At 69.2% G+C, this 111,571-nt stretch carries 102 protein-coding genes; 47 read left to right on the top strand and 55 right to left on the bottom strand.

All coding sequences use genetic code 11. The features are described 5' to 3' along the window. Positions 1-160 precede the first annotated feature (160 nt). The 4 genes from G369_RS0117855 to G369_RS0117870 form a co-directional block, all read right to left on the bottom strand. Positions 161-883 (bottom strand): response regulator, encoded by a 723-nt coding sequence (locus G369_RS0117855; protein WP_019655385.1) that lies wholly within the window; start codon positions 881-883, stop codon positions 161-163. A 117-nt stretch (positions 884-1,000) separates the two neighbouring features. After that, positions 1,001-1,864 (bottom strand): beta-ketoacyl synthase chain length factor, encoded by an 864-nt coding sequence (locus G369_RS0117860; RefSeq protein WP_019655386.1) that lies wholly within the window; start codon positions 1,862-1,864, stop codon positions 1,001-1,003. Between the two features lie 112 nt (positions 1,865-1,976). Beyond that, positions 1,977-3,182, bottom strand: a complete 1,206-nt coding sequence (locus G369_RS0117865) for a beta-ketoacyl-[acyl-carrier-protein] synthase family protein (RefSeq protein WP_019655387.1) — start codon at positions 3,180-3,182, stop codon at positions 1,977-1,979. 154 nt (positions 3,183-3,336) lie between these two features. Continuing rightward, positions 3,337-4,731, bottom strand: a complete 1,395-nt coding sequence (locus tag G369_RS0117870) for an AmpG family muropeptide MFS transporter (RefSeq protein ID WP_019655388.1) — start codon at positions 4,729-4,731, stop codon at positions 3,337-3,339. Between the two features lie 59 nt (positions 4,732-4,790). Between G369_RS0117870 and G369_RS0117875 the strand changes: the two genes are divergently transcribed. The 14 genes from G369_RS0117875 to G369_RS0117940 all read left to right on the top strand — a co-directional run bounded on the left by G369_RS0117875 (position 4,791) and on the right by G369_RS0117940 (position 19,229). Then, positions 4,791-5,654 (top strand): M48 family metallopeptidase, encoded by an 864-nt coding sequence (locus G369_RS0117875; protein ID WP_026346467.1) that lies wholly within the window; start codon positions 4,791-4,793, stop codon positions 5,652-5,654. Positions 5,655-5,870: 216 nt separating this feature from the next. Further along, positions 5,871-7,601, top strand: coding sequence for an allophanate hydrolase (gene atzF / locus G369_RS0117880; protein ID WP_026346468.1), 1,731 nt, complete (start codon positions 5,871-5,873; stop codon positions 7,599-7,601). A gap of 14 nt (positions 7,602-7,615) precedes the next feature. Beyond that, the gene (locus G369_RS0117885; RefSeq protein ID WP_019655392.1) at positions 7,616-8,623 is read left to right on the top strand and encodes an ABC transporter substrate-binding protein; all 1,008 of its coding nucleotides are present in this window, start codon (positions 7,616-7,618) and stop codon (positions 8,621-8,623) included. 5 nt (positions 8,624-8,628) lie between these two features. Continuing rightward, the gene (locus G369_RS0117890) at positions 8,629-9,456 is read left to right on the top strand and encodes an ABC transporter permease (protein ID WP_019655393.1); all 828 of its coding nucleotides are present in this window, start codon (positions 8,629-8,631) and stop codon (positions 9,454-9,456) included. Positions 9,457-9,579: 123 nt separating this feature from the next. After that, on the top strand, positions 9,580-10,413 hold the full coding sequence (locus G369_RS0117895) for an ABC transporter ATP-binding protein (RefSeq protein ID WP_019655394.1): 834 nt from the start codon (positions 9,580-9,582) through the stop codon (positions 10,411-10,413). Positions 10,414-10,530: 117 nt separating this feature from the next. Then, the gene (gene hpxZ, locus G369_RS0117900) at positions 10,531-10,911 is read left to right on the top strand and encodes an oxalurate catabolism protein HpxZ (RefSeq protein WP_019655395.1); all 381 of its coding nucleotides are present in this window, start codon (positions 10,531-10,533) and stop codon (positions 10,909-10,911) included. 50 nt (positions 10,912-10,961) lie between these two features. Beyond that, positions 10,962-12,089: a BMP family ABC transporter substrate-binding protein gene (locus G369_RS0117905; RefSeq protein ID WP_019655396.1), complete on the top strand. Its 1,128-nt coding sequence runs from the start codon at positions 10,962-10,964 to the stop codon at positions 12,087-12,089. A gap of 118 nt (positions 12,090-12,207) precedes the next feature. After that, positions 12,208-13,269: an ABC transporter permease gene (locus G369_RS0117910; RefSeq protein ID WP_019655397.1), complete on the top strand. Its 1,062-nt coding sequence runs from the start codon at positions 12,208-12,210 to the stop codon at positions 13,267-13,269. After that, positions 13,266-14,189 carry an ABC transporter permease gene (locus tag G369_RS0117915; RefSeq protein ID WP_019655398.1) on the top strand — a complete coding sequence of 308 codons (924 nt, stop codon included), beginning with the start codon at positions 13,266-13,268 and terminating at the stop codon, positions 14,187-14,189. Before G369_RS0117910 ends, G369_RS0117915 begins: the two co-directional genes overlap by 4 nt. Positions 14,190-14,194: 5 nt before the next feature. Beyond that, positions 14,195-15,187 (top strand): formamidase, encoded by a 993-nt coding sequence (locus tag G369_RS0117920; RefSeq protein WP_019655399.1) that lies wholly within the window; start codon positions 14,195-14,197, stop codon positions 15,185-15,187. Between the two features lie 4 nt (positions 15,188-15,191). Then, positions 15,192-15,905, top strand: coding sequence for a biuret amidohydrolase (biuH, locus tag G369_RS0117925; protein WP_019655400.1), 714 nt, complete (start codon positions 15,192-15,194; stop codon positions 15,903-15,905). Positions 15,906-15,910: 5 nt separating this feature from the next. Beyond that, positions 15,911-17,491, top strand: a complete 1,581-nt coding sequence (locus G369_RS0117930) for an ABC transporter ATP-binding protein (RefSeq protein WP_019655401.1) — start codon at positions 15,911-15,913, stop codon at positions 17,489-17,491. 274 nt (positions 17,492-17,765) lie between these two features. Next, entirely contained in the window at positions 17,766-18,443 is a 678-nt protein-coding gene (locus G369_RS0117935; RefSeq protein ID WP_019655402.1) for a cysteine hydrolase family protein, read from the top strand. A 42-nt stretch (positions 18,444-18,485) separates the two neighbouring features. Then, a complete protein-coding gene (locus tag G369_RS0117940) occupies positions 18,486-19,229 on the top strand; it encodes a GntR family transcriptional regulator (protein ID WP_019655403.1) in 744 nt (247 codons plus the stop codon). A gap of 137 nt (positions 19,230-19,366) precedes the next feature. Here the strand turns inward: G369_RS0117940 and G369_RS0117945 are convergent, their stop codons facing one another. Continuing rightward, positions 19,367-20,344 carry a Bug family tripartite tricarboxylate transporter substrate binding protein gene (locus G369_RS0117945; protein ID WP_019655404.1) on the bottom strand — a complete coding sequence of 326 codons (978 nt, stop codon included), beginning with the start codon at positions 20,342-20,344 and terminating at the stop codon, positions 19,367-19,369. A gap of 34 nt (positions 20,345-20,378) precedes the next feature. Then, the gene (locus G369_RS0117950; RefSeq protein WP_019655405.1) at positions 20,379-21,617 is read right to left on the bottom strand and encodes a flavin-dependent oxidoreductase; all 1,239 of its coding nucleotides are present in this window, start codon (positions 21,615-21,617) and stop codon (positions 20,379-20,381) included. A 108-nt stretch (positions 21,618-21,725) separates the two neighbouring features. On the opposite strand from G369_RS0117950, the gene G369_RS0117955 reads away from it, so the two are divergent. Further along, positions 21,726-22,637: a LysR family transcriptional regulator gene (locus G369_RS0117955; RefSeq protein ID WP_019655406.1), complete on the top strand. Its 912-nt coding sequence runs from the start codon at positions 21,726-21,728 to the stop codon at positions 22,635-22,637. Positions 22,638-22,652: 15 nt separating this feature from the next. Here the strand turns inward: G369_RS0117955 and G369_RS0117960 are convergent, their stop codons facing one another. Then, positions 22,653-23,456, bottom strand: coding sequence for an exodeoxyribonuclease III (locus tag G369_RS0117960; protein ID WP_019655407.1), 804 nt, complete (start codon positions 23,454-23,456; stop codon positions 22,653-22,655). A gap of 11 nt (positions 23,457-23,467) precedes the next feature. Between G369_RS0117960 and pyrE the strand changes: the two genes are divergently transcribed. After that, on the top strand, positions 23,468-24,157 hold the full coding sequence (gene pyrE, locus G369_RS0117965) for an orotate phosphoribosyltransferase (protein ID WP_019655408.1): 690 nt from the start codon (positions 23,468-23,470) through the stop codon (positions 24,155-24,157). A gap of 125 nt (positions 24,158-24,282) precedes the next feature. Further along, positions 24,283-24,867, top strand: coding sequence for a DUF4124 domain-containing protein (locus G369_RS0117970; protein WP_244164346.1), 585 nt, complete (start codon positions 24,283-24,285; stop codon positions 24,865-24,867). A gap of 113 nt (positions 24,868-24,980) precedes the next feature. Here G369_RS0117970 and gatB read toward each other — a convergent pair whose 3' ends face one another. Genes gatB through gatC form a run of 3 tightly spaced genes read right to left on the bottom strand, consistent with a single transcriptional unit; the run spans position 24,981 to position 28,292 of the window. Beyond that, entirely contained in the window at positions 24,981-26,477 is a 1,497-nt protein-coding gene (gene gatB, locus G369_RS0117975; protein WP_019655410.1) for an Asp-tRNA(Asn)/Glu-tRNA(Gln) amidotransferase subunit GatB, read from the bottom strand. A 1-nt stretch (position 26,478) separates the two neighbouring features. After that, positions 26,479-27,993, bottom strand: coding sequence for an Asp-tRNA(Asn)/Glu-tRNA(Gln) amidotransferase subunit GatA (gene gatA, locus G369_RS0117980; protein WP_019655411.1), 1,515 nt, complete (start codon positions 27,991-27,993; stop codon positions 26,479-26,481). Further along, positions 27,993-28,292: an Asp-tRNA(Asn)/Glu-tRNA(Gln) amidotransferase subunit GatC gene (gene gatC, locus G369_RS0117985; protein WP_019655412.1), complete on the bottom strand. Its 300-nt coding sequence runs from the start codon at positions 28,290-28,292 to the stop codon at positions 27,993-27,995. The genes gatA and gatC overlap by 1 nt, the downstream gene beginning before the upstream one ends. A 215-nt stretch (positions 28,293-28,507) precedes the next feature. Here gatC and G369_RS0117990 point away from each other — a divergent pair, with 215 nt between their 5' ends. From G369_RS0117990 to mrdA, 4 genes are all read left to right on the top strand, one after another. Beyond that, positions 28,508-29,551, top strand: coding sequence for a rod shape-determining protein (locus tag G369_RS0117990; RefSeq protein ID WP_007833435.1), 1,044 nt, complete (start codon positions 28,508-28,510; stop codon positions 29,549-29,551). A 170-nt stretch (positions 29,552-29,721) separates the two neighbouring features. After that, positions 29,722-30,681, top strand: coding sequence for a rod shape-determining protein MreC (gene mreC / locus G369_RS0117995; protein WP_019655413.1), 960 nt, complete (start codon positions 29,722-29,724; stop codon positions 30,679-30,681). Continuing rightward, positions 30,678-31,199, top strand: a complete 522-nt coding sequence (gene mreD, locus G369_RS0118000) for a rod shape-determining protein MreD (protein ID WP_019655414.1) — start codon at positions 30,678-30,680, stop codon at positions 31,197-31,199. The genes mreC and mreD overlap by 4 nt, the downstream gene beginning before the upstream one ends. Before the next feature lie 176 nt (positions 31,200-31,375). After that, positions 31,376-33,346 carry a penicillin-binding protein 2 gene (gene mrdA / locus G369_RS0118005; RefSeq protein WP_019655415.1) on the top strand — a complete coding sequence of 657 codons (1,971 nt, stop codon included), beginning with the start codon at positions 31,376-31,378 and terminating at the stop codon, positions 33,344-33,346. A gap of 42 nt (positions 33,347-33,388) precedes the next feature. Here mrdA and fahA read toward each other — a convergent pair whose 3' ends face one another. The 6 genes from fahA to G369_RS0118035 all read right to left on the bottom strand — a co-directional run bounded on the left by fahA (position 33,389) and on the right by G369_RS0118035 (position 40,270). Next, positions 33,389-34,654 carry a fumarylacetoacetase gene (gene fahA, locus G369_RS0118010; protein WP_019655416.1) on the bottom strand — a complete coding sequence of 422 codons (1,266 nt, stop codon included), beginning with the start codon at positions 34,652-34,654 and terminating at the stop codon, positions 33,389-33,391. A gap of 138 nt (positions 34,655-34,792) precedes the next feature. Beyond that, a complete protein-coding gene (locus G369_RS0118015; protein ID WP_019655417.1) occupies positions 34,793-35,758 on the bottom strand; it encodes a Bug family tripartite tricarboxylate transporter substrate binding protein in 966 nt (321 codons plus the stop codon). 98 nt (positions 35,759-35,856) lie between these two features. Next, positions 35,857-37,170, bottom strand: a complete 1,314-nt coding sequence (hmgA, locus tag G369_RS0118020) for a homogentisate 1,2-dioxygenase (RefSeq protein ID WP_019655418.1) — start codon at positions 37,168-37,170, stop codon at positions 35,857-35,859. A gap of 148 nt (positions 37,171-37,318) precedes the next feature. Then, a complete protein-coding gene (locus tag G369_RS0118025; RefSeq protein WP_019655419.1) occupies positions 37,319-37,516 on the bottom strand; it encodes a DUF2783 domain-containing protein in 198 nt (65 codons plus the stop codon). Positions 37,517-37,535: 19 nt separating this feature from the next. Continuing rightward, positions 37,536-39,173: an FAD-dependent oxidoreductase gene (locus G369_RS0118030; protein ID WP_019655420.1), complete on the bottom strand. Its 1,638-nt coding sequence runs from the start codon at positions 39,171-39,173 to the stop codon at positions 37,536-37,538. Positions 39,174-39,310: 137 nt separating this feature from the next. Continuing rightward, positions 39,311-40,270 (bottom strand): MBL fold metallo-hydrolase, encoded by a 960-nt coding sequence (locus G369_RS0118035; protein ID WP_019655421.1) that lies wholly within the window; start codon positions 40,268-40,270, stop codon positions 39,311-39,313. A gap of 145 nt (positions 40,271-40,415) precedes the next feature. On the opposite strand from G369_RS0118035, the gene G369_RS0118040 reads away from it, so the two are divergent. Both G369_RS0118040 and G369_RS0118045 read left to right on the top strand, forming a co-directional pair. After that, complete coding sequence (locus G369_RS0118040; RefSeq protein WP_019655422.1) at positions 40,416-41,288, top strand: IclR family transcriptional regulator; 873 nt, start codon at positions 40,416-40,418, stop codon at positions 41,286-41,288. Next, complete coding sequence (locus G369_RS0118045; protein WP_019655423.1) at positions 41,285-42,046, top strand: SIR2 family NAD-dependent protein deacylase; 762 nt, start codon at positions 41,285-41,287, stop codon at positions 42,044-42,046. The genes G369_RS0118040 and G369_RS0118045 overlap by 4 nt, the downstream gene beginning before the upstream one ends. 7 nt (positions 42,047-42,053) lie before the next feature. Here the strand turns inward: G369_RS0118045 and G369_RS0118050 are convergent, their stop codons facing one another. The 6 genes from G369_RS0118050 to G369_RS0118075 all read right to left on the bottom strand — a co-directional run bounded on the left by G369_RS0118050 (position 42,054) and on the right by G369_RS0118075 (position 47,202). Then, a complete protein-coding gene (locus G369_RS0118050; protein WP_019655424.1) occupies positions 42,054-42,275 on the bottom strand; it encodes a hypothetical protein in 222 nt (73 codons plus the stop codon). Positions 42,276-42,311: 36 nt separating this feature from the next. Further along, the gene (locus G369_RS0118055; protein ID WP_019655425.1) at positions 42,312-42,977 is read right to left on the bottom strand and encodes an ABC-type transport auxiliary lipoprotein family protein; all 666 of its coding nucleotides are present in this window, start codon (positions 42,975-42,977) and stop codon (positions 42,312-42,314) included. A gap of 27 nt (positions 42,978-43,004) precedes the next feature. Then, positions 43,005-43,964, bottom strand: coding sequence for an MlaD family protein (locus G369_RS0118060; protein ID WP_019655426.1), 960 nt, complete (start codon positions 43,962-43,964; stop codon positions 43,005-43,007). Positions 43,965-43,973: 9 nt separating this feature from the next. Next, a complete protein-coding gene (locus G369_RS0118065; RefSeq protein WP_019655427.1) occupies positions 43,974-44,798 on the bottom strand; it encodes an ABC transporter ATP-binding protein in 825 nt (274 codons plus the stop codon). A gap of 163 nt (positions 44,799-44,961) precedes the next feature. Next, positions 44,962-46,128, bottom strand: a complete 1,167-nt coding sequence (locus G369_RS0118070) for an MlaE family ABC transporter permease (RefSeq protein WP_019655428.1) — start codon at positions 46,126-46,128, stop codon at positions 44,962-44,964. 144 nt (positions 46,129-46,272) lie between these two features. After that, positions 46,273-47,202, bottom strand: a complete 930-nt coding sequence (locus tag G369_RS0118075; RefSeq protein WP_026346472.1) for a LysR family transcriptional regulator — start codon at positions 47,200-47,202, stop codon at positions 46,273-46,275. A gap of 120 nt (positions 47,203-47,322) precedes the next feature. Between G369_RS0118075 and G369_RS0118080 the strand changes: the two genes are divergently transcribed. Then, positions 47,323-48,831, top strand: coding sequence for a CoA-acylating methylmalonate-semialdehyde dehydrogenase (locus tag G369_RS0118080; protein ID WP_019655430.1), 1,509 nt, complete (start codon positions 47,323-47,325; stop codon positions 48,829-48,831). 168 nt (positions 48,832-48,999) lie between these two features. Further along, on the top strand, positions 49,000-50,628 hold the full coding sequence (locus tag G369_RS0118085) for a GMC family oxidoreductase (protein WP_019655431.1): 1,629 nt from the start codon (positions 49,000-49,002) through the stop codon (positions 50,626-50,628). Positions 50,629-50,634: 6 nt separating this feature from the next. Here G369_RS0118085 and tetR read toward each other — a convergent pair whose 3' ends face one another. Then, complete coding sequence (gene tetR / locus G369_RS0118090) at positions 50,635-51,309, bottom strand: tetracycline resistance transcriptional repressor TetR (protein ID WP_019655432.1); 675 nt, start codon at positions 51,307-51,309, stop codon at positions 50,635-50,637. 87 nt (positions 51,310-51,396) lie between these two features. Here tetR and tet point away from each other — a divergent pair, with 87 nt between their 5' ends. Next, positions 51,397-52,614, top strand: a complete 1,218-nt coding sequence (tet, locus tag G369_RS0118095) for a Tet(A)/Tet(B)/Tet(C) family tetracycline efflux MFS transporter (protein ID WP_051127606.1) — start codon at positions 51,397-51,399, stop codon at positions 52,612-52,614. Positions 52,615-52,738: 124 nt separating this feature from the next. On the opposite strand, the gene G369_RS0118100 is transcribed toward tet, so the two are convergent. The 7 genes from G369_RS0118100 to G369_RS0118130 form a co-directional block, all read right to left on the bottom strand. Further along, positions 52,739-53,788, bottom strand: coding sequence for an ABC transporter substrate-binding protein (locus tag G369_RS0118100; RefSeq protein ID WP_126184101.1), 1,050 nt, complete (start codon positions 53,786-53,788; stop codon positions 52,739-52,741). Between the two features lie 21 nt (positions 53,789-53,809). Continuing rightward, positions 53,810-54,958 (bottom strand): NAD(P)/FAD-dependent oxidoreductase, encoded by a 1,149-nt coding sequence (locus G369_RS0118105; RefSeq protein WP_019655435.1) that lies wholly within the window; start codon positions 54,956-54,958, stop codon positions 53,810-53,812. Beyond that, positions 54,955-56,388 carry an FAD/NAD(P)-dependent oxidoreductase gene (locus G369_RS0118110; protein ID WP_019655436.1) on the bottom strand — a complete coding sequence of 478 codons (1,434 nt, stop codon included), beginning with the start codon at positions 56,386-56,388 and terminating at the stop codon, positions 54,955-54,957. The genes G369_RS0118105 and G369_RS0118110 overlap by 4 nt, the downstream gene beginning before the upstream one ends. Then, positions 56,385-56,684: a (2Fe-2S)-binding protein gene (locus G369_RS0118115; protein ID WP_020723150.1), complete on the bottom strand. Its 300-nt coding sequence runs from the start codon at positions 56,682-56,684 to the stop codon at positions 56,385-56,387. The genes G369_RS0118110 and G369_RS0118115 overlap by 4 nt, the downstream gene beginning before the upstream one ends. A 12-nt stretch (positions 56,685-56,696) precedes the next feature. Next, positions 56,697-57,491: an ABC transporter permease gene (locus G369_RS0118120; protein ID WP_019655438.1), complete on the bottom strand. Its 795-nt coding sequence runs from the start codon at positions 57,489-57,491 to the stop codon at positions 56,697-56,699. Between the two features lie 88 nt (positions 57,492-57,579). Next, positions 57,580-58,440 (bottom strand): ABC transporter permease, encoded by an 861-nt coding sequence (locus G369_RS0118125; protein WP_019655439.1) that lies wholly within the window; start codon positions 58,438-58,440, stop codon positions 57,580-57,582. Further along, positions 58,437-59,510 (bottom strand): ABC transporter ATP-binding protein, encoded by a 1,074-nt coding sequence (locus tag G369_RS0118130; protein ID WP_019655440.1) that lies wholly within the window; start codon positions 59,508-59,510, stop codon positions 58,437-58,439. The genes G369_RS0118125 and G369_RS0118130 overlap by 4 nt, the downstream gene beginning before the upstream one ends. A 217-nt stretch (positions 59,511-59,727) precedes the next feature. Here G369_RS0118130 and G369_RS0118135 point away from each other — a divergent pair, with 217 nt between their 5' ends. The 6 genes from G369_RS0118135 to G369_RS0118160 all read left to right on the top strand — a co-directional run bounded on the left by G369_RS0118135 (position 59,728) and on the right by G369_RS0118160 (position 66,878). After that, positions 59,728-60,618, top strand: coding sequence for an IclR family transcriptional regulator (locus G369_RS0118135; protein ID WP_019655441.1), 891 nt, complete (start codon positions 59,728-59,730; stop codon positions 60,616-60,618). A 14-nt stretch (positions 60,619-60,632) separates the two neighbouring features. Next, entirely contained in the window at positions 60,633-61,052 is a 420-nt protein-coding gene (locus tag G369_RS0118140) for an MAPEG family protein (RefSeq protein WP_019655442.1), read from the top strand. A 148-nt stretch (positions 61,053-61,200) separates the two neighbouring features. Then, positions 61,201-62,739 carry an L-piperidine-6-carboxylate dehydrogenase gene (amaB, locus tag G369_RS0118145; RefSeq protein ID WP_019655443.1) on the top strand — a complete coding sequence of 513 codons (1,539 nt, stop codon included), beginning with the start codon at positions 61,201-61,203 and terminating at the stop codon, positions 62,737-62,739. A 167-nt stretch (positions 62,740-62,906) separates the two neighbouring features. After that, positions 62,907-63,821, top strand: a complete 915-nt coding sequence (locus tag G369_RS0118150) for a transporter substrate-binding domain-containing protein (RefSeq protein ID WP_019655444.1) — start codon at positions 62,907-62,909, stop codon at positions 63,819-63,821. Further along, the gene (locus G369_RS0118155) at positions 63,818-65,047 is read left to right on the top strand and encodes a pyridoxal phosphate-dependent aminotransferase (RefSeq protein WP_019655445.1); all 1,230 of its coding nucleotides are present in this window, start codon (positions 63,818-63,820) and stop codon (positions 65,045-65,047) included. Before G369_RS0118150 ends, G369_RS0118155 begins: the two co-directional genes overlap by 4 nt. Before the next feature lie 157 nt (positions 65,048-65,204). Then, complete coding sequence (locus G369_RS0118160; RefSeq protein ID WP_019655446.1) at positions 65,205-66,878, top strand: thiamine pyrophosphate-binding protein; 1,674 nt, start codon at positions 65,205-65,207, stop codon at positions 66,876-66,878. Positions 66,879-67,187: 309 nt separating this feature from the next. Here G369_RS0118160 and G369_RS0118165 read toward each other — a convergent pair whose 3' ends face one another. Together G369_RS0118165 and G369_RS0118170 are read right to left on the bottom strand one after the other, a co-directional pair. Then, on the bottom strand, positions 67,188-67,493 hold the full coding sequence (locus tag G369_RS0118165; RefSeq protein WP_019655447.1) for a hypothetical protein: 306 nt from the start codon (positions 67,491-67,493) through the stop codon (positions 67,188-67,190). 23 nt (positions 67,494-67,516) lie between these two features. Further along, positions 67,517-68,755 (bottom strand): ammonium transporter, encoded by a 1,239-nt coding sequence (locus G369_RS0118170; protein ID WP_038115230.1) that lies wholly within the window; start codon positions 68,753-68,755, stop codon positions 67,517-67,519. Between the two features lie 373 nt (positions 68,756-69,128). Between G369_RS0118170 and G369_RS0118175 the strand changes: the two genes are divergently transcribed. Together G369_RS0118175 and chrA are read left to right on the top strand one after the other, a co-directional pair. Beyond that, positions 69,129-69,887, top strand: coding sequence for a sulfite exporter TauE/SafE family protein (locus G369_RS0118175; RefSeq protein WP_019655449.1), 759 nt, complete (start codon positions 69,129-69,131; stop codon positions 69,885-69,887). Between the two features lie 20 nt (positions 69,888-69,907). Next, positions 69,908-71,278: a chromate efflux transporter gene (gene chrA, locus G369_RS0118180; RefSeq protein ID WP_019655450.1), complete on the top strand. Its 1,371-nt coding sequence runs from the start codon at positions 69,908-69,910 to the stop codon at positions 71,276-71,278. A gap of 197 nt (positions 71,279-71,475) precedes the next feature. On the opposite strand, the gene G369_RS0118185 is transcribed toward chrA, so the two are convergent. From G369_RS0118185 to G369_RS0118205, 5 genes are all read right to left on the bottom strand, one after another. Then, entirely contained in the window at positions 71,476-72,987 is a 1,512-nt protein-coding gene (locus tag G369_RS0118185) for a tripartite tricarboxylate transporter permease (protein ID WP_020723151.1), read from the bottom strand. 17 nt (positions 72,988-73,004) lie between these two features. Continuing rightward, positions 73,005-73,493, bottom strand: coding sequence for a tripartite tricarboxylate transporter TctB family protein (locus G369_RS0118190; RefSeq protein ID WP_019655452.1), 489 nt, complete (start codon positions 73,491-73,493; stop codon positions 73,005-73,007). Positions 73,494-73,697: 204 nt separating this feature from the next. Further along, positions 73,698-74,147 (bottom strand): RNA-binding regulator, encoded by a 450-nt coding sequence (gene rbp / locus G369_RS0118195; RefSeq protein ID WP_019655453.1) that lies wholly within the window; start codon positions 74,145-74,147, stop codon positions 73,698-73,700. A 191-nt stretch (positions 74,148-74,338) separates the two neighbouring features. Further along, positions 74,339-74,575 (bottom strand): DUF3820 family protein, encoded by a 237-nt coding sequence (locus tag G369_RS37675; RefSeq protein ID WP_019655454.1) that lies wholly within the window; start codon positions 74,573-74,575, stop codon positions 74,339-74,341. 7 nt (positions 74,576-74,582) lie between these two features. Further along, a complete protein-coding gene (locus G369_RS0118205) occupies positions 74,583-74,978 on the bottom strand; it encodes a translation initiation factor Sui1 (protein WP_019655455.1) in 396 nt (131 codons plus the stop codon). Between the two features lie 75 nt (positions 74,979-75,053). On the opposite strand from G369_RS0118205, the gene G369_RS0118210 reads away from it, so the two are divergent. Next, positions 75,054-76,340, top strand: coding sequence for a DEAD/DEAH box helicase (locus G369_RS0118210; protein ID WP_019655456.1), 1,287 nt, complete (start codon positions 75,054-75,056; stop codon positions 76,338-76,340). Here the strand turns inward: G369_RS0118210 and G369_RS0118215 are convergent. From G369_RS0118215 to G369_RS0118225, 3 genes are all read right to left on the bottom strand, one after another. Continuing rightward, positions 76,326-77,753 (bottom strand): dipeptidase, encoded by a 1,428-nt coding sequence (locus tag G369_RS0118215; protein WP_244164347.1) that lies wholly within the window; start codon positions 77,751-77,753, stop codon positions 76,326-76,328. The two genes, G369_RS0118210 and G369_RS0118215, sit on opposite strands and share 15 nt — an antisense overlap. Positions 77,754-77,773: 20 nt before the next feature. Next, complete coding sequence (locus tag G369_RS0118220) at positions 77,774-79,465, bottom strand: carboxylesterase/lipase family protein (protein ID WP_019655458.1); 1,692 nt, start codon at positions 79,463-79,465, stop codon at positions 77,774-77,776. Positions 79,466-79,533: 68 nt separating this feature from the next. Beyond that, a complete protein-coding gene (locus G369_RS0118225) occupies positions 79,534-80,532 on the bottom strand; it encodes a tripartite tricarboxylate transporter substrate binding protein (RefSeq protein WP_020723153.1) in 999 nt (332 codons plus the stop codon). Positions 80,533-80,663: 131 nt separating this feature from the next. Here G369_RS0118225 and G369_RS0118230 point away from each other — a divergent pair, with 131 nt between their 5' ends. Then, on the top strand, positions 80,664-81,593 hold the full coding sequence (locus tag G369_RS0118230; protein ID WP_019655460.1) for a LysR family transcriptional regulator: 930 nt from the start codon (positions 80,664-80,666) through the stop codon (positions 81,591-81,593). 57 nt (positions 81,594-81,650) lie between these two features. On the opposite strand, the gene G369_RS0118235 is transcribed toward G369_RS0118230, so the two are convergent. The 9 genes from G369_RS0118235 to argE form a co-directional block, all read right to left on the bottom strand. Then, positions 81,651-82,817 (bottom strand): acyl-CoA dehydrogenase family protein, encoded by a 1,167-nt coding sequence (locus G369_RS0118235; RefSeq protein WP_019655461.1) that lies wholly within the window; start codon positions 82,815-82,817, stop codon positions 81,651-81,653. A 99-nt stretch (positions 82,818-82,916) separates the two neighbouring features. Then, on the bottom strand, positions 82,917-84,074 hold the full coding sequence (locus tag G369_RS0118240) for an acyl-CoA dehydrogenase family protein (RefSeq protein WP_019655462.1): 1,158 nt from the start codon (positions 84,072-84,074) through the stop codon (positions 82,917-82,919). A 33-nt stretch (positions 84,075-84,107) separates the two neighbouring features. Continuing rightward, a complete protein-coding gene (locus tag G369_RS0118245) occupies positions 84,108-85,010 on the bottom strand; it encodes an SDR family oxidoreductase (RefSeq protein ID WP_019655463.1) in 903 nt (300 codons plus the stop codon). A gap of 37 nt (positions 85,011-85,047) precedes the next feature. Then, on the bottom strand, positions 85,048-87,018 hold the full coding sequence (locus tag G369_RS0118250) for an acetyl/propionyl/methylcrotonyl-CoA carboxylase subunit alpha (protein ID WP_019655464.1): 1,971 nt from the start codon (positions 87,016-87,018) through the stop codon (positions 85,048-85,050). Then, positions 87,015-88,625, bottom strand: coding sequence for an acyl-CoA carboxylase subunit beta (locus G369_RS0118255; RefSeq protein ID WP_019655465.1), 1,611 nt, complete (start codon positions 88,623-88,625; stop codon positions 87,015-87,017). The genes G369_RS0118250 and G369_RS0118255 overlap by 4 nt, the downstream gene beginning before the upstream one ends. 101 nt (positions 88,626-88,726) lie before the next feature. Further along, on the bottom strand, positions 88,727-89,500 hold the full coding sequence (locus tag G369_RS0118260; protein ID WP_019655466.1) for an MHYT domain-containing protein: 774 nt from the start codon (positions 89,498-89,500) through the stop codon (positions 88,727-88,729). Between the two features lie 139 nt (positions 89,501-89,639). Continuing rightward, a complete protein-coding gene (locus G369_RS0118265; protein WP_019655467.1) occupies positions 89,640-91,310 on the bottom strand; it encodes a hypothetical protein in 1,671 nt (556 codons plus the stop codon). Between the two features lie 135 nt (positions 91,311-91,445). Continuing rightward, complete coding sequence (locus G369_RS0118270) at positions 91,446-92,708, bottom strand: DUF445 domain-containing protein (RefSeq protein WP_019655468.1); 1,263 nt, start codon at positions 92,706-92,708, stop codon at positions 91,446-91,448. Further along, positions 92,701-93,867, bottom strand: coding sequence for an acetylornithine deacetylase (argE, locus tag G369_RS0118275; protein ID WP_019655469.1), 1,167 nt, complete (start codon positions 93,865-93,867; stop codon positions 92,701-92,703). Before argE ends, G369_RS0118270 begins: the two co-directional genes overlap by 8 nt. 105 nt (positions 93,868-93,972) lie before the next feature. On the opposite strand from argE, the gene G369_RS0118280 reads away from it, so the two are divergent. From G369_RS0118280 to G369_RS0118295, 4 genes are all read left to right on the top strand, one after another. Further along, the gene (locus G369_RS0118280) at positions 93,973-95,172 is read left to right on the top strand and encodes a glycerophosphodiester phosphodiesterase (RefSeq protein ID WP_019655470.1); all 1,200 of its coding nucleotides are present in this window, start codon (positions 93,973-93,975) and stop codon (positions 95,170-95,172) included. Positions 95,173-95,194: 22 nt separating this feature from the next. Continuing rightward, a complete protein-coding gene (locus tag G369_RS0118285) occupies positions 95,195-95,695 on the top strand; it encodes a nucleoside deaminase (RefSeq protein WP_019655471.1) in 501 nt (166 codons plus the stop codon). Between the two features lie 102 nt (positions 95,696-95,797). Continuing rightward, the gene (locus G369_RS0118290) at positions 95,798-97,000 is read left to right on the top strand and encodes a M20 aminoacylase family protein (RefSeq protein WP_019655472.1); all 1,203 of its coding nucleotides are present in this window, start codon (positions 95,798-95,800) and stop codon (positions 96,998-97,000) included. A gap of 59 nt (positions 97,001-97,059) precedes the next feature. Beyond that, entirely contained in the window at positions 97,060-98,154 is a 1,095-nt protein-coding gene (locus G369_RS0118295) for a M14 family metallopeptidase (protein ID WP_019655473.1), read from the top strand. A gap of 110 nt (positions 98,155-98,264) precedes the next feature. Here G369_RS0118295 and G369_RS0118300 read toward each other — a convergent pair whose 3' ends face one another. After that, complete coding sequence (locus tag G369_RS0118300) at positions 98,265-99,389, bottom strand: ABC transporter substrate-binding protein (RefSeq protein WP_019655474.1); 1,125 nt, start codon at positions 99,387-99,389, stop codon at positions 98,265-98,267. A 51-nt stretch (positions 99,390-99,440) separates the two neighbouring features. Here G369_RS0118300 and G369_RS0118305 point away from each other — a divergent pair, with 51 nt between their 5' ends. From G369_RS0118305 to G369_RS0118315, 3 genes are read left to right on the top strand one after another with little or no spacing between them, the layout of a single operon-like run. Continuing rightward, the gene (locus G369_RS0118305) at positions 99,441-101,504 is read left to right on the top strand and encodes a molybdopterin-containing oxidoreductase family protein (protein WP_019655475.1); all 2,064 of its coding nucleotides are present in this window, start codon (positions 99,441-99,443) and stop codon (positions 101,502-101,504) included. A gap of 50 nt (positions 101,505-101,554) precedes the next feature. Further along, entirely contained in the window at positions 101,555-102,649 is a 1,095-nt protein-coding gene (locus tag G369_RS0118310; protein WP_051127607.1) for an aminopeptidase, read from the top strand. Further along, on the top strand, positions 102,642-102,959 hold the full coding sequence (locus G369_RS0118315; protein ID WP_019655477.1) for a polyhydroxyalkanoic acid system family protein: 318 nt from the start codon (positions 102,642-102,644) through the stop codon (positions 102,957-102,959). Before G369_RS0118310 ends, G369_RS0118315 begins: the two co-directional genes overlap by 8 nt. 12 nt (positions 102,960-102,971) lie before the next feature. Here G369_RS0118315 and G369_RS0118320 read toward each other — a convergent pair whose 3' ends face one another. After that, positions 102,972-103,709, bottom strand: a complete 738-nt coding sequence (locus tag G369_RS0118320) for an SDR family oxidoreductase (RefSeq protein WP_019655478.1) — start codon at positions 103,707-103,709, stop codon at positions 102,972-102,974. Next, positions 103,706-105,232, bottom strand: a complete 1,527-nt coding sequence (locus G369_RS0118325) for an FGGY-family carbohydrate kinase (protein ID WP_019655479.1) — start codon at positions 105,230-105,232, stop codon at positions 103,706-103,708. Before G369_RS0118325 ends, G369_RS0118320 begins: the two co-directional genes overlap by 4 nt. Before the next feature lie 116 nt (positions 105,233-105,348). On the opposite strand from G369_RS0118325, the gene G369_RS0118330 reads away from it, so the two are divergent. The 4 genes from G369_RS0118330 to G369_RS36030 all read left to right on the top strand — a co-directional run bounded on the left by G369_RS0118330 (position 105,349) and on the right by G369_RS36030 (position 109,533). Then, a complete protein-coding gene (locus G369_RS0118330; protein WP_019655480.1) occupies positions 105,349-106,593 on the top strand; it encodes a CaiB/BaiF CoA transferase family protein in 1,245 nt (414 codons plus the stop codon). 74 nt (positions 106,594-106,667) lie between these two features. Then, entirely contained in the window at positions 106,668-108,299 is a 1,632-nt protein-coding gene (locus G369_RS0118335; protein WP_019655481.1) for a S8 family peptidase, read from the top strand. Continuing rightward, positions 108,296-108,547 (top strand): hypothetical protein, encoded by a 252-nt coding sequence (locus tag G369_RS0118340; protein ID WP_019655482.1) that lies wholly within the window; start codon positions 108,296-108,298, stop codon positions 108,545-108,547. The genes G369_RS0118335 and G369_RS0118340 overlap by 4 nt, the downstream gene beginning before the upstream one ends. A 71-nt stretch (positions 108,548-108,618) precedes the next feature. Next, complete coding sequence (locus G369_RS36030; RefSeq protein WP_019655483.1) at positions 108,619-109,533, top strand: DNA/RNA non-specific endonuclease; 915 nt, start codon at positions 108,619-108,621, stop codon at positions 109,531-109,533. Positions 109,534-109,558: 25 nt separating this feature from the next. On the opposite strand, the gene G369_RS0118350 is transcribed toward G369_RS36030, so the two are convergent. From G369_RS0118350 to G369_RS0118360, 3 genes are all read right to left on the bottom strand, one after another. Beyond that, positions 109,559-109,816, bottom strand: a complete 258-nt coding sequence (locus tag G369_RS0118350; protein ID WP_019655484.1) for an acyl-CoA-binding protein — start codon at positions 109,814-109,816, stop codon at positions 109,559-109,561. A 92-nt stretch (positions 109,817-109,908) separates the two neighbouring features. Next, positions 109,909-110,757 carry a tetratricopeptide repeat protein gene (locus tag G369_RS0118355; RefSeq protein ID WP_019655485.1) on the bottom strand — a complete coding sequence of 283 codons (849 nt, stop codon included), beginning with the start codon at positions 110,755-110,757 and terminating at the stop codon, positions 109,909-109,911. A gap of 4 nt (positions 110,758-110,761) precedes the next feature. After that, positions 110,762-111,457, bottom strand: coding sequence for a TetR/AcrR family transcriptional regulator (locus G369_RS0118360; protein ID WP_019655486.1), 696 nt, complete (start codon positions 111,455-111,457; stop codon positions 110,762-110,764). Between the last annotated feature and the right edge of the window lie 114 nt (positions 111,458-111,571).

The following is a 111,571-nucleotide window of genomic DNA, read 5'->3' on the forward strand; positions in this document are numbered from 1 at the left end:
GAGCCGCTCGCGCTCGGCCTCGGCGGCCTCGCGCACGATCCAGTTGGCCATCAGCGTGAGGATGACCACGCCGCCCACCACCGCGAGCCAGATGCGCACGTAGAGGTGGCGCGAATAGAGGTTGCGCAGCATCTGCCGGAACCCTTCCTGCGTTCCCGCTTCAGTCCTGCTGCTTGGCGAAGACGTAGCCCACACCGCGCACGGTCAGGATGCGCTTGGGGTTCTTCGCATCGACCTCGATGGCGGCGCGGATGCGGCCCATGTGCACGTCGATGGAGCGGTCGAAGGCTTCGAGTTCGCGCCCGCGCACGGCTTCCATGATCTGGTCGCGCGTGAGCACGCGGCCCGCGCGCTCGGCCATCGCGGTCAGCAGGTCGAACTGGTAGGAGGTGAGGTCGGCCACCGCGCCGCCCACCGACACGGTGCGCGCGTTGCGGTCGATCTCCAGCGTGCCGAAGCGCATCACCGACGAGGCCTCGGCCTCGGTGGCGCTCTCGGAGCGGCGGCGCAGCACGGCGCGGATGCGCGCGAGCAGCTCGCGCGGCTCGAAGGGCTTGGGCAGGTAGTCGTCGGCACCGATCTCCAGGCCGATGATGCGGTCCATCGGGTCGCCCTTGGCCGTGAGCATCAGCACCGACACCTTCGACAGCGGACCGGGCAGCGCGCGGATGCGGCGGCAGACCTCGAGGCCGTCCGTGTCCGGCAGCATCAGGTCGAGGATCACCAGGTCGGGCGCATGCTGCTGCAGCTGCTCGAGCCCGGTGGCGCCGTCGCCGGCATGGTTGAAAGCGAAGCCCGACTGCGTCAGGTACTCGCCCACCATCTGCGCCAGGCGGGCGTCGTCTTCGATCATCAGGAGTTGGGGGGTGCTCATGCGCTTCATGGTCGTCCACCGGGAGCAAGCGGGCTTGAACGCTCCGTAAAGTTGGGTAAACCTCGGCAACCCCTGTCAACCGGCCGTGCTGCGAAAAGCATAGCGCCGGTTGTAGCGGCCGTGGGCTCAGCCCCGCGCAAACGGCCGCAACTGCAGCCGCAGCGACAGGGACGCGGAAACCGGCAGGTCGACCGGCGTGCCCGCGCCGTCGCCGCTGCCGTCATCGAGATGGGCCAGCGATTCGAAGAGGCCCAGCGACAGGGCCATGGGATTGATCTCGGCCAGCGACTTCGCCGCTTCCGAGCGCGGCGGCGTGGCCGCCGGCGCCTTGCCGTCATCGCTGGCGAGCGACCAGTCGAGCACCGCCACGGTGCGCTCGCTGGGCTCGCTGGCGATCACCAGCGCCACCGCGAGCAGGCCTCGGCTGTCGGTGACCGAGGTCACGGCGCCCACCGACGGCGCGTCGTAGCCCACCAGCAGCACCGGTTCCTGGTCGCAGGCGGACTGCACCGCCGCCTCCAGCAGGCCGGAGGCGAAGCTGTGCTCGAAGGCCGAGACCGCGTTGCTCGCCGCCGTGCAGCCGGTGCCGATGGTCCAGTAGCCGACGGCCGCGTTGTGCACCGAGTTGTGGAACTTCGTGGGCGACAGCATCTTCGGGTCGTTCGCGAGCGTGCTGCACATGTAGTCGTTGATCGCCAGGTCGCCATGCGCCGAGGTGAACACGCAGGGCACGTCCGCCGCGTTGCGGCCCGAGGCGGCGAGGGACGCCGCGGCCACCTCGAGCGCCAGCGCCACCGTGTCGGGCGCGCGGCGGCGCTCGGCCGGGGCCAGCACCTGCGGCGAGGGCCGCTTCACTGGCGGATCGGCCAGCGCGCCTTCGCCGCGGAAGGCCGCACGCGCGGCGTCCCAGCCGGGCAGCGTGGGAGTCCAGAAGGCGGGGCCTTCGATGTAGAGGGTGGGGCGGGTGGGCGCGCTTGTCGTGGTTGTCATTGGATTGCCTTCTCGCGGAACACCGTGGAACCGGCTTTGCCGGGCCACTGGTGTTGCCCCCGGAAGGGGGGTGGAGGAGCGACACGGAGTGCGCGGAGCCTGGGGGCGAGCTTCATGCTTGCGCCTTGCCGAAAACCAGCGAGCAGTTGTTGCCGCCGAAGCCGAAGGAATTGCTGAGCGCGTAGCGCACCTCGCCGCGCGCCGGCTCCAGCCGGATCTGCGGGCCGAAGCCCTCGTCCAGCGTCTTCGTGTTGACGGTGCCGGGCATCAGGCCGCGCTCGATGGCCAGCAGGCTGATGACGGCCTCGACGATGCCCGCGGCGCCCAGCGTGTGGCCCATGAAGCCCTTGGTCGAGCTGGCGTGCGTGCGCGCCGGGAAGCGGCGCGCCACCAGCGCGCCCTCGACCTCGTCGTTCTTCTGGCTCGCGGTGCCGTGCATGTTGATGTAGTCGATCGCCTCGGGCGCGAGGCCGGCGCGCGCCAGCGCATCGTCGAGCGCACGCTCGGCGCCCAGTCCCTCGGGGTGCGGCGTCGACATGTGGTGCGCGTCGCTCGCCTCGCCGTAGCCCAGCAGGAGCAGCGGCGACGCGTCGGCGCCGGCCTGCACGCGCTCCACCAGCGCGAAGCCCGCGGCCTCACCCAGGCTGATGCCCTTGCGGTCGGCATCGAAGGGCCGGCACGGCTCGGTGGACACGAGCTCGAGCGAGTTGAAGCCGAACAGCACGCTGCCGCACAGCGTGTCGGCCCCGCCGACCACGGCCGCGTCGGCCAGGCCCAGGCGGATCAGCCGCTCGGCCGACGCGAACACCTTGGCGCTGGAGGAGCAGGCGGTGGAGATCGTCTCGCTGGGCCCGCTGATGCCCAGCAGCTGCTGCGTGAACATGGCCAGCGAGTGCGGCGTGTGCACTGCCGCGCGGCGCTGGTAGGGCGGGAACATGCCCTGCTCGTCGAGCTGGGTGTAGGCCAGCTCGGTCTCGCCGATGCTGGCGGTGGAGGTGCCCAGCACGAGCGCGATGCGCGAGGCGCCGTACTTCTCGCGCGCCGCGGCCACGGCCTCGATGAAGCCGTCGGCCTGCAGGCCCACCCAGGCCAGCCGGTTGTTGCGGCAGTCCCATTGCGCGAGCGGCTCGGGCAGCCGGGCCTCCTCGAGCCCGTCGACGCGGCCGATCCAGGTGGGCAGCGGCGCATCGCCGAAGTCGTTGGCGCGCAGCCCGCTGCGCGACTGCGCGAGCGCGTCGGCCAGCGCTTCCTTGCCGACACCGACGGCGCTGGTGGCCGTGTAGGCGCTTATCTGAAGAGGAGAGATTCTGGACGGCACGATCTTGTAGGGGTGTTGGGCTGTCGGTCGGCGCGCGGCGTACGGCAGGGGCGCGACGGGAAGGAAAGGATATTGAAAGAAACGAATGTATACCGGTACAGCCTAACAGCAGCGCGGCCGGCGCGGCGTCGGCCGTTTCCTATACGGCCGGGCGCTATCGGCGCTCCTGGGGGCTTGCCGTCGCCGTCAGCCGCGAGGCCAGCGCCACCAGAACCAGCACCGGCGCGCCCAGCAGGGCGGTGCCGACGAAGAAGCTGCTGTAGCCGTAGGCGTCCACGAACGCGCCCGAGTAGCCGGCCAGGAACTTCGGCAGCAGCAGCATCAGCGAGCTGAACAGGGCGTACTGCGTGGCGGAGTAGCTGATGTTGGTGAGGCTCGACAGGTAGGCGATGAAGGCCGCCGAGGCGATGCCGCCGGCCAGGTTGTCGGCCGAAACCACCGCGATCAGCGCCGTCAGGTCGTGCCCGCGCGTGGCCAGCCAGGCGAAGAGCAGGTTGCTGGCCGCGCTGAGCACGGCGCCCATCATCAGCACGCGCATCACGCCCAGGCGCATCGACAGCACGCCGCCGACGAAGGCGCCCACCAGCGTCATGATCACGCCGTAGATCTTGCTGACGGAGGCCACCTCGTCCTTGGTGAAGCCCATGTCCACGTAGAACGGGTTGGCCATGATGCCCATCACCACGTCGCTGATGCGGTAGATGGCGATCAGCGAGAGGATCAGCACGGCCTGCCACTTGTAGCGGCGGATGAAATCGGCAAAGGGCTCGACCAGCACGTTGCGCAGCCACTCGGCTGCGCTGCGGGCCTTGGGCGGCGCGCCGGGCACCGGCTCGGGCGACAGCAGTACCGTGACCACGCCGACGGCCATCGAGGCGGCCATGACCAGGTAGGCCGTCTTCCAGGCGCCGTTCTGGTAGGCCGCGGCACCCGTGGCTGCCGCCGCTGCTGCAGCGGGCGCCACCTCGGCCCAGGCCGCGACCCACAGCACGCCGGCGCCGGCCCAGATCATCGCGAGCCGGTAGCCCGTCTGGTAGGCGGCGGCCAGCGCGGCCTGCTTGCGCGGCTCGGCCGATTCGATGCGGAAGGCGTCGAGCGCGATGTCCTGCGTGGCAGAGCCGAAGGCCACCAGCAGCGCGCACCAGACCAGCGGCGTGAGCCCGTGGCGCGGGTCGTTGACCGCCATGCCCGCCAGTCCCGCGACGACCATGCACTGCGCCAGCAGCAGCCAGCCGCGGCGGCGCCCCAGCAAGGTGGTCAGCGGCGGCAGCGGCATCCGGTCGACCAGCGGCGCCCAGACCCACTTGAAGCCGTAGGCCAGCCCGACCCAGCTCAGGTAGCCGATGGTGGTTCGGTCGATGCCCGCCTCGCGCAGGCGGAAGCTCAGCGTGCCCAGCACCAGCAGCAGCGGCAGCCCGGCCGAGAAGCCCAGCGCCAGCATGCGCAGGGTGGCGGGTTCCAGGTAGACCTTCAGCGCGTCGCGCCAGGGCGGTGAGGGGGGCGTGGGGGTTTCTGCGGGCGAGGCGGACATGTGCCCCGGATTGTCCATGAGCGACGGCCCGGGTTCCCGGGCTTCTTGTCTTCATTTGTTCCTATCATCCCGCTCCTATGTGCACACGATGCGATCGCCCCTTTTCCGCCGTTCCAGTTCCTTCCGTGGCTTCCGCGTGGAATCCGCGGCGCGCCTTCCTGCTGGCGGCGGCCGGAGCGGTGCTCGCGAAGCCCGCCCTGGCGCAGGTCGACGTGGGCAAGGCCTCGGTGGCGCGCAACATCGTGCCGGTCGAGCAGGTCGAGACGGCCGGCGTGCAGCAGTACGGCCAGCTGCTCGCGCAGGCCCGCGCCAAGGGGGCGCTCGCGGGCGACGGCAATCCGCAGCTGCAGCGCCTGCGGGCCATCGCCGCGCGGCTCATCCCGTTCGCGACGCCGTGGAACGCACGCGCGCGCGACTGGAAGTGGGAGGTCAACCTGATCGGCAGCAAGCAGATCAACGCCTTCTGCATGCCCGGCGGCAAGATCGCCTTCTTCACCGGCATCCTCGATCAGCTCAAGCTCACCGACGACGAGGTCGCGATGGTGATGGGCCACGAGATGGCCCACGCCCTGCGCGAGCACGCACGCGCCCGCCTGGCCAAGAGCGCGGGCACGGGCGCGGCGCTCTCGATCGGTGCGCAGCTGCTCGGATGGGGGCAGGTGGGCGACCTGGCAGCGCGCGCCGGCACGCAGCTGCTCACGCTCAAGTTCAGCCGCAGCGACGAGACCGAGGCCGACCTCGTGGGACTCGAACTCGCGGCGCGCGCGGGCTACGACCCGAAGGCGTCGGTGTCGCTGTGGCAGAAGATGGCCACGGCGTCGAAGAACCAGGGCGGCCTGAGCTTCCTGTCGACGCACCCCAGCGGGCCGGATCGCATCGCGAAGCTCGAAGCGAACCTGCCCAAGGTCGAGAAGCTCTACCGCGACGCAAGGAAGAGCTGAGCTTCCTGCTCCCTCTCCCCTGGGGGGAGGGCCGGGGTGAGGGTGACGGCCTCCAGATAGAAGCCGCGCTTCATTCTGCGCACCTGCCCTCGCCCCAACCCTTTCCCCAAGGGGAGAGGGAGTAAATCCCCGACATCGTTCCGATCCGCGCCAAAGTGCACTTGCGCTGGCATGCCGCTTGCATCTCAACTTGTACACATGTTTGGATGCCTGAAGATGGTGCACGAAGAAAACCCGAAAAGCGGAACGCCAGACGCTGCCTGGATCGCCAGGTTCGCCTCGCCCCTGGCGCACACGCACGCCGCGGTGGCGCTGGATTTCGCCCTGCCGCTCGCGGGGCTGCGCTTCGCGGTCAAGGACAACATCGACGTGGCCGGCGTGCCCACCACCGCCGCCTGCCCGGCCTTCGAGCGCCTGCCCGAAGTGCATGCGGGCGCGGTGCAGCGCCTGCTCGAAGCCGGTGCATCGCTGGCCGGCAAGACCAATCTCGACCAGTTCGCCTGCGGACTGAACGGCACGCGCTCTCCCTATGGCGAGGTGCCCAACGCCTTCGACGCGCGCTACGTGTCGGGCGGCTCCAGTTCGGGATCGGCCTACGTCGTGGCCACGGGCGAGGTCGACTTCGCCCTGGGCACCGACACCGCCGGCTCCGGCCGCGTGCCGGCCGGGCTCAACAACATCGTCGGCCTCAAGCCCTCGCGCGGGCTGCTGAGCGCCTTCGGCGTCGTGCCCGCCGCACAGAGCGCCGACTGCGTCTCCATCTTCGCGCGCACCGTCGCCACCGCGGTCGACGTGCTGCTCGCAGCCGCGGGTCACGACGCGCGCGATCCATATTCGAGAGACATCGACCTGCGCCGCGAGCCGCTGCCCGCGCGCTTCCGCTTCGGCGTGCCCGACCGGCTGAGCTTCTTCGGCGACGCCGCTGCCGAGCAGGCCTTCGGCGATGCGGTCGCGCGGCTGCTCGCGATGGGCGGCACGCCCGTCACCATCGCCTATGCGCCGCTCGCGGAAGCCGCCGGGATGCTCTACGAGAGCGCCCTGGTCGCCGAGCGCTACGCCGCGGTGCGCGAGTTCTTCGACGCGCACGCCGACGACGTCGTCGAGCCCGTGCGCGGCATCCTCGCGAGCGGCCGCCAGTACGACGCCGCCGACGTGTTCGAGGCCCAGGCGCGGCTGCACGCCATCGCGCAGAAGGTCGAGCCGATGTGGCGCGACATCGACCTGCTGCTCGTGCCCACCGCGCCCACGCACTACACGCGCGAGCAGATGCGCGCCGATCCGGTCGCGCTCAACCGCAACCTCGGCGCCTACACCAACTTCGTCAACCTGCTCGACTACGCAGCGCTCTCGGTGCCCAGCAGCCTGCGCGCGGACGGCCTGCCCTTCGGCATCACGCTGATCGGCCCCTGCGGCAGCGACCTCGCGCTGGCCGAGCTGGGCCAGCGCTTTCACCATGCCACCGGCCTTGCGCAAGGCGCGACAGGCCAGCCTCTGCCGTCGCCGCGCGCCATTCCGGGGCTCGCGGCGCCGGACGCCGGCATCTTGCCGATCGCCGTCGTCGGCGCGCATCTCTCGGGCATGCCGCTCAACAGCCAGCTGACCGAGCGCGGCGCCACGTTGATGCGCGCCACCACCACCACGCCGGCCTACAGGCTCCACGCGCTGCCGGGCACCGTGCCGCCCAAGCCTGGACTGCGGCGCGTGGCCGAAGGCGATGAAGGCGCCGCCATCGCGCTGGAGGTGTGGGCCGTGCCGCTCGCGCAGGTCGGCAGCTTCCTCGCGCTCATCCCGCCACCGCTGGGCCTCGGCAGCGTCGAGCTGGCCGACGGCAGCTGGGTGAAGGGATTCATCTGCGAAGGCCATGCGCTGGCCGGCGCGCAGGACGTGACCCATCACGGCGGCTGGCGCGCTTACGTCGCGAGCCGCGCCACCCCGAGTTCCAACTGATCAGAGGAGTTCCGATGAGCATCCAACAAAACTCTCCCGCCGCACGCCAGCGACGCCAGCTGCTGCAGGCCGGTGCTGCGGGCCTGGCCGTGCTGGCGGCACCCGCCATCGTGCGCGCGCAGGGCGCGGCTGCGAAGCTGCGCATCGGCTTCTGGCCCGTGGCCGCCGGCCTGCCGTTCTTCGCGGCGGTCGACAAGGGCTACTTCAAGGAAGCAGGCCTCGACGTGGAGCCGCTGAAGTTCGCCGGTGCGCAGCAGGTGATGGAAGGCATGCTCGCCGGCCGCTGCGACGGCAGCGCCAACGGCACCGGCTCGGCCAACCTCGCCATCGGCGAGATCGCACAGCCGGGCCTGTTCAAGATCTTCTGCACCAATCCGAGCAACGCGAAGTACGTGCTCGACGAGTTCATCGTCGCCAAGGACAGCCCCGTCAAGAGCGTGGCCGAGCTGGCCGGCAAGAAGGTCGCGTCGGGCCCCGGCATCCAGAACGTCACCCTGTGCAAGACCATGTTGGAGCGCGCGGGCGCCAAGGGTGCGACCGTGAGCGAGCTGCCCATCGGCCAGCACGTGGCCGCGCTGGTCGCGGGCCAGGTCGACGCCTGCTACACGCTGGAGCCCACCGGCACTGTGGGCCGCATGAACGGCACCACGCGTGTCGTCGAGGCCGGCGTGGTCGCCAAATACATCCTCGGCGACCCGATGGCACCGTGGCACGGCGGCGCGGCCAGCCTCACCAGCGATTTCATCAAGAAGAACCCCGAGGTCGCGAAGAAGTACATCGCCGCCTATGCACGCGGCGTGGAGCTGGTGCGCAGCAAGCCCGACGAGGCGCGCCAGTTCATGAAGGGCTACACCGCCATCGAGGGCAAGCTCACTGCCGAGGTGCCGCTCGCGTCGTACATGCTCTACAACGAGTTCAAGCCGAGCGACGTCGCGTACTTCCAGAAGTTCTACGACCTGTTCACCGAGAAAGGCATCTTCGAGAAGAAGGTGGCGGTGGACGGCCTGCTCTACAAGGCCTGACGACCATGGCCGACGCAAGCTCGACCACGGCCGCGCCGTGGACCCCGCCGGCCGGCACGGCCACCGCTGCGCCGAAGCCGCCGCTGCGCGACCGCATGCTGCCCTTCATCGGTCCGGTGGTGCTGTTCATCGTGTGGGACCTGGTGGTGCGGCTCGGCTTCATCAAGCCGATCCTGCTGCCCACGCCCGCCGACACCGTCTCCGCGCTCGTCACCGGCCTGGCCGGCGGCCCGCTGCTCACCGACTTCGCCATGACCGTGTGGCGCACCGTGCAGGCCTTCGTCATCGCGGCGGTCGTCGGCGTGCCGCTGGGCGTGCTGCTGGGCAGCAACGAGAAGGCCTATCGCAGCGTGGAGTTCCTGATCGACTTCTTCCGCTCCACGCCGTCGTCGGCGCTCATTCCGCTGTTCCTGCTGATCTTCGGTGTGAGCGACGTCAACAAGGTGGCCATCGCGGCCTTCGGCGCGCTGCTCATCGTGGTGTTCAACAGCGCCTACGGCGTCATCAACGCACGCAAGCAGCGGGTGATGGCGGCGCGCGTCATGGGCGCCTCGCGCTGGCAGATCTTCAAGGACGTGCTGGTGTGGGAAAGCCTGCAGCCCAGCTTCGTGGGCCTGCGCTCTGCGGTGTCGATGGCGCTGGTGATCGTCATCGTGGCCGAGATGTTCATCGGCTCCGACACCGGGCTGGGCCACCGGATCATCGACGCGCAGCAGGTGCTCAACGTGAAGAGCATGTACGCGGCGATCCTTTCGGCGGGTGCGCTGGGCTACGCGCTCAACATCCTCTTTCTGGTCGCAGAACGCCGCATCGTGCACTGGAGCGGAAGGTAATGGACCACCCCCAGGCCTGCTCGCTTCGCGTAGCCGCCAACCCCGTGCAAGGGGGCGCCGCCTGCGGCCCGGCAAAGCCGGTTCCGCGTCGGCCGATGTACTGATCAGCACAGGAGCGTATCCATGCGAGCTTCATCCGAAATCGTTCTCAACGGCCCGGTGTACGCCGACGTGCCGAAACCGGCCTTCAAACCCGGCCCCGCAGGCACGCACATCACCATCCGCGGGCTCACCAAGTACTTCGCGGGCTGGCCGCTGTACGAGAACTTCGACCTCGACATCCCCAAGCACGCGATCGTCTCGGTGTTCGGCCCCAACGGCTGCGGCAAGTCCACGCTCATCAACATGATCGCGGGGCTCATTCCCATCGACTCGGGCGAGATCCTGTTCGACGGCAAGCAGCGCAAGGACACCAAGATCGGCTACGTGTTCCAGAACTACCGCGAGGCGATGTTCCCATGGATGCGCACCATCGACAACATCGCCTATCCGCTGAAGCTCGAAGGGCGCAGCAAGGCCGAGGTCGACCGGCGCATGGAGGAGCTGGTGGCTTCCTTCGACGTGAAGTTCGACCTCGCGCGCTACCCGTACGAACTCTCGGGCGGCCAGCAGCAGACCGCGTCGATCATGCGTGCGCTCGCGCCCAACCCCGAGGTGCTGTTTCTCGACGAGCCCTTCTCGGCGCTCGACTTCGAGATGACGCTCTTCATCCGCGAGAAGCTCCAGGAGGTCTTCATGCAGACCGGCACCACGATGCTGCTGGTGTCGCACGATCTCGAGGAGGCGGTGTACCTCGCCGACGAGGTGCTGCTGCTGACCAAGCGGCCCACGAGAGTGGCCGAGATCCTGCGCTACGGCGACGCGCGCCCGCGCACCGTCGACACGCTCAGCACCGAGAGCTTCGTCGCGATGAAGAAGCTCAGCCTCGACATCTTCCAGCGCGAGGTCCGCAGGTAGCATGAAACCCACCTCCAGTCTTCGTGCACTTCGTGTCGCTCGCGCCTTCCCCCTCGCAGGGGCAGTACCCGCGGCCCGGCAAAGCCGGTTCCGCGGTATTTCTGGAAAGGATGGGTCATGACGCCCCAAATCAACATTCCAGAGGTGCTCGCCGAAGTGCAGGCCGTGTTCGCGCGCTACGAGGCGGCGCTCGTCGGCAACGACCGCGCGACGCTCGACGAGCTCTTCTGGGACAGCCCGCACACCCTGCGCTACGGCTTCTCGGAGAACCACTACGGCCACGCCGACATCGCGGCCTTCCGCGCCTCGCTACCCGTGCAGAGCCCGCCGCGCGAGCTGCTGCGCACCGTCATCACCACCTACGGCCGCGACTTCGCGACCGCGAACGTCGAATTCCGCCGCGAGGGCAGCTTCCAGACCGGCCGCCAGAGCCAGACCTGGATGCGCACGCACGAAGGCTGGCGCGTGGTCGCCGCCCACGTGAGCCTGCTCGGCTGAGCCCTCGCAAGGGCACGTTTTTTGCACCCCAACCTGTAACGGAGAACGCCATGACCCGCCATCTCAATCGCCGCGATTCGCTCAAGACACTTGCCGCGCTGGGCACCGCCGGCAGCCTCGGAAGCTGGAGTGCGCTCGCCGCCGCCCAGGCCAAGCCCAAGCCGCTCACCGTCGGCGTGATCTACGTCGGCGCCCGCGACGACTACGGCTACAACCAGGCGCACGCCATGGCCGCCGCCGAGATCAAGAAGCTGCCCGGCGTGAAGGTGGTCGAGGAAGAGAACGTGCCCGAGACCGCCGCGGTGCAGAAGACCATGACCGGCATGATCTCGCAGGACGGCGCGGGCCTGCTCTTTCCCACCTCGTTCGGCTACTTCGATCCGCACATCCTCGCGGTGGCGCCCAAGAACCCCGACGTGCGCTTCTCGCACTGCGGCGGCCTCTGGACCGAGGGCAAGCATCCGAAGAACGTCGGCAGCTTCTTCGGCTACATCGACGAGTGCCAGTACCTCAACGGCGTGATCGCCGCGCACATGACGAAGAGCAACAAGATCGCCTTCGTCGCCGCCAAGCCCATTCCGCAGGTGCTGCGCAACATCAACGCCTTCACGCTCGGCGCGCGCTCGGTCAAGCCGAACATCACCTGCAGCGTGATCTTCACGGGCGACTGGTCGATGGCGGTGAAGGAGGCCGAGGCCACCAACAGCCTGGCCGACCAGGGCTGCGACGTGTTCACCATGCACGTGGACGGCCCCAAGGTGGTGGTCGAGACGGCCGCCAAACGCGGCAAGATGGTCTGCGGCTATCACGCGAGCCAGGCCAAGCTGGCGCCCAATGCGTACCTCACGGGCGCCGAGTGGAACTGGCTCACTGCCTACAAGACCGTCATCGAGGCCGCGCAGACCGGCAAGCCGCACCCCAACTTCCTGCGCGGAGGCCTGAAGGAGGGCTACGTGAAGATGTCGGCCTACGGACCCATGGTGCCCGACGCCGCGAAGAAGCAGGCCGACGAGATCAAGGCGAAGATGATCGCGGGCAGCTTCGACATCTTCAAGGACGGCATCAAGGACAACAAGGGCGCGGTCGTCGTGCCCGCGGGCAAGGTCCTGAAGCAGACCGACCTGGAGCTCGAGAAGATGAACTACCTGGTCGAAGGCGTGCTGGGAAGCATCGGATGACATCGCCCCGGCTTCGCGCACTGCGCGGCGCTTCGCCCATCCCCTTTGCAAGAGGGCGCTGTCAGCGGCCCGGCGAAGCCGGTTCCGCGACGGCCCTGGCCTGAAAGCAAACCTCATCATGCGCAGTGTCCTCAAGGAGTTCTCCCTGCCGGTGTTCGCCATCGCGGCGGCGCTGCTGCTGTTCGGGCTGGTGGTGGCCTTCGCCGGCATCGACGCGGCGGAGGTGTGGGCCACGCTGTTCAAGGGCGCGTTCGGCGACTGGTTCTCGTGGCAGAACACCCTGCAGCGCGCGGCACCGCTGATGCTGACCGCGCTGTGCGTGGCGCTGCCTGCGCGCGCGGGCCTCATCGTGATCGGCGGCGAGGGCGCGCTGGTGCTGGGCGGGCTGGCCTGCGCGGCGCTGGCGCATGCGCTGCCGCTGCCCGGCAACGCCGTCGGCACGGCGATCGTCTGCATCGCGGGCGCCGTCATCGGCGCGCTGTGGATCGTGCTCGCGGGCTGGCTGCGCCAGTACCGCGGCATCAACGAGACCATCAGCAGCCTGCTCTTGGCCTACATCGCCATCGGCGTCTTCAAGCACCTGGTCGAAGGGCCGCTGCGCGATCCGGCCAGCCTCAACAAGCCGTCGACCTACGCGCTGAACGACGGGCTGCTGATCGGCGGAATCGGCGGCTCCGACGTGCATTGGGGCCTGGTGGTCGGCGTGGTGGCCTGCCTGGGCCTCGGCTGGTGGCTGCGCGCCACGGCCTCGGGCTTCTCGGTGCGGGTGGTGGGCGGCAATCCGCGCACCGCGCAGCTCGTGGGACTGCCGGCCACGCGGCTGATTCTTTCGGCCTGCGGGCTCGGCGGCGCATGCGCGGGGCTCGCGGGCGCCGTCGAGGTGGCGGCAGTGCACACCAATGCGAACGCCTCGTTGATCGCGGGCTATGGCTACGCGGGCATCCTCGTTTCTTTTATCGCGCGGCACAACCCTGTGGCCATCGTGCCGGTGGCCATCCTGTTCGGCGGCTTCGGCGCGGCGGGCAGCCTGCTGCAGCGGCGGCTCGGCCTGCCCGATGCGTCGGTGCTGGTGCTGCAGGGCATCGCCTTCGTGCTGATCCTCGCGAGCGAGGGCCTGCGCACGGTCAACTGGAAGAAGTTCGGCGACCGCATGCTGCCCGAGGCAAGGAGCTACACATGACCGCCGACCAGTGGATCGCGCTGATCGCAGGCATCGTCGGCGGTGCGCTGCGCGTGGGCGCGCCCTTCCTCTTCGTGAGCCTGGGCGAGTGCCTGACCGAGAAGTCGGGCCGCATCAACCTCGGCCTCGAAGGCGTGCTGGTGCTGTCGGCCATGGCGGCCTTCGGCGGCGCGTACCTCACCGACTCCGCGTGGCTCGGCGTGCTGATCGGCGCGGTGGCCGGCGCCGCGCTCGCGCTGCTGCACGGGCTGCTGTGTTCGCTCGACCGTGTGAACGACGTGGCGACCGGCATCGCGCTGATGCTGCTCGGCACGGGGCTCGCGTTCTACCTCGGCAAGCCGCTGATCCAGCCGCAGGCGCCGCAGATCCCGGCGATCCCGCTGGGCTTCTGGAGCGACAACCCCGTCGTGCGCTCGGCCCTGCAGCTCAATGCGCTGGTGCCGGTGGGCGTGGCGCTCGCGGTGCTGCTGTGGTGGGGCTTCGCCCGTACGCGCGCCGGTCTGCTGGTTCGCATGGCGGGCGACTCGGCGCAGGCGACTCGTGCGCTCGGCTACTCGGTCTCGGGCCTGCGCATCGCGGCCACCACGGCGGGCGGCTTCATCGCGGGGCTGGGCGGTGCATCGCTCACGCTCTTCTATCCGGGCAGCTGGAACGAAGGCATCTCCAGCGGCCAGGGTTTGATCGCGGTGGCGCTGGTGATCTTCGCGCGCTGGAGCCCGCTGCGCTGCGTGGGCGCCGCGCTGCTCTTTGGCGGCGCCGGAGCCATCGGGCCGGCGCTGCAGTCCATCGGCATCGGCTGGGGCTACCACCTCTTCAACACCGTGCCCTATGTGCTCACGCTGGTGATCCTCGTGCTCACCTGCAGGCCGGGCAGCGCCGCCGCCGGCAGCCCCGGCGAACTTTCATCGACAAGGAGCTGAACCTCATGAGCGGTCTCGGAGGCCTCAACAAATCGCCGCACGGCGTCGTCGTCGGGCTCGTGCAGCTGCAGTTGCCGAACGTGAAGACACCGGCCGATCTCCGCGCACAAGCGCAGCGCATCTGCGAGATGGTGGGCAAGGCGCGCCGCAACCAGTCGACCATGGACCTGGTGGTGTTCCCGGAGTACGCGCTGCACGGGCTCTCGATGGACACCAACCCGGAGATCATGTGCACGCTCGACGGCCCGGAAGTGTCGGCCTTCAGGAGTGCCTGCATCGAACACCGCATCTGGGGCTGCTTCTCCATCATGGAGGCCAACCCCGGCGGCAACCCGTACAACAGCGGCCTGATCATCGACGACCATGGCGAGATCAGGCTCTACTACCGCAAGCTGCACCCGTGGGTGCCGGTCGAGCCATGGGAGCCCGGCAACCTCGGCATTCCGGTATGCGATGGACCCAACGGCAGCAAGCTCTCGCTCATCATCTGCCATGACGGCATGTTCCCCGAGATGGCGCGCGAGGCCGCGTACAAGGGTGCGGACATCATCCTGCGCACCGCCGGCTACACCGCGCCCATCCGCCACGCCTGGAAGATCACCAACCAGGCCAACGCCTTCTGCAATCTCGCCTACACCGCGAGCGTGTGCCTGTGCGGCAGCGACGGCAGCTTCGACTCGATGGGCGAGGGCATGTTCTGCAACTTCGACGGCACGGTGCTGGTCGAGGGCGGCGGCCGCGTCGACGAGATCATCACCGCCGAACTGCGCCCCGACCTCGTGCGCGAGGCCCGCACGGGCTGGGGTGTGGAGAACAACATCTACCAGCTCTACCACCGCGGATACGTCGCGGTGAAGGGCGGCGCGCAGGATTGCCCCTACACCTACATGCACGACATGGCCGCCGGCACCTACAGGCTGCCGTGGAGCGCCGAGGTGAAGGTGACCGACGGTACGAGTTGCGGCTTCGCGCCGCCGCAGCGCAACTACGCAGGATGAACCCATGACCACTTCCATCGCCAATACCACCGAACGCCACGTCGCCGCCGAGCCCTACGCCTGGCCCTACAACGGCGCGCTGCGCCCCGACAACACCGCGCTCGTCGTCATCGACATGCAGACCGACTTCTGCGGCAAGGGCGGGTATGTCGACGTGATGGGCTACGACCTGTCGCTGGTGCAGGCGCCGATCCAGCCGATCGCGCGCACGCTGGCGGCGCTGCGGCCGCTGGGCTATCACATCATCCATACGCGCGAGGGCCACCGGCCCGACCTCGGCGACCTGCCGGCCAACAAGCGATGGCGCTCGCGGCAGATCGGCGCGAACGGCGTGGGCATCGGCGACGACGGGCCCTGCGGGCGCATCCTGGTGCGCGGCGAGCCGGGCTGGGAGATCATTCCGGAGCTGGCACCGCTGCCGGGCGAGGTGATCATCGACAAGCCCGGCAAGGGCTCGTTCTACGCGACCGACCTCGAGCTGATCCTGCGCACGCGCGGCATCGAGAACATCATCCTCGCGGGCATCACCACCGACGTGTGCGTGCACACCACCATGCGCGATGCCAACGACCGCGGCTTCGAGTGCCTGCTGCTGTCCGACTGCACGGCCGCCACGGACTACGGCAACCACCTCGCCGCGCTGAAGATGATCACGATGCAGGGCGGCGTGTTCGGCGCGCACGCCACATCGCAGGCGCTGCTGGCCGCGCTCGGCTGACCGCGATGGGCGCCGCGTCTTCCTCCCCCCGCGCCATCGGCGGCCTGCCGGCGGGCAGCGGTGCGCTCGCGCTCGACACCTACGAGCTCACCAAGCGCTTCGGCGACTTCACGGCGATGGACCGCGTGACGATGCACGTCGATCCCGGCACGGTGCATGCGCTGCTCGGCGAGAACGGGGCGGGCAAGAGCACGCTGGTGAAGTGCGTGGCCGGCTTCCAGCGCGCGGAGGAGGGCAGCATCCTGATCGACGGGCGCGAACAGGACATCGCCAACCCGATCGTGGCGCGCGCGCTGGGCATCGGCATGGTCTACCAGCACTTCACGCTGGCACCTGGGATGACGGTGGCCGAGAACCTGCTGCTTGCCGGCGGCAAGACGCCCGCGGTCATCGACTGGAAGAGCAAGCGCGCGGAGCTGGAGGCCTTCCTGGCGACCACGCCGTTCAGCCTCGATCTCGACGTGCGGCCTTCGGAGCTCGCGGCCGGCGAGAAGCAGAAGCTGGAGCTGCTCAAGCAGCTGTACCTGAAGCCGCGTCTCCTGATCCTCGACGAGCCGACCTCGGTGCTCACGCCGCAGGAGGCCGACGAGGTGCTCGGCCACGTGCGCGAGTTCGCGCGCAGCGGGCTGTGCACGGTGCTGATCATCACGCACAAGTTCCGCGAGGTGATGTCGTACGCCGACAGCGTGACGGTGCTCAGGCGCGGAAAGGCGGTTCACCATTGCCGCGTGGCCGACACCAGTCCGGCGCAGCTGGCGCAGGCCATGATGGGCGGCGAGCAGGCTGCAGCTTCGCCGGCGGAGGCTGCGGTCGCGAGAAGGGCCGTGTCGACGGGTGCGCCGGTGGCTCTGCAGGTCGAAGGACTGCAGGCGCAGGGCGATCGCGGAACGCTGGCGCTGCACGGGCTGAGCCTGTCGGTCCGTGCCGGGGAGATCCTCGGCGTGGCGGGCGTCTCCGGCAACGGGCAGCGCGAGCTGGTCGAAGCGCTCGTCGGGCAGCGCCCTCGCCTGGCCGGCAAGGTCAGCGTGATGGGGCAGCCCTACGCCGCGCGCCGCGCCGAGAACCGGGAACTCAAGGTGCGCAGCCTGCCGGAGGAGCCGCTGCGCAACGCATGCGTCGGCGATCTGAGCGTCGCGGAGAACATGGCGCTGCGCGACTTCGACCGGCCGCCGCTGTCGCGCGCGGGCGTGCTGAACTTTCCCTACTGGCGCAGCAGGGCGCGCGAGTGGATCGCCGAGTACGGCGTGAAGACGCGGGGCGAGGGCGCGCCGATCCGCAGCCTTTCTGGCGGCAACGTGCAGCGCGCGGTGCTGGCGCGCGAGCTGACGGGCGACATCAATGTGCTGATCGCGGCGAACCCGGTGTTCGGGCTGGACTTCGCGGCGGTCGCGGAGATCCATTCGCGCATCGTGCAGGTGCGGGAGAAGGGCGGGGCTGTCCTTCTCATCAGCGAGGACCTCGACGAGCTGCTCGAACTGGCGGATCGCATCGTCGTGATGAGCGAGGGGCGGATCGTGTTCGAGACATCGGCTTCTGGCGCCGAGCGTCATGTGATCGGGGCGCACATGGGCGGTGGGCATCACTAGGTGGCTGCATGAATGCTCTTCCTGCTTTTTCGGCTCCGCCCGGCGAGCGGCACGGCCCGGCCGCCCCCACGATGCCGGCCGCTTCGCGGCTGCCCTGCGGTGCTCGCGTTTCGCGGGGTCTCGCAGAACTCGCTTCGCTCAAACAGCCGCGAGCCCTTGTCCGCGAAACGCTGCGCTCCTCGGCGGCACAGAGGGGGCGACCGCGCCGCACCGCCCGCCGGGCGCTGTCGTGGTGCGAGGGCCGTCGTTGGCCGGCACATTCTTGAGAACCAGCATGCGCATAGAACAAGCCAACCCATTCCCCTACGAATTCGATATCGCCAGCACTGCGCTCGTGCTGATCGACATGCAGCGCGACTTCATCGAGCCCGGCGGCTTCGGCGAGACGCTGGGCAACGACGTATCGCTGCTCGAAGCCATCGTGCCTGCGACCAGGACCGTGCTGGAGGCATGGCGGGAGGCGGGCGGCCTCGTGGTGCACACGCGCGAGGCGCACAAGGCCGATCTTTCCGATTGCCCACCCGCCAAGCGCAACCGCGGCAACCCCACGCTGCGCATCGGCGACGAAGGGCCGATGGGCCGCATCCTCGTGGCGGGCGAGCCGGGCAACCAGATCATCGAGGCGCTCGCGCCGGTCGAGGGCGAGATCGTGATCGACAAGCCTGGCAAGGGCGCGTTCTACGCCACCGGCCTGCACGAGCTGCTGCAGGCGCGCGGCATCACGCATCTGCTGTTCGGCGGCGTCACGACCGAGGTCTGCGTGCAGACCAGCATGCGCGAAGCCAACGACCGCGGCTACGACTGCCTGCTGCTCGAGGACTGCACCGAGAGCTACTTTCCCGCCTTCAAGGCGGCGACGCTGGACATGGTGCGCGCGCAGGGCGCCATCGTCGGCTGGACGGCGCCGGGCCCCGCGCTCGGCGCGGCGCTGAAGAACAGGCAGCAGCAATGACCATGACCATGGCCGAACGCGCCAGCGACTAACATCCAATCCGTGTCCACCGTTCGCCCCCGCCCAGAAGCCTCCGCTCCAGCCGCCACCGACGCGTCCGCCTTCCGCACGCGTGCCGACGAGGTCTACGCGCAGCTCAAGCGCGACGTGGCCGACTTCATCCTCGTGCCCGGCGACCGCTTCACCGAAGGCGAGATCAGCGACCGCCTCGGCGTGTCGCGCACGCCGGTGCGGCAGGCGCTCTTCAGGCTGCAGCAGGAGGGCTTCGTCGAGGTGCTCTTCCGCAGCGGCTGGCGCGTGCTGCCCTTCGACTTCGACCAGTTCGAGCAGCTCTACGACCTGCGCATGGTGCTGGAGACCACCGCGGTGCACCGCCTGTGCGAGACCGACCGCCACATCGACCGCGGCATGCTCGACACGCTGGCCGACATCTGGCTCGTGCCCGCGGCGCAGCGCAGCACCGACATGGCCCAGGTGGCGCAGTGGGACGAGGCCTTCCACTGCTCGCTGGTGGCGGCCGCCGGCAATGCCGAGATGGCGCGCGTGCACGGCGACGTGACCGACCGCATCCGCATCATCCGCCGGCTCGACTTCACCAAGCAGCCGCGCATCGACGCCACCTACGACGAGCACGCGAAGATATTGAAGGCCGTGCGCGCGAACCGCGGCGACCAGGCCGCGATGCTGCTGCGCGCCCACATCGAGACCAGCCAGGCCGAGGTGCGCAAGATCACGCTGCACCAGGTGCATCTGGCGCGGCACGCGGGGAAGGCGGCGCCGCGCTGAAAGAGTTGCTCCTTCCCCCGCTGGGGGAAGGCTGGGATGGGGGCACGCGGCCTTCGCCAAGGCCGCGGACCTCGCAAGAGCCGTTTGCCCCCACCCCGGCCCTCCCCCAGCGGGGGAGGGAGAAAGAAGGGCCTAGCTCAATCCGCCGTGATATTGCCGCGCTTGACCACGCCGGCCCAGCGGTCCGCATCCTTCTTCACCAACGCGCCGAACTCCGCCGGCGTCGAACTCGCCGGCACCATGCCCTGCGACTCGAAGGACTTCGCCACCTCGGGCTGCTTCAGCACCGCCGCGATCTCCTTGTTGAGCCGCGCCACCACGTCCGGCGGCGTGCCCTTGGGGGCGAGCACGCCGTACCACATGTCGACGTTGTCGGCGGTCACGCCGGCCTCGGCGAGCGTGGGCACGTCGGGCAGCTGCGGCAGGCGCTTGCCGCTGCCGGTTGCGATGGCCTTGAGCTTGCCGGCCTGGATGTGCTGCAGCGCCACGTGCACCGGCAGGAACATGTAGTCGATGCGTCCGCCGAGCAGGTCGGTCACCGCGCCGGCCGTGCCCTTGTAGGGCACGTGCAGCAGCTCGGTGCCCGTGCCCTGCATGAGCAGCGCCATCGACAGGTGGTGCGGCGTGCCCACGCCGGGCGTGGCGTAGGTCAGCTTGCCGGGCTCGGCCTTGGCCGCGCTCACCATCTGCTGCACCGACGAGGCCTTCTGCACGTTCGGGTTGGTCACCAGCAGCAGCGTGCCCCACGAGGTGAGGGACACCGGCGCGAAGTCGGCCACCGGGTCGTAGCTCAGCGAGCGGTAGAGGCTGCGGTTCATCACCAGCGTGTTGACCTGGACCAGCAGCGTGTAGCCGTCGGGCTTGGCCCGCGCCACGCGCTCGCTGCCGATGTTGCCGCTGGCGCCGGCCACGTTCTCCACGATCACCGGCTGGCCCAGCCTGGCGGGCAGCCTCGCCGAGAGCTGGCGGGCGATCAGGTCGATGCCGGTGCCGGGGGTGTAGGGCACGACCAGCGTGACGGCCTGGTCGGGCCAGGCGAAGGCGCTGGTGGCGACAGTCGCGGTGCTGGCCGCGACGAGCAGGGTGGCGAGGGTCTTCTTGATCAGCGATCGCATGGTCTCTTGTCTCCGTGTTCTTCTGGGGGGCTGTTCAAAGGTAGGAAGCGCGCGCCTTCAGGGCCGCCGGGTCGTAGCCGGCCACGCGCTTGTAGTTGTCCGAGATGGCCTGCAGCTCGGCGACGGGCACGACCTCCTCGATGCTGTCGAAGCGCTTGCCGCCCGATCGCTCGAACACTTCGCGCAGGATGGTGTCGGGCGGATTGCTGCGGTTGGTCAGCACCACGTCGGTGGTGGCCTTGACGCGCACGCGGTCGTAGTCATCGAGCGCGGCCGTGCCGACGCCCATCTTCTTCAGCGCACCCGCGAGGTAGCGCGCGTCGATGATGGCCTGCCCCGCGCCGTTGGAGCCGCGCGGCACCATCGGGTGCGCGGCGTCGCCCAGCAGCGTGAGGCGGCCGTGCGTCCAGCGTGGCAGCGGGTCCTGGTCGACCATCGGATATTCGAGGATGGTGTCGGAGGCGAGGATCAGCGCCGGCACGTCGAGCCAGTCGAAATGCCAGTCGGCGAAGGCCGGCAGGAAGTCTTCGACGCGGCCCGTTCGGCTCCAGTCGCGCATCGCGGGCTGCGGTGCATGGATCTCGGCCACCCAGTTCACGAGCTGGTTGCCCTCGGCGTCGATGTTGTCGCGGATCGGGTAGATCACCATCTTGCCGACCGAGAGCCAGCCCGCGCGCACCATGCTGCCGCCGGACAGAAAAGGCTTCCAGCGCGCGGTGCCGCGCCACATGTTGATGCCCGAGTAGCGCGGCGCACCCTCGTCCGGATAGAGCTGCTTGCGCAGCGCGGAGTGGATGCCGTCGCAGCCCACGGCAACGGCGCCGCGCACCGGCGGCGCATCGGCGAAATGCACGGTGACGCCGTCCGCATCCTGCTCCACGTGCGTGCAGCGGCGGCCGCACACCACGCTGTCGGGGCCGAGGCGCTTCAGCGTCTCTTCGTACAGCACCGTCTGCAGGTCGCCGCGATGGATGGAGAACTGCGGCCAGTCGTAGCCCGCATGCTGGCCCGCGGCCTCGCGGAAGACCAGCTGTCCGTGCTCGGTGAAGAACACCGCTTCCTTCGTGCGCACGCCCACCTTGTCGAGGGCCTCCAGCAGACCGAGTTCGGTGAGCTCGCGCACCGCATGCGGCAGCAGGTTGATGCCCACGCCCAGCGGCCTGAGCTCGGGAACGGCTTCGTACACGCGGCAGGGAATGCCGGCCTGGTGCAGGCTCAGCGCGAGGGTGAGGCCGCCGATGCCGGCGCCCAGGATGATGACTTCGTTGCTCATGATGATCGGTCTTTGCGATGCGTTGCTTGCTTTGTCTCGGCCAGCATTAGGAACGCAGAAGGATCATTTGGGAAATTTAGATGTGATATGGATTTATCATCAATCCATATGAATCTGTCGACCCGCCAGCTGCGCGCCTTCCTGCAGGTGGCACGCGTGGGCAACTTCACGCGCGCGGCCGAGCAGGCGCACATCACGCAGGCCGGACTCAGCATCCTGATCCGCGAGATGGAAAGGCAGCTGGGCTGCCGCCTCTTCGACCGCACCACGCGCGTGGTGAGCCTCACGCCCGCGGGCCGGCGCCTGCTGCCGGTGGTCGAGCGCATGGTGACCGACCTCGACGACGTGGCCGCCGAGCTGGGCGCCGAGGGCGACGCTGCGCGCCAGACGCTGCGCATCGCGGCCACACCGCTGGTGTCGTCGAACCTGCTGCCGCAGGTGTTCGCCAGCTTCCGCGAAGCGCATCCGCAGGTGAGCCTGCGTCTGTTCGACGCCGACCTGCGCGACGTGGAGGCGATGGTGGCGGCTGGCGAGGCCGACGTGGGGCTGGGCTTCTTCTTCAAGGCGGCGCCGGGACTGGCGCGCGAGCCGGTGGGACGCTTTCACCTGATGCGGGTGGCGCCGATGGACGAGGCCGGGGACGGGGAGCCGGGGGGCGTGGGCTCTGCGCCTTGGTCGGCGTTGCGCGGCGCCGAGCTCGTCGGGCTGCCGCCGGGCAATCCGATCCAGAAGGTGATCGACCAGCATCTCGCCGCCATCGGCCGCGCCGACGCGCAGCGCACCGCCTTCAACTTCTTCGGCACGCTGATCGCGATGGTGGAGGCCGGCTTCGGCACCGCCGTGATGCCGACCTTCGCGCTCGCCGCCTGCCGCCGCCATCGCGTGCGCACCGACGTTCTCACCAAGCCGAAGGTCGGGCTCGACTTCTACCGCATCACCAAGCGCGGGGCGTACGAGACGGAGGCGATGCAGGCCTTCGTGACTACGCTGGAAAAGGCGCTGCCGGAGCTGTCGCGCTGAGCGGCGCGCACATGCCTACAGCTCGAAGTCGTAGTCCACCGTGATCGGCGCGTGGTCGCTGAACTTCACGGTCTTGTAGATCTGCTCGGTGCGCGCCAGCGCCGCGATCTTCGGCGTGGCCAGGTGGTAGTCCAGCCGCCACCCCACGTTGTTCGCGTAGGCCTGCCCGCGGTTGCTCCACCAGGTGTAGGCCTCGCCCGTGGTGTCGGGCTTGAGCATGCGGTAGACGTCCACCAGGCCCGCGCCGTCGGCGCCGACGTCGAGCAGCTTCGTCATCCAGGCGCGCTCCTCGGGGAGGAAGCCGCTGTTCTTCTGGTTGCCGCGCCAGTTCTTCAGGTCGATCTCCTTGTGGGCGATGTTGATGTCGCCGCACAGCACGAACTCGCGCTCCTTCTTGAGTGCCACGAGGTGCGGGAAGAAGCCCTTGAGGAAGCGGAACTTGGCTTCCTGCCGCTCCTCGCCCGAGCTGCCGCTCGGGAAGTAGCAGCTGATGACGGAGAACTTGCGCTTGGGAGTGTCGAAGCGCAGTTCGAGGTACCGGCCCTCGGCGTCGAACTCGGCGTCGCCCCAGCCCACCACCACCTGGCTCGGAGCGTGCTTGGTGTAGATGGCGGTGCCAGCGTAGCCCTTCTTCTCGGCGAAGTGGAAATGGCCCTTGAGGCCGGCCATTTCCTCGAACCGGCCCTCGATGTCGCTGGCCTGGACGCGGATCTCCTGCATGCAAATACAATCCGGCGCAAGTTCGGCCACCCAGTCGGCCACGCCTTTGGTTGCGGCCGAACGCAGGCCATTGAGATTGAGACTGGTCAGTTTGAACACAAGGAATTCCGATGGCTGTAGATGGTGAGAAAAGCAAAAGCAGCGCGATCGCCCAGGATTTCGTCCAGTTCGCCCTGGATGCCGGCGTACTGCGTTTCGGGGAGTTCAAGACCAAGGCCGGTCGGATGAGTCCCTACTTCTTCAATTCGGGCCTCTTCGACGACGGCGCCAAGATCGCCCGGCTCGCGGGATTCTATGCAGACCGCCTGATCGAGAGCGGCCTCGAATTCGACATGATCTTCGGCCCTGCCTACAAGGGCATCCCGCTGGGCGCCACGGTGGCCGCCGAGCTGGCCCGCCGGGGCCGCAACTACCCCTTCGCCTACAACCGCAAGGAAGCCAAGGCGCACGGCGAGGGCGGCAACCTGGTCGGTGCGCCGCTCAAGGGCCGCGTGCTGATCGTCGACGACGTGATGTCCGCCGGCACTGCGGTGCGCGAGTCGATCGCCGCCATCGAGGCCGCAGGCGCCACGCCGCATGCCGTGGCCATCGCGCTCGACCGGCAGGAGAAGGCCACCGAGAACGGCGTCGACGTGGACCACAGCGCCGTGCAGTACGTGCGCAACCAGCTCGGCCTGTCGGTGATCGCCATCGCCACGCTCGACGACCTGCTGAGCTACCTCTCGGGCGATGCCGCGGCCGACCTCGGCGCGCACCGCGAACGCGTGCTGGCCTACCGCGCGCGCTACGGCGCCAGCTGAACCGGGGCCGCCGAATGCACCGCGCACGCGACGATCACGACCGAACGTTCCGCCTGCTGGCGGCGGCATCCCTTTTCATCACGGCTTCCTCTTTCTGCGGCGCTCTGCAAGCGCAACCGCAGAAAGTGGAAGGCGCCTCCGCCGGCATCTACACCTGCGTCGACGCCCGCGGCCGCACGCTGACGGCCGACCGCCCGATCGCAGAGTGCAACGACCGCGAGCAGCGCGAGCTGAACCCGAGCGGCTCGACCCGCCGCAAGCTGGAGCCGACCTACACCGCGCGCGAACTCCAGGAGCGCGAGGACCGTGCCCGCGAAGCCGCGATCGTGGCCGCCCGGCAGACCGACGAGCGGCGCCGCGAGCGTGCCCTGCTGGTGCGCTACCCCAACAGCGCCACGCACGATCGCGAACGCGCCGAGGCACTCGCGCAGATCGATGCGGTGTCGGAAGCGGCGAGGAAACGCATCTCCGAGCTGGGCGAAGACCGCAAGAAGATCGACGAGGAGATGGAGTTCTACAAGCAGGACCCCACCAAGGCGCCGGCCGCGCTGCGCCGCAGGATCGACGACAACGCGAAGAGCGTGGCGGTGCAGAACCGCTTCATCGCGGAGCAGGAAGACGAGAAGAAGCGGGTGAATGCGCGCTTCGACGAGGAGCGCATTCGCTTGAAGGCGCTCTGGACCCCGCAGAACGGCGGAAGTCCCAGGTAACCCCCCAGGCTGCGCGCACTTCGTGCGCTTCGCCAACCCCCCTGTCGGGGGCAACACCTGCGGCCCGGCAAAGCCGGTTCCGCGGTGTTTCCCGAAGGACAGGGGAGGGGCGATCAGGCCAGCTTGGCCTTGAGCAACTCGGTGACTTGCGCCGGGTTCGCCTTGCCGCCGCTGGCCTTCATGACCTGGCCGACGAGGGCGTTGAGTGCCTTCTCCTTGCCGCCGCGGTATTCCTCGACGTTCTTCGCGTTCTTCGCGATCACCTCGTCGAGGATCTTGTCGAGCGCGCCGGCGTCGTTCATCGGCTTCAGGTCCTTGGCCTCGATGATCGCGTCGACGTCGCTGCCTTCGCCGGTCCAGAGGGCCTCGAACACCTGGCGGGCGGCGTTGTTGGGCAGGGTGCCGTCGGCGATGCGCTTCACCAGCTGAGCCAGCTGCTGCGCCTTCACGGGAGCGGCCTCGATGCCGATCTCGGCGGCGTTCAGGCGGCGCGCCATCTCGCCGGTGATCCAGTTGCTCGCGAGCTTGGGCGTGGCGCCTGCCTTCACGGCTTCGTCGAAGTAGCCGGCAAGCGCGGCGCTTTGCGTGAGCTGCGCGGCGTCGTATTCCGACAGCCCGTGGTCGCGCACATAGCGCTCGGCCATCGCGCGCGGCAGTTCGGGCATCTCGGCCTTCACGCGCTCGATCCAGTCGGCGGCGATCACCAGCGGCGGCAGGTCGGGGTCGGGGAAGTAGCGGTAGTCGGCCGAGTCTTCCTTGGCGCGCATGGCGCGCGTCTCGCCGGTGTCGGGGTCGAACAGCACCGTGGCCTGCTCGATCTTGTGGCCGTCCTCGATCTCGTCGATCTGCCAGCGGATCTCGTAGTCGATCGCCTGCTGCATGAACTTGAAGCTGTTCAGGTTCTTGATCTCACGGCGCGTGCCGAGCTTCTCGCCGGGGCGGCGCACCGACACGTTGGCGTCGCAGCGGAAGCTGCCTTCCTGCATGTTGCCGTCGCAGATGCCGATCCAGGTGACGATCTTGTGCAACTCCTTCGCATAGGCCACGGCCTCGGCGGTGGAGCGCATGTCGGGCTCGGTCACGATCTCCAGCAGCGGCGTGCCCGCGCGGTTCAGGTCGATGCCGCTCTGGCCGACGAAGTCCTCGTGCTCGTGCAGCGACTTGCCCGCATCCTCCTCGAGGTGGGCGCGCACCAGGCGCACCGTCTTCTGCTCCTCGCCCACGAAGAACGACACCGCGCCGCCCTGCACCACGGGGATCTCGAACTGGCTGATCTGGTAGCCCTTGGGCAGGTCGGGATAGAAGTAGTTCTTGCGTGCGAACACGCTGCGCGGCGCGATGTGCGAGCCCAGCGCCAGGCCGAGCTTGATGGCGCGTTCGACCGCGCCCTTGTTCATCACGGGCAGCGTGCCGGGCAGCGCCAGGTCGACCGCGCAGGCCTGCGTGTTGGGCTCGGCGCCGAAGGCGGTGGAGGCGCGGCTGAAGATCTTGCTCGCGGTGGAGAGCTGCGCGTGCGTCTCGAAGCCGATGATGACTTCATAGCCGCGCACCAGCGGGCCGGTCGGGCGGCCTTGTTGTTGTGCTTCGAATGTGTTCACGGTCTCGCTCATCTCAAAAGCCCTCCGGCGTGCGCGAATGCCAGTCGGTGGCTTGCTGGAAGCGGTGCGCCGCGTTCAGCAGCTTCGCTTCGCCGAAGTAGTTGCCGATCAGCTGCAGGCCCACGGGCATGCCGCCGTCGAAGCCCGCGGGCACGCTCATGCCGGGCAGGCCGGCCAGCGATGCCGGCAGCGTGAAGATGTCGGCAAGGTAGTCGGCCACCGGGTCGTCGCCGTGCTCGCCGATCTTCCAGGCGGTGGTCGGCGCCGCGGGGCCGGCGATCACGTCGCACTGCTTGAACGCCTGCTGGAAGTCGTCGGCGATCATGCGGCGCACCTTCTGCGCCTGCAGGTAGTAGGCGTCGTAGTAGCCGTGCGAGAGCACGTAGGTGCCGATCATGATGCGGCGCTTCACTTCGTCGCCGAAGCCTTCGGCGCGCGTACGCTCGTACATCTGCGTGAGCGCGCTCTTCTTGCTCGCGGGGTCGATGAAGTCCTTGGCGCGGTGGCCGAACTTCACGCCGTCGAAGCGGCTCAGGTTGCTCGAGGCCTCGGCCGCGGCAAGGATGTAGTAGACGGGAATCGACAGCTCGGTGCGCGGCAGCGTGACCTCGACGCGCTTCGCGCCGAGCTTCTCGTACTGCGCGAGCGCCGCGTCGATGGCCGCACGCACGCCGGGCGCCACGCCTTCGCCGAAGAACTCCTTCGGCACGCCGATGCGCAGGCCTTCGAGCGAGTCGTTCAGCGAGCGGCCGAAGTTCTCGGCCGGCTTGTCGAGCGAGGTGGAGTCGCGGTCGAGGTCGGGCCCGCAGAAGGCCGACAGCAGCAGCGCGCAGTCTTCGGCCGAGCGGGCCATCGGGCCGGCCTGGTCGAGGCTCGAGGCGAAGGCAACCATGCCGTAGCGCGAGGCGCGGCCGTAGGTGGGCTTGATGCCGGTGATGCCGCAGAACGATGCGGGCTGGCGGATCGAGCCGCCGGTGTCGGTGCCGGTGGCGGCGGGAGCCAGCCGTGCAGCGACCGCAGCCGCGCTGGCGCCGGAGGAGCCGCCCGGAATGCGTTCGAGGTTCCAGGGGTTGCGAACGGGAGCGGCCTTGTCGTGGCCCACGGCGGGCACCGCGACGTTCTCGTTGGCCGAGCCCATGGCGAACTCGTCGCAGCTCAGCTTGCCCAGCGTGACCGCGCCGGCATCGGCCAGGCGGCGCACCACGGTGGCGTCGAAGGGCGAGCGGTAGCCCGCGAGCATCTTGGAGCCGGCGGTGGTGGCGAAGTCGGTGGTGACGAAGATGTCCTTGTGCGCGATCGGCACGCCGGCCAGCGCCGGGGCGTCGCCCTTGGCGAGGAGGGCGTCGGCGGCGCGCGCCTGGGCCAGAGTGGCTTCCTCGTTCACGTCGAGGAAGGTGCCCAGCGCCTCGTGCGCCTTCATGCGGCCCAGGAAGGCCTGCGAGGCCTCGACGGCCGATACCTTGCGCTCGGCCAGCGCCTTCGCCAGCTCGACAACGCTCAATTGGTGCAATTCACCGCTGCTGCTCATCATTCGATTACCTTGGGCACGAGAAACAGGCCGGCTTCGACGGCCGGGGCGCTCTTCTGGTTGGCTTCGCGGTTGTTCGGTTCGCTCACCACGTCGTCGCGCAGGCGCAGCGTGACGTCTTCGATGGCGGCGACGGGGTGGGCCAGCGGCTCGACGCCGGTGGTGTCCACCGAACGCATGCGCTCGACGAGGTCGAAAAAGCCGTTGATCTGGCTGAGCATGCGCTCGCTTTCATCAGGAGCCAGCTGCAGCCTCGCCAGCGAGGCGATGCGCTCAATATCGGAAGCGGAGAGTGACATAGGTCGGAACGGCCCGGAAAAGCTTAGGTATTCGCACGCCGGAGCCGGTGCTAATACGGGAATCAGAGGGGATTCGGGTATTATCCCGCCTTTGCCGCAACCCCCGCGAACGCGCCGGCTTTTGCGCCAAAAACGATCAATTCACCCCATCAAACGACCCAAAAAATAGAGCGACGACCTGCCGACGCGCAGGCCGTGCTCAGAGGATTCCGCACATGTTTGGAGCTTTCCGTCGGTATTTCTCCACCGACCTTGCGATCGACCTCGGCACCGCCAACACCCTGATATTCGCCCGCAACAAGGGCATCGTGCTCGACGAGCCTTCGGTCGTCGCCATCCGCCACGAAGGCGGTCCGCATGGCAAGAAGGTGATCCAGGCCGTCGGCCGCGAGGCCAAGGCGATGCTGGGCAAGGTGCCCGGCAACATCGAGGCGATCCGCCCGATGAAGGACGGCGTGATCGCCGACTTCGTGATCACCGAGCAGATGATCAAGCAGTTCATCAAGATGGTGCACCCGCGCACGCTGCTCACGCCGAGCCCGCGCATCATCATCTGCGTGCCCTGCGGCTCCACCCAGGTCGAGCGTCGCGCCATCAAGGACGCGGCCGAGGCGGCAGGCGCCACCTCCGTCTACCTCATCGAGGAACCCATGGCCGCGGCCATCGGCGCCGGCCTTCCCGTCAGCGAGGCCTCGGGCTCGATGGTGGTGGACATCGGCGGCGGCACCACCGAGGTGGGCGTGATCTCGCTGGGCGGCATGGTCTACAAGGGCTCCGTGCGCGTGGGCGGCGACCGCTTCGACGAAGCCATCATCAACTACATCCGCCGCAACTACGGCATGCTGATCGGCGAGCCGACGGCCGAAGTCATCAAGAAGAACATCGGCTCGGCCTTCCCGGGCTCCGAAGTCAAGGAAATGGAAGTCAAGGGCCGCAACCTCTCCGAAGGCGTGCCGCGAAGCTTCACCATCAGCAGCAACGAAGTGCTGGAAGCCCTGACCGATCCGCTCAACAACATCGTCTCGGCCGTGAAGAACGCGCTGGAGCAGACGCCGCCCGAGTTGGGCGCCGACATCGCCGAGCGCGGCATGATGCTGACCGGCGGCGGCGCGCTGCTGCGCGACCTCGACCGCCTGCTGGCCGAGGAAACCGGCCTGCCGGTGCTGGTGGCCGAGGACCCGCTGACCTGCGTGGTGCGCGGCTGCGGCATCGCCCTGGAGCGCATGGACCGCCTGGGCAGCATCTTCACGAGCGAATAACCGAGGTACACCCCCAGGCTTCGCGCACTTCGTGTCGCTGCGCCAACCCCCTTGCAGGGGGCAATACCAGCGGCCCGGCGAAGCCGGTTCCGCGGTATTCCTGGCATCGTCATGTGTTAATTTCTTGTGCCGTAACTCGCGCAAGGCGCGGTGAAAACTAGGCCGAATTCATGCCCCTGGGCACGCTCGATCGCACAGCGCCACCCCTGTTCAACCAGGGCCAGTCGGCACTCAGCAAGCTGATCTTCTTCGGCGCGCTCTCCCTGTTCCTCATGGTGGCCGACGCGCGCTTCCACATCGTGCAGCCGATCCGCGCGGCCATCGGGGCCGTGCTCTATCCGGTGCAGTGGGTGGCGCTGAAGCCGGTGCAGGCGGTGCTCGGCGGCGGGCGCTACTTCGAGGACCTGCAGACTGCCCAGCGCAACGAGGACGACGCCCGCAAGGCGCTGATCGCGCAGGCGGAGCGCGCCGCGCAGGCCGACACCCTGGCGCAGGACAACGCGCGCCTGCGCGAGCTGCTCGAGCTGCGCCAGACCACCACCACGCCCGGGCGCGCGGCCGAGGTGCTCTACGACGCGGCCGACCCCTACACCCGCAAGATCGTCGTCGACCAGGGCATGGCCCAGGGCGTGCAGCCCGGTTCGCCGGTGATCGACGCGCGCGGCGTGCTCGGGCAGGTCACGCAGGTGCTGCCCTTCACGAGCGAGGTCACGCTGGTGATCGACCGCGACCTTTCCATTCCCGTGCAGAACACCCGCACCGGCGTGCGCAGCGTGGCCTTCGGCGACGCCTCGGCGCACGGCGGCGGGCTGGAGCTTCGCTTCATGGCCGCCAACGCCGACCTGCAGGAGGGCGACCTGCTCTCCACCAGCGGCGTCGACGGCATCTACCCCGCCGGCCTGCCGGTGGCGAAGATCGAGCGCATCGAGCGGCGCGCCGATTCCGCCTTCGCCCGCATCTACTGTGTGCCGCTGGCCCATGTGACGGCCGCGCGCTACGTGCTGGTGCTCGAACCCACGGGCACGCCTGCCGCGCCGCCGCCCGCGCAGCCCGCCGTCACCCAGCGCAAGCGCCCCGAGGGCAAGCCGGGCGCGGGCAAGAACGAGAAGAAGCCGGGAGCACGCCCATGATCAAGCGTCCAGGCCAGCAGCAGTTGCTGCTGCCCGTCAGCCCCGTCTTCATGTGGAGCAGCCTCGTGGTGGCGCTGCTCATCAACATGATCCCGATCGGCCGCGCCGTCTGGATGCCCGACCTGCTGGCGCTGGTGATCGTGTTCTGGGGCGTGCACCAGCCCGCGCGCGTGGGCATCGGCGCGGCCTTCGTGTTCGGCCTGTGCATGGACGTGCACCAGTCGTCGATGCTGGGCCAGCATGCGCTGTCCTACACCACGCTGGGCTTCTTCGCGATCACCATCCACCGGCGGCTGCTGTGGTATCCGGTGGCCTCGCAGGCGCTGCAGGTGCTTCCGCTCTTCGCGCTCTCGCAGCTGATCGAAGTGGTCACGCGGATGATCGGCGGCGGCGTGTTCCCGGGCTGGACGGTGCTGGCATCGCCGGCCATCGAGGCGGCGCTGTGGCCCCTGGCGACCGCGCTGTTGCTGGCCCCTCAACGCCGCACCCCGGAACCGGACGAGAACCGTCCGCTATGAGTTCTCCCACAGGCTCCTCGCACTTCGTGTCGCTTCGCCAACCCCCTCGCCGGGGGCAACGCCGGCGGCCGGGCAAAGCCCTTTCCGCGGTGTCCCCCAGTCAATCCGTCCTGCTTTCGTGCGGCATTCGGCTCCCATTTGCCTTCGCACCTGCACGCGCCTAAGCTCCCATCGCCATGACCGAAATCCGCAACGTCGCCGCCGATCTCGCGCGCTTCAAGCGCCGCGTCATCGTCATCGGCCTGGCGGTGCTCTTCGCATTCGGGCTGCTGTGCGCGCGGCTGGTCTATCTGCAGGTCACGCGCCACGAGGACCTGGCCGAGCAGGCCGAGAGCAACCGCACGGCGGTGGTGCCGGTGGTGCCGAACCGGGGGCTCATCCTCGATCGCAACGGCATCGTGCTGGCCTCCAACTACTCGGCCTACACGCTGGAGATCACGCCCTCGAAGGTGGGCGACGTCGAGGAGACCATCGACAGCCTCACGCAGGTGCTGGAGATCTCGCCGCGCGACCGCCGCCGCTTCAAGCGCCTGCGCGAGGACTCGCGCAGCTTCGACTCCATCCCGATCCGCACCCGCCTGAGCGACGAGGAAGTCGCCCGCTTCGCTGCCCAGCGCTACCGCTTCCCGGGCGTGGAGATCAAGGCGCGCCTGTTCCGCAACTACCCGCAGGGCGAGCTCGCCTCGCACGTGCTGGGCTACATCGGCCGCATCAACCAGCGCGAGAAGACCGCGATGGAGGACTGGGACGAGGAGGACCAGGCCAACTACAAGGGCACCGACTACATCGGCAAGCTCGGCATCGAACAGAGCTACGAGAAGACGCTGCACGGCCAGACCGGCGTGGAGCAGATGGAGACTTCCGCCGGCGGCCGCGCCGTGCGCCGCCTCGCCAGCCATCCGGCCACGCCGGGCAACACGGTCATGCTGTCGCTCGACATCAAGCTGCAGAAGCTGGTGGAGGACATGTACGGAGACCGCCGCGGCGCGCTGGTGGCCATCGACCCCAAGACCGGCGAGATCCTCGCCTTCGTGAGCAAGCCCACCTTCGACCCGAACCTCTTCGTCGAAGGCATCGACAACGAGAGCTGGGCGGCGCTCACCGAGTCCATCGACAAGCCGCTGCTGAACCGCGCCCTGCGCGGCACCTACCCGCCGGGCTCCACCTACAAGCCCTTCATGGCGCTGGCGGCGCTGCAGACCGGCAAGCGCGGCCCCAGCGTGGTGGTGAACGACCCGGGCTACTTCAACTTCGGCGGCCACCGCTTCGGCAGTCCCGAAGGCAACCTGGGCGGCGTCGACATGCGCCGCTCGATCCAGCTGTCGAGCAACATCTACTACTACTCGCTGGCCAACGAGATGGGCGTGGACATGATCCACGACTTCATGAAGCCGCTGGGCTTCGGCCAGATCACCGGCATCGACCTCGGCGGCGAGGTGCGCGGCGTGCTGCCCAGCACCGAGTGGAAGCGCAACACCTACAAGCGCCCCGAGCAGAAGAAGTGGTACGCGGGCGAGACCATCTCGCTGGGCATCGGCCAGGGCTACAACAACTTCACCATGCTGCAGCTGGCACAGGCCACCGCCACCATCGCCAATGGCGGCCTCAAGCACAAGCCCCACCTCGCGCTGGCCACGCGCGACACCGTCAGCGGCAACGTGGTGCCCCTGCCGCAGCCCGCCGCGGAGAACCTGGGCTTCACGGCCGCCAACATCGCGGTGATCCGCGAGGGCCTGACGAGCGTGGTCACCAGCGGCACTGCGCGCGGCGTGTTCGCAGGCGCGAGCTACCAGGCGGCCGGCAAGACGGGTACGGCGCAGGCCGTGTCGATGGGCCAGAACACCAAGTACAACGCGCGCGCGCTCGAGGAGCACCAGCGGGACCACGCCCTGTTCATGGCCTACGCGCCGGTGAACGACCCGAAGATCGCCCTGGCGGTGATCGTGGAGAACGCAGGCTGGGGCGCCGGCGCGGCCGCGCCCATCGCGCGCCGGGTGTTCGACTACTGGCTCGCCGACCAATACCCGAGCGAGGCCGACATGGCCGCCATCAAGATCGGCAAGGCGACCGCGCCGATCGGCAAGCCGCGCGTGGCGAGCGAGGTGGCCTGGCCGGCTGCGTCGGCCACGCCCGCCACCGCGCCCTGATGTCTTGCTCCCTCTCCCCTTGGGGAGAGGAAAAAAAGCCCCTCAGACGACGGTGCCGGAAACCTCGCCCAGCCCGATCCGCACCGCGCCCAGGCGCTCGCAATACCCGCGGATCACCAGCGTGTCGCCGTCTTCCAGGAAGGTGCGCTTCTCGCCGTTCGGCAGCGTGATCGGCTGCTTGCCGCCCTGCGTCAGCTCGATCAGCGAGCCCGCCTCGTCGGGCTTCGGGCCCGAGAGCGTGCCCGAGCCCAGCATGTCGCCCGGCTGCAGGTTGCAGCCGTTCACCGTGTGGTGCGCGACGAGCTGCGCGGCGGTCCAGTAGGCGGCTTCGGCGACGCTGCCGCGCGTGAGGCGCACGGGCGCCACGCCCTCGGCGCGCATCTTCGCGGTCTGCAGCAGCACCTCGACCGTGATGTCGAGCGCGCCGCTCTCGCGGTTGGCGGCCGAGTCGAGATACGGCAGCGGCTGCGGGTCGCCCGCGGGGCGTTCGAACTTCGAGCGGAAGGGCGCCAGCGCCTCCATCGTCACGAGCCACGGCGACAGCGTGCTTGCGAAGTTCTTCGACAGGAAGGGGCCGAGCGGCTGGTATTCCCAGGCCTGCAGGTCGCGTGCCGACCAGTCGTTGAGCAGCGTCACGCCGAACAGGTGCTCCTCGGCGTCGGCGATGGCGATGGGTTCGCCCTGCACGTTGCCGCGGCCGATGAAGAAGCCCAGTTCCAGCTCGTAGTCCAGCCGCTTCGACGGGCCGAATGTCGGCTCGGCCGCGTCGGGCGCCTTGGTCTGGCCGTTCGGGCGCTTGAAGACCTGGCCGCTCACGCCGATGGACGAGGCACGGCCGTGGTAGCCGATGGGCACCCACTTGTAGTTGGGCATCAGCGGTTGGTCGGGGCGGAACAGCTTGCCGATGGTGGTCGCGTGGTGGATGCCTGTGTAGAAGTCGGTGTAGTCGCCGATGCGGCAGGGCACGGTCATCTCGGCCCTGGCCTGCGGCAGCAGCGCCTTCGACCAGGCGGCCTGCCTGTCGCTGCCTTCGGCGAGGCCGGCGGAGATGGCGGCGCGCAGCGCCTGGCGTTCCTTCGTGCCGGCGTTCATCAGCACGTTCATGTCGTCGGTGTCGATCAGGCCCGTGGCGCGCAGGTCCAGCACCTGGTCGCCGATGGCGACGCCGATGCGGAAGTCTTCGCTGCTGCCGGCGGTGCGGAAGCGGCCGAAGGGCAGGTTCTGGATCGGGAAGTCGGTGCCGGCCTCGTTGGCCGATGCGACCCAGCTGCGCAGCTTCGGGTCATGGGTGGCGTTCAGTGCGGTCATGGGTGTCTTTCAAGTAGATGTTCAGAAGAGTCCGGACTTTTTCAGGGAACACCGCGGAACCGGCTTCGCCGCGCCGCAGGTGTCGCCCCCGGAAGGGGGTTGGCGGCCACACGAAGTGGGCGAGCCTGGGGGCGAGCTTCACTCCGCGGTCATGCCCGCTTTCTTGGCGACTTCGCCGAGGCGCTTGTATTCGGTCTCGGTCAGCGTCGCGAGCTCCTGCGCGGTCGAGCCGCGCGGGGAGAAGCCGGCCTGCGCCAGCTTGGCCTTCACGTCGGGCATCGCGAGCGCTTCCACGAAAGCCTCGTTCAGTGCCTTCACGACCGGCGCCGGCAGCTTCGCCGGCCCGTACACGCCGAACCACGGCTCCAGCGCGTAGCCCTTCAGGCCCGCCTCGGCCATGGTCGGCACGTCGGGCAGCGAGGGAGAGCGCGTCGGGCCCGCCACCGCCAGCGCGCGCAGCTTGCCGGCCTGGATGTGCGGCAGCGAGGCCGGCAGGTTGTCGAACATCACGCCGATGTTGTTGCCCAGCATGTCGGTGATGGCCGGGCCGCTGCCCTTGTAGGCGACGTGCACGAGCTCGGTGCCGGTCATCTGCGCGAACATCACGCCCGCCAGGTTCATCGAGGTGCCGGCGCCCGCGGTGGCGTAGGGCAGGCCTGGGTTCTTCTTCGCCGCGGCGATCAGGTCGGGCACCGACTTGATGGCCGAAGCCGCCGGCACTTCGAGCACGATGGTCGACGTGCCCAGCAGGCTGATGGCGGTGAAGTCCTTGCGCGGATCGAAGGCCATCGACTTGTAGATGTGCGGGTTCAGCGCATTGGTCGAGATCGCGCCGAAGCCGATGGTGTAGCCGTCGGGCGCGGCCTTGGCCACCGCATCCATGCCGATGTTGCCGCCCGCGCCGCCGCGGTTGTCGATCAGCACCGGCTGGCCCAGCTTCTCCGACACCTTCTGGCCCACGGTGCGCGCCACCAGGTCGGTGGTGCCGCCGGGGGTGTAGGGCACGATGAAGCGGATGGGCTTTGAGGGGAAGTCCGCAGCAAACGCTGTGACCGGCGAAACGAGCGTGACGCTCGCGGCAACGGCGAGCGAAGCGAAGACCATTCGGGAGACACCGCGGAACCGGCTTTGCCGGGCCGCTGGTGTCGCCCCCTCGAGGGGGGATTCGGCTACACGAAGTGAGCAAGAAACGGGGGTGGGCTTCATTTCTTGAATTGATCCTTGAGGCCGGCCCAGCAGTCGGCGTAGTCGGTGTCCAGCGCCGGGCTCTTCAGCGCGAAGTTCGTCGGGATGAAGCGGTAGCGGCTCTCGAACATGAAGGCCAGCGTGTTGTCCAGCTTGTGCGGCTTCAGGTCGGCGTGGGTGGCCTTGTCGAAGGCTTCCTCGTCGGGGCCGTGGGGCACCATGCAGTTGTGCAGGCTCGCGCCGCCGGGCTTGAAGCCGCCCGGCTTGGCGTCGTACTCGCCCAGCACCAGGCCCATGAACTCGCTCATGAGGTTGCGGTGGAACCACGGCGGACGGAAGGTGTTCTCCATCACCATCCAGCGCGGCGGGAAGATCACGAAGTCGCAGTTGGCCGTGCCGGGCGTGTCGCTGGGCGAGGTCAGCACGGTGAAGATCGACGGATCGGGATGGTCGAAGCTGATGGAGCCGATCACCATGAAGTGAGCCGTGTCGTACTTCACCGGCGAGAGGTTGCCGTGCCAGGCCACCACGTTGAAGGGCGACTGCTTCATCGGCGCCTGCCAGAAGCGGCCGCCGAACTTCTTGACGATCTCGTAGCCGCCTTCTTCCGTCTCGAAGGCCGCCACCGGCGCCTGGAAGTCGCGTGCATTGGCCAGGCCGTTCGAGCCGATGGGGCCCAGCTCCGGCAGGCGGAAGTGCGCGCCGTAGTTCTCGCAGACGTAGCCGCGCGAGAGGCCGTCGGGCAGCGCCACCTTGAAGGCCATGCCGCGGGGCAGCACGGCGATCTCGCCGGGCTTCACGTCGAGCACGCCCAGCTCGGTGGTGATGACGAGGCGGCCCTGCTGCGGCACCACCAGCATCTCGCCGTCGGCGTTGACGAAGGCGCGGCGCTCCATCGAGCGGCCCGCCAGGTACATCAGCGAGCCCACGCCCGTCTGCGCCTCGGCGTCGCCGTTGGCCGCGATGGTGCGCATGCCGTCGATGAAGTCGGCCTTGGCGGCCGCTTCGTCCAGCGGCTGCGGGTGCCAGCGCAGGGGCTCGGGCGGCAGCGCGATCTCGCGGTCGGCGCCGGTGGTCCACAGCGGCTGCGCATACGGCTGGTAGCGGCCCGAGACCACCGAGGGCTGGCGGCGATACAGCCATGTGCGGCGGTTCTCGTGGCGCGGCGCGGTGAAGGCGGTGCCGGAGATCAGCTCGGTGTACAGGTCGAAAGGCCCGCGCTGCGGGTTGTTGCGGCCCTGCGGCAGTGCGCCGGGCACGGCCTCGGAGGCGTATTCGTTGCCGAAGCCGCTCTGGTAGCGGCGCTCGGTGGAGGAGGTTGCGGCGGTCATTGGGTCCTCATGGATTGACTTGAATTGGGGAGGAAGGCGGGCTCGGGACGCAGAGGGCGCGAAGGTTTCGCAAAGGACGCAGAAGGAATTGCAAAGACTTCCTTTGCCTTTTCACGCTCCCGGCGTCCGGCTGTCGGCATTCGTCTGCCTACCTGGCAGCCGCGAGCGCTTCGCGCAGCACGGCCAGCGAGCCTATGTGGTTGGCCAGCACCAGCACGAGGCGCGCGTTGTAGGCGTTGCTCTCTTCAGTGCTCAGGCCCTGGTGCGCGTCGATCAGCGCCTCGTAGAAATCGTCGGGCGCCTCGAGGTGCGCTTCGGTGATCAGCTTGGGGTTGGATGCGGTCATGGGGTCGTTCCCATCAGTGTCAGTGTTTGCCGAGCGCGCGATCGACGGCGCTGCGCACCTGCGCCGCCGAAGGGGCGCGCCAGCGCGCGCACACGTGCTGGTCGGGGCGCAGCAGGTACACGGTGCCGGGCCGGGCGTCGTAGCGCTGCGCGGCGAGCTCGCTGCCTCGGGCGCCGTCTTCCATGCGCACCACGTGCAGCGGCCGGTCGCTGGCGCTCAGCTCGGCCAGGCTGCGCTCTGCCGCCTCGCCCTGGCCGAACACCAGCGCGGTGAACTGCTCGACATGGCATTCGCGCAGCAGCCAGCCGGTGCTGCCGTCCGCGTGCACCACGGGCGCGTCGGCCGCGGCTGCGCCGGGCACCATCGCGCCCGAGAAGGCGTCGGCGTCGGGCGTGTTCAGCGGCGAGTCGCGCAGCACCGAGGGCACCGAGAGTCGGCCGCTGTTGACCAGCGTGCGTGCGAAGGCGTGGCGCTTCGTCAGCTCGAGCACCGCGTCGCGGAAGAGGCGGCTCACCTCGCTCTTGGGCGTGATGAAGTCGGTGGCGCGGGTGGAGTTGCGGATGTTCTCGTCGGCGGCGTATTCGCGCTCGCTGGCGTAGCTGTCGAGCAGCGCATCGGGCGCCTGGCCCTGCACCACGGCGGCGAGCTTCCAGGCGAGGTTGTCGGCGTCCTGCACGCCCGAATTGGCGCCGCGCGCGCCGAAGGGCGACACGCCGTGGGCCGAGTCGCCCGCGAACAGCACGTGGCCATGGCGGAAGCGCTCCATGCGCTGGCAGGCGAAGGTGTAGACGCTGGCCCAGCCGATCCGGAACTGCACGCCTTCGAAGCCGATGCTGTCGAGCAGGGCGCGCACGCGCGGCGTGATGTTCTCGGGCTTGCGCTCCTCCACCGGGTCGGCGTCCCAGCCGAGCTGGAAGTCCACGCGCCACATGCCGTCGGCCTGCTTGTGCAGCAGCACGCTCTGGCCGGGGTGGAACGACGGGTCGAACCAGAAGCGCCGCTCGGTGGGCAGGTCGGCGTCCATCGTGATGTCGGCGATCAGGAAGCGGTCGCGGAACACGCGGCCCTTGGCCTCCAGGCCCAGCATCTGGCGCATGTTGGAGCGCGAGCCGTCGCAGGCGGCCACGTAGTCCGCCTGCAGCCTGTAGCTGCCCTCGGGCGTCTCCACCGTCAGCACTGCGCCGTCGTCGCCCTGCTCGATGCCGGTGACCTTGTTGTTCCAGCGCAGGTCGACCAGCGGCAGCGCCGCCGCGCGCTCGACGAGGTAGCCCTCGACGTAGTACTGCTGCAGGTTGATGAAGGCCGGGCGCTCGTGGCCGGGCTCGGGCAGCAGGTCGAAGCGGTAGACCTGCTCGTCGTGGAAGAACACCTTGCCCACGTTCCACGACACGCCCTTGTCGACCATGCGGTCGCCGCAGCCCAGGCGGTCGAACACCTCCAGCGTGCGCTTGGCGAAGCAGATCGCGCGCGAGCCGCTCGAGAGGGTGTTGTCGTTGTCCAGCAGCACCACGGGCACCTGCCGCAATGCAAGGTCGATGGCCAGCGTGAGGCCCACCGGGCCGGCGCCGACGATCACGACGGGGTGGTGCGCCGGTGCCGCCGCGTCCTGGTCGGCGTGGCGCCTGTAGTCGAAGCGCAGGCTCTGATAGTCGATCACGTACTTGTCTCCGTGTCTTGGGTCTTCGCTCCTTCCCTCGCTGGGGGAAGGCCGGGATGGGGGCAGGCTGCCGTCACTTCGGGCGCTCTGCCTGCCCCCACCCCAACCCTCCCCCAGAGGGGGAGGGCGCAGTTCGATCAGCCTTCGAGGGCCTTCCACATCTCGACGTCGCGCTCGGCCGTCCAGATGCGCGGATCGGCGTGGCCCGAGGCCTCGTCGTAGGCGCGGCTCACGTCGAAGGGCATGCAGTGGTCGAAGATCACCCACTTGCTGTACTTGGGCTGCAGCTTCGCGTAGGTCTCCTTGTAGACCGCGTTCAGGTCGCGCCCGGCCTTCACGCCTTCCTGCACGCTGGCGTAGACGTCGGAGATGAAGTCGCGCGTACCCGTCAGGCCCTCGGCCACTTCGGCCGGCGTGGTCAGCGCGGCGCCGCGGCCCGGCACCAGCGCCACGGGCTTGAGCGCGGCGATGTTGTCCAGCGTCTGCGGCCAGTCCTTGAAGTAGGCGTCGCCCGCGTACGGCGTGGCGCCGAACTCGACCAGGTCGCCCGACAGCAGCGTGCGTTCCTGCGGCAGCCAGACGACGGTGTCGCCCTTGGTGTGGCCGCGGCCGAGCTGGATCAGCTGCACTTCGAGCTTGCCCAGCCACAGGGTCATCTTGCCGGTGAAGGTCATGGTGGGCCAGGTCAGGCCCGGCGGCACGGTCTCGACGTTCTGGAACAGGCGCGGGAAGCGGCCGATCTCGCTGGCCTTGTCCTGCTCGCCGCGCTCGACGATCAGGTCGCGCGTGTCCTGGCTGGCCAGGATGTGCTCGGCCCCGTAGCCCGCCGCGCCCAGCACGCGCACCGCGTGGTAGTGGGTCAGCACCACGTACTTGATGGGCTTGTCGGTCACCTCGCGGATGCGGCGCACCACGTCGGCCGCCATGGCGGGGGTGGCCTGGGTGTCGGCCACCAGCACGCAGTCGTCGCCGATCACGATGCCGGTGTTGGGGTCGCCCTCGGCGGTGTAGGCCCAGGCATGTTCCGAGATCTGGCTGAAGGTGACCTTCTTCTCTTCCATGTCGGCCTGGCTGGCGAATTTCTTGGCTTGGCTCATCGGGTGTCTCCGTCGGTGGGTGGAATCTTGAAATTCGTCTAAGTCGAACGAATTCGCAGTTAACGAATGGCCGCAGTGTAAGCCGCAGATCAGTTAATGTCTAATCCCTTCTTCATGAACGAACGACCAGAAGGCGAGGCCGGCCATGGCAGCCAGTGACAGCGACCGCGCCCAGCGCGGCATCCAGAGCATCGAAGTCGGCGGCCAGCTGCTGCGCGCACTGGTGCATCACGGCCGGCCCATGGCGCTGAAGGACCTGGCGCGCGAGGCCGACATGACGGCGGCCAAGGCGCATCCGTACATGGTCAGCTTCGGGCGGCTGGGCCTCATCGAGCAGGACCGCGCCAGCGGCCACTATCTGCTCGGCCCGCTCGCCTTGCAACTGGGCCTCATCAGCCTGCAGCAGGCCGACCCGGTGCACATCGCCACGCCGCTGATCGGCCAGCTCGCGCAGCAGATCGGCCATACCGTGGCACTGGCCGTCTGGGGCGCGCGCGGCGCGACCATCGTGCGCACGGCCGAGTCGCCCTCGCCGGTGCACGTGAACATGCGGCACGGCACGGTGTTCTCGCTGACCAACACCGCCTCGGGCCGCGTCTTTGCCACCTACCTCGATGCCGATGTGGTGCGCAGCCTGCTCGAGGAAGAGCGCCAGCGCCAGAAGCAGCGCAAGGGCGGCGAGCCGCAGCCGCCCGCGGGCATGCCGCCGGTGCAGCCGCTGCCTTCATGGAGCGACTTCGAGCGCCAGCTGCAGGAAGTGCGCGACCACGGCATCAGCCGTTCCGACGGCGAGGTCATCGAGGGCGTCAGCGCCATGGCCGCGCCCGTCTTCGACCACACTGGCGCCATCGTGCTGGCCGTCACCGCCATCGGCCCGGCCGGCATCTTCGACACCGCGTGGGACGGCCAGATCGCCCGCGCGCTCAAGGCGTGCGCCGACACGGTGTCGCAGCGGCTCGGCGCCTCGCCGGCGCAGGCGGCCGCGGCCGGAGCCAGTTCCCCAAGACCAGAGCGATGACGCCAGTCACAACAGACATCCCTTCTTCCGCTTCTCCCATCCACGCGGCCATCGAGCTGCTTTGCAATGCCCGGCGCATCGTCGTGTTCTCGGGCGCGGGCCTGTCGCGCGCCTCGGGCATTCCCACCTACCGCGATGCCGACGGACTGTGGAAGAGCCAGAACGCGCTGCAGTTCTCCCACGCCGAGGACCTGCAGCGCGACCCGTCGGGCTTCACGAAGTTCTGGGCGCAGCGCCTGTCGACGATCGAGTCGGCGCAGCCGAACGCGGGCCACGCCGCGCTCGCGCTGCTGCAGCGGCTGCGCCCTGCGACCCGGCTGGTCACGCAGAACGTCGACGGCCTGCTGACGCTGGCCGGCGGCCAGGACGTGCTGGAGTTGCACGGCTCGCTGCGCCGCTGGCGCTGCGACCGCTGCGGCAACCGAAGCGGCCCCTGGCCCTTCCACCGCTGCCTGCGCTGCGGCGCGCACGCGCGGCCCGACGTGGTGATGTTCGGCGAGATGCTGAATGCCGGCGTGCTGCTCGATGCGCAGGTGGCGGCACAGGAGTGCGATCTGTTCATGGTGGTGGGCAGCACCACCATCGTCTACCCGGCGGCCGAGCTGCCGCAGACCGCGCTCGCGCACGGCGCGCGGCTCATCACGCTGAACCTGGAGCCGCTGCCGCACCTGGACGACGCGGCGGCCGTGGTGCTGCGCGGTGCTTCCGAAGACCTGCTGCCGCAGTTGCTGGCCGGGCTGTCGGGCCAGCGGGCCTGAAGGGGGCTCAGCCCTTCCGGCCCCCCAGCAGCACCAGCGCCCCGCCCACCACGATCACCGCCACGCCGGCCCACACCGGCAGGTTGACCGTTTCCTTCTCCTTCACCGAGAACTCCAGCGGCCCCAGCTTGGCCTGGTGGGTTTCCTTGGTGAAGCTGAAGCTGCCCAGGGCCAATGCGGCGATGCCGGCCACGATCAGCAGGATGCCGACGATGCGGGTTGCGTTCATGGGACGATGCTCCTTCCTTCCGTGCGGTGCCGCAGATTACTGCCGCGGCTGTTGCTGCTGCAACTGGTCGACCCACTGCACCACCTCGGCCACGGCCGCGTCGCTGGCGGAGATGAGCGCCTTCACGCCGCCGGGTGCGTCGGCGCTGGGCGCGGGGCGGCGCACGGTGAACAGGCGCTGGCCCAGCACGCGGTCGCCTGCGGCGGTGCTGCGCACGAGCGTGGCGCGCAGCCGCACCAGGCCCACGCTGGCGCTCGCGGACTCGAAGTAGTGGCTGAACTCGTCCAGCGAGATGCGCAGCGTGTCCGGCGCCTGGCCCCGGCCGCGCGAGATGGTGGCCGCCTCTTCGGGGCCGAGCACCATGCGGCGCTCCGAGAGCGTGTCGCGCAGCCGCTGGCGCAGCAGCTGCGAGGGCGGCAGGCTCCAGCGCGACTGGCCGTAGGGCCGCAACTCGTTGGCGTCGGCGTAGCCCAGGCGATAGAGGATCTGCGTGCCGTCGAGGCGGGAATTGCTCTCGAACTCGGCCAGCGACAGCGTCGGGAGCGTGGCCGCCGCGGGTGCCGCGGCAGGCATCGCCGGGCCGGGGCCGAAGTCGTAGAGCGTGGCGCGCGCGGGCTTGTCGGGCAGCGCGCCGCAGCCGGCGGCCAGCAGCAGGGCGCAGCCGAGCGCGAGGGCGGCAGGGGTCTTGCGAATGGCGTTCATGGTCGGTGATCCTCCCTTCGTCGGGAATCAGGGCCGCGTCGCGGCCGGCGCCTGGAAGCCCGGTTCGCCGGGGCCCGCAGCCGCGCCGCCGTTGCCGAACAGCAGCGATTGCGGGTTGTCGTTGATGCTGTCCGCCGCGCGGCCCAGCCGGCGCACCGCGTGCGAGGTGTCGTCGGCTACGCGATTCACGCGCGGCAGCGTGGCGGCGTTGAACGAATCGACCGCCTGCGCCAGCGCCTTGGTGCCGTCGCTCAGCCGTTCGACCGGGCCGTCGGGTGCGTTGAGCCTGCCCACGGTGGTGTTGAAGTTGTTGGCCACGCGCGAGACGTCGCCGGCCGCCTTCTTCACCGAGGCCAGTGCGTCGGGCATCTTCGAGAGCGCCGGGTTCAGGCCGGTCTTCACCGTGTTGTCGAGCGTCTTGAGCAGCGTGTTGGCGCTGGCCGAGGCCGCCGCGATGTTCTCCAGCGCATCGGCGGCGCGCTTCTGGTTGGGATCGCTCAGCAGCTGGTTGGCGCGCTTGGTCACTTCCTCGACCTGGTTGATGATGGCCTCGCCGCGGTCCTGCAGCTGTGCCAGCATCGAGGGCTTGAGCGGGATGCGCGGCGGGTCGTCGTTGTTGGGCTTGAGCGAGACGGTCGATTCGCCCTTGTCGTCCAGCGCGATGAAGGCCAGGCCGGTCACGCCCTGGTAGCTCAGCGTGGCGAAGCTGGAGGTGGTGAGCGGCACGCGCTCGTCGACCGTGATGCGCACGCGCACGTTGCCCTTGACCTTCGGGTCGAAGTCGATCGACGCAACCTTGCCCACCGCGATGCCGCGGTAGCGCACCATGGCCTGCGGCTGCAGGCCGCTGACCGCGTCGCGGGTGGAGAGCTCGTAGATGTTGCGCACGGTGTTGTCGCGCGTGAACCAGACCACCAGCGCGACGAGCGCGGCGATCAGTCCGAGCACGAAGGCGCCGGCGGCGAGGGCGTGGGCCTTGTTTTCCATGGTGGCTACCTACCTTTCAGCGGCCCGCTCGGGGGCCGGCTTGTCATGCAGCGCTTCGAGGGCGCGCTGGCCGCGCCCGCCGAGAAAGTATTCGTGGATGAAGGGATGCGGATACGCGATGACCTCGCGCGCCGCGCCTGTGACGATCACCTTCTGGTCGGCCAGCACCGCGATGCGGGTGCTCAGGTCGAAGAGGGTGTCCAGGTCGTGCGTGACCATCACCACCGTGAGGCCCAGCTCGCGGTGCAGGCCGCGCAGCAGGTTGCAGAAGCTGTCGGAGGCCTCGGGGTCGAGGCCGGCCGTGGGTTCGTCCAGCAGCAGCAGCGGCGGGTCCATGATGAGCGCGCGTGCCAGCGCCACGCGCTTGATCATGCCGCCCGAAAGATCGGCCGGGCTCTTGTTGGCGTGCTGCGGGCCCAGGCCCACCATCTGCAGCTTCACCAGCGCCGCGTGGCGGATGAGCTCGTCGGGCAGGAGCTTCAGCTCGCGCAGCGGAAAGGCGATGTTCTCCAGCACGCTGAAGGCCGAGAACAGCGCCCCGTGCTGGAACAGCATGCCCACGTTGGCCGCGCCCGAGGCGCTGAGCTCGCCGGGCTCCTGGCCCAGCACCTCGACATGGCCGCGCGTGGGTTTCTCCAGTCCGAGGATCTGGCGCAGCAGCACCGTCTTGCCCGTGCCCGATCCGCCCACCAGCGAGAGCACCTCGCCGCGGTCGATGTGCAGCTGCAGGTCGCGGTGCACCACCTGCTCGCCGTCGGGACTTTCGAACACGGTCCAAAGGCCGCGGATGTCCACCACGGTGGGGTCGGTGTCGGGGCGCACGGGCATGCTCATGCGGCTGATCCATTTCGCCAGCGAGGTGCGCGATCCGTGAACACCGCATGGCCGAGGCCAGGGACACCGCGGAACCGGCTTTGCCGGGCCGCGGGTGTCGCCCCCGGCGAGGGGGGTGGCGAAGCGACGCGAAGTGCGCGAAGACTGGGGGAGCAGGTCATGTTCATGCACGGAAGCCGATGCCCTTGAAGAGCACGGCGAACAATGCGTCGACCAGGATCACCGCGGTGATCGACGTGACGACCGACGAGGTCGTGCCGCGCCCGAGGCTCTCGGTGTTCGGCTTCACCTTCATGCCGAAGTGGCAGCCGATCAGCGCGATCAGGATGCCGAACACCGCCGACTTGGCCATCGCCAGCCACAGGTTCGAGATCGGCACCGCGCGCGGCAGGGCCGAGAGGAAGTAGGCCGGCGAGATGTCGAGCGCCGCGTCGGCAGCGAGCATGCCGCCCGCGAGCGCGGCCATCGAGGTCCACAGGCTGATCAGCGGCATCGCGATGGCCAGCGCCAGCACGCGCGGCATCACCAGGCGAAAGCCGTGCGGGATGCCCATCACCCGCATCGCGTCGAGCTCCTCGGTCACGCGCATCACGCCGATCTGCGCCGTGATGGCCGAGCCCGACCTGCCGGCGATCAGCACGGCCGCCAGCACCGGCCCCAGCTCGCGGATCAGCGAGAGCCCGAGGATGTTCACCACGAAGGTCTCGGCGCCGTACTGGCGCAGCTGCTGCGAGATCAGGTAGGCCAGCACCACGCCGATCAGCAGGCCGACCAGCGCCGTGATGTGCAGCGCCGTGGCACCGAACTGGTAGAGGTGCCCGGAGAAATCGCGCCACGGCCCGCGGTGCGGCGCGCGCGCCAGCCGGCACAGGTCGAGCGCGAGCTGTCCGACCAGCGCGGTGAAGTCGCGCACCACGTACATGAGCCGCGGCCCGTTGTGCGAGAACGCGCGGATGCGGTCGCTCAGCGTGGGCGCGGGCTCGTCGGGCGTGGCGACGGTGTGCTGCGCCACGTGATCGAGCACGGCCTTGTGCTGCGGCGACAGCTCGATGGTCGCGGGCCACTCGTGGCGCCAGTGGTCCCACAGGAGCTGCGCGCCGATGTGGTCGAGCTGCTCGACGGGCCGGAGGTCCCAGGCGCGGTCGTCGGCGGGCGGGGCCGCCTTCAGGCTGTCGGCCAGCGCCTGCCACGCCGCCTTGGACGACATCGCCAGCGTGGTCCACCGGCCGCTGGCCACCGTCCATTGGCGGCCGTCCTGCTCGCGCTGCGCGACGCGGGGCCACGCGCTGTCGGCGGCGGAGGCGTCGGCAGGCGATGGGGCGGGAGACATGGCGGGATGAAGAATGAGGCGGGTGAGCGGAAAAGTTAACAAAACCCGGGCCGGGTGCGCGCATCGTAACCGCGTGCATCCGAGGTCAAGGTACGCCAGACCCTTCGTTCGCGTAGGGCACCACGCCGTTTCTTCATGTTTCCTTCAGGGTGCGAAGCCATCGGACAGGGCTTCGCGCAGCCAGGCCACGAAGGCCGTCACCGCCTGAGGCACGTGCGTGGCGTAGGGCCGTATGGCGTACAGGCGCTCGCCGAAGGCGCCCACCGAACGCCACTGCGGCAGCACCTGCTGTAGCTTGCCCGACTGCAGCGCCGACTGCGCGCTGAAGTCGGGCACCAGTGCGATGCCCAGGCCGCTGAGCGCCGCGTCGCGCAGCGCCTCGCTGTTGTTGGCCACCAGCGGACCCGAGACCGGCACCGTGATGCGCGGCGCCGAGGACCTGGTCTCGAAGTGCCAGGTCGGCGTTTCCTGCGCGCGCGGGTAGTGCAGGCAGTCGTGGCCGGCCAGGGCCTGGGGCTCGCGCGGCGTGCCGCGGCGGCGCAGGTAGGCGCGGCTGGCCACCAGCACCGAGCGGGTCTCGCACAGCGTCCAGGCCACGTGCGTGTCGGGCGGGGCGGCGGTGTGGCGGATGGCGAGGTCGAAGCCCTCCATCGCGAGCGAGCTGAGCCGGTCGGACAGGTCGAGCTCGATGCGCACCTCGGGCTGCGCGCGCAGGAAATCGGCCAGCCTGGGCACCAGCTGCTGGCGCGCGAAGGCCACAGGTGCCGTCACCCGCACCAGCCCGCGCGGCACACCCGCGAGGTCGCGCACGCCGGCGAAGCTGTGGGCGATCTGCTCGAAGGGGCCGCGCATGTCGTCCACCAGCCGCTGGCCGGCCTCGGTGAGCCGCACGCTGCGCGTGGTGCGCTGCACCAATGGCGCGCCGGCCGCGCGCTCGAGCTCGGCGATGCGCTGGCTCATGGCCGCCTTGCTCACGCCCAGGCGCAGCGCGGCGGCGGTGAAGCTGCCCTGCTGCGCCAGCACGGTGAGCCAGTGCAGGTGGGTCCAGAGCGACTCGATATTTTGGGGTTTCATGCCTGCATTGTTCGCCATTGCGAACAATAAGTTCAAGCATCGTGACTAGGCGAGGAACAACGCGCTGCCTAAACTGGCCGCATTCTTCCTCCGGACACAGCCTCCATCAGGGTTCTCCCCATGCCTACCTCCATCGACCACTTCATCGCCGGCAAGCTCGCCGCCAACACCTCCGGCCGCACGCAGGACGTGACCAACCCCGCCACCGGCGCCGTCACCGGCAAGGTCGGCCTGGCCAATGCAGACCAGGTCGGCGCCGCCGTCGCCGCCGCGCAGGCCGCCTTCCCGGCCTGGGCCGACACGCCGCCGATCCGCCGTGCGCGCGTGATGTTCAAGTTCCTGCAGCTGCTCAACGAGCACAAGGACGAACTCGCCCACATGATCACCGCCGAGCACGGCAAGGTCTTCACCGACGCGCAGGGTGAAGTCAGCCGCGGCATCGACATCGTCGAATTCGCCTGCGGCATTCCGCAGCTGCTCAAGGGCGACTACACCGACCAGGTCAGCACCGGCATCGACAACTGGACGCTGCGCCAGCCCCTGGGCGTGGTCGCCGGCATCACGCCCTTCAACTTCCCGGTGATGGTGCCGATGTGGATGTTCCCGGTGGCCATCGCCGCGGGCAACACCTTCGTGCTCAAGCCCAGCCCGACCGACCCGACGCCCGCGCTGCGCATCGCCGAGCTGCTGAAGGAGGCCGGCCTGCCCGACGGCGTGTTCAACGTGGTGCAGGGCGACAAGGCGGCGGTCGACGCACTGCTGGAGCACCCCGACGTCAAGGCCATCAGCTTCGTCGGCTCCACGCCCATCGCCAACTACATCTACGAGACCGGCGCCCGCCACGGCAAGCGCGTGCAGGCCCTGGGTGGCGCGAAGAACCACATGGTGGTGATGCCCGACGCCGACATCGACCAGACCGTGGATGCGCTGATCGGCTCGGGCTACGGCTCGGCCGGCGAGCGCTGCATGGCCATCAGCGTGGCGGTGCTGGTGGGCGACGTGGCCGACAAGATCATTCCCAAGCTCGTCGAGCGCACGAAGACGCTGAAGGTGCTCAACGGCGAGAACCTCGCGGCCGAGATGGGCCCGATCGTCACCCGCGCCGCGCACGAGCGCATCACCGGCTACATCGACCTGGGCGAGAAGGAAGGCGCGAAGCTCTTGGTCGATGGCCGCAAGTTCGACGGCAACACCGCCGGCGAAGGCTGCAGCGACGGCTTCTGGATGGGCGGCACGCTGTTCGACAACGTCACGCCCGAGATGCGCATCTACAAGGAAGAAATCTTCGGCCCGGTGCTGAGCTGCGTGCGCGTGGCCAACTTCAAGGACGCGATCGACCTCGTCAACGCGCACGAGTTCGGCAACGGCGTGAGCTGCTTCACCCGCGACGGCAACGTGGCACGCGAGTTCAGCCGCCGCATCCAGGTGGGCATGGTCGGCATCAACGTGCCGATCCCGGTGCCCATGGCCTGGCACGGCTTCGGCGGCTGGAAGCGTTCGCTCTTCGGCGACATGCACGCCTACGGCGAAGAGGGCGTGCGCTTCTACACGAAGCAGAAGTCGGTGATGCAGCGCTGGCCCGAGAGCATCGGCAAGGGCGCCGAGTTCGTGATGCCCACTGCAAAATAAGTCCACCCCCGACTCTCGCGCACTTCGTGTCGCTCGCATCCCCCCTCGAGGGGCGCTCCCTGCGGCCCGGCGGAGCCGGTTCCGCGGGAGCACTGGTACTGACGGATAACTGGCAACGGTGCACTGGGCGCCGTATGCAGACAAGAACGGGCAGAAGGAGACAACCACTTGAGCGAGACCACCTTCGACTATGTCGTCATCGGCGCCGGCACCGCCGGCTCGCTCATGGCGAACCGCCTGAGCGCCGACAAGAACCGGCGCGTGCTGCTCATCGAGGCGGGCCGCAAGGACGACTACCACTGGATCCACATCCCGGTCGGGTATCTCTACTGCATCGGCAACCCGCGCACCGACTGGCTCTACAGCACCGAGCCCGACGCGGGCCTCAACGGCCGGGTGCTGCGCTATCCGCGCGGCAAGACGCTGGGTGGCTGCTCCAGCATCAACGGCATGATCTACATGCGCGGCCAGTCGCGCGACTACGAGCACTGGGCCGACCTCACCGGCGACGACGGCTGGCGCTGGCAGAACGTGCTGCCGGCCTTCAAGAAGCACGAAGACCACTACCTGGGCGCCGACGAGATGCATGGCGCGGGGGGCGAGTGGCGCGTCGAGAAGCAGCGCCTGCGCTGGGACATCCTCGACGCCTTCGCCGCGGCCGCGGAGCAGGCCGGCGTGCCGCACTCCACCGACTTCAACCGCGGCAACAACGAGGGCGTGGGCTACTTCCAGGTCAACCAGAAGAACGGCTGGCGCTGGAACACCGCTAAGGCCTTCCTGCGCCCGACCTGCTACGGCAGGCCCAACTTCGAGCTCTGGACCGGCGCGCAGGTCTCGCGCCTGCTCTTCGAGACGCAGCCCGACGGCACGCGCCGGTGCACCGGCGCCGAGGTGTGGAACGGCAGCGAGAAGGTCACGGTGCGCGCCACGCGCGAGGTGGTGCTGAGCGCCGGCGCCATCGGCTCGCCGCAGATCCTGCAGCTCTCGGGCGTGGGCCCTTCCGAGCTGCTGAGGCAGCACGGCATCGAGGTGGTGCTCGACGCGCCCGGCGTGGGCGCCAACCTGCAGGACCATCTGCAGATCCGCGCCGTCTACAAGATCGCGGGCGCACCCACCCTCAACGTGATGGCCTCGTCGATGATCGGCAAGGCGAAGATCGGCCTCGAATACGTGCTCAAGCGCAGCGGTCCGATGAGCATGGCGCCCTCGCAGCTCGGCGCCTTCACGCGCAGTTCGCCCGATCGCGAATGGCCCAACCTGCAGTACCACGTGCAGCCGCTGTCGCTCGACGCCTTCGGCGATCCGCTGCACAGCTTTCCGGCCTTCACCGCTAGCGTGTGCAACCTCAACCCGACGAGCCGGGGCTCGGTGCGCATCCGCAGCAACCGCTTCGAGGACGCCCCGGCCATCGCGCCCAACTACCTGAGCACCGACGAAGACCGCAAGGTGGCGGCCGAGTCGCTGCGCGTCACGCGCCGCATCGCGCAGCAGCCCGCGCTCGCCAAGTACAAGCCCGAGGAATGGAAGCCCGGCGTGCAGTACCAGACCGACGAAGACCTGGCGCGCCTGGCCGGCGACATCGCCACCACCATCTTCCATCCGGTGGGCACCACCAAGATGGGCGCCGACAACGACCCGGCGGCGGTGCTCGATTCGCGCCTGCGCGTGCGCGGCGTGCAGGGCCTGCGCGTGGTGGATGCGGGCGCGATGCCCACCATCACCAGCGGCAACACCAACAGCCCGACGCTCATGATGGCCGAGAAGGCCGCCGGCTGGATCGTCGAGGACAACCGCTGAGCGGCTTCAGCGACGCGGTGCTGCGGGCGGCTTGTCCGCCATCGCGCGGCGGCGCGCGGCCGGGGCATTGCCCGCCATGCGCGCCTTCGCGCCTTCCAGCATGAGGTCGACGCCGATCTCGAACAGCGCGTCGGGCCCGGCCTTGCGGTAGTTGGCGAAGGCCTCGGCCAGCAGCGGGCGCGAGGCCGCGGCGGCGTCGAGCGCCTGCTGCTGCTCGGCCGCGTCGGGCGGCGTCGCCTGCTGTTCCAGCACGCAGCCCACGGTGTAGCGGCCCAGGGCGATCAGCAGCGTCATCGCCTGCGGCGCGGGCAGGCCCAGGCGGACCACGGAGGCGAGCTGCGCCTCGACCATGTCGAGGTCGGCCGGATCGGGCTCCGAGCCCGCATGCAGCCGCGCGCCGTCGCGCCGCGCCAGCAGCGCACGGCGGAAGCTGCGTGCGTTCTCGCGCAGGAAGGCGTCCCAGGTCTCGCCGGGCTCCGGCAGCTTGCGCTCGTGGGTGCGGCGCAGGATCTCGCCGTTCATCGCATCGAGCAGCGCACGCTTGTTCTTGAAGTGCCAGTACAGCGCGGGCTGCTGCACGCCGAGCCGCTCGGCCAGGAGCCGCGTGCTGAGCTTGTCCATTCCCACCTCGTCGAGCAGCGTGAGGGCTGTCTCGAGGATCACTTCGCGGTCCAGTTTCATTCTTCCGATGTGCGTGCGTGCGTGTGCCGATGTCGATCGGGGAGGGTAATTCACGCCCAGGAATTTATCGCTGATAATTCCTTATCGATGATAAATTCAGACGCACTTCCAAACCCCCTCGCGAGCGGCCGCCATGCGCAGGCCGTGATCCTCGCGATCGTCACGCTCGACGCGATCGGCATCAGCCTGGTCATGCCGATCGTGCCCAGCCTGCTGCGCGAAGTCGGCCACACGGGCGACCTCGGCTGGCGCTTCGGCGCATTCCTCTCGCTCTACGCGCTGATGCAGTTCCTCTGCGCGCCGGTGCTCGGTGCGCTCAGCGACCGCTTCGGCCGCCGTCCGGTGCTGCTGGTCTCGGTGGCGGGTGCGGCCGTCGACGCGCTCTTCATGGCCTTCGCGCCCTCGCTGTGGATGCTGTTCGTGGGCCGCGCGATCGCCGGCATGACGGGCGCGAACATGGCGGTGGCCTCGGCAGCCATCGCCGACCTCACGCCCGAGAACCAGCGCGCGCGCCGGTTCGGCCGCATGGGCGCGTGCTTCGGCATCGGCTTCATCGCAGGGCCGGCGCTCGGCGGCGTGCTCGGCGACCACGGCGTGCGGCTGCCGTTCATCGCCGCCGCCGTGCTCAACGGACTGACCTTCCTCGCGGCCCTGCTGCTGCTGCGCGAGTCGCGCCCCGCGAAGCTCGCCACGCAGCCCTTCGACCGAGGCGTGCTGCATCCGCTCGCGCCGCTGCGCTGGGCGAAGAGCTTTCCCGCGCTGCTGCCCATCCTCGGCGTGTTCACGGTGCTGATGCTGGTGGGCGAGGTCGCCGGCACGACCTGGGTGCTCTACGGCGAAGACAAGTTCGCGTGGAACGGCACCATGGTCGGCGTCTCGCTCGCGGTCTTCGGCCTGATCCAGGCGCTGATGCAGGGCTTCGTGGCGGGGCCGCTGGTCGAGCGCTGGGGCGAGCGCGCGGCCATCGCCATCGGCACCGCGGCCGACTGCACCGCCTATGCGCTGCTGGCCTTCGCCACGCAGGGCTGGATGGCGCTCGCGCTGCTGCCGCTGCTGTGCACGGGCGGCATCGGCGCGCCCGCGCTGCAGTCGATGCTCTCGGCCCGCGTGGGCGAGGCCGAGCAGGGACGGCTGCAGGGCGTGCTCGCGAGCCTGTCGAGCCTGGCCTCGGTGTTCGGACCGCTGCTCATCAGCCAGCTCTACTTCGCCTTCCGCCTGCGCTTTCCCGGCATCGCGTGGCTGGCGGGCGCGGTGGTCTACCTGTTGTGCATGCCGGTGCTGCTGCGCAAGGCTCCCAGGACCTAGCTTGGCTTTGACCTCGGTCTGATGCCGGAAACACCGAGGAACCGGCTTCGCCGGGGCCTGCGGTGTTGCCCCCGGAAGGGGGTTGGCGAAGCGACACGAAGTGCGCGCAGCCTGGGGGCGAGCCTTATTTCTCGATGGTCTTGTTCCAGCGCGCGTTCCATGCAGGGCGGTTTGCGTTGATGCTTTCCCAGTCGATGGTCACCGCGGTCTTCATCCACTTGTTGATGTCGGCCACCTGCGCCACGCCGTCGCCCACCACCGGCGCCTTCGGGTTGGTCGGGATCTGCGCGCCGTACTGCAGCACGTTGGCCTGCGCCAGCGGGCTCAGCAGGAACTCGGCGAGCTTCTGCGAGAGCTCGGGCTCGGTGTTGTTGGCGATCACGCATTGGCCGACCATGAGCACCACCGCGCCTTCCTTGGGCGGCGCGTACTCGACCGGGATGCCCTTGCTCTTCATCGCGGCCACGGCCGTGGGCGTGAGCGGGAAGATCGCCGCCTCGCCGGTCTGCACCATCTCCGAGAGCTTGGCCGAGCTCGGGATGTACTCCAGCACGTTCGGCCCGATGGTGGTGGGCCAGGCCTTGAAGCCGGGCTCCACGTTCTTGTCGTTGCCGCCCTGGATGCGGTTGAACATCAGGAAGCCGTGCAGCCCGAAGGAGGACGACGACACCGACTGGAACACCACCTTGCCCTTGTACTTCGGGTCGGCCAGGTCCATCCACGAGGTGGGCGGCGCCCAGCCCTTCTCCTTGAACATCTTCGCGTTGTAGGCCAGGCCCGTCATGCCCAGGCTCACGCCGCTGGCCATGTCGTCCTTGAAGCGCGCGGCCGGGTAGATCTCTCCGAGCGACTGGCTGGGCTTCTGCTTCTGGCACAGGCCCATGCCGATGGCGCGCACCATCACGCCGTCGTCGAGGAACATCACGTGCATCTGCGGCTTGTCCTTGTTGGCCTGCGCCTTGGCGAGGATGTCGGACGAGGTGCCCGGCACCACCACCACCTTCGCGCCGTAGGCCTTCTCGAAGGCCGGGAAGACGTACTGCGTGTACGCCTTCTCCATCGTGCCGCCGTTCATGCCGATGTAGAGGGTCTTGGTCTGTGCACCGGCGATGCCGGCGGCCGCGAGCAGCGCGGCCAGCAGCGGAAGGGTTCTGATCGAGGACTTCTGGGACATGGCGATGCTCTCCATTCAGGTTCAGGTGGGGGATGCGGTGAGTGATTCGTCGGCGCCGTCGAAGCGCTCGATGGCGAAGGCGTCGATGGGCGTGTCGGTGCGGCCGTCGCGTGCGAGCTCGGCCAGCACCTCGCCGGCGGCCGGGCCGATCTGGAAGCCCGCGCCCGCGAAGCCGAAGCCATGGAAGAGGCCCGGCGTGGTGCGGCTCGGGCCCAGCACCGGTTCGCGGTCGGGCAGGTAGCCCTCGGTGCCGCCCCAGGTGCGGATGATGTGCGCGTGGCGCAGCGCGGGCAGCAGCTCGATGGCCTGCACCGCCAGCGCGGCGATGCCCTCGCGCTCGGCGCGGGAGCGTTCGGCGTCGAGCGTGATGCCCGTGCCGCCGCCCAGCACCACGTTGCCGCGCTCGACCTGCCGGCAGTAGATGCCGCCGCCTTCCACGCCCAGGCTCCATTTCATGAAATGCGGCACCGGCTCGGTCACCGCCATCAGCGGGCTGCGGGCGTACATCGGCGGCGTCTCGCCGAACTGGCTGGCGATGGCGCCGGCCCACGCGCCCGCGCAGTTCAGCAGCACCGGCGCCTGCACCTCGAGCGCATTGCCGCTGCGCACCATGAACATCGCGCCGTCGTGCGCCACCTCGTCGACCTTGTGGCGCTCGAAGACCTGCGCTCCGGCGCGCTGCGCCGCGAGCGCGAAGGCCGGCGACACCAGGCGCGGATTGGCCTGACCGTCTTCCGCGCAGAGCGAGCCGCCCACCGCGCGCATGCCGAGCCAAGGGCATTGCTCGCGCAGGCGCGCGCCGGAGATCAGCTCCAGGCCCAGGTCGAAGTCGCTGCTCAGCGCGCGGTAGCGTTCGAGCGAGGCCATGTCCGATTCGCTGCGCGCGATCTTGAAGTGGCCCGAGCGGATGTATTCGCCGTCGGTGCCCAGCAGCCCGGGCAGGTTGCCCCAGATGCGGTGCGCGCGCTGCGCCAGCGGCAGCTGGCTCACCGGCCGGCCCTGGCGGCGCACGCCGCCGTAGTTCACGCCGCTGGAACGCGAGCCGCAGAGATCGCGCTCCAGCAGCACCACGCCGACGCCCATGCGGCGCAGGGCCAGCGCGGCGGAAGAGCCGACGATGCCGCCGCCGATGATGGCGACGTCGGTGCGAAGCTTCCTGATCGAGCTCATGCGCCGCTCCCATCGGCCGGCACGAGCCGGATCGGGATCGGCTTGATCGGCGCCTGCCCGCGCAGTCGGCCCACCTGCTGCAGCGGCTGCCGCGTCGCGTGCGCGAGGATCTCGGCGGCCGCGGCGCCGCACATGCGCCCCTGGCAGCGGCCCATGCCGACGCGCGACAGGGCCTTCAGGCGGTTCATCTCGTCGGCGCCGGTGCTGGCGATGGTCTGGCGCAGCGTGCCGGCGGTGACGTTCTCACAGCGGCAGATCACGAGGTCGTCGCTCGCGTTCCCGGCCCAGTCCTGCGGCACCGGAAAGGCGCGCTCGAGGCCGCGGCGGAAGCCGGCGAGCCTGTCGAGCCTGCGTTCGAGTTCCGATGCGCGCGCGGTGTCGAATGCGATGCCCGCGTCCTGCAGCAGCGCCAGCGCCGCACGCTCGCCCGCCCATTCGGCCGCGTCCGCGCCCATGATGCCGGCGCCGTCGCCCGCGAGGTACACGCCCCGTACGCTGGAGCGTCCCGCCGCGTCGCGCACCGGCAGGTGCGCGCGGTGCAGCGGCGCGTAGTCGAAGCGGCAGCCGAGAAGGTCGGCGAGCTGCGTCTCGGAGCGCAGCGCGTAGCCGAAGCCCACCGCATCGCAGTCGATCGTGCGCTGCGTCTCGCCGTCGAGCCAGGCCACGCCGGTGACGCGCGCCTGAGCCTCGTCGCCGAGCACGCGCAGCGAACGCACGCCGCCATGCAGCGCAACGCCGTGCGCGCGCAGCCAGCCCACGTAGTACATGCCCTTGGCGAGCACGGCCGGCTGCGCCAGCATCGCGGGTGCGGCGGCGATCTGGTCGGCGAGGCGCGCGGTGTCGAGCACTGCGGCCACGTCCACGCCGGCCTTGGCATATTGATAAGCCACCAGGTAGAGCAGCGGCCCCGTGCCCATGAACACCACGCGGCGCCCGATGGCGCAACCCTGGTACTTGAGCGCGACCTGCGCGCCGCCCAGCGTGTAGACGCCGGGCAGCGTCCAGCCCGGCAGTGGCAGCACGCGGTCGGTGGCGCCGGTCGCGACGATCAGGTGGCTGTAGGGCACGCGGCGGTTGCTGCGCGTGGGGTTGTGCATCACGTCGAGCACCTGGTCCTGCGTGTTCCACGCGAGGCTGTCGGCATGGTGTTCGATGCGGCCCTGCAGCGCGTCGAAGGCCGTGTGCACCGCTTCGGCGCGCTTCGACTCGAAGCCGTAGAGCGTCTGCTTGTCGCGCGCGGCCAGGCCGGGAGGAGGGCGGCGGTAGATCTGTCCGCCCGCGCGCGAGGCCTCGTCGATCACCGCCGGCTTCAGGCCGTGCGCCACCAGCGTCTGCGCGGCGCGCACGCCGGCCGGGCCTGCGCCGACGATCACGGGGCGGACTTCGCCTGTCGGTGTCGGTGTCGATGCCGCTGTCGGCGTGGCGGTCATGCGCCGTCCCTTCCGGTGACCAGCGCCATGCCCGGCGCGATGAAGGTCGAGCAGGCGCGAAGGCGCTCGCCTTCGTCGGTGGAGATCCAGCAGTCCTGGCAGGCGCCCATCATGCAGAAGCCCGCGCGCGGCAGGCCGCTGAACTCGTTGCGGCGCAGCTGGCCGCACTGCGTGAGCACGGCGGTCAGCACGGTGTCGCCGGCCAGTGCGCTCGCCGGCTGGCCGTCGAGCGTGAAGGGCACCGTCGCGCGGCCGGTCTTCTCGGCCACGCGGTGGAGCAATGCGTGTGCGGTCATGGTCGTCTTCATCTATCTGCGCCCCACCAGCACGCGGTCGAGCCCGTACACGCGGTCGAGCAGCACCATCGCGAAGGCCGTCACCGCCACCATCAGCGCCGACACCGCGGCCATCAGCGGATCGATGGATTCGGTCGCGTACATGTACATGCGCACCGGCAGCGTGACCGTGCTCGGCGAGGTGACGAAGATCGACATCGTCACTTCGTCGAAGCTGTTGATGAACGACAGCATCCAGCCGCCCGTCACGCCCGGCAGGATCATCGGCAGCGTGATGCGGCGGAACACCTTGGCCTGGCTCGCGCCCAGCGAGAGCGCGGCCTGCTCGGCGCTTCGGTCGAAGCCCACCAGCGCCGCCACCACCAGCCGCAGCGTGTAGGGCGTGACGATGAGCGCGTGCGCCAGCACCAGCCAGCCGAAGCTGCCCGCGCCGCCCACCAGCGAGAACAGACGCAGCAGCGCCACGCCCAGCACCAGGTGCGGAACGATCAGCGGCGAGAGGAACAGGCCGTTGAGGAAGTCGCGCCCCGGAAACTCGTAGCGCGTGATCGCCATGCCGGCCGGCACCGCGAGCAGCGTCGCGATGGTGGCCGAGCTCAGCGCGAGCCACAGGCTGTTCCAGAACGACTGCATGAAGTCGGGGTGCGCGAACACCGCCTCGAACCAGCGCAGCGAGAAATGCGTGGTCGGGATGGTCAGCGTGTTCTCGGGCGTGAACGCCACCACGCACACCACCACCAGCGGTGCCAGCATGAAGACGATGACGAGGGCGTTGAACGCGAGGGCGATGGGACCGTTCCTGTTCATGGTGCCTCCCGCCGGACCGTCCCAAGGGAGGCACGCGCCCCCTCGGGAGGCAGCGAATACACGAAGTGATGGAGCGTGGGGGTCATGTTCATCCCAGCGCTTTCTTGTAGCGGCCTTCGACCAGCCTGTTGTAGCTGAGCATCACCGCAAGATTGGCGACGAGCAGCACCAGCGCCACCGCCGCCCCCAGCGGCCAGTTGAGCTCGCTGAGGTATTCGTCGTAGACGATGGTCGCGACCATCTTCAGCCGTCGTCCGCCCAGCAGCCCCGGAATGGCGAAGGAGCTCGCCGCCAGCCCGAAGACGATCAGGCTGCCCGAGAGAATGCCGGGCATCACCTGCGGCAGCACGATGCGCCGCAGCGTGGTGAAGGGCGTGGCGTTGAGCGAGAGGGCGGCGTTCTCCACGCCGGGGTCGAGCTTCTGCAGCGATGTCCACACCGGGATCACCATGAAGGGCAGCATCACGTGGACCAGCGCGATGACCACCGCCGCGTTGGTGTAGAGGATCTTCACCGGCCCGATGCCCACGAGCTGCAGCAGCGCGTTCACCGCGCCCTCGGGGCCCAGCAGCATGCTCCAGCCGAAGGCCCGCACCACCACCGACACCAGCAGCGGCGCGAGCACCACCAGCAGCAGCGCCGAGCGCCACGGGTTGCGCATGCGGCTGAGCACGTAGGCCTCGGGTGCGCCGATCAGCACGCAGATCAGCGTGACCAGCGCCGAGACCCAGAAGGTGCGCCAGAAGATGCCGAGGTAGTAGGAGTCGGAGAACACCAGCGCGTAGTGCGCGAGCGTGAACTCGCCCGTCTTCGGTCCGGTGGCCGGGTCGTAGGCGTTGAACGACAGCACCGCGGTGAGCCCCAGCGGCACCACCAGCAGCACCGTGAACAGCAGCAGCGCGGGGCCGGAGAGCCACCAGGGCGTGGCCTTGCTCTTCGAGGTGCTCATGCCGCGACAGCCTTCTCATTGGCCGGCAGCAGCCGCATGCAGTGCGCCGGCCAGTCGATGCCGGTGCGGCTGCCTTCCGCGAGCGCCTCGCGTCCGTCGTTGGGGCTCAGCACCATGAGCTCGCCGACCGAAGTCGCCACGCGGTAGAGCCACTGGCTGCCGAGGAAGAAGCGCTCCAGCACCTCGCCGTCGATGCGGCCCCGGCCCGGCGCCACCAGCTGCAGCTTCTCGGGCCGCACGCTCAGCAGCGCGCCCGCGTTCACGTCGAAGCCGGTGTCGTCCACGTCGAGCGAGAGCGCGCCCACCTCCACGCAGGTGCGCCCGGGGCCGCTGCCGGACACGCGGCAGTCCAGCAGGTTGGCCTTGCCGACGAAGGTGGAGATGAAGCGCGTGCCCGGATGCTCGTACACGCGCTGCGGATGGTCGATCTGCGTGGCGCGGCCGCCTTCCATCACCACCACGCGGTCGCTGATCGACATGGCCTCGCTCTGGTCGTGCGTGACCATCACCGTGGTGGTGCCGACCTTGCGCTGGATCTGGCGCAGCTCGAACTGCATCTCCTCGCGCAGCTTGGCGTCGAGGTTGGACAGCGGCTCGTCCAGCAGCAGCACCGGCGGCTCGATCACCAGCGCGCGCGCCAGCGCCACCCGCTGCCGCTGGCCGCCCGAAAGCTCGCGCGGGTAGCGCGCGGCGTGCTGCTCGAGATGCACCAGCGCCAGCGCCTGCTTCACGCGCTCGGTGCGCTCGGCCTTCGGCATCTTGCGCATCTCGAGGCCGAAGCTCACGTTGTCGGCCACCGTCATGTGCGGGAAGAGGGCATAGGTCTGGAACACGATGCCCAGCCCGCGCGTGTTGGCCTTGGCGTGCGTGATGTCCTTGCCCGCGAGCTCGATGCGACCGCCGCTCACTGCCTCGAAGCCCGCGATCATCTGGAGCGTGGTCGTCTTGCCGCAGCCCGAGGGCCCGAGCAGCGAGACGAACTCGCCCTTCTCCACCGAGAGATTCATGTCCGCCACCGCGCGGGTGGCGCCATAGAACTTGGTCACGTCGGTGAGCCGCAGGAATGACATGGAACGGGCCTTTCTTCGGGGGCGAAAAGATGGCTCCGGGCACCTTGCTTCGACTTGGTGCGGGCCATGGACAGCTTGCTGTCCTTAATTCACTCTATTGCAACGATTGCGCCAGATCGCCTCGGGTATTCCATTAATCAGAATCTTTCTTCAATTTATTCCGTTCAATGGAATATCATGGCTTCGATCGATGAATCGAATTCCGCAGGAGGAAGGTATGGAGAGCTCTTCGGCGAACACCCCGGCCGGTGCAGGGGCGGCAGCGGCGGCCAGCGGGGGCGTGCCGCGCGTCTTTTCGGTGATCCGCGCACTCGGCGCGGTGCAGGCCGAGGGCGGCCGCGTGACCCAGATCGCACGTTCCGTGGGCCTCACGCAGGCCACCACGCACCGGCTGCTGCAGTCGCTCATGGCCGAAGGCATGGTCGAGCAGGACGAGCGCAGCAAGCTCTACCGCCTGAGCATCGATTTCTTCGCGCTCGCCGCCAGCGCAGGCAATCCCGGCGACCTGCGCTCCATCTGCCGGCCCGTGCTGCTGCGCCTGTGCGCGAGCCTCGGCGACAGCATCTTCCTTCTTGCGCGCAGCGGCTTCGACGCCGTGTGCCTCGACAGGAGCGAAGGGCCCTTTCCCATCCGCTCCTTCACCGGCGATATCGGCGGGCGCATCGCGCTGGGCGTGGGGCAGGGCGCGCTGGCGATCCTGGCCTTCCTGCCCGAGGCCGAGCGCGAGGAGGTGATCCGCTTCAACCTTTCGCGGGTGCGCGAGTACGGCGTGTACGACGAGGTCTACCTGCGCACCGAGATCGAGCGCGTGCGCCAGGCGGGCTACGCAGGCCGCAACACCGGCCTGCTCGAAGGCATGGCCGGCGTGGCCGTGCCCATCCTCGACCGCGAAGGCCGCGCGGTGGCCGCGCTGAGCGTGGGCACCATCGCCGACCGGCTCAACGCCGACCGCATGCCGACCGTGGTCGAGCTGCTGAAACGCGAGGCGGCGGCGATCGGGCCGAGGATCAATCCCTTCGATGCGACCCTGAGGCGGCCGGCGCAGAGCCTGGCGAGCTCGCCGGCGGGGCAGAAGATTCCGCTGCCCGAGGCCTCGCGGCCGGACTGAGCAGGGAGGCGACCATGAACAACCCCTCGATCCTCTACCCCGTCTTCGCCCTCGCGGCCCTCACCGGCATGGTGCTGCTGCTGATCCCCTTCACGCGCGTGCGTGCCTTGCTGCGCCGCGAAGTCCGCACGGCCGACTTCAGGCTGGGCGAGTCGGCGGCGGTGCCGGACGCGGTGCGCATCCCCAACCGCAACTACATGAACCTGCTGGAGCTGCCGGTGCTGTTCTATGTGGTGTGCCTGCTCTTCTACGTGGCGGTGCAGCCGACGCCCGCGGCGGTGTGGCTGGCCTGGGCCTACGTGGGGCTGCGGGCGGCGCACACCGCGGTGCACCTGACCTACAACCACGTGCTGCACCGGCTGGGCGTGTTCGCGGCGAGCAACGTGGTGCTGGTGGCGCTGTGGGTCCTGGCGGCAGCCAGGTTGGTGCGCTAGGCGCACGTCAAAAGGCTGAGGTCCTTCCTGAAACGCACCAGATCCTTCGATATTTTCATTTGGCGATCGGGTTCGATTCGCTGATATTGGGCGGACTAGGCCTCTCGCCGCCTTCCCGTCTTTCCCTTCATCTGTCCCCGGAGCGCTCATGTCCGAAGCCCAAACCTCCCTTCCCGTCGCCACCGAAGTCGCGCAGCTGCTGCAACGCCTGGGCGTGCCCCGCTCGGCCCACACCGGCGGCGAGCTGACGGTGCGTTCGCCCGTCAGCGGCGAGGTGGTGGCGCAGGTGCCGCAGACCTCGCCGGCCGAGGCCACGGCAGTCATCGGCCGCGCGCACGAGGCCTTCAAGGCCTGGCGCAACGTGCCGGCGCCGCGCCGCGGCGAGCTGGTGCGCCTGCTGGGCGAGGAACTGCGCGCCGCCAAGGCCGACCTGGGCCGCCTCGTCACGCTGGAGGCCGGCAAGATTCCGTCCGAAGGCGCAGGCGAGGTGCAGGAGATGATCGACATCTGCGACTTCGCGGTCGGACTCTCGCGCCAGATCTACGGCCTCACGCTGGCCACCGAGCGTGCCGAGCACCGCATGATGGAAACCTGGCATCCGCTGGGCGTGTGCGGCGTGATCTCGGCCTTCAACTTCCCGGTGGCCGTGTGGTCGTGGAACGCGGCGCTGGCGCTGGTGTGCGGCGACCCGGTGGTGTGGAAGCCCTCCGAGAAGACGCCGCTGACCGCGCTGGCCGTGCATGCCATCGCGCAGCGCGCCCTCGAACGCTTCGGCGACGCGCCCGAAGGCCTGCTGGGCCTGCTGCTGGGCCAGCGCGACATCGGCGAGGTGCTGGTGGACGACCACCGCGTGCCCGTTCTGTCGGCCACCGGCTCGACCGCCATGGGCCGCCAGGTGGGCCCGAAGCTGGCCGCGCGCTTCGCACGTGCCATCCTCGAACTCGGCGGCAACAACGCCGCCATCGTCACGCCCTCGGCCGACCTCGACCTCGCGCTGCGCGGCATCGCCTTCGCCGCGATGGGCACGGCCGGCCAGCGCTGCACGACGCTGCGCCGCCTGTTCGTGCACGAGAGCGTGTACGACCAGCTGGTGCCCAAGCTCGCCAAGGTCTACGGCAACGTGCAGGTGGGCGATCCGCGCGCGGCCGGCACGCTGGTCGGTCCGCTGATCGACCGCGCGGCCTTCGACGGCATGCAGAAGGCGCTCTCCGAAAGTCGCGAGATCGGCGCCAAGGTGCACGGCGGCCAGCGCGTGGAGGGCATCGGCACGAGCGACGCCTACTACGTGCGCCCCGCGCTGGTGGAGCTGAAGTCGCACGAGGGCCCGGTGCTGCGCGAGACCTTCGCGCCCATCCTCTATGTGGTGCGCTACAGCTCGCTCGACGAGGCCATCGAGCAGCACAACGCGGTGGGCGCGGGCCTGTCGTCGTCGATCTTCACGCTGAACATGCGCGAGGCCGAGCGCTTCATGTCGAGCTCGGGCTCCGACTGCGGCATCGCCAACGTCAACATCGGCCCGAGCGGCGCCGAGATCGGCGGTGCCTTCGGCGGCGAGAAGGAGACCGGCGGCGGCCGCGAGGCGGGCTCCGACAGCTGGAAGGCGTACATGCGCCGCGCCACCAACACCATCAACTACTCGACCGCGCTGCCGCTCGCGCAGGGCGTGACCTTCGACATCGGGGACTGAGTCTCTCCCCAGGCTTCGCGCACTGCGTGTCGCTACGCCAACCCCCTCAGCGGGGGCGACATCGGCGGCCCGGCAAGGCCGGTTCCGCGATGTCCCGCGAAAGGGCCGTGCGAGGCCAGGACGGCCTTCGCCTCCCCGTCAAAAACAACCATCAGGAGACAGAGCACATGAATATCCCCTTCAGGACCATTGCAGCAGCCGGCCTGCTCGCGCTTTCGATCGGCGCCGCCGCGCAAACCGTGCAGACCGTGGCGGCCACCGGCGGCACGCTCGACAAGATCAAGTCCAGCGGCAAGGTGGTGCTCGGCGTGCGCGAGGCCTCGCCGCCCATGGCCTACATGCTGGGCGCGGGCGAGAAGTACGTGGGCTACCACGTCGAGCTGTGCGAGCGCGTGCTGAAGGAGATCGCGCCGCAGGCGAAGCTGGAGTACATGGCCGTGACCGCGCAGAACACCATCCCGCTGGTGCAGAACGGCACGCTCGACATCGGCTGCGGCCCCACCACCAACAATACCGCGCGCCAGCAGCAGGTGGCCTTCGCGCTCACCACCTACGTGAGCGAGGTGCGCATGGCCACCAGGGTCGACTCGGGCATCGCCAACCTCGACCAGCTCGCGGGCCGCAACGTGTCGGCCTCCACCGGCACCACGGCGGTGCAGTTGCTGCGCAAGCGCGAGCGCACGCAGAACGTCTCGTACAACACCATGCTCGGCAAGGACCACCTCGAGAGCTTCCTCCTGATGGAGTCGGGCCGCACCGATGCCTTCGTGCTCGACGACAACCTGCTGGCCGGGATCATCGCGAACTCGAAGAACCCCTCGGCCTACCGCATCGTGGGCGAGCCGCTGGGCTCGGAGCCGATCGCACTGCTCTTCCGCAAGGACGACCCGGCCTTCAAGTCGGCGGTGGACGATTCGCTGCGCCGCATGATGAAGAGCGGCGAGCTCGAGAAGATCTACACCAAGTGGTTCGTGGCGGCCATCCCGCCGAAGAACACCAGCCTGAACCTGCCGATGAGCGCGACGCTGAAGCAGCTCATCGCCGAACCCAACGACAAGCCGCTGGAGGCCTACGCCAAGTGACCGCCGCTACCGCCACTTCCATCGTCTTCGAGCCCGCACGGCGCGTGCGCGCCATCGGCGTCTCGGAGATCCTGCGCATCACCGACCACGCCAACGCGCTCAAGCGCGCCGGCCGCCCGGTGATCGTGCTGGGCGCGGGAGAGCCCGACTTCGACACGCCGCAGAACGTGCGCGACGCTGCCGTGCAAGCCATCGGCAGAGGCGACACGCGCTACACCGTGCTCGACGGCAGCCCGGCGATGAAGGCGGCGGTGCAGCTCAAGTTCAGGCGCGACAACGCGCTGGACTTCGCGCTCGACGAGATCAGCGTGAGCGCAGGCGCCAAGCAGGTGATCTTCAACGCGCTGATGGCCAGCCTGGACCCAGGCGACGAAGTCATCCTGCCCGCGCCGTACTGGACCTCGTACGCCGACATCGTGCAGATCTGCGGCGGCGTGCCGGTGCCCGTGGCCGGCACCGAGGCCAACGGCTTCCGGCTCGATGCCGCGCAGCTCGAAGCGGCCATCACGCCGCGCACGCGTTGGTTGTTCCTGAACTCGCCGTCGAACCCGAGCGGTGCCGCCTACAGCGCGGACCAGCTGAAACCGCTGTGCGAGGTGCTGCTGCGCCATCCGCAGGTCTGGGTGCTGGCGGACGACATCTACGAACACATCCTCTACGACGGACTGGCCTTCGCCACGCCGGCGGCGGCGGAGCCGCGCCTGCGCGAACGCACGCTGACGGTGAACGGCGTGTCCAAGGCCTATGCGATGACCGGCTGGCGCGTGGGCTACGGCGCCGGTCCGCGAGCGCTGATCGCGGCGATGGCCGTGGTGCAGAGCCAGACCACGTCATGCCCCTCGTCGGTCAGCCAGGCAGCCGCCATCGAGGCGCTGACCGGTCCGCAGGACATCGTGGCCGAGCGCTGCGCCGACTTCCAGGCGCGGCGCGACTTCGTGGTCGCCGCGCTGAATCGCGCGCCGGGCCTGCGCTGCCGCGTGCCCGAGGGCGCGTTCTACACATTCGCGAGCTGCGCCGGCGTGCTCGGCCGGCACACCCGCGGCGGCATGCTGCTGCGCAGCGACAGCGACTTCTGCCGCTACCTGCTGCAGGACTTCGAGGTCGCGGTGGTGCCGGGCAGCGTGTTCGGGCTGGCGCCGTATTTCCGCATCTCGTACGCGACCTCGATGGCGCAGCTGCGGGAGGCCTGCGAGCGCATCCAGGCTGCCTGCGAGGCGCTGGAATGACTCCGCTTTTCTCCCTCCCCTTCCGGGGGCGGGTTGGGGTGGGGGCAGGCGGCGCATTCGTTGCCGCCGGTCCGTCCGGCGCCGCTTGCCCCCATCCCCGCCTTCCCCCAGAGGAGGAAGGAGCAATACCGAACACCTTCAGACCATTGGATACAGCATGACTTCAACACCCCGCACCGGCGGCCAGATCCTGGTCGACCAGCTCGTCACCCACGGCGTCGAGCAGCTCTTCTGCGTGCCCGGCGAAAGCTTTCTCGCCGTGCTCGACGCGCTGCACGACGCCTCCATCGAAGTGACCGTGTGCCGCCAGGAAGGCGGCGCGACGATGATGGCCGAGGCGCAGGGCAAGCTCACCGGCAGGCCGGGCGTGTGCTTCGTCACGCGCGGGCCGGGCGCCACCAATGCGTCGGCCGGGGTGCATATCGCGCACCAGGATTCGACGCCGCTGCTGCTCTTCGTCGGCCAGGTCGCGCGCGACGCGCTGGGCCGCGAGGCCTTCCAGGAGCTGGACTACGGCGCGGTGTTCGGCACCATGGCCAAGTGGGTGGTGCAAATCGACGACCCTGCGCGCGTGCCCGAGCTGGTTTCGCGCGCCTTCCATGTCGCCACCTCGGGCCGGCCCGGCCCGGTGGTGATCGCGCTGCCGGAAGACATGCTGACCGAGGCCGCGACGGTGGCCGACGCGCAGCCGTACGCCGTCACCGAGACCCATCCCGGCGCGGCGCAGCTTGCCGAGCTGCAGCAGCGGCTGTCGCAGGCGCAGCGGCCGGTGGTCGTCCTGGGCGGCAGCCGCTGGTCGGAGAAGGCGTCGCGCCAGTTCGCGGATTTCGCGGCGGCGTTCTCGCTGCCCGTTTATTGCTCGTTCCGCCGGCAGATGCTGATGTCGGCCGATCACCCCTGCTATGCGGGCGACCTCGGCCTGGGCGTCAACCCCAGGATGCTGGAGCGCATCCGCAATGCCGACCTGATCCTGCTGGTCGGCGGGCGTCTGTCGGAGGTGCCCTCGCAGGGCTACGAGCTGCTGTCCATCCCGCAGCCGAAGCAGGCGCTGGTGCACGTGCATGCCGATGCCGACGAACTGGGCAGGCTGTATCGCCCGGCGCTGGGCATCCACGCCACGCCGCAGGCCTTCGCCGAGGCCGTTTCCACGCTGCGCCCCGCACAGGTGCCGGCCTGGCAGGCGGAGACGAAGGCCGCACGCGAAGACTTCCTGCGCTGGAGCGACCCGTCGCCGATCCGCATTCCGGGCCCGCTGCAGATGGGCGAGGTCATGAAGCACCTGCGCGAGGTGCTTCCGGCCGACACCATCTTCTGCAACGGCGCGGGCAACTTCGCCACCTGGGTGCACCGCTTCTGGCCGTTCCGCGCGTATGCCAGCCAGCTCGCGCCCACCAGCGGCTCGATGGGCTACGGCCTGCCGGCCGGCGTCGGCGCCAAGCGGCTGTGGCCGCAGCGCGAGGTGGTGGTGTTCGCCGGCGACGGCGACTTCATGATGCACGGCCAGGAATTCGCGACCGCCGTGCAGTACGGCCTGCCGATCATCGTGGTGCTGCTGGACAACGGCATGTACGGCACCATCCGCATGCACCAGGAAAGGCACTACCCGGGCCGCATCAGTGCCACCCAGCTGAAGAACCCCGACTTCCGCGGCTACGCCGAGGTGTTCGGCGGCCACGGCGAGCGCGTGGCCAGCACCGAAGAATTCGGCCCTGCGCTGGCCCGCGCACGCGCCAGCGGCAAGCCGTCGATCCTGCACTGCCTGCTGGACCCTGAGGCCATCACGCCGGGCAGCACGCTGCAGTCGATCCGCAAGGCCGCCCAGGCGGACTGAGCACTCCCCCAGGGCTGCGTGCACTTCGTGTCGCTTCGCCAACCCCCTCGCCGGGGGGGCGACACCTGCGGCCCGGCAAAGCCGGCTCCGCGGAGGCTAAGTTCTCCCCCAGGCTCTGCGCACTTCGTGTCGCTTCGCCAACCCCCTTAACAGGGGCGACACCTGCGGCCCGGCAAAGCCGGTTTTGCGGAGGCTAAGTTCTCCCCCAGGCTCTGCGCACTTCGTGTCGCTTCGCCAACCCCCTCGCCGGGGGCGACACCCGCGGCCCGGCAAAGCCGGTTCCGCGGTGTCCCGCGAACTGGCTGCGTATCAGCGCAGGCCGCCGACGTACCGGGGTGGGGGTGTGGGCGGCTGGCCGTCGGGCTGGCGTGCCGCCAGGCGTGCGGCGCGCGCCAGCGGCTCCATCGCCTGCTCCAGCCGGGTGGCGAGCAGGTAGAGCTCCTCGTCCTTGGTGTCGGCCGCGTGCGCGCGGGTCATGCGCACGATCTCGGCGGCGTACTCGGCATTGGTCGCCATCCATTCGGTGTCGGTCACGCGGCCGTGCTTTCGCCGCAGCGCCACGTGAAGGCGGGCGGCGAGGGCGATGCGTTCGCTTTCGGACATGGATGGCGACATGGCTTGTTTCCTCCGTCGGTGGGTCAACTGCTCCCGAGATGTTCCCTGTGCTGTGCAAGATCGAGGCCCAGCAGCTCGCTGTCGGCATCGACGCGCAGGCCGACGATGACGTGCACCAGGAACAGCACCACGGCCGTGCCCGTCGCACTGAAGATGGCCACGCTGCCGACCGCGATCGCCTGCGTGAGCACGTCGCCGGTGGCGCCGGAGACGCGCGGGTCGGCGAACACGCCGGTCAGCAGCGCCCCCACGATACCGCCGATGCCGTGCACGCCGAACACGTCGAGCGAGTCGTCCGCCCCCAGCAGGTGCTTCAGGCCGGTGGCGCCCCAATAGCAGGCCAGCCCCGCGATGGCGCCGATGGCCAGCGCGGCCGGCGGCGTGACGAAGCCGGCAGCGGGCGTGATGGCCACCAGCCCGGCCACGAGGCCCGAGCACAGGCCCAGCAGCGAGGGGCTGCGCCGCACGATCCATTCGCCGAGCATCCAGCTCATGGCGCCGGCAGCCGCCGCGATGTGCGTGACCAGCATCGCCAGCCCCGCGCGCCCGTCGGCCGCCACCGCCGAGCCGGCATTGAAGCCGAACCAGCCCACCCACAGCAGGCCCGCGCCGGTCATGGTGAAGGCCAGGTTGTAGGGCTCGAAGGCCTCGCGGCCGTAGCCCTTGCGCGAGCCGAGGGCGTAGGCGCACACCAGCCCCGCGATGCCGGCGTTGACGTGCACCACCGAGCCGCCCGCGAAGTCGAGCGCGCCCATCTGCGCGAGCCAGCCGCCCGGCTCCCACACCCAGTGGGCGATGGGCGCATACACCAGCACGCTCCACAGCAGCGCGAACCACAGGATCGCCGAGAAGCGCATGCGCTCGACGAAGGCGCCGAGCACCAGGGCCGTGGTGATGATCGCGAAGGTCAGCTGGAACATCGCGTAGACCGACTCGGGCACGTTGGGCGCCACGTGGCTCACAGCCAGCTGGCCGGCCTCCTTCAGGTAGTCGAAGCCCGAGAACCAGAGGCGGCCGGCGCCCCCGATCCAGGGCCAGCCCTCGGTGAAGGCGAGCGAATAGCCCACCGCGAACCAGGTCAGCGAGACGGCGGCGGCGATCGCCACCACCGCCGCCATCGTGGCCAGCACGTTCTTGCGGCGCACCATGCCGGCATAGAAGAGGGCGATGCCGGGCAGCGTCATCAGCAGCACCAGCGCGGTCGAGGTCATCATCCATGCGGTGTCTGCCGCGTTGATCGAGGCTTGTGGTGCCAGGGCCATGGTCGCTTTCTTCTTCAAGTGGTGGACTCAGGCGCCCCGTGCACAAGTCGTGCCACTTTGTTAACTATCAGAAACACTTTGGTTTGCAGATCGGGCTTTATTGGTAAGGCAAAGCGGGTAATTCCCTATGCACTGAGGCGGTGCGTGCCCCTAAAGTCTGCGCACTCGCGAACGGGCCCTGCTCGTGTGCCGAGGGTCCGAGGAGACAAACCCCCCAAGCAACAATAAAAATTCTTCAAAGGCTCCGTACGAGATGCCTGTCCAACCTTGAAGGCGCCGCTGGTCGGCGCCTTTTTTATTTGCGCGGAGGCTTGGAGCATCGGCCTTCGCAGCTACTTTTTCGATAGCACCGGGGTGAGACAATCCAGGCCCTATGGAAATGCTGGTGGTCACGGGCGCCTCTGCGCTCGCGGGTTTCGTCGATTCGATCGTGGGTGGAGGCGGCCTGATCCTGGTGCCTGCGCTGTTCGCCGTCTTCCCGGGTGCACCGCCGGCGACCCTTCTGGGCACCAACAAGAGTGCTTCCATCTGGGGCACGGCCGCCGCCGCGGCCCAGTTCAGCCAGCGGGTGCAGATGCGCTGGGGCGCGCTGTGGCCGGCCGCGCTGCTCGGTTTCACCGGCTCGATGCTGGGCGCCTGGGGCGTCACCATGTTCCCCGGAGGCTTCCTGCGCAAGGCGCTGCCGCTCATCCTGCTGGGCGTGCTGCTCTACACGCTGGCGCGCAAGGACATGGGCCGCATGCACGCGCCACGCTTCACCGGCCGGGCCGAGACGCTGGCGGCCTGCACCATCGGGCTCACGATCGGGCTTTACGACGGCTTCTTCGGCCCGGGCGCGGGCAGCTTCCTGGTGTTCCTCTTCGTGCGCTGGATGGGCTACGACTTCCTCAACGCCTCGGCCTCGGCCAAGATCATCAACACCCTGACCAACGCTGCCGCGCTGATCCTGCTGGCGGCCAAGGGCCACGTCTGGTGGCACTACGGGCTGGTGATGGCGGTGGCCAACGTGGCCGGCAGCGTCCTGGGCACGCGGGTTGCGCTCAGGCATGGCGCGGGCTTCGTGCGGGTGGTGTTCATCGTGGTGGTGAGCGCGCTGATTCTGAAGACCGCCTACGACGCATTCCTTAAATAGCGCAACGAGAAAGTCGCCCGATGCCCTCTGCCCAAGATCCCGTCGAGCGGCCCGCTCCCGTCAGCTTCTGGCAGGCCTTCGCCTACTGGCTCAAGCTGGGCTTCATCAGCTTCGGCGGGCCGGCCGGGCAGATCGCCCTGATGCACCAGGAACTGGTGGAGCGCCGGCGCTGGATCTCGGAGAAGCGCTTTCTCCACGCCCTCAACTACTGCATGCTGCTGCCCGGCCCCGAGGCCCAGCAGCTGGCCACCTACATCGGCTGGCTCATGCACCGCACCTGGGGCGGCGTCGCGGCGGGGGTGCTGTTCGTGCTGCCCTCGCTCTTCATCCTGATCGCGCTCTCCTGGATCTACATGGCCTACGGGCAGGTGCCGGCGGTGGCGGGGCTGCTGTACGGCGTGAAGCCGGCGGTCACGGCCATCGTGCTGTTCGCGGCCTGGCGCATCGGCTCGCGGGTGCTGAAGAACGCCTGGCTCTGGGCGATCGCCGCGGCGGCGTTCGTGGCGATCTTCGCGCTGCAGCTGCCGTTTCCGCTGATCGTGCTTGCGGCGGCGGCCATCGGCTACTTCGGCAGCCGGGTGGCGCCGCAGCGCTTCGCGTCGGGCGGCGGCGGGCATGGTGCGGCAGGGGCGGCGGCCATCGGCCCGGCGCTCATCGACGACGACACGCCCACACCCGCGCACGCGCGCTTCGGCTGGGGCCGCTTCTGGCGCGTGCTGGGCGTGTTCCTCGTGCTGTGGCTGGGTGCCATGGGCGCGCTCGTCGCCCTGTACGGCTGGCAGGGCACGCTCACGCAGATGGGCTGGTTCTTCACCAAGGCAGCGCTCATGACCTTCGGCGGCGCCTACGCGGTGCTGCCCTACGTGTTCCAGGGCGCGGTCGACCACTACGGCTGGCTGGGCGCCACTCAGATGATCGACGGCCTCGCGCTCGGCGAGACCACGCCGGGGCCGCTGATCATGGTGGTGTCCTTCGTGGGCTTCGTCGGCGGCTGGAACCAGGCGCTCTCCGGCGGCGACTCGCTCTTCGCGGCAGGGGCCGTGGCGGCGACGGTGGTGTGCTTCTTCACCTTCCTGCCGTCGTTCCTCTTCATCCTGCTGGGCGGGCCCTTCATCGAGTCGACGCACGGCAACCTGAAGCTCACCGCGCCGCTCACGGCCATCACCGCGGCGGTGGTGGGCGTGATCGTCAACCTGGCGGTGTTCTTCGCCTGGCACGTGCTGTGGCCCAGGGGAGCCGGCGGGGGCTTCGACGCGGCATCGGCGGCGATCGGGCTGATCGCCGCCGTGGCGCTGTTCCGCTTCAAGGCCGGCGTGATCCCGGTGGTGCTCGCCTCGGCCCTGCTGGGGCTGGCGTGGCAGCTGTTGCTGCTGCCTTTGCTGCCCCACTGACCTTTCGTGGAACACCGCGGAACCGGCTTTGCCGGGCCGCAGGTGTTGCCCCCGGAAGGGGGGTGGCGCAGCGACACGAAGTGCGCGAAGCCTGGGGGCGAATCTGGTCTCCGCGGAACCGGCTTTGCCGGGCCGCAGGTGTTGCCCCCGGAAGGGGGGCGCAGCGACACGAAGTGCGCGAAGCCTTGGGGGCGAACTCAATCTTCCACGAAGGCTTCCTCGCGCTTGGCCTTGATCGCCGGCAGCAGCACGATGCCCAGCAGCAGCGCCGCGGCGATCAGGAGCCCCGCCGACAGCGGCCGCGTGACGAACACGCTCCACGCCCCGCGCGACAGCAAGAGCGCCCGGCGCAGGTTCTCTTCCATCATCGGCCCGAGGATGAAGCCCAGCAGCAGCGGTGCTGGCTCGGTGCGCAGCTTGATGAAGAGATAGCCGATGAAGCCGAAGGCGGCCACCATCCACACGTCGAAGGTGTTGTTGTTGGTCGAGTACACGCCGATCGCGCAGAACAGCACGATGGCCGGAAACAGGAACTTGTAGGGCACCGTCAGCAGCTTGATCCACATGCCGATCAGCGGCAGGTTCAGGATGATGAGCATCGCGTTGCCGATCCACATCGAGGCGATCAGGCCCCAGAAGAGCTCGGGGTTGCTGGTCATCACCTGCGGGCCCGGCTGGATGTTGTGGATGGTCATCGCGCCCACCATCAGCGCCATCACCGCGTTGGGCGGGATGCCCAGCGTCAGCAGCGGGATGAAGGAGGTCTGCGCGCCCGCGTTGTTGGCCGACTCCGGCGACGCCACGCCGCGGATGTTGCCCTTGCCGAAGGGCACTTCGCCGGGGCGCATGCGGATCTTCTTCTCCAGCGCATACGAGGCGAACGAGGCCAGCAGCGCGCCGCCGCCCGGCAGGATGCCCAGCGCCGAGCCCAGCGCGGTGCCGCGCAGCACGGCGGGGAGCATGCGCTTGAAGTCGTCCTTGGTGGGCCACAGGCCCTTGACCTTGTGCGTGAACACCTCGCGCTCGTCGTCCGGCTGCGAGAGGTTGCCGATGATTTCGCCGTAGCCGAACACGCCCATCGCGATGACGACGAAGCCGATGCCGTCGGTGAGCTCCGGAATGTCGAAGCTGTAGCGCGCCACGCCCGAGTTGACGTCGGTGCCCACGATGCCCATCAGCAGGCCCAGCACGATCATCGCCACCGCCTTCAGCAGCGAACCCGAGGCCAGCACCACCGCGCCGATCAGGCCCAGCACCATCAGCGAGAAGTATTCGGCCGGGCCGAACTTGAAGGCCAGCTCGGTCAGCGGCGGCGCGAAGGCGGCCAGGATCAGCGTGCCCACGCAGCCCGCGAAGAACGATCCCAGGCCGGCGGCGGCGAGCGCCGGGCCCGCGCGGCCCTGCCGGGCCATCTGGTAGCCGTCGATGCAGGTGACCACCGAGGACGATTCGCCCGGCAGGTTCACCAGGATGGCCGTGGTGGAGCCGCCGTACTGGGCGCCGTAGTAGATGCCGGCCAGCATGATCAGCGCCGACACCGGCGGCAGCGCGTAGGTGGCCGGCAGCAGCATCGCGATGGTCGCGACGGGCCCGATGCCCGGCAGCACGCCGATCAGCGTGCCCAGGATGCAGCCGATCAGGCAGTACAGCAGGTTGGTGAAGGTGAACGCGACGCCGAAGCCGGTCGCGAGGTTGTTGAAGAGTTCCATGGCGGCGTGCTCCTCGTTCAACCGGCGATGAAGGTGGGCCACACCTGGATCTGCAGCTTGAGCGCCCAGATGAACGCCACGTAGCTGCCGGCCGCCAGGATGGTCGCGAGGATCAGCACGTCGCGCAGCTTGAAGTGCTCGCCCGCCATGCTCGAGATGATGGTGAGCGCGTAGATCGCGATGATCATGCCCATGGCCGGCAGCCCGATGCTGGGCAGCCCGCCCAGCAGCACGCCGAAGGCCAGGTTCGCGCCGAGCACGAAGGCCAGCGGCTTCCAGGCCCACTTGCCGATCGGGTCGCCGTCGGTGGTCTCGACCACCATCGCCTGAAACATGATGATCGCGCCCAGCACCGCCAGCAGGATTCCCAGCATGAGCGGGAAGTAGCCCGGTCCCATGCGCGCGCCGTCGCCGATGGTGTAGGTGGTGGCGCCGATGGCGAAGGCGCCGCCCACGGCCGTGAACATGACTCCTGAGAAGAAGTCGGCCTGACTCTTGATGCGCATGTCTCGCTCCTCTTTGTTGGGGGAAACGAGGGTCGGGCTGCGCGCCTGACGGTGGGCTGACCGGTGCGGTACGAACAAGTGCGTACCGCGGGGCAAGGGTTCTCCCAGGGGCCCGGCCTTCGGGCAGGCGCGCCCGGAAACGAAAAAAGCTCCCGAAGGAGCTTTTTGGTTCAGGGGCCCGAAGGCCCCGGAAGGGGGAAGGGCTCAGTAGCCGCCGCGGCCGCCGCCGTAGCCGCCACCGCCGCTGCGGTCGCCGCCGCCGCCGTAGCCGCCGCGATCACCACGGTCGCCGCCGTAACCGCCGCCGCCGCTGCGGCCACCGCCGCCGTAGCCGCCGCCACCACCACCACCGTAGCCGCCACCACCGCCGCCGCCGCCGTAGCCGCCGGTGCGGGGAGGACGAGCTTCCATCGGACGGGCTTCGTTCACCGTCAGGGCGCGGCCCTGCAGGGGCTGGCCGTTCATGGCTTCGATGGCTGCCAGTGCTTCGGCATCCGTACCCATTTCGACGAAGCCGAAGCCCTTCGAACGGCCGGTGTCACGTTCCATCATGACCTTGGCGCTGACGATCGAGCCGAATTCGCCGAAGGCTTGCTCCAGATCGTTGTCGCGGATCGAGTAGGCGAGGTTGCCCACATAAAGTTTCTTGCCCATCAAGGGACTCCTGATTCAAACCAACAAAAAGACAAAAAGCGATGGAGTCCCAGAATCACAACAAACAAGAACTGCGCTGTGGCGCGAAACTGACCGATCACCGAATTACGTGCACGGGAGCCGCAAGGCCCGCTGACACGTAGCGAGCATTATCCGGCCCGAATTCGAAAAATATGTGGCGAAATTGCCCCTTATCGGGAAACTCCTCGTTCCGGCGGGCGGTTTCGCAACGGTTTCAGCAGTCCGGAAAGCCCGTTGTGGTCTATTTCATGCATCAGGGCGAGCAATCGGCCAATTTCGCCTGAGGGAAAACCCTCGCGTGCAAACCAGGTCAGGTAATTTCCGGGCAAATCGGCAATCAGCGTGCCCTTGTACTTGCCGAAGGGCATTTCGAGCGTCACCAGCCGCTGCAGGTCTTCGGGTTTCATGGGAGCCTCAGCCTCCGGCGCGCTTGACCGTGTGGCCCAGCTTCGCGAGCGCCGCAATCACGGTTTCGCGGTGGTCGCCCTGGATCTCGATCGTGCCGTCCTTCACCGTGCCACCCGTGCCGCAGGCGGTCTTGAGCTGCTTGCCCAGCGCCAGCAGCGCCGCCGCTTCGAGCGCCACGCCCTTGACGAGGGTCACGCCCTTGCCCTTTCGCCCCTTGGTCTCGTGCGACACGCGCACAATGCCGTCCGTGGCCGGCGCGCTGCGCGCCTTCTCGAGTTCCTTGCAGCGGCAACGCGCCACTGGCTCGCCGCAGCCGGGGCACATGCGTCCGCCGCCGTCGGTGGAATACACCAGGGTGCTGCCGCCGGACTGGCCGGCGCGCTGCTGTTTCATCGTCGACATCCGATACGCCTCTTCTCAATTTCCTTCTTTCGCCGGTTTCCCGTTCTTCGCCCGCCGCGCTCGCCCATCACACACATGCCATTCGATTCACTGGGCCTGGCCCCCGCGCTCGTGCAAGCTGCCGCCCGATGCGGCTTTTCGACGCCGACGCCCATCCAGGCCGCGGCCATTCCCTCGATTCTGCAAGGCCGCGACCTGCGGGGCTCGGCGCAGACCGGTTCCGGCAAGACCGCCGCATTTTCACTGCCGCTGCTGCAGCGCCTGGTTTCGCAGCAGCCGGAACGCCCCCAAGGCCCGCGCCGGGTGCGCGCGCTGGTGCTGGTGCCCACGCGCGAGCTCGCGGCCCAGGTGGGCGGCACCATGTACGAACTGGCCCAGGACCTGCCCGAGCGCCCGAAGATCGTCACCGTCTTCGGCGGCGTGTCGATCAACCCGCAGATGATGAACCTGCGCGGCGGCGCCGACATCGTCGTCGCCACGCCGGGCCGGCTGCTCGACCTGGTGGAGCACAACGCACTGCGGCTCGACGCCGTCGCCATGCTGGTGCTCGACGAGGCCGACCGCCTCTTCGACCTGGGCTTCGCCGAGGAACTCGGCCGCATCCTCGAACTGCTGCCGAAGCGGCGCCAGAACCTGTTCTTCTCCGCCACCTTCCCGCCGGCCATCGAGGCGCTGGCCGACCGCATGCTGCTCGAGCCGGCCATCGTCGACGTGCAGGGCGAGCCCGGCACCGCGCCCGACATCGTGCAGCGCGTGATCGAGGTCGACTCCGGCCGTCGCACCCAGCTGCTGCGCCACCTGCTCAAGCAGCACGAGCACGAGTGGGACCGCGTGCTGGTCTTCGTCGCCACGCAGCACGCGGCGCAGACCGTGGCCGAGAAGCTCTACCGCAACGGCATCTACGCCGTGCCCTTCCACGGCGACATCGCGCAGGGCACGCGCGGCGACATCCTCTCGCAGTTCAAGCAGAGCCGATGGGACGTGGTCGTCGCCACCGACCTCGCCGCGCGAGGCATCGACATCGCGCAGCTGCCGGTGGTCATCAACTACGACCTGCCGCGCTCGCCCACCGACTACATCCACCGCATCGGCCGCACCGGCCGCGCAGGCGAGAGCGGCCTGGCGATCAGCTTCGTGAGCGCGGCCACCGAGGCCCACTTCCGCTTGATCGAGAAGCGCAACGGCCTGAGGCTTGCGCGCGAGCGCGTCGAAGGCTTCGAACCGACGGAAACCGCGCCGCCGGTGGCCGATGCCTCGGGCACGGGCGGGATCAAGGGGAAGAGGCCGAGCAAGAAGGACAAGCTGCGGGCTGCTGCGGCTGCGACGGCGGCGGCAGCAGCGAAAACCTCAGGTGCCGACTGACCCGTCTGGTGCGGCATGGAACTCGGCAGGCGAATGCCTCGCCAGTTCCGCCAGCAGCAGTGTCCACGCGCGCGTGCCTTCGCGGATCGACTGCAGCCTGAAGAACTCGTTCGGCGCGTGCACGTCCTCGTCGGGCAGGTTGAAGCCGAACATCAGCGTGTCGATGCCCAACGTCTCTTTGAAAATCGACGTGACGGGCACGCTCGCGCCCAGCCGGACGTGGATGGGGCGCATGCCGGTCTCGCGTTCCAGCACCGCCTCGGCCGCGCGCACCAGCGGATGGCCGGGCGCGAGGGTCGATGCGGGGGAGCCGTCGTTGATGGCGACCACGTCGAGTGTGCAGCCGGTCGGGCAGTGTCGGCGCAGGTGGCTCAGCACCGAGCGGATGACCGCGCCTGCATCCTGCCCCGCGACCACGCGCGCGGTGAGTTTGGCCTGCGCCTCGCAGGGCACGATGGTCTTTCCGCCGCCGCCGGTGTAGCCGCCCCAGAGGCCGTTCACGTCGAGCGCGGGCCGCAAGGTGATGCGTTCGCGCGCGGTGTAGTCGGGTTCGCCGTGCGGGCTGCCGCCCACGTCGGAGAAGAATGCGGCCTCGTCGTACGGAAGCGCCGCAGTGTCGGCGCGCTGCCTGTCGGTGGGAGGCGACGCGCCGTCGTGGAAGCCATGCACCGCCACGCTCCCGTCCGCATCGTGCAGCGATGCGACCAGCCGCGCCATCTCGTGCAACGCGTTGCGCACGCCGCCGCCGTAGCGGCCCGAGTGCAGATCCTTGAGGGCGGTGCGCAGCCGAACTTCGAGCTGCGCGTTGCCGCGAGCGCCGGTGTTGATGGTGGGCACGCTGGCGCTTGCGCGGCCGCCGTCGGCGGAGAGCACCGCATCGGCCTGCAGCAGGTCGCGGTGCCGTGCGACGATGGTCCGCAGCGACGGGCTGCCGGTTTCTTCCTCGCCTTCGAGGAACACCTTGATGTTCACCGGGCAGCGGCCGTGCACTGACAGGAAGGCGGCGATGACCTCGAGCGCGATGGCGGTCGAGCCTTTCACGTCGGAGGTGCCCCTGCCGTAGAGCTTGCCGTCGATCTCGGTCGGCTCGAACGGCGGCGTGCGCCACTGCTCGAGCGGGTCGGCCGGCTGCACGTCATAGTGGCCGTAGACCATCAGCGTGGGGCGCCCCGGTGCGCCGTTCCATTCGCCGTACACGGCCGGTTCGCCGTCGCCGTCGAGCAGGCGCACGCCGGCGAGGCCCATGCGCCGCAGCCGCTCGACCAGGAAGCTTCGCGCCTCGTGCATGCCCTGGGTAAAGGCGGGGTCGGCGCTCACGCTCGGGATGCGCAGGAAGGCCTTGAGCCAGTCCACGATCTCGGCCTGGTGCGCTTCGAGGTGGTCGATGATCTGCTGTTGTTCGTCCATGGGCATGGCTCGGCTGCGTCCCTGCATCAGTACATCGGCGGGAACACGGCCGGTCCCCACAGCGTGTCGCACTTGTGCGTGTGCTCAAACGCATTGCTCGACACCTTGACCGCGGGGTAGCTGAAGTCGATCAGCGCCCGCTCGGCCGGCCCTGTGAAGCGCGGCCAGCGCGTGGGGATGTTGCGGCCGTCGCCGTTCGGATCGCCGGTCTTCGCGAAGTTGAGCAGGTAGCTGCGCATCTGCGTCGCGAGCGTCTTGCGCTGGGCGGTGGTCGCGGCATCCGGCGTGCTCGCACTGCCTGGATCGAAATACGGATAGCCGGCCAGCGCGTCGACGGTGCCGGTGAAGTAGTAGCTGTCCATGCCGTGGGCCGTGCCGTAGTAGAAGCCGGATGGGTTCGACGGGAACGACAGCTGCGGATCGGTGAATTCCCAGCCATACACAGGCACCCACGCCGACAGCGCGTCGCGGCGGGCGCTGTTTCCACAGGCGTACATCGCGTCGCCGATGGCCCGCGCGATGCCCTGCGCCGGCACCGCGTAGTTGCCGATCGGGTAGGCAGCCTCGATGGCCGTGGTGTCGTAGCCGGCAGGAGCGAGGCCGCGAAGGTACAGCGGGTAGTAGGCGGCGCTGAGCTTCGTGTCGACGAACAGCGTGCCCTCGTCGAACACGCCGCCGATCATCACCGGCACCTGATTGAAGTTGCCGCTCTCGAATGCGCGTGCGGGCACCTGCGTGATGACCTGCGCATCGACAGTCGGTCGCCACTTGAGCCCGCCCTGCGCGAGCAGCGCGGACACCGGAAGCGCGCGCAGGCAGGCCACCACGTCGGCCGCGCCCGAGCAGCCGAGGTTGGTCACCGCGGTGTCGCCCACCGCGAGGGACGCGTCCATGCTCGGGTTCGAATACTCGGCGGCACCCCCGCTCTGCATCACGGCACGCTGGAACAGCCCCTTGGCCTTGGGCGACTGCAGCAGCGAGAAGCTCTGGGTCGCGCCCGCCGAGGTGCCCCACAGCGTGACGTTGCCCGCGTCTCCACCGAAGGCCGCGATGTTCTTCTGCACCCAGCCCAGCGCGGCCAGTTGGTCCATCACCGCGAAGTTGCCGAGGCTGCCGTCCTTGTTGGCCGCGCGCAGCGCCTTGTTCGCCAGGTAGCCGAGCGCACCCAGCCGGTAGTTGAAGCTCACGACCACCACGCCCTGGCTAGCCAGCGGGCTCGGGCCCATCTCGCCGGACCCGAGCGTGAACGCGCCCCCGTGGATGTAGAACACTACCGGCAGCCGGGCGCCCGGCTGCGTGCCGGCAGGCTTCCATACGTTGATGTAGAGACAGTCCTCGGCGATCGCCGAAGAAACCGCGCCCGGCGCCTGTGGGCAGGCGTTGCCGAAGGCCCTGGCCTGCAGCGTAGCGTCGTGCGCGGCCGGCGGCTGCGGAGGTGCCCAGCGCAGCGCGCCCACCGGAGGCCGTGCATAGGGAATGCCGAGGAAGGACACCGTGTCCGCGTCCGCCGTGCCAGCTACCTTGCCTTCGGTCGTCACTGCGATCGTCGTGTCCTGCGCGGCAGGCGGCGTTGCCGGAGCTGGGCTCGCGGCAGGGGCTGGCGTCGGCGTCGGCACGATGCCGCCGAATGCCGCGCCGCCTCCACTGCCGCCACCGCCGCAGGCGGACAGCGACAGCGCGACCAGCAGTGCCAGGCAACGGGTTTTTCTCGTCTTCATGGAAGCACCTCTTCGAATGGTTGGAATCGAGGAAAGAGAGAGATGGAGGCAAGCAGGCCGTGGCGCAGTCAGGGCGACTCGTAGCCGATGGTCTTGACCAGGTCGCGGTAGCGGGCGATCTCCGCCGCGTAGAACTTCTCGCCCGTTTCGAGGCTCATCGGCTCGAACACGGTCTTGGCCTGCGATTCCAGCTGCGTCCGTGCGTGCGGGTTCTTCAGCGCCGCGCCGATGGCCGCGTTGAGCCGCTCGGCGATGGGGCGCGGCGTGCCCTTGCGCACCATGTACGAAGTCCAGATGCCGAAGTCGAAGTCCTTCATGTCCCGGCTCTGGGCGCTGGTCTGCAGCGTGTCGAAGGGCGGCGGCAGGCGCCTGCCCGGCGAGAGGGAGCCGATCACGCGAAGCCGCCCCTGCTTCACGTAGTCGGCATAGAAGGCCTGGTACGGCATGAAGGCGAAGTCGATCTGCCCGCCGATCAAGTCCTGGATGATCGGCGCGCCGCCCTTGTAGGGCACATGCGTGACGGCGGCTCCGGTGCGCTTAGTGAAGAGTTCGCCCAGCAGGTGGTACAGCGTGCCGGCGCCCGGCGTGCCATAGCTCAGCGGCGCGTCCTTGCGCGAACGCGCGAGCGCGACGAACTCGTCCAGCGTCTGGGCCGGCAGGGCGCTGTTCACCACCAGCACCAGCGGCGAAGTGGCCACCGGCGCGATCCACTGGAAGTCTTCAGGCCTGTAGCGCGTGCTCCTGTTGGCCAGCCCCGCGAGGATCAACTCGTTGGGCGAGCCCTGGAACAGGTAGTGGCCGTCGGCCGGCGCTGCCAGCACCTTGTTGGCCGCGATGGCGCCCGCCGCGCCGCCGAGGTTCTCGACGATCACCTGCCCCCCCAGTTCCTTGCCAACCAGGTCGTTGAGCGCCCGTGCGGTGAAGTCGCTGGCCGCGCCGGCCGGGTAAGGAACCATCATCGTCACGACCTTCGCGGGGTAGGCGGCCTGCGCTATCGCCGTCGTCGTGGTCGCCACGGCGCAACCTAGAAAAGTCAGCGCACCGAGCCATTGACCGAACCGGTTCATGGGAATTCCTTGGTCCAAAGTAGTACGCGATGGATGCTAGGAATCGAGGGTTCATCTGTCCAATGCATTGTTTTTGTAATTATCATGAGTACATCTCATGCATATGACGACGGCCGAAGCCGCGACCCGCCATGAATCTGCAGCAACTCGACCACCTGCTCGCGCTCGCCGAAACCGGCTCCTTCAGCCGGGCCTCGGAGAAAGTGCACCTGACCCAGCCCGCGCTGAGCCGCAGCATCCAGATGCTCGAGCAGGAGCTGGGCATGCAGCTCGTTGATCGCATCGGCAAGCGCAACGAGCTCACGCCCTTCGGTGCGATGGTGCTGGCGCGGGCCAAGCGCATCTCCACTGAAGCGCACGAACTCAAGCGCGCGGCGGCGCTGCTGTCGGAGGGTCAGGCCGGATCGGTGCGGCTCGGGCTGGGCGCGGCGCCGGGCGCGCTGTTCTCGTCGCCGCTTCTGATCCACATGCTGCGCAACCATCCGAAGGTCGGGCTGCAGCTGCACGGCGGCGGACCGGAGCTGCAGCTCGCGGCGTTGCGCTCACGCAACCTCGACGCAGTGGTGCTCACCTACCGCGCCGTGGCACCCCGCGAGGACCTGCACATCGAGGTGCTGCCGACCATGCGCTCGGGCTTCGTCTGCCGGTGCGACCATCCGTTGCTGAAGCAGGGGAGCGGCAAGCCGGTGCGCTTCGAAGAGCTGGCGCAGCACCCGGTGATCTCGACCATGGTGAGCGACGACGTGGCGCGCATCCTGGTCGAGCGCTATGGCAGCGACGCGAGCCCGCAGCGCTGGCTGCATGTGTCGTCGGAAGACATCGGCACGCTGATCGAGGCCGTGCGCAACACCGACGCCGTGTTCCTGGGCGTGCTCGCCGCCACGCGCGCGCTGCAGGACAGCGGCGAACTGGCCGAATTGAAGGTGGAGCCTGCCGCGGGAATCAGTGCGCAGTTCGCCTTCGTCACCCTCGACGGCAGGACAGAGGCGCCTGCGCTGCGGCTGGTGCGCGAGTTCTGCGTCGGACTCGCGCGGGCCGGTGCCGATCAGCCCGCCGCGTGACCCACCTGATGCCGCGCAATCCGCAGGCGCGCCGGTGAAGAGCAGCAGGAGCAGCCTCTACAGCCACCCCATCTGCCTGGCCGCCAGCTCCTTCATGATCTCCTCGGCCCCGCCGCCGATCATCATCACCTTCACCTCGCGGTAGATGCGCTCGCTGACGGTGCCGCGCATGAACCCCATGCCGCCGAGGATCTGCACCGCCTGGTCGGCGCAGAACTGCATGGTCTGCGTCGCGTCGTTCTTCAGCAGGCAGATCTGCGCGACCCACTCGGGTGCGTTGTGGCGGCCGGCCGCTTCGAGCGCATCGCCTTCAGCCGACACGGCCTCTATCCACGCCTCGGTGGAGGCGATGCGCATCTGCATGTCGACCAGCTTGTGGCGCACCGCCTGGTGTTCGACGAGCGCGGTGCCGAAGGCCTTGCGCTCGCGCGCCCACGCCAGGGCCTCGTCGAGGCAGGCCTGCGAGAAGCCCAGCGCTCCCGCGGCAAGGCCGATGCGCTCGCCGTTGAAGTTGCCCATGATCATGCGGAAGCCTTCGCCCTCGTGCCCGAGCAGGTAGCGCGCGGGCACGCGCACGTTGTCGAAGTGCAGGGTGGCGGTGTCGGAGCACAGCCAGCCCATCTTCGAGAGGCGCGTACGCGTGAGGCCCGGTGCGTCGCCCGGCACCAGCAGCATCGAGATGCCTCCCGCGCCGCGGCCCTCGCCGGTGCGCACGGCCACGGTGATCCAGTCGGCGCGCATGCCCGAGGTGATGAAGGTCTTCTCGCCGTTGACGACGTAGTGGTCGCCATCGAGCCGTGCCGTCGTGCGAAGTGCAGCCACGTCGGAGCCGCCGCCGGGCTCGGTGATCGCCAGCGCCGCGATCTTCTCGCCGCGCAGCACCGGCGGCACGACCTCGCGGCGCAACGCGTCGCTCGCATGCAGCACCACGGGCGGCAGGCCGATGTTGTGCGAGAACAGGCTCGCGAGCACGCCGCCGCTTTTGCCGTGGCGTGCGAGCGCGACCCAGGCGGGCAGCTTGAGCGAGTACGAGGCGGGCGTACCGCCGAACTCTTCCGGATAGCCCAGGCCCAGCAGGCCGAGCTCGGCCGCGCGCGCGTAGAGCCCGCGCGGAAACTCGCCCGCGTCGTCCCAGGCCTGCACGTTCGGCGCGATCTCGTCGCCGGCGAACCGCCGGACCAGGTCGGCCAGCACCTGGCGGTCCGCGGCCAGTTCTGCATTCATCCTGCTGTCTCCTTCAGGGGAAATGGGTGGTGTCGAAAGCGGGCGTCCGGCTGTTCGACGGCCGCGTCTCCAGACAGCCCGACCAAGCCCGCAAACCTCTCAGCGCGGCGGCCGCTTGGCGATGCCCATGGTCTTCGCGAGGATGCCCAGCATCACCTCGTCGGCGCCGCCGCCGATCGAGCCCAGGCGGCCGTCGCGGTACAGGCGCGAGACGCGGTTCTCCAGCGTGAAGCCCATCCCGCCCCAGAACTGCAGGCAGGTGTCGGCCACCTGGCGCGTGAGGCGGCCGGTCTTGAGCTTGGCCATCGACGCGAGCTCGAGCACGTCTTCGCCCTTCACGTGCAGGTCGCAGGCGCGGTAGGTGAGCGCGCGCAGCGCTTCCACTTCGGTCTTCAGTTCGGCCAGCTTGAACTGCACCCACTGCTGGTCGGCCAGCGTGGAGCCGAACATCTGACGCTGCTGCGCCCACTCGATGGTCTGCGCGATGCAGTCCTCCATCGGCTCCAGCGAACTGGCGGCGGCCCAGAGGCGCTCTTCCTGGAACTGCTGCATCTGGTAGACGAAGCCCTGGCCCTCCTCGCCGATGCGATAGCGCTGCGGCACGCGCACGTTGTCGAAGTAGATCAGGCCGGTGTCGCTCGAATTCATGCCGATCTTGCGCAGCTTCTTCGCCTTCTCGATGCCGGGGCTGTCCATCGGCACCATCACGAGCGACTTGTTGCGGTGCACGGGGCCGTCGCTGGTGTTGACCAGCATGCACATCCAGTCGGCCTGCAGGCTGTTGGTGATCCACATCTTCTGGCCGCTGATGAGGTAGTCGCCGCCGTCCTTGCGCGCATGGCTCTTCAGGCCCGCCACGTCGCTGCCCGCGCCGGGCTCGCTCACGCCGATGCAGCCGACCATGTCGCCCGCGATGGCGGGTGCCAGGAACTCGCGGCGCAACTCGTCGCTGCCGAAGCGCGCGAGCGCAGGGGTGCACATGTCGGTCTGCACGCCGATGGCCATCGGCACGCCGCCGCAGGAGATGTGGCCCAGCGCCTCGGCCATGGCCATCGCATACGAATAGTCCAGGCCCGCGCCGCCGAAGGCCTCGGGCTTGTTCAGCCCCAGCATGCCGAGGCTGCCGAGCTTCTTGAAGACCTCGTGCGCGGGGAAGATCTCTGCCTCTTCCCACTCGTCCACGTGCGGGTTGATCTCGTCGTCGATGAAGCGGCGCAGGGTCTTCTGGATCTCGAGGTGTTCGTGGCTGTACTGCATGGGGTGGTCTCCGGTCTTTCCTTGTCTCTCGTCCTACTTGTCCTGGAACACGCGCGGTGCCTGCGCCAGGTGGAAGCCGTCGAAGGGCTTCACCGCGCGGCGCTGCTGCGCCTGCGCATCGGGAATCGCCATCGGCCAGCCCATGCGCACCTGCGGCCGCGCGCCGTCCACGCGCAGCACGCTGCCGCTGATGAAGCTCGCGGCCGGGCCCAGCAGGAAGACGATGGCGGCGGAGGTCTCGGCCTCGTTGCCGAAACGCCCGGCCGGCACGGTCTTGCGCATGGCGCGCAGCATGTCGCCGGCCTCGGGCGGGTAGTGGTCCATGCCGCTCGATGCGATGTAGCCCGGCGCCACCGCGTTCACGCGCACGCCGCTCGCGGCCCATTCGAGCGCGGCGGTCTCGGTGAAGCTCACCATGCCCGCGCGCGCCGCGCCGCTGTGGCCCATGTTGGGCATGGAGCCCCACATGTCGGCCACGATGTTGACGATGGCGCCGCCCTGGGCCTGCATGCTCTGCAGGTAGCACTCGCGCGCGACCAGGAAGCCGCCCGTGAGGTTGGTGTGGATCACCGCCTCCCAGCCCTTGGCCGAGATCGCGTGCAGCGGCGTGATGTACTGGCCGCCCGCGTTGTTGACCAGACCGTCGATGCGGCCGTGCGCGGCGACGACGGCGGCGATGGCCTCGCGCACCGCGTCCTCGTTGCGGATGTCGAAGGCCTGCGTGGAAGCCTTGCCGCCGGCGGCCTCGATCTCGGCGCGCACCGCGTCGAGCTTCTCGGGCTTGCGTCCGACCAGCACCACCTGCGCGCCCAGCGAGGCGAGCTCGTGCGCGGTACAGCGGCCGATGCCGGAGCCGCCGCCGGTGACGACGACGACCTGCCCGTCGAACAGGCCGGGGGCGAAGACGGAACGGTAGTGGGAAGAGGGTGAGTTCATGCGGTTGGCTTCGGTAAAGGCGCGGGGTCGGTCCCCGTCATGCATCGGCGACCTGCGCGACCACGTGGCGCGCCGCCACCTGCGCGCCGACCGCGACATGCAGGGCGACACGTCCGGCGCGCGGTGCGCAGTGCACATGCTCCATCTTCATCGCCTCCAGCGTGACCAGCGGCTGGCCCGCGGCGACGGCCTCGCCCTCGGCCACCAGCAGCGCGATCACGCGGCCGTTCATGGAGGCGCGCAGCAGGCCGTCGCCGCCGTCGTCATGGGCGCGGGTGGCTGGGGCGTGGGTGAGGTCGTCGAGGCGGTGGGCCTGTCCGTCGTGGTGGAAGAGCACGCGGCCGCCGTGCCGCGCGACGAAGGCTTGCGCGTCGAGCCCATTGCACGAGAAGCGCAGGCTGCCGTCGCCGGGCATGTCGAGCAGCGCGAGCTGCACCGGCCCCTGGCCGTCCAGCGCGATGCCGAATCGGCCGGCACCGCGCGGCGTCACGCGCGCGGCGTGCACCGTGCCGTCGAGCTCGAAGCGCAGGGCATTGGGCAGCGTGTGCGCCAGCGGCGAAGGCCAGCCGCGTTCGCCGAGCTGCAGCAGCAGCGCGGCGAGCAGCGCTGCGCGGTTGCGACCTGCTTCGTCGGCGGCGAGCAGCGCGCCGATGTGGTCGGCCACGAAGGCGGTCGTCGCCTCGCCGCTTGCAAACACCGCATGCGACAGCGTGCGCTCCAGCAGCTGCTGGTTGGTCGGGATGCCGAGCGCGACGGTGTCCTGCAGGCCCGCCAGGAGCCGCTGCCTCGCGTCCTCCCGTGTGCGGCCGTGGGCGACCAGCTTGGCGATCATCGAGTCGTAGAAGGGCGGCACCTCGGCGCCGTCGCGCAGGGCATGCTCGGTGCGCAGCGCGGGGCTGGGGCGCCATCCGGCCAGCGTGCCGCTCTGCGGCATGAAGCCCTGCTGCGGATCTTCGGCACACAGGCGCACCTCGATCGCATGGCCGGAAAAGTGCACGTCCTGCTGCGTGACCGGCAGCGGCTCGCCGGCCGCGACGCGCAATTGCAGCTCGACCAGGTCGAGTCCGGTCACGGCTTCCGTCACCGGGTGCTCCACCTGCAGGCGCGTGTTCATCTCCATGAACCAATACCGGCCCTCGGCGTCAAGCAGGAATTCGAGCGTGCCCGCGCCCTCGTAGCCGATGGCCTTCGCCGCGGCGACGGCGGTGGCGCCCATGCGTTCGCGCAGCGCTTGCGAGACGGCGGGCGAGGGCGCTTCCTCCACCACCTTCTGGTGCCTGCGCTGCACCGAGCAGTCGCGCTCGCCGAGGTGGATGGCATTGCCGTGCCGGTCCGCGAACACCTGCACCTCGACATGGCGCGGAGAGACGATGGCGCGCTCCAGGATCACGGTGGCGTCGCCGAATGCGTTGAGCGCCTCCGACTGCGCGCTGCGCAGCTGCTCGGCGAAGTTCGCGGCCGAGCTGACGAGCCGCATGCCGCGCCCGCCACCGCCGGCGGTGGCCTTGATCATCACCGGCCAGCCGATGCGCGCGGCTTCGGCGGCGAGCGTTCTTTCGCCCTGGTCCTCGCCCTGGTAGCCCGGAATGCAGGGCACGCCCGCCGCCTGCATCAGCCGCTTGGCGCCGGCCTTGTCGCCCATCGCGCGGATGGCTTCGGGCGAAGGTCCGATGAAGACCAGGCCGGCATCGCGGCAGGCCTGCGCGAAGGCCGCGTTCTCGGCGAGGAAGCCGTAGCCGGGGTGCACCGCGTCGGCGCCGCTGGTGCGCGCGGCCTCGACGATCGCGGCGATGTTCAGGTAGCTCTGCGCGGGCAGCGGCTCGCCGATGTGCACCGCCTCGTCGGCGAAGCGAACGTGTTGCGAACCGGCGTCGGCGCTGGAGTACACGGCCACGGTGCGAAAGCCCATGGCGCGGGCCGTGCGCATGACGCGCACCGCGATCTCGCCGCGGTTGGCGACCAGGATCTTCCGGAACCTGGTGGTGATGCTGGTGTTGCCGCTGCTCATGGACGTGCCACCCCGAACTGCATGGGTTGCGCCGTGCGCGTGTCGGCGTCGCGGCAGATCGAGAGAACCTCGGCCAGCACGGCGCGGGTGTCGCGCGGGTCGATCACGCCGTCGTCCAGCAGCAGGGCGCTGGTGGTGAACACGCTCATCTGCCGGTCGAAGCGCTCGATGACCTGCTGCTGCATCGCGTCGATCTTCGACTGGTCGACCGCGCCCTTTCGTGCCATGCCGGCCTCCATCACGATGGCCATGGTCTTCGCCGCCTGCTCGCCGCCCATCACCGCGGTGCGCGCGTTGGGCCAGCTGAAGCAGAAGCGCGGCGCGAAGCCGCGGCCGCACATGCCGTAGTTGCCCGCGCCGTACGAGGCGCCGCACAGCAGCGTGACCTGCGGCACGGTGGCGTTAGACACCGCCTGGATCATCTTCGCGCCGTGCTTGATGATGCCGGCCTCCTCGTGCGCGCGGCCCACCATGTAGCCGGTGATGTTCTGCAGGTAGACGATGGGCGTGCGCGACTGGCAGCAGGCCTGGATGAAGTGCGTGGCCTTGGTGGCGCCGTCGGAGTCGATCGGCCCGTTGTTGGTGATGATGCCAACGGCATGTCCTTCGAGCCGGATGTGGCCGCAGACGGTGGCGCTGCCGTAGTGCTCGCTGAAGGCCAGGAACTCGGAACCGTCGGCGATGCGCGCGATGACCTCGCGCATGTCGACCGGGCGGCGGCCGTCGCTGGGCATGATGCCCAGCAGTTCCTCGGCGTCGTAGCGCGGCGGTGCGAAGCTGTGCGGCGCTTCGTCGCGCGCCCAGTCGATGCCGCCGAGGATCGAGCGGGCGATGCGGATGGCGTCGCGGTCGTCCTCCGCGAGGTAGTCGCCCAGGCCCGAGATGTGGGTGTGCATCACGGCGCCGCCCAGTTCCTCTTCCGTGGCGATCTCGCCGGTGGCGGCCTTCAGCAGCGGCGGCCCCGCGAGAAAGGCGCGCGTGCGGTCGCGCACCATCACGATGTAATCGGAAAGCCCGGTCTGGTAGGCGCCGCCCGCGGTCGAGGAGCCGTGCGTCACCGTCACCACCGGCAGCCCCGCGGCCGACAGCCGCGCGAGATTGCGGAAGATGTTGCCGCCGCGCACGAAGTCCTGCACGCGGTACTGCATTAGGTTGGCGCCCGCGCTTTCCACCAGCTGCACGTAGGGCAGCCTGTTCTCCAGCGCGATCTCCTGCACGCGCAGCTGCTTGTCCAGGCCCATGGGCTGCAGCGCGCCGGCGTCGATGCCCGAGTCGGAGGCGTTGACCATGCAGCGCACGCCCGCGACGTAGCCGATGCCGGAGATCAGGCCGCCGCCCGGCACGCTCCTGGAAAGATCGGGGTTGTCCTGGCCGAGGCCCGCGAGCGAGGCCAGCGGCAGGAACGGGGCACCGGTGTCCAGCAGCAGCGCGAGGCGCTCGCGCGGCAGCAACTGGCCGCGCCTGGCGAATCGCTCTGCCGAGGCTGCGGAGGCCGCGACGGCGCGGGCCTCGTGCTCGCGCACCTGGCCGAGCAGCGCCAGCATGCTGGCCCGGTTGGCCTGGAAGGTGTCGCTGGCCGCTTGCAGCCGGGATTCGATGACTGGCATGAAAAGAGTCCGTGCAGATCGCTTGTTTCTTCGTTCTGCACGGACTCTAGGTCGCGGGCGCGGCGCCCGCTTGCGCTGACTGGCTGATGCCCGCCGGGCGCTCAGCCCGCGCGGGCGCGCCGGGGCGCGACCGGCGCGTCGAGGCTGCTGCCCGTGACCACCCAGTAGATGAAGATCAGCACCGCGCCGGCCGTGCCGAACACGGTCAGGCCCATGTAGCTGCCGCCGATGGCCAGCGCGTCGACCGGCGCGGCGGCGGTGCAGACCATGCTGGCCGCGCTCATGCCCACGTAGTGCATGGTGCAGACCGCCACGCCCATCACGGCGGCGGCCGCGACCTTGTGCGTGAACTTGCGCAGGTTGAAGGCCAGCCAGAGCGCGGCGCCGGCCGCCGTGACGGCGATCAGCACCGACAGCCCGACCGTCGCCAGGTCGAAGTTCATCGAGGCGCGCATGTTCATCGCGAACATGCCCATGTAGTGCATCACGCACACGCCGATGCCCGCCAGCAGGCTGCCCGCGAGCCAGCCCGGCTTGCTGAACTTGCGCTGCCCGCCCGCCATGTACAGCGCGATGCCCGAGATCAGGATCGCCGCCACCAGCGACACCACCGTCAGCGGCATGTTGTACGAGATCGCCACCGGCAGCCGGTACGCCAGCATGCCGATGAAGTGCATCGACCAGATGCCGATGCCGCCCAGCGCGACCGCCGCGCAGGTCACGACCGCGAGGTTGGGCCTGCCGTCCGGGCCGACCATCCTGCCGGCGCAGATCAGGGCCACGAGCGAGCCCGCGAAGGAAATGAGGAAGGAGAGCGCCACCATGCCCGGGGAGTACTCGGGCGACAGGATCTGGCCTACGACGAGCGGAGTCATGCGATGTCCCTTTCAGGTCAAGAAAAGAGCGCCTCGCGGACTCCCGCTCGCGGGATGCGGACGGGGCGCCACAAGGCGTCCCGCGCAGTCTGTAATGTTTGTTTGTAAAAGTAAACTGAAATTTACACTTATTGTTACGCTACCTTACGGGGCGAATTCGATATATCGCGTTGTTGCGATCGGCGGCCATGTAGACGGTGCCGTCGCGGCCCACCGCCACGCCCGTCACCACGTAGGGCGGAGGCAGCCCGGGGCCGGGCGCGAGGCCGATCGGCAGGTTCTCGGCGACGGTCCGTCGGCTGCCGTCGGGTGCGATCTCCACGAGCCGGCGCGCCGCGCTCTCGGCCACGATGAAGCTGCCCCAGGGCGTTTGAGCCACGCCTTCGGGCAGGGCCAGGCCCTCTGCCACCGCGCGCAGCGGGGCGCTGGCGTCCAGCGGAATGCGCAGCAGCCGGCCGGCGGCCTCGGTCACGTAGAGCGCGCCGTCCTGGCCGACGATCATCTGCACCGGGCCGTTCAGGCCGCTGGCGAGCACTGACTTTTCTGCGAACTTCGGCCCGCTGGCGCGCGTGATGCTGCCGGTGGCGATCTCGGCATAGATCACGCTGCCGTCGGGCATGGGGATGGCGTCGAAGGGCGCCTTCAGGCCGTGGATGGTCTCGACCGTCTTCAGGGTCTGCCGGTCGACCAGCTGCACCGTGCCGGTGAACCACGAACTCAGCGCGAAGAGCTTCGGCGACAGGCCGACCGCGAACGGGTAGTCGAGCTCCGGGTCGCGCTGCATGCGGAACACGTCGCGCACCTCGCCGCTGCGCACGTCGACTTGGCGGAAGCCGAAGACGTCGGCCACCCAGAGGTCGTTGCCGTCGATCTTCATGCCGGCCGGCGCCGCCACCTTGCCGCTGGTGAGCGTGCGCAGCTCGCCGGTGGCGGGGTTGAAGGCCTGCACCTCGTTGTTGGCCATGTTGGAGACGTAGATCGTCCCGTCGGGCGTGTCCTTGGCGATGGCGAGGTTGTCGAGCGAGGGCCGCAGCTGCTTCGCGACCGTCTTGCGGCCGGTGGCCAGCTCCACCCGCACAAGCTCGCCGCTGCGTGCATCGACCACCCAGAGGTTGCCCTTGCCGTCGAGGTTGGCGGCTGCCGGAATCTTGAAGCCGTCGGCGATCACGGTCATGTTGCCGTTGGCCGGGTCGATCTTCACCACCTGGCCCTTGAACCACAGCGGCCCGTAGAGCATGCCGTCGGGCCCCGCCTCGAAGCCGTTGAAGCCGCCCATGTCCTTCCTGATGAGCCTGGGCGGCTTCTGGCCCTCGCGGTCGATCTCCCACAGCGCGTCGCCCAGGAACACCTGCGAGGCATAGAGCCTGCCGTTGCGGCGGTCGAAGTCGAGCGAGTTGATGCCGGGCAGGTCCTTGGCCAGCACGCGCATGGGGGCGGTGTCGCTCTCGCGGTAGCGCACCATGCCCATGAGGTAGTTGGTCCAGGCGAGTTCGCCCTTCGGGCCCACGGCGATGTCGTCGGCCTGGCCTTCGGGCGCGTCGATGAACACCTTTGCCGCGCCCGTGTTGCGGTCGACCTCCCACATCGTGTTGCCGAGCACCGAGCCCGCCAGCAGCCGGCCCTTGGCGTCGATGGCCAGCCCGTGCACCCCGGCGAAGGCCGATGGCGCCACCAGCGCCTCGGGCGCGGCCCAGGAAGCAGGTCGGGTGGGGGGACTGGTGGACGTTGGCGGCGCGAGGCTGCTGCAGGCGCCCAGCAGGGCGAGGGTGGCGGTCAGCGCGATGGCGCCGAGGCTGCGTCGACGGGGCATGGTTGGCGTCTCCTCTTGTTGATGCGCGAAGCAGTCTAGGAGCGCGCAGGGGCCGCCGAGTCCCGCCGGGGACAGGATGCGGACTTTCGTCCGCTGTGGATTACCCGCGGCCTTCTGCCGGGGCTCGGCACAGCTTCAGCCGCGGAGGAACTGCGTCGCCGTGTGGATCAGCAGCCCCACCAGCCCGCCCACCAGCGTGCCGTTGATGCGGATGAACTGCAGGTCGCGCCCGATGTGGCGTTCGAGCTCGACCGTCATCTCCTGCGCGTTCCACTCGCCCACGCGCTCCTCGATGTAGCGGCGGATGTCCTCGCGGTAGCGCTCGATGGCCAGCGGCGCGGCCGCCTCGATCTGCTCGTTGATCCAGCGGCGGATGGCCTCGTCCCCCTGCAGCCGCGCGCCCAGTGCGCCCGCCATCGATGCGATGCGCTGGCGGATGGCCGAATCGCCGCGGCCCAGGTCGTCGTGCAGCCACGCGAGCAGCTCGCCCCACAGCCCGTGCAGGTAGTCGCCCAGCGCGGGGTGCGCGACCAGTTCGGCGCGGATCTGCTCGCCGCGCTGCTGGAACTCGGGGTCGAGCTTCAGGCGCACCACGAAGTCGTCGACGAAATGGTCGAAGCGCCTGCGCATCGGATGGTCGGGCTCGGCCGCGAGCTCGCCGATGGTGCGCGCCACGGCCGCGACGATCTTGCGCGTGGCCAGCTTGGCGGCCACCTGGTCGAGGCCCACGTAGCGCAGCGTCTTGATCTCGCGCGCGATCGCCTCGGTGATGTGCGCCTGCACCTCCTCGCCTTCGAGCAGCCCGGCCACCTGCTGCAGCACGTCGTCGAGCAGCGCCTGGTGGCGCCCGCCCGCGGTGAGCGCGTCGAGCGCCTGGCCGGTCAGGCGCGAGAGGTCGATCTTCGCGAGGCCGGCTGCGGCGGCGCGGCCCATGAAGTCGCGCACCCGCTCGTCGTCGAAGGCCGAGAGCCCGTAGCGCGCTGCGGCCACGCCCCATTCGCCGAGCTTCTCGCCGCTCGCGGGCCGGGCCAGCCAGTCGGCGATGCGCCCGGCCGCGTCGAACTGCCGCAGCTTGCCGAGCACCTGGGCGGTGCTCAGGAAGTTGTCGCAGATGAAGCCCGCGAGCTTGGCGCCGATGCGGTCCTTGTTGCTCGGGATGATGGCCGTGTGCGGGATCGGCAGGCCCAGCGGATGGCGGAACAGTGCCACCACCGCGAACCAGTCGGCGATGGCACCCACCATCGCTGCCTCGGCGAAGGCCGCCACGTAGCCCCAGGCCGGATGCCGCGCATGCAGCACGCTCGCTACCGCATAGAGCAGCGCGGCAGCGCACAGCAGGCCGAGCGCGACGCGCTTCATGCGCCGCGATGCGTCGTCGTTGCTGCCGGCTTCAGCCAATGCTCGGCGTGGATGCCAGGCGCTCCATGAACAGCTCGCAGCGCGCGAGCTGCTCGAGGCTCACGTACTCGTCGGGCTGGTGCGCCTGCTCGATGCTGCCGGGGCCGCACACCACGGTGGGGATGCCGGCGTTCTTGAAGAGACCCGCTTCGGTGCCGAAGGCCACCAGCGTGGTGCGCTCCTCGCTCGCCAGGCGCTGGGCCAGCAGCGTGATGGGGTCGTTGGCAGAGCCCAGGAAGCTGGGGATCTCGCAGATGGTCTCGAAGCTGAAGCCCGCGTCGGGCGCCACCTTCTTCATCGCGGGCTCGAGGCTGCCCGCATAGGCGACCACCTCGGCCTGCATCTTCCCGGCGTCGGCGGTGGGAAGGTCGCGGAATTCATAGCGGAACTCGGCGTCGCGCGGCACCACGTTGTCGGCGATGCCTCCGTGGAACTGGCCCACGCTCGCGGTGCTGAAGGGCACGTCGAAGCCCTCGTAGCGCGGCTCGCTGCGCTCGAAGCCCTCGGCCATGTCGCGCACCTTGCCGATCACGCGCGCAGCCATCTCGATGGCGTTGACCGACTTCGGCGTGAGCGAGGAGTGCGCCTCCTTGCCGCGCACGCAGCACTTGTAGCGGTACACGCCCTTGTGCGCGATGGCGGGCACCATGCTGGTGGGTTCGCCCACGATGCAGGCCAGGGGCTTGATGCCGGCGTCGCGCATGTCGGCGATGAGCTCCTTCACGCCGAAACAGCCGATCTCCTCCTCGTAGCTGAAGGCGAAGTGCACCGCGAAGGGCGAGTCGCTCTCCAGGAAGCGTCTGGCGTTCGACAGCGCGACGGCGATGAAGCTCTTCATGTCGGCCGAGCCGCGCCCGTAGAGGCGCTCGTTGCGCACCACGGCCGAGAGCGGATCGACGCTCCAGTCCTGCCCGTCCCAGGGCACCGTGTCGGTGTGGCCCGAGACGATCACCCCGGCCGGCTTTCCCTCGCCCAGCGTGGCGAAGAGGTTCGCCTTGGTGCGTTCGGCGTTGTAGGTGATGCGGCTCCTGACGCCCAGGGCCGCGAGGTGGCTCTGGGCGAAGTCGATCAGTTCGAGGTTGCTGTTGGCGCTGACGGTGTTCATGCGCACCAGCGTCTGGGCCATCAGCAGGCTTTGGGGGGAAAGCGTATGGGGCATGCAACACATTCTCCCGGAAGTCGGCGCCGCGCGTGCGCGGATGTCGAAGCTGTCACGCGAAACGGGTACCCTGCGCCTCTTCATTCCGGACGGAGAACCTCGACCATGCGCACCTCTCTTCAGATCGCCCTGACCGCCACCGCAGCCCTCGCACTGGCCGCCTGCAGCAGCACCGGACCTTCCGGCGGCGGCAGCAAGCTGCTGACGCTGGACGGCAACCCGCCGCTGGTCATTGCCCATCGTGGTGCATCGGGCTATCTGCCGGAAGAGACCCTCGAAGCCTATGCCCGCGCCATCGAGCTCGGCGCCGACGTGATCGAGATGGACCTGATCTCCACCAAGGACGGCGCGCTCATCGCCCGCCACGACCCCAACCTCGCCATCAGCACCGACGTGGCCAAGCACCCCCGCTTCGCCTCGCGCAAGAAGACCATCAAGGTCGACGGCGAGACCCAGACCGGCTGGTTCAGCAACGACTTCACGCTGGCCGAGATCAAGACCCTGGGCGCCATCTCCACCGACGCCGAGCGCCCGCAGGAATTCAACGGCAAGTACAAGGTCGTCACCTTCCAGGAGATCATCGACTTCGCCAAGGCCAAGTCGAAGGAAACCGGCCGCACCATCGCCATCTACCCCGAAACGAAGAACCCGACCTACTTCCGCGACCTCGGCCTGCCGATGGAGGACAAGGTCATCGCCGCCATCAACGCGGCCGGCTGGAACAGCAAGACCGCGCCCATCTACGTGCAGTCCTTCGAGCCGGGCAGCCTCAAGTACATGAAGAGCAAGGGCCTGAACACCAGGCTCATCCAGCTGATCGACGGCGACAGCGTCGACCTGAAGACCGGCGCCGTGACCTTCGCCGTGCCCAGCGACCGCCCCTACGACTGGACCAAGGCCGGCGACAAGCGCAACTTCGACGCCATGGTCACGCCCGCGGGCCTGGCCGAGATCAAGACCTACGCCGACGGCATCGGCCCCTGGAAGCGCTACATCGTGAGCATCAAGGGCACCATCGGTGCGGACGGCAAGCCGGTGGACGTCAACAAGGACGGCAAGATCAACGACGCCGACGCCACCTCCATGGCGCCCACCTCGCTGATCGCCGACGCGCACAAGGCCGGCCTCTTCGTGCACCCCTTCACCTTCCGCAACGAGTCGCGCCGCCTGGCCTCCGACTACAACAAGGACGGCAAGAACGAATACGGCGTGTACTACAAGCTCGGCGTGGACGGCGTGTTCACCGACTTCACCGACACCGCGCTGGCCGCGCGCGCCGACTACCTCAAGAGCATCGGCCGCTGATCGACCGGGTTATCGTGCGCAAATGACCACCGACGACCTCTCCCCGCGCGATCTCGAACTGCTTCGCATGGCCATCCGCCTGTCGGACGAATCGAAGGCGCGCGGGCGCCATCCCTTCGCCGCGCTGGTGGCGAACGAGCACGGCGAGGTCGTCGTCACCGCGGGCAACAACTCGATGCCGCCCGAGGGCGACCCCACGCAGCACGCCGAGCTGGTGGCCGCCGCGCAGGCCGCGAAGCTGCTCACCCCCGAGGAGCTCGCGCGCTGCACGCTCTTCACCAGCGCCGAGCCCTGCTGCATGTGCGCGGGCGCGATCTACTGGACCAACATCGGGCGCGTGGTCTACGCGCTTTCCGAGCACGCGCTTTTGGGCCTGACCGGCGATCATCCCGAGAACCCGACCTTTTCGCTTCCGTGCCGCGAAGTCTTCGCGCGCGGGCAGCGGCGCGTCGAGGTGGTCGGGCCGCTGCTCGAGCAGGAAGCCGCGGCGCCGCACGTGGGCTTCTGGACCGGCGCGCACTGAGGAACCGGGGAACGGCCCCTGCAGCCACTCGGGCTGCGTGTCTTCCGAGGTGCCTCTCGGTGCCAGAGTGGATAGACTGGCGTTTTGAGACGGTCTATCCCCATGAAACTCATCGACTCGATCGTCACGCAGGCGGCTGGCATCGCCGCCGTCCGACGTGACCTGCACGCACACCCCGAACTCTGCTTCGAAGAAGTCCGCACCGCCGACGTGGTGGCAGGCAAGCTCACCGAATGGGGCATCCCCATCCACCGCGGCCTGGGCACCACCGGCGTGGTGGGCATCGTCAAGAACGGCACCAGCAACCGCGCCGTCGGCCTGCGCGCCGACATGGACGCACTGCCCGTCACCGAGCTCAACACCTTCGCCCACGCCAGCAAGCATCACGGCAAGATGCACGCCTGCGGCCACGACGGCCACACGGCCATGCTGCTCGCGGCGGCGCAGCACCTCGCGAAGCACCGCAACTTCGACGGCACCGTCTACCTGATCTTCCAGCCGGCCGAAGAGGGCGGCGGCGGCGCCCGCGAGATGATCAAGGAAGGGCTCTTCGAGAAATTCCCGATGGATGCCGTCTTCGGCATGCACAACTGGCCCGGCATGAAGGCTGGCCAGTTCGCGGTGAGCCCCGGCCCGGTGATGGCCTCGGGCAACAAGTTCTTCGTCAACGTGGTGGGCAAGGGCGGCCACGCGGCGCTGCCGCAGACCGGCATCGACCCGGTGCCGATCGCCTGCGAGATCGTGCAGGCCTTCCAGACCATCCTCACGCGCAAGATGAAGCCGACCGATTCGGCGGTGATCTCGGTCACTACCATCCATGCCGGCGAAGCCAACAACGTGATCCCCGACAACTGCGAGCTGTCGGGCACGGTGCGCACCTTCTCCATCGAGGTGCTCGACATGATCGAGGCGCGCATGAAGCAGATCTGCGACCACATCTGCGCCGCGCACGACGCCACCTGCGAGTTCCGCTTCGAGCGCTACTACCCGCCCACCATCAACACCGAGGCCGAGGCCGACTTCGCCCGCCGCGTGATGGCCGGGGTCGTGGGCCCCGAGAACGTGCTGAAGCAGGAGGCCGCCATGACCTCGGAAGACTTCGCCTTCATGCTGCAGGCCAAGCCGGGCGCCTACGCCTTCATCGGCAACGGCGACGGCTCGCACCGCGACGTGCACCACGGCGAGGGCCCGTGCACGCTGCACAACGCCAGCTACGACTTCAACGACGACCTGATCCCGCTGGGTGCGACCTGCTGGGTGCAGATCGCGGAGCAGTTCCTCAAGCCCGGCGGCAGCGCCGCCTGATCCGCCGTCGCCTGATTCACGCCTGATCGCCTGATCCATCGAGAGAGGTCCCGCGCCAAATGATCGGAATCGCCGAAGCCTTTTCGCCGCGCTATTCGCAGGCGCGCCAGAAATTCCTGCAGGGCTGCGTGAGCGCCGGCCTCACGGTCGAGCCGCATGCGCACCCGCTCAAGGGGCGCGAGGGCGAGGAGCTCTCGATGGACGTGGCGCTCGACGGCGCCCCCGATGCGCAGAACCTGCTGGTCGTCAGCAGTGCCTGCCACGGCGTCGAAGGCCACTGCGGCAGCGGCGTGCAGGTGTTCGCGCTCCACGACGCCGAGTGGCGCGAGAAGGCGAAGGCCCAGGGCGTGGCGGTGCTGTACGTGCATGCGCTCAACCCGCACGGCTTCTCGCACGGCCGGCGCGTGACGCACGAGAACGTCGACCTCAACCGCAACTTCATCGACTTCTCGAAGCCGGTGCCGGTCAACGAGGCCTACGCGAAGCTGCACGAGCTGCTGCTGCCCGCCACGTGGCCGCCCACGCCCGAGAACCAGGCGGCCATCGACAAGTGGATCGGCAAGCACGGCACCACCGCCTACCAGGCCGCGGTGACCAGCGGGCAGTATCAGTTCGAAGACGGGCTGTTCTACGGCGGCAAGGCGCCGACCTGGAGCAACAGGACCGTCCGCGAGGTGCTGCGCCGCCACGCGGGCCGCGCGAAGCGCATCGCGTGGATCGACCTGCACACCGGGCTGGGCCCGAACGGCCTGGGCGAGCGCATCTTCGCGGGCCGCGACGACAAGACCGCCTATGCGCGCGCCAATGCATGGTGGGGCACGCCGGCGGCGCCCGTCACTTCCATCTACGACGGTTCGTCGACCTCGGCGCTGCTGCGCGGGCTGATGTGGGATTCGGTGTACGAGGAGTGCCCGCAGGCCGAGTACACCGGCATCGCGCTCGAATACGGCACGCTGCCCATCCTCGAAGTGACCGGCGCGCTGCGCGCCGACCACTGGCTGCACAAGCACCCCGGCGCGCCGGCCGACCTGGCCGACGGCATCCGCGCGCGCATGCTGGAGGCTTTCTACACGGACACCGACGCCTGGCGCGGACAGATCGTGAGCCAGGCGCGCCAGGCCATGTTCCAGGCCGTCGATGGCTTGACGGCCTGACCCACCGCCATCCTTCGCGCATTTCGTGTCGCTGCGCTGACCTCTCAAGGGGAAGGTGGCAATACCTGAGGCCCGGCGAAGCCGGTTCCGCGGTATTCGAGGGGAGAACCTCAGGTCCTGACGCGGCCGTCGCCCGTCAGCATCGAGAGCTCGACGAACTTCGAGCCCACGTGGTTCTTGGACGAGAACGACACCTCGAAGCCGCCGAACTGCTGGCGGTCGATGCTTTCCAGCCCGGCGATCAGGCCCTCGCGCGTCGGCTTGCCCGGTGCCTTGCGCAGGCCCTCCACCAGCACCTTCGCCGCGAGGTAGCCCTCCAGGCTCGAGAAGTTGATGCTGGCGCCGTTGGCCTTGCGCGCCGCCTCGGCGAATTCGCGGGCCAGCGCGTTGGCCTGGTTGTAGGGCGAGGGCACCACCTGCGTGATCATCACGCCGGCGCCGTCCTTGCCCAGCTCGTCGGCCAGCGCCTGCGTGCCGACGAAGGACATGTTGAAGAAGGTGCCGCCGTAGCCCGCCTTGCGCGACTCGCGGATGAAGGCCGCGCAGGCCTTGTACGCGCCCACCTGCACCACCGCGTCGGGCCGGGCCGCGACGATGGTCTTCACCGCCTGCGCCACGTCGGCCGAGTTGCGCTCCACCGTGGCCAGCGCGGCCGGCTTGAGCTGCTGCTCGGCGAGCGCCAGCGTCACCCCGTCGAGGCCGGCCTTGCCGTAGGCGTCGTTCTGGTAGAAGACCGCGATCTTCTTCAGGCCCAGGTGGGTGAGCTGCTTGACCATCAGCGCCGTCTCGTCGTTGTACGAGGCGCGCAGGTGGAACACGTTCTTCTGGAAGGGCTCGCGCAGCGACATCGCGCCGGTGAAGGGCGCCACGAAGGGCACCTTGTCCTTCACCGCCAGCGGCAGCGCGGCCAGGCTGGTCGGGGTGCCGATGTAGCCGAAGAGCGCGAAGACGTCCTCCTCGATCAGCTTCTGCGTGTTGGCCGCGCAGCGGTCGGGCTCGTAGCCGTCGTCCAGGTTCTTGATGACCACGTTGCGGCGGCCGGGCTGGGCGTTGTACTGGTCCAGGAACAGCTTGGCGCCCTGGTGGAACTGGATGCCCAGCTGCGCCGCCGGCCCGGTGAAGGCCGCCGACTGGCCCAGCACCAGCGGCGTGTCCTGCGCCCGGGCGAGGCCGAAGCCGCCCAGCGTGGCGGCCGCGCCTGCGGCCAGAGAAAAACGACGTCGATTCAACAACATGACGAAAACCCACTCCTGCGCTCTGACTCGCGCACAAATTAGACTTGTCCGATGGCCCACGCACCGGTTACCTCGCTCGAAGAAGCGCCCTCCCAGCCCGCAACCACCACAGTGCTGGGCGCCTGCCCGCACGACTGCCCGGACACCTGCGCGCTGGTCACCACCGTCAGGGACGGCGTTGCGGTGAAGCTGCAGGGCAACCCCGCCCATTCGCATACGGGCGGGGTGCTGTGCACCAAGGTGTCGCGCTACATCGAGCGCAACGACCATGCGGAACGGCTGGTGCAGCCCCTCAAGCGTGTCGGCCCCAAGGGAAGCGGCCGGTTCGAGCCGGTGAGCTGGGATGCCGCCCTGGACGACATCGCCGCGAATCTTCAAGTATTACAGGGAAAACCCGAAGCTATTGTCCCCTATAGCTATGCGGGCACCATGGGCCTGGTCCAGGGCGAGTCGATGGACCGGCGCTTCTTCCACAAGCTGGGTGCCAGCCTGCTGGACCGCACGATCTGCTCCATGGCCGGCGGCGAGGCCATGGTCCACACGCTGGGCGCCAAGGTCGGCATGCGCATCGAGTTCTTCGCCGAGGCGAAGCTGATCCTGATCTGGGGCAGCAACTCCATCGCCAGCAACCTGCATTTCTGGCGCCACGCCCAGGCCGCCAAGCGCGCCGGCGCGCGGCTGGTGTGCATCGACCCGCGCAAGACCGAGACCGCCGACAAGTGCGACGAGCACATCGCGCTGCTGCCGGGCACCGACGCCGCGCTGGCGCTGGCCCTGATGCACGAGCTGATCGTGCACGACTGGCTCGACCACGACTACATCGCGGATCACACCCTGGGCTGGGAGCGGCTGCGCGAGCGCGCGCTGCAGTGGCCGCCCTCGCGCGCGGCGCAGGTCTGCGGCATTCCCGAGGAGCAGATCGTCTCGCTGGCCAAGGCCTACGGCACCACGAAGCCGGCCGCCATCCGCCTGAACTACGGCATGCAGCGCGTGCGCGGCGGCGGCAACGCGGCCCGCGCCGTCGCCTGCCTGCCGGCGCTGGTGGGTGCCTGGCGCGACCGCGCGGGCGGCCTGCTGCTGAGCAGCTCCGGCCACTACCCGGTGGACCGCGCCGCGCTGCAGCGCCCCGACCTGCTCGCCGGGCGCAAGCCGCGCACCGTCAACATGAGCACCATCGGCGACGCGCTGCTCGACACCGCCAACCCCGTGAAGGCCATCGTGGTCTACAACAGCAACCCGGTGGCGGTGGCGCCCGAGTCAGCCAAGGTGGCGGCGGGCTTCGCGCGCGAAGACCTCTTCACCGTGGTGCTGGAGCAGTTCCGCACCGACACCGCCGACTACGCCGACTACCTCTTGCCTGCCACCACGCAGCTGGAGCACTGGGACATCCACTGCAGCTACGGCCACACCGACGTGCTGCTGAACCGCCCGGCCGTCGCGCCGCGCGGCGAGGCCCGCAGCAACGCATGGGTGTTCCGAGAGCTCGCGAAGCGCATGGGTTTCACCGAGCCCTGCTTCTCAGATTCGGACGAGACGCTGTGCCGCACCGCCTTCGCCGAAGGCAGCATCGACTACGCCGAGCTGACCGCGCAGGGCTTCAGCAGCCTGAAGCTGCCCGAGGCGCCGTTCGCCGAAGGCGGCTTCCCCACGCCCTCGGGCCGCTGCGAGTTCTTCAGCGAGCGCCTGCAGGCCATGGGCATGGACGGCCTGCCCGACCACGTACCCAACTGGGAGCCGGCAGGCAGTTCGACCGAGTTCCCGCTGGCCATGATCTCGCCGCCGGCGCGCAACTTCCTCAACTCGACCTTCGTCAACGTGACCAGCCTGCGCGCCATCGAGGTCGAGCCGCTGCTGGAGATCCACGAGGCCGACGCCGCCGCGCGCGGCATCGAGGACGGCGCCACGGTGCGCGTGTTCAACAAGCGCGGCGAGCACCGCTGCCGCGCCGAGATCTCGCGCCGCGCACGCCAGGGCGTGGTGCACGGCATGGGCATCTGGTGGCGCAAGCTCGGCATGGACGGCACCAACGTCAACGAGCTCACCAGCCAGCGCCTGACCGACATCGGCCGCGGGCCGACCTTCTACGACTGCCTGGTCGAAGTCGAGAAGGTGTGAGGCGCTTTCGCTTTCTTCCGGGCCTTCCGGTCCTTGCGCTGGCCGGCTCGATGCTCCTGCTCACGGGCTGCGCCGACCTCGGCTACTACTGGCAGTCCGCCAGCGGCCACATCGGCATCATGCGGGCCGCCAAGCCGGTGCCCGAGTGGCTGGCCGACCCGTCGGTGTCGGCCGCGCTGAAGGCCAGGCTCGAGCTCACGCAGCGCATCCGCCGCTTCGCATCAGCCGAACTCGCCCTGCCCGACAACGCCAGCTACAAGTCGTACGCCGACCTTCACCGCCCCGCCGCCGTGTGGAACGTGGTGGCGGCGCCGCACTATTCGCTCACGCTCAAGAGCTGGTGCTTCCCGGTGGCGGGCTGCGTGGGCTATCGCGGCTACTACAGCGAGGAAGCGGCCAAGGACGAAGCCGAGGAGCAGAAGAAGCAGGACCTGGAAGTGGCCGTGTACCCGGTGCCCGCGTACTCCACGCTGGGCTGGATGAACTGGGCCGGCGGCGATCCGCTGCTGTCCACCTTCATCGGCTACCCCGAGGGCGAGCTCGCGCGCATCGTCTTCCACGAGCTCGCGCACCAGGTGCTCTACGTGGCGGGCGACACGGTCTTCAACGAGTCCTACGCCACGGCGGTCGAGCGTATCGGCGGCGCGATGTGGCTGCAGCGCGAGGCCGGCGACGCGGCGCGTCGCGAGTACGCGCAGTTCGACACGCAGCGCCAGGAGTTCCGCGCGCTGGCGCTCGACACCCGCCGCGCGCTGACGAAGGTGTACGAATCGCCCGAAGCCAAGGCCGGGGATTGGACGAGGGTGGAGGCCATGAAGCAGGCCGCCATGGCCGACTTCCGCGAGCGCTATGCGAAGCTGAAGGCCGGCTGGTCCGGCCCGCGCCAGAACGCCTACGACGCCTGGGTGGCACGCGCCAACAACGCGGCCTTCGGCGCGCAGGGCGCGTACGACGACCTCGTGCCCAGCTTCGAGAAACTCTTCGAGCGCGAAGGCCGCGACTGGCCGCGCTTCTATGCCGAGGTGCGGCGCATCGCGAAGCTGCCGACTTCCGAGGAACGCCGCGTCGCCCTGCAGGCAGCGACGGGTATCCTCCAGACCCAGACCAAACCTGAACACGAAAAGACCGGAGATCGCGGTGCCTGACATCCATATCGAACGCAACCACACGCTGGGCATCGCACGCGCGCGCGTCGTCGCGCGCAAGTGGATCCAGCAGGCCGAGCAGGAGTTCGGCCTCGAATGCGTCTACACGCAGGGCGACGGCCGCGACACCGCCACCTTCACGCGCGCCGGCATCGACGGCACCGTCGAGGTCACCGACACCACCTTCAAGCTCGAAGCGACGCTGGGCTTCCTGTTCAGCAGCTTCAGCGAAATGATCGAGCAGAAGATCACGCGCAACCTCGACGCGATGCTCGAATCGTCTCCCCGGGGCGGCACCCGCCTCGCCTGAGGTCGCGCCGGCTCAGACGCTGGTGTAGCCGCCGTCCACCGGCAGCGCCACGCCGCTCACCATCGACGCGCCGTCGCCCAGCAGGAAGAGGATGGGCGCCACCACTTCCTCCACCTGCGCGAAGCGGCCCAGCGGAATGTTCTTCAATGCGGCCGCGCTCTTCGCCGGATCGGACCAGGCCTGCTCGGCCATCGGCGTGAGCGTGACGGTCGGGTTCACGCTGTTCACGCGGATGCCGTGCGGCCCGAACTCCAGGCACAGCGATCGCGTGACGGCGTCCATCGCGGCCTTAGAGGCGCAGTAGCAAAGGTGCGCGTCGAGCGCCACCAGCGCGGCCTGGCTCGACACGTTGACGATGCTGCCGCGCACGCCGGCCGCGATCATGGCCCTGCCGCAGCGCGAGGCCACCAGTGCCGCCGCGCGCGCGTTGACGGCCATCACCGCGTCGAAGCTGTCGGCCTGCATCTCGGCGGCCGGTTCGAGCAGCGCGATGCCGGCGCAGTTCACCACGAGGTCGAAGGCGGGAAGCGGCGCGAGCGCGCGTTCCAGCGCTGGCGCGTCGGCCACGTCGAGCACCAGCGGCGTGCAGCCGGCTTCGGCGTGCAGCGCTGCCAGCGCCGCAGCATTGCGCCCGATGGCCGTCACTTGCGCGCCGGCCTGCGCGAGCCGCACCGCCACCGCGCGGCCGATGCCGCTGCTCGCGCCGGTCACCAGGGCGCGGCGTCCGGAGAAGTCGAAGGAGGTCGTCATGTCAGCCGCTGCATCGCATCGCGCAGCGCGGGGTAGAGCGATTTGTAGATCTCGAAGCGCTCGCGGTACACGGCCTGCGCCCGGGGCTCGGGCCGCGCGCGTTCCACCAGCGTGACCCAGCCGCGTTCGGCGGTCGCCGCATCGACCAGTCCGGCGCCGAGCGCCGCGAGCATCGCCGCGCCCAGCGCCGCTTCCACTTCCTGCTCGATCGTGAACACCGGGTAGCCGGTGACGTCGGCCACGATCTGCATCCAGAGATCGGAGTGCGCGGCGCCGCCGACCACGATCAGGCGTTCGTCCAGCGGCTGGCCGCTGCGCCGCCCGGCCTCGATGTTGTGCTGCAGCGCGAAGCTCACGCCTTCGAGCACCGCGCGGTAGAGATGCGCGCGGCTGTGCGCGAGCGAAAGCCCGATGAACGCGCCCTTGGCCTGTGCGTCCCAGATCGGGCTGCGCTCGCCCATGAGGTAGGGCAGGAACACCAGGCCTTCGGCGCCGGGCGGTACGTCGACCGCCTTGCGCTCGATGAGGGCATGCGCGTCCTCGCCGGTGCGCGCGGCCTCAGCGATCTCTGCCTGGCAGAAGGCCTCGCGGAACCAGGTGACGGCGGCGCCCGCGGTGATCGCGCCGCCGAACACGTAGCTGCGGTCCGCGCCGCGGTACACGTGCGGCATGGTGATGAGCTTGTGCCGCGCATCGACCGTGGGGCTCACGAAGCCCCAGCACATGCTGGTGCCGATCATCGCCACGTGGTCGCCGCTGCCGGTGACGCCCGCGCAGAAGGTGGCGACCGCCGCATCGACGCCGCCGGCCATCAGCGGCATGCCCTCGGCAAGGCCCAGCTTCGCGGCCCATCCGGCGCTCAGCCCGCCGACCACGTCTCTGGATTCGACCAGGCGCGGCGGCATCATGCGCGGCGGAATGCCGAGCATCCCCATCGCTTCCTCCGACCACTGCCGGCGCGCCGCGTCGTACACGCCGCCGATGTTGCCGGCCGAGCTGTGGTCGACGGCGAGCTCGCCCGTGAACCGCCAGTTGATGTAGCTGTTGGGCGGCAGGAAGTGGCGCGTCTTTGCCCATACCTCGGGCAGGTGCTCGCGAATCCACAGGATCTTGGTGAAGCCGTAGTAGCTGTCCACGCCGTTGCCGGTGATGGCCTGCAGCCGCTGCACGTCGACGCTGGCGTTCACCGCATCCACCTCGGCAGTGGCGCGGCGGTCCATCCAGATCAGGCACGGATGCAGCGGACGCATGGCCTCGTCGACCGGGATGCCCGCGCCGCCGTAGAGGCTGCTCACGCACATCGCGGCGACGTCGGAGGGCGCGACGCCGTTCTTCGCCACGCAGGCACGCACGCTCTCGCACACCGCGTCGAACCACACCTCGCAGTCCTGCTGAGCCCACAAGGGCTTCGGCGTCTCCGGCTGGTAGGCCACGCTGTGCTGCGAATGCACCTTGCCGTCGATGCCGACGAGCAGGCACTTGGTGCTCTGCGTGCCGATGTCGACGCCGATCACGTATTTCATGTCGTCCTCTGGCTGGTTGTCTCTCGGGGTCGGGGCTGCGGTTTCAGCAGCACCTTGATGGAATCCAGCGAGTTTGCCAGCGCGGGCGGTTGCGTGACGCGGCACACTCTGGCGCCATGACGACGACCACAAGCACACCCTCATCCACCCCCGCAGGCCCGCTGGCCGGCCTCAAGGTCATCGAGCTCGGGCAGCTCATCGCCGGGCCCTTCGCCGCGCGCACGCTGGCCGACTTCGGTGCCGAGGTCATCAAGATCGAGCCGCCCGGCGCGGGCGATCCGCTGCGCACCTGGCGGCTGCTGAAGGACGGCACTTCGGTCTGGTGGCAGGTGCAGTCGCGCAACAAGCGCTCGCTGGCGCTGGACCTGCGCGAGGCCGAGGCGCAGGCCATCGTGCGGCAGCTGGCGGCCGAGGCCGACGTGCTGATCGAGAACTTCCGCCCCGGCGCGATGGAAGGCTGGGGCCTGGGCCCCGACGAGCTGCTGGCCGCCAACCCCGCGCTCGTGATGCTGCGCATCAGCGGCTACGGGCAGACCGGCCCGTACCGCGACCGCCCCGGATTCGGCGTGGTGGCCGAGGCCATGGGCGGGCTGCGCCATCTCACGGGCGAGCCGGGCCGCGTGCCGGTGCGGGTGGGCGTCTCGATCGGCGACACGCTGGCCTCGCTGCACGGCGTGATCGGCGTGCTGATGGCGATGCAGCACCGGCATGCGACGGTGAGCGCCGAGTATCCGAAGGGCCGCGGGCAGGTGGTCGACGTGGCGCTGTACGAGGCGGTCTTCAACTGCATGGAAAGCCTGCTGCCCGAGTACGGCGCCTTCGGCGCGGTGCGCGAGGCGGCAGGCAGCGCCTTGCCCGGCATCGCGCCGACCAACGCCTACCGCTGCGCGGACGGCGGCTACGCCATCGTCGCGGGCAACGGCGACAGCATCTTCCGCCGGCTCATGGAGTGCATCGGCCGGCCCGACCTCGCCGCCGACCCGGCGCTGGCCGGCAACACCGGCCGCGTCGCGCAGGTGGAGATGCTGGATGCCGCCATCGGAGACTGGGCCGCGCAGCGCACCGTAGGGGAGGTGCTCGCGGCGCTCGACGCGGCGCACGTGCCGGCCGGGCGCATCTACACCATCGCAGACATCGCGGCCGATCCGCACTACGCCGCGCGCGGCATGCTGCAGCAGGTGCGCATGGCCGACGGCAGCGATCTCGCGGTGCCCGGCTTCGTGCCCAAGCTGTCGCTCACGCCGGCCAGCCACCGGCGCAACGCACCCGCGCTGGGAGCGGACACCGACGCGGTGCTGAAGGAGATCGGCCTGAGCGCCGAGCAGATCGCGGCGCTGCACGAGCGCGGCATCGTGGGGTAGCCAGCGCTCCAGGGGAGATTCACGCGGGCGAAACAGCCTTCGTGCGATAAAGCGGCAACCAGGAGGAAGAGCCGATGGCAGCAGCAGCGAACGATCGACGGGGACTTCAGAGGCGCGACAACGACGGGAATCTTCCGCCCGCCAGAAGCGAGCTTTCGGCGTCGGACGAGAAGAAGCTGGAGCGCCTGCTGCAGGCGCTGCGCCTGCGCCGCATGGCGCTGGAGCCCAAGTTCTCCGACGACGTGATCGTCTGGCCTTCCCGCACGGCCGAGGCCGGCGGCGCTGAGCTGGCGGCGCTGAGCGCGATCAACCTCGGCAACGCGGCGGATGCGATCGGCGAGGGCGTGCGCGGCCGCGGCGCGCCGAGGATGAAGCTGCTCAAGCAGGTCGAGGGCGTGTCGGTGATGCGCGCCAACTCGTCGGCCCTGCTGGCCATGCGCCGCAACACGCCGGGGCTGCGGATCGCGCCGGCCGCCTGGGCCTACCTGCAGTACACCCGTCCGCTGGGCGACGAGCTGGAAGCCAGCGCGATCCAGGTCGCGGCGGGAGCCAAGGTCAAACGCTTCGAGCTGCGGCTTGCCGATCCGCAGGGCAGGCCGGTCGCCGGCGTGCGCGTGAAGGCGCTCGTGGACTGGGATGGCGCGCACGTGCCCGCCGTGACCGGCCCCGACGGCATCGCGAGCCTGGGCATTCCGGTGCTCTATCCGCGCGTGGAGATGATCCTGGTCGAGCCGGAGCACACGCACTGGTCGGTGTTCCTGAAGGGCTTCGACCGCGTCGATGCGCCGAAGCGCCTGAACGTGCCGGCCGCGCCGCTGGTGCCCGACGGCTTCCAGCTGCTGGCCAGCTACGCGCCCCATGATGCGCAGGCGGGCGAGGGCGTGACGGTGGGCGTGATCGACAGCGGCGTCGGGCCCCATGCCGGCATCGCCGTGGCGGGCGGCGGCTGCTTCGTCACCGGCGAGGACCCGGCGGACTTCCTCGACAACGGCATCGGCCACGGCACGCACGTCGCCGGGATCATCGCGGGCCGCATGGCACAGGGCACCGGCGTCTACGGCCTCGCGCCGGCCTGCAGGCTCATGGCCTACCGCGTCTGCCCGAAGAGCGGCGAGCGCGGGCGGGCCAAGTCGACCGACATCGCCAGCGCGCTCGACCGGGCGATCGCCGACGGCTGCCACATCGTCAACATCAGCATGGGCAGCCTGGAGCCCATGCCGGAGATGCCCGACATCCTCGAGAAGGCGCGCAACGCCGGCGTGGTGGTGTTCGCCGCCACCGGCAACGATGGCCAGCCGCTCCTGCGCTATCCCGCCCGCTACAGCCACACCCTGGCGGTGGGCGCTCTGGGGCGCGACGGCACCTTTCCGGCGGACTGCCCCGAGAGCTTCCAGGCCAGCGAGATCCGCCGCCGCAAGGAGTTCGTCGCCGAGTTCTCGAACTACGGTCTCTCCACCGATTTCATCGGCCCCGGGGTGGCGGTGCTGTCGGCCTTTCCGGGCGACAGGTACGCCATGATGTCCGGAACTTCGATGGCCACGCCCTACTCGTCGGGGATGGCAGCCCGTTTGTTGTCAGGGGAAAGGAAGCTGCTTAACATGCCCAAGGGCCCCGAGAAGGCCGATGCCATCGTCAGGATGCTGTCCGAGACAGCGAAAAAGGTGGGTTGGCCGGCCGAGTACGAAGGTTTTGGAGTTCTGAAGTGACCAGCATCGTGTTGACCTACACAGGCAGCCCCGGCAAGAAGTTGTCGGCGGAGGCACGGCTGCGCCGCTGCGTTCCCGGCGTGGTGCTCACGCCCAAGACCAGCACCCTGATGGAAGCCCAGGTCGACGACGAACAGCTTGCCGCGCTCGAGCAGAACCCGGAGTGGACGATCTCCAGGCCCGCCTTCGCGGAAATCCGCAAGCCTGTCTTCAACCTGAAAAACGCACGGGCCAAGCTCGCGAAGTAGCCGCGCGGCGCGCACGCATTCCAGGACGGGGCCGGAATCGGCCCCTGTGTTTTTCAGGAGGGAGGTTCTCCATGTCCGATGCAGACATCCAGGTCGTGAGCAGCTCATGGGCAGGCATCCAGCGCGTCGCCGCGACGCCGAAGCCGCCGGAGTTCTTCAAGGGCCGCAAGGGCTATTCGCCCGCTTTCCTGGGGAAGGACGCGCACGTGGCGCTGCCTTCCATCGGCGAGTCCATCTCCATGGACGACATCGCGAAGCTGGAGGACGGCTCCTTCGAGCTCAGGTACCAGCACTTCAGCACGGTGCAGTGCATCTCGCGGCGCATGCCGCTCTATTCGGCCTGCAACATCGACGGCTCGAAGTCGAAGAACGTGCCGCGCCACGACACCTGGAGCTACGACGGGCGCATCGGAAAGGAATACCAGATGCTGCGCGAGGCCTACGGCCCCCAGCAGGACGGCAAGTTCTCGCGCGGCCACATGACGCGCAGGCAGGACCCGAACTGGGGCCCGCTCGCGACGGCGCAGCGGGCCAACATCGACACCTTCTTCGCCACCAACGCCTGCCCCCAGTGGCAGCCCTTCAACGACGGGCTCTGGGGCGACCTCGAAGACTACGTGCTGGGCAACGCCCAGGGCGACGACAAGCGCATCAGCGTCTTCACCGGGCCGATCCTGCGTGCGGACGACGCGGAGCGATTCGGCATCCGCATTCCGCGCGACTTCTGGAAAGTGGTCGCCTTCATCAGCGAGGCGACCGGCAAGCTCAGCGCCATCGCCTACCTGATGAGCCAGGGCATCTATCTCGATTCGGGCGTGGCGCGCGACCTGGAAGACTTCGGCACCTCGCAGCGCCCGCTGGCCTTCATCGAGGCCGAGACCGGGCTGTGCTTCGAGAGCCTGCAGGGCCGCGACGTGCTCGACGGCGCGGACCTTGCCTTCGTGCAGCCCGTCCGGCGCCTGGCCGACACGAAGCTGCCGGCCTGAACCGGCAGGACGGCCGCCGGGCCGTTCAGCCGCGCAGCGACTCGATCAGGTCGATGTATTTCTGCTTGGCCTCGTCGGCGCTCAGGCCCTTCTGGGCCGTCCAGGCGTCCCACTTGGCGCGGGCGACGATGTCGCTGAAGCTGGGCTTCTTGGCGGTGTTGTCGCCTTCGGTGGCCTGCTTGAACAGGGCGTAGATCTTCAGCAGCGTCGGGTTGTCGGGGCGCTCGGCGAGCAGCTTGGAATTGGCCTGGGCGGTTTCGAACTGGGCGTTGAGGTCGGACATGTCGGTCTGGGAGATTTGAAGCGGAAAGCCCGCATCTTAAGTCCTGCGGTACACGAACGTACCGATGCCCGCCGGTGCTGCGGCGATACCGGTCAATCCCGCAATCCGGCCCTTGCCAGCTCCACGTCCAGCCGCTCGCGCGCATCCGCCGGCACGAGCGCCGCCGCCTTCTCGTAGAGCCGCGTCGCCTCGGCCATGCGGGCCTCGCCGTGCAGCATCAGCTGCGCGCGGGCGTATTCCATCATCCCGGCCGCCGACTGCGGGTGCAGCTCCAGACCGCGCTCGAAGAGTTCGAGCGAAGTCTCGGCGCGCACGCCGTAGGTCATGCGCCCGACCAGCGCGCCCACCTTGTCGATCACCTCGGCGTGGAACGAGGCCAGCGCGAGGTGCGCATCGGCGTGCCGGGGCTGCAGTTCGATCACGCGTTCCAGCGCGCCCTTGAGCTTGCTGCCCAGGCCCTGCGCCAGCGCGCGCGCCACGCTGATGCCCTGGCTGTAGCGGCCCAGCGCATACGACTGCCAGTACAGCGCCTGGCAGTTGTCGGGCTCGGCCTCGGCCTGCGCGCCCGCACGCTCGATCACCTGGCGGAACATCGAGAGCCGTGCCGATTCGCGCGGCTCCAGGTAGTTGGCGTAGATCGCGGTCGCCTGGTTGGCCAGCGCCATGCCCTCGGGGCCCTGCAGCAGGCCGATGGCCGCGGCGCGTTCGAACTCGCCGCTGTGGTACAGCGCCCAGCCCTCGGCGAGCGTCGATCCCTCGGCCGGCGGCGGCAGCGCGTGGCCGGCATGCAGGCGCGGCCAGTGCGACAGCACGCTGCGCGCGTCGTAGCGCGGCGAGTCGGCCCAGGGCAGGGGCGTCCAGGGCTCGCTGCCGGTGCCGGGGTTGGTGTTGGCCGCACCGGCGGACATCAGCGAAAGCGGTTTGAAATCGGGATGGGGCATGGTTCTAGACCGCCATGTCGACAGGAGTGGCCGCGGCGCCGGGGTCTTCGCCGTTGTAGGCATTGCCCAGCGCCAGCAGGTGACGCCGCTGTTCCGGGCCCAGGTAGGGTGCGAGCAGGTGCAGGGCGTGGAGCCCGCCGCGCATCAACGCCCCCTGCGCATGCTCGGGTTCCAGCGCCTCGCGCGGGTTGCGCACGTATTCGTAGCTCAGCCAGTAGGTCAGCACCACCACCATGCTCTGCGCGAGCGTGTCGACCTCGTGCACGTCGATCTCCAGGTGGCCGGCGCGGCTCAGGCCGGCGATCAGTTGCCGGATGGCGCGTGCCTTGTTCTTCAGCACCAGCTGGAACTGGGTCTCCAGCCGGCGGTTCTTGCTGAGCAGGTCGTTGAGGTCGCGGTAGAGGAAGCGGTAGCGCCAGATCAGCTCGAACAAGCTGTGCATGAAGAACCAGGCGTCCTCCACGTCGTGCACGCCCTCGCTGGCGTGCAGCAGCTCGTCGAGCTCGGCCTCGTAGCCTTCGTAGAGCTTGTTGATCAGCTCTTCCTTGGCCGGGTAGTGGTAGTAGAGGTTGCCGGGGCTGATATTGAGTTCGCCCGCCACCAGCGTGGTCGAGACGTTCGGCTCCCCGAAGCGGTTGAACAGGTCCAATGCGGCTTCGAGGATGCGTTGCGCGGTGCGGCGTGGCGCCTTCTTTGCCATGTCGGTGCCCCCGATGTCTCGTTCGTCTCTCTTGGGGACACTCTAGCGTATGTGCACCGCACCATGAAGGCGCGGGACATGATTTGCGGCGCCACCGCTCTTGTGCAGTGCCGC

Source organism: Variovorax atrisoli 110B (assembly GCF_000382045.1).
Lineage (GTDB): Bacteria > Pseudomonadota > Gammaproteobacteria > Burkholderiales > Burkholderiaceae_C > Variovorax > Variovorax atrisoli.

What these genes read in the sequence shown, in the direction of transcription:
- G369_RS0117990 (WP_007833435.1), top strand. Translation starts at nt 28,508, where the DNA reads ATGTTTGGAGCTTTCCGTCGGTATTTCTCCACCGACCTTGCGATCGAC.
- G369_RS0118130 (WP_019655440.1), bottom strand. Translation starts at nt 59,510, where the DNA reads ATGTCATTCCTGCGGCTCACCGACGTGACCAAGTTCTATGGCGCCACC.
- G369_RS0117890 (WP_019655393.1), top strand. Translation starts at nt 8,629, where the DNA reads ATGGCCGACGCAAGCTCGACCACGGCCGCGCCGTGGACCCCGCCGGCC.
- G369_RS0117885 (WP_019655392.1), top strand. Translation starts at nt 7,616, where the DNA reads ATGAGCATCCAACAAAACTCTCCCGCCGCACGCCAGCGACGCCAGCTG.
- G369_RS0118210 (WP_019655456.1), top strand. Translation starts at nt 75,054, where the DNA reads ATGCCATTCGATTCACTGGGCCTGGCCCCCGCGCTCGTGCAAGCTGCC.
- G369_RS0118075 (WP_026346472.1), bottom strand. Translation starts at nt 47,202, where the DNA reads ATGAAACCCCAAAATATCGAGTCGCTCTGGACCCACCTGCACTGGCTC.
- G369_RS0118065 (WP_019655427.1), bottom strand. Translation starts at nt 44,798, where the DNA reads ATGAGCATGCCCGTGCGCCCCGACACCGACCCCACCGTGGTGGACATC.
- G369_RS0117945 (WP_019655404.1), bottom strand. Translation starts at nt 20,344, where the DNA reads ATGCGATCGCTGATCAAGAAGACCCTCGCCACCCTGCTCGTCGCGGCC.
- G369_RS0118150 (WP_019655444.1), top strand. Translation starts at nt 62,907, where the DNA reads ATGAATATCCCCTTCAGGACCATTGCAGCAGCCGGCCTGCTCGCGCTT.
- G369_RS0118260 (WP_019655466.1), bottom strand. Translation starts at nt 89,500, where the DNA reads ATGACTCCGCTCGTCGTAGGCCAGATCCTGTCGCCCGAGTACTCCCCG.
- G369_RS0118055 (WP_019655425.1), bottom strand. Translation starts at nt 42,977, where the DNA reads ATGAACGCCATTCGCAAGACCCCTGCCGCCCTCGCGCTCGGCTGCGCC.
- G369_RS0118140 (WP_019655442.1), top strand. Translation starts at nt 60,633, where the DNA reads ATGAACAACCCCTCGATCCTCTACCCCGTCTTCGCCCTCGCGGCCCTC.
- G369_RS0118125 (WP_019655439.1), bottom strand. Translation starts at nt 58,440, where the DNA reads ATGAGCACCTCGAAGAGCAAGGCCACGCCCTGGTGGCTCTCCGGCCCC.
- tet (WP_051127606.1), top strand. Translation starts at nt 51,397, where the DNA reads ATGATAAATTCAGACGCACTTCCAAACCCCCTCGCGAGCGGCCGCCAT.
- G369_RS0118320 (WP_019655478.1), bottom strand. Translation starts at nt 103,709, where the DNA reads ATGACGACCTCCTTCGACTTCTCCGGACGCCGCGCCCTGGTGACCGGC.
- G369_RS0117870 (WP_019655388.1), bottom strand. Translation starts at nt 4,731, where the DNA reads ATGGACAATCCGGGGCACATGTCCGCCTCGCCCGCAGAAACCCCCACG.
- G369_RS0117950 (WP_019655405.1), bottom strand. Translation starts at nt 21,617, where the DNA reads ATGAGCAACGAAGTCATCATCCTGGGCGCCGGCATCGGCGGCCTCACC.
- G369_RS0117915 (WP_019655398.1), top strand. Translation starts at nt 13,266, where the DNA reads ATGACCGCCGACCAGTGGATCGCGCTGATCGCAGGCATCGTCGGCGGT.
- G369_RS0117875 (WP_026346467.1), top strand. Translation starts at nt 4,791, where the DNA reads ATGTGCACACGATGCGATCGCCCCTTTTCCGCCGTTCCAGTTCCTTCC.
- mrdA (WP_019655415.1), top strand. Translation starts at nt 31,376, where the DNA reads ATGACCGAAATCCGCAACGTCGCCGCCGATCTCGCGCGCTTCAAGCGC.
- G369_RS0118120 (WP_019655438.1), bottom strand. Translation starts at nt 57,491, where the DNA reads ATGAACAGGAACGGTCCCATCGCCCTCGCGTTCAACGCCCTCGTCATC.
- G369_RS0118165 (WP_019655447.1), bottom strand. Translation starts at nt 67,493, where the DNA reads ATGTCGCCATCCATGTCCGAAAGCGAACGCATCGCCCTCGCCGCCCGC.
- G369_RS36030 (WP_019655483.1), top strand. Translation starts at nt 108,619, where the DNA reads ATGTCCGATGCAGACATCCAGGTCGTGAGCAGCTCATGGGCAGGCATC.
- G369_RS0118245 (WP_019655463.1), bottom strand. Translation starts at nt 85,010, where the DNA reads ATGAACTCACCCTCTTCCCACTACCGTTCCGTCTTCGCCCCCGGCCTG.
- hpxZ (WP_019655395.1), top strand. Translation starts at nt 10,531, where the DNA reads ATGACGCCCCAAATCAACATTCCAGAGGTGCTCGCCGAAGTGCAGGCC.
- G369_RS0117860 (WP_019655386.1), bottom strand. Translation starts at nt 1,864, where the DNA reads ATGACAACCACGACAAGCGCGCCCACCCGCCCCACCCTCTACATCGAA.
- amaB (WP_019655443.1), top strand. Translation starts at nt 61,201, where the DNA reads ATGTCCGAAGCCCAAACCTCCCTTCCCGTCGCCACCGAAGTCGCGCAG.
- G369_RS0118305 (WP_019655475.1), top strand. Translation starts at nt 99,441, where the DNA reads ATGGCCCACGCACCGGTTACCTCGCTCGAAGAAGCGCCCTCCCAGCCC.
- G369_RS0118230 (WP_019655460.1), top strand. Translation starts at nt 80,664, where the DNA reads ATGAATCTGCAGCAACTCGACCACCTGCTCGCGCTCGCCGAAACCGGC.
- G369_RS0118035 (WP_019655421.1), bottom strand. Translation starts at nt 40,270, where the DNA reads ATGAGCCAAGCCAAGAAATTCGCCAGCCAGGCCGACATGGAAGAGAAG.
- G369_RS0118135 (WP_019655441.1), top strand. Translation starts at nt 59,728, where the DNA reads ATGGAGAGCTCTTCGGCGAACACCCCGGCCGGTGCAGGGGCGGCAGCG.
- G369_RS0118330 (WP_019655480.1), top strand. Translation starts at nt 105,349, where the DNA reads ATGACGACGACCACAAGCACACCCTCATCCACCCCCGCAGGCCCGCTG.
- tetR (WP_019655432.1), bottom strand. Translation starts at nt 51,309, where the DNA reads ATGAAACTGGACCGCGAAGTGATCCTCGAGACAGCCCTCACGCTGCTC.
- G369_RS37675 (WP_019655454.1), bottom strand. Translation starts at nt 74,575, where the DNA reads ATGAAACCCGAAGACCTGCAGCGGCTGGTGACGCTCGAAATGCCCTTC.
- G369_RS0118250 (WP_019655464.1), bottom strand. Translation starts at nt 87,018, where the DNA reads ATGAGCAGCGGCAACACCAGCATCACCACCAGGTTCCGGAAGATCCTG.
- G369_RS0118240 (WP_019655462.1), bottom strand. Translation starts at nt 84,074, where the DNA reads ATGCAGTACAGCCACGAACACCTCGAGATCCAGAAGACCCTGCGCCGC.
- G369_RS0118215 (WP_244164347.1), bottom strand. Translation starts at nt 77,753, where the DNA reads ATGCCCATGGACGAACAACAGCAGATCATCGACCACCTCGAAGCGCAC.
- G369_RS0118355 (WP_019655485.1), bottom strand. Translation starts at nt 110,757, where the DNA reads ATGCCCCATCCCGATTTCAAACCGCTTTCGCTGATGTCCGCCGGTGCG.
- pyrE (WP_019655408.1), top strand. Translation starts at nt 23,468, where the DNA reads ATGGCTGTAGATGGTGAGAAAAGCAAAAGCAGCGCGATCGCCCAGGAT.
- gatA (WP_019655411.1), bottom strand. Translation starts at nt 27,993, where the DNA reads ATGAGCAGCAGCGGTGAATTGCACCAATTGAGCGTTGTCGAGCTGGCG.
- gatC (WP_019655412.1), bottom strand. Translation starts at nt 28,292, where the DNA reads ATGTCACTCTCCGCTTCCGATATTGAGCGCATCGCCTCGCTGGCGAGG.
- G369_RS0118300 (WP_019655474.1), bottom strand. Translation starts at nt 99,389, where the DNA reads ATGTTGTTGAATCGACGTCGTTTTTCTCTGGCCGCAGGCGCGGCCGCC.
- G369_RS0118325 (WP_019655479.1), bottom strand. Translation starts at nt 105,232, where the DNA reads ATGAAATACGTGATCGGCGTCGACATCGGCACGCAGAGCACCAAGTGC.
- G369_RS0118335 (WP_019655481.1), top strand. Translation starts at nt 106,668, where the DNA reads ATGGCAGCAGCAGCGAACGATCGACGGGGACTTCAGAGGCGCGACAAC.
- G369_RS0118080 (WP_019655430.1), top strand. Translation starts at nt 47,323, where the DNA reads ATGCCTACCTCCATCGACCACTTCATCGCCGGCAAGCTCGCCGCCAAC.
- G369_RS0118100 (WP_126184101.1), bottom strand. Translation starts at nt 53,788, where the DNA reads ATGTCCCAGAAGTCCTCGATCAGAACCCTTCCGCTGCTGGCCGCGCTG.
- G369_RS0118105 (WP_019655435.1), bottom strand. Translation starts at nt 54,958, where the DNA reads ATGAGCTCGATCAGGAAGCTTCGCACCGACGTCGCCATCATCGGCGGC.
- G369_RS0117920 (WP_019655399.1), top strand. Translation starts at nt 14,195, where the DNA reads ATGAGCGGTCTCGGAGGCCTCAACAAATCGCCGCACGGCGTCGTCGTC.
- G369_RS0118310 (WP_051127607.1), top strand. Translation starts at nt 101,555, where the DNA reads ATGCTCCTGCTCACGGGCTGCGCCGACCTCGGCTACTACTGGCAGTCC.
- fahA (WP_019655416.1), bottom strand. Translation starts at nt 34,654, where the DNA reads ATGACCGCACTGAACGCCACCCATGACCCGAAGCTGCGCAGCTGGGTC.
- G369_RS0118040 (WP_019655422.1), top strand. Translation starts at nt 40,416, where the DNA reads ATGGCAGCCAGTGACAGCGACCGCGCCCAGCGCGGCATCCAGAGCATC.
- G369_RS0118285 (WP_019655471.1), top strand. Translation starts at nt 95,195, where the DNA reads ATGACCACCGACGACCTCTCCCCGCGCGATCTCGAACTGCTTCGCATG.
- G369_RS0117855 (WP_019655385.1), bottom strand. Translation starts at nt 883, where the DNA reads ATGAAGCGCATGAGCACCCCCCAACTCCTGATGATCGAAGACGACGCC.
- mreC (WP_019655413.1), top strand. Translation starts at nt 29,722, where the DNA reads ATGCCCCTGGGCACGCTCGATCGCACAGCGCCACCCCTGTTCAACCAG.
- G369_RS0118265 (WP_019655467.1), bottom strand. Translation starts at nt 91,310, where the DNA reads ATGCCCCGTCGACGCAGCCTCGGCGCCATCGCGCTGACCGCCACCCTC.
- G369_RS0118045 (WP_019655423.1), top strand. Translation starts at nt 41,285, where the DNA reads ATGACGCCAGTCACAACAGACATCCCTTCTTCCGCTTCTCCCATCCAC.
- chrA (WP_019655450.1), top strand. Translation starts at nt 69,908, where the DNA reads ATGCCCTCTGCCCAAGATCCCGTCGAGCGGCCCGCTCCCGTCAGCTTC.
- G369_RS0118205 (WP_019655455.1), bottom strand. Translation starts at nt 74,978, where the DNA reads ATGTCGACGATGAAACAGCAGCGCGCCGGCCAGTCCGGCGGCAGCACC.
- G369_RS0118070 (WP_019655428.1), bottom strand. Translation starts at nt 46,128, where the DNA reads ATGTCTCCCGCCCCATCGCCTGCCGACGCCTCCGCCGCCGACAGCGCG.
- hmgA (WP_019655418.1), bottom strand. Translation starts at nt 37,170, where the DNA reads ATGACCGCCGCAACCTCCTCCACCGAGCGCCGCTACCAGAGCGGCTTC.
- G369_RS0118295 (WP_019655473.1), top strand. Translation starts at nt 97,060, where the DNA reads ATGATCGGAATCGCCGAAGCCTTTTCGCCGCGCTATTCGCAGGCGCGC.
- G369_RS0118110 (WP_019655436.1), bottom strand. Translation starts at nt 56,388, where the DNA reads ATGACCGCCACGCCGACAGCGGCATCGACACCGACACCGACAGGCGAA.
- G369_RS0117935 (WP_019655402.1), top strand. Translation starts at nt 17,766, where the DNA reads ATGCGCATAGAACAAGCCAACCCATTCCCCTACGAATTCGATATCGCC.
- G369_RS0118235 (WP_019655461.1), bottom strand. Translation starts at nt 82,817, where the DNA reads ATGAATGCAGAACTGGCCGCGGACCGCCAGGTGCTGGCCGACCTGGTC.
- G369_RS0118220 (WP_019655458.1), bottom strand. Translation starts at nt 79,465, where the DNA reads ATGAAGACGAGAAAAACCCGTTGCCTGGCACTGCTGGTCGCGCTGTCG.
- G369_RS0118115 (WP_020723150.1), bottom strand. Translation starts at nt 56,684, where the DNA reads ATGACCGCACACGCATTGCTCCACCGCGTGGCCGAGAAGACCGGCCGC.
- G369_RS0118025 (WP_019655419.1), bottom strand. Translation starts at nt 37,516, where the DNA reads ATGACCGCATCCAACCCCAAGCTGATCACCGAAGCGCACCTCGAGGCG.
- G369_RS0117895 (WP_019655394.1), top strand. Translation starts at nt 9,580, where the DNA reads ATGCGAGCTTCATCCGAAATCGTTCTCAACGGCCCGGTGTACGCCGAC.
- G369_RS0118015 (WP_019655417.1), bottom strand. Translation starts at nt 35,758, where the DNA reads ATGGTCTTCGCTTCGCTCGCCGTTGCCGCGAGCGTCACGCTCGTTTCG.
- G369_RS0118255 (WP_019655465.1), bottom strand. Translation starts at nt 88,625, where the DNA reads ATGCCAGTCATCGAATCCCGGCTGCAAGCGGCCAGCGACACCTTCCAG.
- G369_RS0118190 (WP_019655452.1), bottom strand. Translation starts at nt 73,493, where the DNA reads ATGCGCATCAAGAGTCAGGCCGACTTCTTCTCAGGAGTCATGTTCACG.
- biuH (WP_019655400.1), top strand. Translation starts at nt 15,192, where the DNA reads ATGACCACTTCCATCGCCAATACCACCGAACGCCACGTCGCCGCCGAG.
- G369_RS0118185 (WP_020723151.1), bottom strand. Translation starts at nt 72,987, where the DNA reads ATGGAACTCTTCAACAACCTCGCGACCGGCTTCGGCGTCGCGTTCACC.
- G369_RS0118160 (WP_019655446.1), top strand. Translation starts at nt 65,205, where the DNA reads ATGACTTCAACACCCCGCACCGGCGGCCAGATCCTGGTCGACCAGCTC.
- G369_RS0118050 (WP_019655424.1), bottom strand. Translation starts at nt 42,275, where the DNA reads ATGAACGCAACCCGCATCGTCGGCATCCTGCTGATCGTGGCCGGCATC.
- G369_RS0117955 (WP_019655406.1), top strand. Translation starts at nt 21,726, where the DNA reads ATGAATCTGTCGACCCGCCAGCTGCGCGCCTTCCTGCAGGTGGCACGC.
- rbp (WP_019655453.1), bottom strand. Translation starts at nt 74,147, where the DNA reads ATGGGCAAGAAACTTTATGTGGGCAACCTCGCCTACTCGATCCGCGAC.
- G369_RS0118280 (WP_019655470.1), top strand. Translation starts at nt 93,973, where the DNA reads ATGCGCACCTCTCTTCAGATCGCCCTGACCGCCACCGCAGCCCTCGCA.
- G369_RS0118225 (WP_020723153.1), bottom strand. Translation starts at nt 80,532, where the DNA reads ATGAACCGGTTCGGTCAATGGCTCGGTGCGCTGACTTTTCTAGGTTGC.
- G369_RS0118175 (WP_019655449.1), top strand. Translation starts at nt 69,129, where the DNA reads ATGGAAATGCTGGTGGTCACGGGCGCCTCTGCGCTCGCGGGTTTCGTC.
- argE (WP_019655469.1), bottom strand. Translation starts at nt 93,867, where the DNA reads ATGCCCCATACGCTTTCCCCCCAAAGCCTGCTGATGGCCCAGACGCTG.
- G369_RS0118360 (WP_019655486.1), bottom strand. Translation starts at nt 111,457, where the DNA reads ATGGCAAAGAAGGCGCCACGCCGCACCGCGCAACGCATCCTCGAAGCC.
- atzF (WP_026346468.1), top strand. Translation starts at nt 5,871, where the DNA reads ATGGTGCACGAAGAAAACCCGAAAAGCGGAACGCCAGACGCTGCCTGG.
- G369_RS0117905 (WP_019655396.1), top strand. Translation starts at nt 10,962, where the DNA reads ATGACCCGCCATCTCAATCGCCGCGATTCGCTCAAGACACTTGCCGCG.
- G369_RS0118060 (WP_019655426.1), bottom strand. Translation starts at nt 43,964, where the DNA reads ATGGAAAACAAGGCCCACGCCCTCGCCGCCGGCGCCTTCGTGCTCGGA.
- mreD (WP_019655414.1), top strand. Translation starts at nt 30,678, where the DNA reads ATGATCAAGCGTCCAGGCCAGCAGCAGTTGCTGCTGCCCGTCAGCCCC.
- G369_RS0118290 (WP_019655472.1), top strand. Translation starts at nt 95,798, where the DNA reads ATGAAACTCATCGACTCGATCGTCACGCAGGCGGCTGGCATCGCCGCC.
- gatB (WP_019655410.1), bottom strand. Translation starts at nt 26,477, where the DNA reads ATGAGCGAGACCGTGAACACATTCGAAGCACAACAACAAGGCCGCCCG.
- G369_RS0117910 (WP_019655397.1), top strand. Translation starts at nt 12,208, where the DNA reads ATGCGCAGTGTCCTCAAGGAGTTCTCCCTGCCGGTGTTCGCCATCGCG.
- G369_RS0118350 (WP_019655484.1), bottom strand. Translation starts at nt 109,816, where the DNA reads ATGTCCGACCTCAACGCCCAGTTCGAAACCGCCCAGGCCAATTCCAAG.
- G369_RS0118170 (WP_038115230.1), bottom strand. Translation starts at nt 68,755, where the DNA reads ATGGCCCTGGCACCACAAGCCTCGATCAACGCGGCAGACACCGCATGG.
- G369_RS0117930 (WP_019655401.1), top strand. Translation starts at nt 15,911, where the DNA reads ATGGGCGCCGCGTCTTCCTCCCCCCGCGCCATCGGCGGCCTGCCGGCG.